This is a genomic window from Streptomyces sp. NPDC059499, assembly GCF_042749285.1.
In the GTDB taxonomy this organism is placed as follows: Bacteria; Actinomycetota; Actinomycetes; order Streptomycetales; family Streptomycetaceae; genus Streptomyces.
Window position 1 is genome coordinate 250,386 of the sequence record NZ_JBHYTT010000006.1, and the last position, 108,404, is coordinate 358,789.

The 108,404-nt window shown below is 70.8% G+C and carries 124 protein-coding genes, 1 other RNA gene, 2 pseudogenes and 1 riboswitch (2 of these 128 cut by a window edge); of the genes and pseudogenes, 80 read left to right on the forward strand and 47 right to left on the reverse strand.

Features of this window, described 5'->3' with window-relative positions; translation table 11 throughout:
* The 6 genes from ACFW9O_RS17065 to ACFW9O_RS17090 all read right to left on the reverse strand — a co-directional run.
* Positions 1-242 carry the 5' end (the start) of an aminotransferase class I/II-fold pyridoxal phosphate-dependent enzyme gene (locus ACFW9O_RS17065; RefSeq protein ID WP_384610102.1) on the reverse strand. It extends 1,177 nt beyond the left edge of the window, so the window shows 242 of its 1,419 coding nt (coding positions 1-242); it begins with the start codon at positions 240-242; the stop codon falls past the left edge of the window.
* A 164-nt stretch (positions 243-406) separates the two neighbouring features.
* Entirely contained in the window at positions 407-1,495 is a 1,089-nt protein-coding gene (locus ACFW9O_RS17070) for an ABC transporter substrate-binding protein (RefSeq protein ID WP_384610105.1), read from the reverse strand.
* 33 nt (positions 1,496-1,528) lie between these two features.
* The gene (locus ACFW9O_RS17075; protein ID WP_384610107.1) at positions 1,529-2,320 is read right to left on the reverse strand and encodes an ABC transporter ATP-binding protein; all 792 of its coding nucleotides are present in this window, start codon (positions 2,318-2,320) and stop codon (positions 1,529-1,531) included.
* Complete coding sequence (locus tag ACFW9O_RS17080) at positions 2,317-3,516, reverse strand: FecCD family ABC transporter permease (RefSeq protein WP_384610108.1); 1,200 nt, start codon at positions 3,514-3,516, stop codon at positions 2,317-2,319. Before ACFW9O_RS17080 ends, ACFW9O_RS17075 begins: the two co-directional genes overlap by 4 nt.
* A 738-nt stretch (positions 3,517-4,254) precedes the next feature.
* Positions 4,255-4,656, reverse strand: an RNA gene (gene rnpB / locus ACFW9O_RS17085) — RNase P RNA component class A.
* Between the two features lie 49 nt (positions 4,657-4,705).
* Positions 4,706-5,230: a TetR/AcrR family transcriptional regulator gene (locus ACFW9O_RS17090; RefSeq protein ID WP_351177162.1), complete on the reverse strand. Its 525-nt coding sequence runs from the start codon at positions 5,228-5,230 to the stop codon at positions 4,706-4,708.
* A gap of 155 nt (positions 5,231-5,385) precedes the next feature.
* Between ACFW9O_RS17090 and ACFW9O_RS17095 the strand changes: the two genes are divergently transcribed.
* Positions 5,386-6,129 carry a MerR family transcriptional regulator gene (locus ACFW9O_RS17095; RefSeq protein ID WP_384610111.1) on the forward strand — a complete coding sequence of 248 codons (744 nt, stop codon included), beginning with the start codon at positions 5,386-5,388 and terminating at the stop codon, positions 6,127-6,129.
* On the forward strand, positions 6,126-6,983 hold the full coding sequence (locus ACFW9O_RS17100) for a hypothetical protein (RefSeq protein WP_384610114.1): 858 nt from the start codon (positions 6,126-6,128) through the stop codon (positions 6,981-6,983). The genes ACFW9O_RS17095 and ACFW9O_RS17100 overlap by 4 nt, the downstream gene beginning before the upstream one ends.
* Here the strand turns inward: ACFW9O_RS17100 and ACFW9O_RS17105 are convergent.
* Complete coding sequence (locus tag ACFW9O_RS17105; RefSeq protein WP_384610400.1) at positions 6,934-8,352, reverse strand: RNB domain-containing ribonuclease; 1,419 nt, start codon at positions 8,350-8,352, stop codon at positions 6,934-6,936. The two genes, ACFW9O_RS17100 and ACFW9O_RS17105, sit on opposite strands and share 50 nt — an antisense overlap.
* Before the next feature lie 177 nt (positions 8,353-8,529).
* Between ACFW9O_RS17105 and yaaA the strand changes: the two genes are divergently transcribed.
* Positions 8,530-9,330 (forward strand): peroxide stress protein YaaA, encoded by an 801-nt coding sequence (gene yaaA, locus ACFW9O_RS17110; protein WP_384610116.1) that lies wholly within the window; start codon positions 8,530-8,532, stop codon positions 9,328-9,330.
* Between the two features lie 59 nt (positions 9,331-9,389).
* Complete coding sequence (eda, locus tag ACFW9O_RS17115; protein WP_384610118.1) at positions 9,390-10,031, forward strand: bifunctional 4-hydroxy-2-oxoglutarate aldolase/2-dehydro-3-deoxy-phosphogluconate aldolase; 642 nt, start codon at positions 9,390-9,392, stop codon at positions 10,029-10,031.
* 18 nt (positions 10,032-10,049) lie between these two features.
* Here the strand turns inward: eda and ACFW9O_RS17120 are convergent, their stop codons facing one another.
* The 5 genes from ACFW9O_RS17120 to ACFW9O_RS17140 form a co-directional block, all read right to left on the reverse strand.
* The gene (locus tag ACFW9O_RS17120; protein WP_351177177.1) at positions 10,050-10,835 is read right to left on the reverse strand and encodes a sulfite exporter TauE/SafE family protein; all 786 of its coding nucleotides are present in this window, start codon (positions 10,833-10,835) and stop codon (positions 10,050-10,052) included.
* Between the two features lie 9 nt (positions 10,836-10,844).
* On the reverse strand, positions 10,845-12,089 hold the full coding sequence (locus tag ACFW9O_RS17125; protein WP_384610121.1) for a bifunctional RNase H/acid phosphatase: 1,245 nt from the start codon (positions 12,087-12,089) through the stop codon (positions 10,845-10,847).
* Positions 12,089-12,832 carry a zinc ribbon domain-containing protein gene (locus ACFW9O_RS17130; RefSeq protein ID WP_384610402.1) on the reverse strand — a complete coding sequence of 248 codons (744 nt, stop codon included), beginning with the start codon at positions 12,830-12,832 and terminating at the stop codon, positions 12,089-12,091. The genes ACFW9O_RS17125 and ACFW9O_RS17130 overlap by 1 nt, the downstream gene beginning before the upstream one ends.
* A complete protein-coding gene (locus ACFW9O_RS17135; protein WP_351179697.1) occupies positions 12,829-13,665 on the reverse strand; it encodes a Nif3-like dinuclear metal center hexameric protein in 837 nt (278 codons plus the stop codon). The genes ACFW9O_RS17130 and ACFW9O_RS17135 overlap by 4 nt, the downstream gene beginning before the upstream one ends.
* A gap of 85 nt (positions 13,666-13,750) precedes the next feature.
* On the reverse strand, positions 13,751-14,788 hold the full coding sequence (locus tag ACFW9O_RS17140; RefSeq protein WP_384610124.1) for an ABC transporter substrate-binding protein: 1,038 nt from the start codon (positions 14,786-14,788) through the stop codon (positions 13,751-13,753).
* Positions 14,789-15,422: 634 nt separating this feature from the next.
* Here ACFW9O_RS17140 and ACFW9O_RS17145 point away from each other — a divergent pair.
* The 9 genes from ACFW9O_RS17145 to ACFW9O_RS17185 all read left to right on the forward strand — a co-directional run bounded on the left by ACFW9O_RS17145 (position 15,423) and on the right by ACFW9O_RS17185 (position 25,472).
* A complete protein-coding gene (locus tag ACFW9O_RS17145; RefSeq protein WP_384610404.1) occupies positions 15,423-16,820 on the forward strand; it encodes a hypothetical protein in 1,398 nt (465 codons plus the stop codon).
* Positions 16,821-17,286: 466 nt separating this feature from the next.
* The gene (locus ACFW9O_RS17150; RefSeq protein WP_384610127.1) at positions 17,287-18,240 is read left to right on the forward strand and encodes an ABC transporter ATP-binding protein; all 954 of its coding nucleotides are present in this window, start codon (positions 17,287-17,289) and stop codon (positions 18,238-18,240) included.
* Positions 18,240-18,962: an ABC transporter permease gene (locus tag ACFW9O_RS17155; protein WP_384610129.1), complete on the forward strand. Its 723-nt coding sequence runs from the start codon at positions 18,240-18,242 to the stop codon at positions 18,960-18,962. The genes ACFW9O_RS17150 and ACFW9O_RS17155 overlap by 1 nt, the downstream gene beginning before the upstream one ends.
* An 11-nt stretch (positions 18,963-18,973) precedes the next feature.
* Entirely contained in the window at positions 18,974-20,140 is a 1,167-nt protein-coding gene (locus ACFW9O_RS17160) for a sensor histidine kinase (protein ID WP_384610131.1), read from the forward strand.
* Positions 20,141-20,459: 319 nt separating this feature from the next.
* Positions 20,460-20,957: a hypothetical protein gene (locus ACFW9O_RS17165; RefSeq protein ID WP_384610134.1), complete on the forward strand. Its 498-nt coding sequence runs from the start codon at positions 20,460-20,462 to the stop codon at positions 20,955-20,957.
* Between the two features lie 224 nt (positions 20,958-21,181).
* The gene (locus tag ACFW9O_RS17170) at positions 21,182-22,696 is read left to right on the forward strand and encodes an MFS transporter (RefSeq protein ID WP_384610137.1); all 1,515 of its coding nucleotides are present in this window, start codon (positions 21,182-21,184) and stop codon (positions 22,694-22,696) included.
* Between the two features lie 106 nt (positions 22,697-22,802).
* On the forward strand, positions 22,803-23,459 hold the full coding sequence (locus ACFW9O_RS17175; RefSeq protein WP_384610139.1) for a class I SAM-dependent methyltransferase: 657 nt from the start codon (positions 22,803-22,805) through the stop codon (positions 23,457-23,459).
* 22 nt (positions 23,460-23,481) lie between these two features.
* Entirely contained in the window at positions 23,482-24,456 is a 975-nt protein-coding gene (locus ACFW9O_RS17180) for an N-acetylmuramoyl-L-alanine amidase (protein ID WP_384610141.1), read from the forward strand.
* 188 nt (positions 24,457-24,644) lie between these two features.
* A complete protein-coding gene (locus tag ACFW9O_RS17185; RefSeq protein ID WP_384610144.1) occupies positions 24,645-25,472 on the forward strand; it encodes a hypothetical protein in 828 nt (275 codons plus the stop codon).
* A 75-nt stretch (positions 25,473-25,547) separates the two neighbouring features.
* On the opposite strand, the gene ACFW9O_RS17190 is transcribed toward ACFW9O_RS17185, so the two are convergent.
* Both ACFW9O_RS17190 and ACFW9O_RS17195 read right to left on the reverse strand, forming a co-directional pair.
* Positions 25,548-26,327, reverse strand: coding sequence for a maleylpyruvate isomerase family mycothiol-dependent enzyme (locus ACFW9O_RS17190; protein WP_384610147.1), 780 nt, complete (start codon positions 26,325-26,327; stop codon positions 25,548-25,550).
* Positions 26,328-26,367: 40 nt separating this feature from the next.
* Positions 26,368-26,928 (reverse strand): hypothetical protein, encoded by a 561-nt coding sequence (locus ACFW9O_RS17195; protein ID WP_384610149.1) that lies wholly within the window; start codon positions 26,926-26,928, stop codon positions 26,368-26,370.
* A 140-nt stretch (positions 26,929-27,068) separates the two neighbouring features.
* Between ACFW9O_RS17195 and ACFW9O_RS17200 the strand changes: the two genes are divergently transcribed.
* Positions 27,069-27,362 carry a hypothetical protein gene (locus tag ACFW9O_RS17200; protein ID WP_384610152.1) on the forward strand — a complete coding sequence of 98 codons (294 nt, stop codon included), beginning with the start codon at positions 27,069-27,071 and terminating at the stop codon, positions 27,360-27,362.
* 12 nt (positions 27,363-27,374) lie between these two features.
* Here ACFW9O_RS17200 and ACFW9O_RS17205 read toward each other — a convergent pair whose 3' ends face one another.
* The 3 genes from ACFW9O_RS17205 to ACFW9O_RS17215 are packed head-to-tail and all read right to left on the reverse strand — an operon-like array spanning position 27,375 to position 30,542.
* Complete coding sequence (locus tag ACFW9O_RS17205) at positions 27,375-28,448, reverse strand: prenyltransferase (RefSeq protein WP_384610155.1); 1,074 nt, start codon at positions 28,446-28,448, stop codon at positions 27,375-27,377.
* Positions 28,445-29,176: a class I SAM-dependent methyltransferase gene (locus tag ACFW9O_RS17210; protein WP_351175652.1), complete on the reverse strand. Its 732-nt coding sequence runs from the start codon at positions 29,174-29,176 to the stop codon at positions 28,445-28,447. The genes ACFW9O_RS17205 and ACFW9O_RS17210 overlap by 4 nt, the downstream gene beginning before the upstream one ends.
* A gap of 52 nt (positions 29,177-29,228) precedes the next feature.
* A complete protein-coding gene (locus tag ACFW9O_RS17215) occupies positions 29,229-30,542 on the reverse strand; it encodes a glycosyltransferase family 4 protein (protein ID WP_384610158.1) in 1,314 nt (437 codons plus the stop codon).
* Between the two features lie 337 nt (positions 30,543-30,879).
* Here ACFW9O_RS17215 and ACFW9O_RS17220 point away from each other — a divergent pair, with 337 nt between their 5' ends.
* The 7 genes from ACFW9O_RS17220 (at position 30,880) to ACFW9O_RS17250 (ending at position 37,308) form a co-directional block, all read left to right on the forward strand.
* Positions 30,880-31,500 carry a TetR family transcriptional regulator gene (locus ACFW9O_RS17220; RefSeq protein ID WP_384610160.1) on the forward strand — a complete coding sequence of 207 codons (621 nt, stop codon included), beginning with the start codon at positions 30,880-30,882 and terminating at the stop codon, positions 31,498-31,500.
* Positions 31,501-31,639: 139 nt separating this feature from the next.
* Entirely contained in the window at positions 31,640-32,869 is a 1,230-nt protein-coding gene (locus ACFW9O_RS17225; RefSeq protein ID WP_384610163.1) for a substrate-binding domain-containing protein, read from the forward strand.
* 3 nt (positions 32,870-32,872) lie between these two features.
* Positions 32,873-33,664, forward strand: a complete 792-nt coding sequence (locus ACFW9O_RS17230) for an ABC transporter ATP-binding protein (protein ID WP_384610166.1) — start codon at positions 32,873-32,875, stop codon at positions 33,662-33,664.
* On the forward strand, positions 33,661-34,410 hold the full coding sequence (locus ACFW9O_RS17235; protein WP_351175662.1) for an ABC transporter ATP-binding protein: 750 nt from the start codon (positions 33,661-33,663) through the stop codon (positions 34,408-34,410). Before ACFW9O_RS17230 ends, ACFW9O_RS17235 begins: the two co-directional genes overlap by 4 nt.
* Positions 34,410-35,297, forward strand: a complete 888-nt coding sequence (locus ACFW9O_RS17240) for a branched-chain amino acid ABC transporter permease (protein WP_351175664.1) — start codon at positions 34,410-34,412, stop codon at positions 35,295-35,297. Before ACFW9O_RS17235 ends, ACFW9O_RS17240 begins: the two co-directional genes overlap by 1 nt.
* The gene (locus ACFW9O_RS17245; RefSeq protein ID WP_384610169.1) at positions 35,294-36,400 is read left to right on the forward strand and encodes a branched-chain amino acid ABC transporter permease; all 1,107 of its coding nucleotides are present in this window, start codon (positions 35,294-35,296) and stop codon (positions 36,398-36,400) included. The genes ACFW9O_RS17240 and ACFW9O_RS17245 overlap by 4 nt, the downstream gene beginning before the upstream one ends.
* A complete protein-coding gene (locus tag ACFW9O_RS17250; protein WP_384610172.1) occupies positions 36,397-37,308 on the forward strand; it encodes an alpha/beta fold hydrolase in 912 nt (303 codons plus the stop codon). Before ACFW9O_RS17245 ends, ACFW9O_RS17250 begins: the two co-directional genes overlap by 4 nt.
* Positions 37,309-37,338: 30 nt before the next feature.
* Here the strand turns inward: ACFW9O_RS17250 and ACFW9O_RS17255 are convergent, their stop codons facing one another.
* Together ACFW9O_RS17255 and ACFW9O_RS17260 are read right to left on the reverse strand one after the other, a co-directional pair.
* Positions 37,339-39,327: a helix-turn-helix domain-containing protein gene (locus ACFW9O_RS17255; protein ID WP_384610175.1), complete on the reverse strand. Its 1,989-nt coding sequence runs from the start codon at positions 39,325-39,327 to the stop codon at positions 37,339-37,341.
* Between the two features lie 34 nt (positions 39,328-39,361).
* Positions 39,362-40,156 (reverse strand): 3-hydroxybutyrate dehydrogenase, encoded by a 795-nt coding sequence (locus ACFW9O_RS17260; protein WP_384610178.1) that lies wholly within the window; start codon positions 40,154-40,156, stop codon positions 39,362-39,364.
* A gap of 295 nt (positions 40,157-40,451) precedes the next feature.
* On the opposite strand from ACFW9O_RS17260, the gene ACFW9O_RS17265 reads away from it, so the two are divergent.
* Positions 40,452-41,933, forward strand: a complete 1,482-nt coding sequence (locus tag ACFW9O_RS17265) for a PHB depolymerase family esterase (protein WP_384610181.1) — start codon at positions 40,452-40,454, stop codon at positions 41,931-41,933.
* Here the strand turns inward: ACFW9O_RS17265 and ACFW9O_RS17270 are convergent.
* Positions 41,915-42,427 (reverse strand): hypothetical protein, encoded by a 513-nt coding sequence (locus ACFW9O_RS17270; protein WP_351175676.1) that lies wholly within the window; start codon positions 42,425-42,427, stop codon positions 41,915-41,917. The genes ACFW9O_RS17265 and ACFW9O_RS17270 overlap by 19 nt on opposite strands.
* A 161-nt stretch (positions 42,428-42,588) precedes the next feature.
* A riboswitch (cobalamin riboswitch) is annotated at positions 42,589-42,723 on the forward strand.
* A gap of 105 nt (positions 42,724-42,828) precedes the next feature.
* Between ACFW9O_RS17270 and ACFW9O_RS17275 the strand changes: the two genes are divergently transcribed.
* From ACFW9O_RS17275 to ACFW9O_RS17300, 6 genes are all read left to right on the forward strand, one after another.
* Positions 42,829-44,076 carry a prenyltransferase/squalene oxidase repeat-containing protein gene (locus ACFW9O_RS17275; protein ID WP_384610183.1) on the forward strand — a complete coding sequence of 416 codons (1,248 nt, stop codon included), beginning with the start codon at positions 42,829-42,831 and terminating at the stop codon, positions 44,074-44,076.
* Positions 44,073-44,762: an SCO2322 family protein gene (locus tag ACFW9O_RS17280; RefSeq protein WP_384610186.1), complete on the forward strand. Its 690-nt coding sequence runs from the start codon at positions 44,073-44,075 to the stop codon at positions 44,760-44,762. Before ACFW9O_RS17275 ends, ACFW9O_RS17280 begins: the two co-directional genes overlap by 4 nt.
* Complete coding sequence (locus ACFW9O_RS17285; RefSeq protein WP_384610189.1) at positions 44,759-45,907, forward strand: energy-coupling factor transporter transmembrane component T; 1,149 nt, start codon at positions 44,759-44,761, stop codon at positions 45,905-45,907. Before ACFW9O_RS17280 ends, ACFW9O_RS17285 begins: the two co-directional genes overlap by 4 nt.
* Positions 45,904-47,634, forward strand: a complete 1,731-nt coding sequence (locus tag ACFW9O_RS17290) for an ABC transporter ATP-binding protein (RefSeq protein WP_384610192.1) — start codon at positions 45,904-45,906, stop codon at positions 47,632-47,634. Before ACFW9O_RS17285 ends, ACFW9O_RS17290 begins: the two co-directional genes overlap by 4 nt.
* Positions 47,631-48,455 carry an ECF transporter S component gene (locus ACFW9O_RS17295; RefSeq protein ID WP_384610193.1) on the forward strand — a complete coding sequence of 275 codons (825 nt, stop codon included), beginning with the start codon at positions 47,631-47,633 and terminating at the stop codon, positions 48,453-48,455. The genes ACFW9O_RS17290 and ACFW9O_RS17295 overlap by 4 nt, the downstream gene beginning before the upstream one ends.
* A 274-nt stretch (positions 48,456-48,729) precedes the next feature.
* Positions 48,730-49,170 (forward strand): lytic transglycosylase domain-containing protein, encoded by a 441-nt coding sequence (locus ACFW9O_RS17300; RefSeq protein WP_384610195.1) that lies wholly within the window; start codon positions 48,730-48,732, stop codon positions 49,168-49,170.
* A 71-nt stretch (positions 49,171-49,241) separates the two neighbouring features.
* On the opposite strand, the gene ACFW9O_RS17305 is transcribed toward ACFW9O_RS17300, so the two are convergent.
* The 3 genes from ACFW9O_RS17305 to aroQ are packed head-to-tail and all read right to left on the reverse strand — an operon-like array spanning position 49,242 to position 52,416.
* Positions 49,242-51,023: a bifunctional sugar phosphate isomerase/epimerase/4-hydroxyphenylpyruvate dioxygenase family protein gene (locus ACFW9O_RS17305; RefSeq protein WP_384610196.1), complete on the reverse strand. Its 1,782-nt coding sequence runs from the start codon at positions 51,021-51,023 to the stop codon at positions 49,242-49,244.
* 59 nt (positions 51,024-51,082) lie between these two features.
* Complete coding sequence (locus ACFW9O_RS17310; protein ID WP_384610198.1) at positions 51,083-51,946, reverse strand: shikimate dehydrogenase; 864 nt, start codon at positions 51,944-51,946, stop codon at positions 51,083-51,085.
* Positions 51,943-52,416: a type II 3-dehydroquinate dehydratase gene (gene aroQ, locus ACFW9O_RS17315; RefSeq protein ID WP_384610200.1), complete on the reverse strand. Its 474-nt coding sequence runs from the start codon at positions 52,414-52,416 to the stop codon at positions 51,943-51,945. The genes ACFW9O_RS17310 and aroQ overlap by 4 nt, the downstream gene beginning before the upstream one ends.
* Positions 52,417-52,561: 145 nt before the next feature.
* On the opposite strand from aroQ, the gene ACFW9O_RS17320 reads away from it, so the two are divergent.
* The 4 genes from ACFW9O_RS17320 to ACFW9O_RS17335 all read left to right on the forward strand — a co-directional run bounded on the left by ACFW9O_RS17320 (position 52,562) and on the right by ACFW9O_RS17335 (position 56,623).
* Positions 52,562-53,224: a TetR family transcriptional regulator gene (locus ACFW9O_RS17320; RefSeq protein WP_384610202.1), complete on the forward strand. Its 663-nt coding sequence runs from the start codon at positions 52,562-52,564 to the stop codon at positions 53,222-53,224.
* Positions 53,225-53,448: 224 nt separating this feature from the next.
* Entirely contained in the window at positions 53,449-54,810 is a 1,362-nt protein-coding gene (locus ACFW9O_RS17325; RefSeq protein ID WP_384610204.1) for an MFS transporter, read from the forward strand.
* A 77-nt stretch (positions 54,811-54,887) separates the two neighbouring features.
* Positions 54,888-55,856 (forward strand): AEC family transporter, encoded by a 969-nt coding sequence (locus ACFW9O_RS17330; RefSeq protein ID WP_384610206.1) that lies wholly within the window; start codon positions 54,888-54,890, stop codon positions 55,854-55,856.
* 263 nt (positions 55,857-56,119) lie between these two features.
* Complete coding sequence (locus tag ACFW9O_RS17335; RefSeq protein ID WP_351179775.1) at positions 56,120-56,623, forward strand: GNAT family N-acetyltransferase; 504 nt, start codon at positions 56,120-56,122, stop codon at positions 56,621-56,623.
* Between the two features lie 125 nt (positions 56,624-56,748).
* Here the strand turns inward: ACFW9O_RS17335 and ACFW9O_RS17340 are convergent, their stop codons facing one another.
* The 3 genes from ACFW9O_RS17340 to ACFW9O_RS17350 all read right to left on the reverse strand — a co-directional run bounded on the left by ACFW9O_RS17340 (position 56,749) and on the right by ACFW9O_RS17350 (position 60,660).
* Complete coding sequence (locus ACFW9O_RS17340; protein WP_384610208.1) at positions 56,749-57,267, reverse strand: SMI1/KNR4 family protein; 519 nt, start codon at positions 57,265-57,267, stop codon at positions 56,749-56,751.
* A 41-nt stretch (positions 57,268-57,308) separates the two neighbouring features.
* Positions 57,309-59,357 (reverse strand): bifunctional glycosyltransferase 87/phosphatase PAP2 family protein, encoded by a 2,049-nt coding sequence (locus tag ACFW9O_RS17345; RefSeq protein ID WP_384610210.1) that lies wholly within the window; start codon positions 59,355-59,357, stop codon positions 57,309-57,311.
* Between the two features lie 196 nt (positions 59,358-59,553).
* Complete coding sequence (locus ACFW9O_RS17350; RefSeq protein ID WP_384610212.1) at positions 59,554-60,660, reverse strand: serpin family protein; 1,107 nt, start codon at positions 60,658-60,660, stop codon at positions 59,554-59,556.
* Between the two features lie 62 nt (positions 60,661-60,722).
* On the opposite strand from ACFW9O_RS17350, the gene ACFW9O_RS17355 reads away from it, so the two are divergent.
* On the forward strand, positions 60,723-61,199 hold the full coding sequence (locus tag ACFW9O_RS17355; protein WP_384610213.1) for a GNAT family N-acetyltransferase: 477 nt from the start codon (positions 60,723-60,725) through the stop codon (positions 61,197-61,199).
* Between the two features lie 79 nt (positions 61,200-61,278).
* On the opposite strand, the gene ACFW9O_RS17360 is transcribed toward ACFW9O_RS17355, so the two are convergent.
* Positions 61,279-63,321 carry a DHA2 family efflux MFS transporter permease subunit gene (locus ACFW9O_RS17360; RefSeq protein WP_384610215.1) on the reverse strand — a complete coding sequence of 681 codons (2,043 nt, stop codon included), beginning with the start codon at positions 63,319-63,321 and terminating at the stop codon, positions 61,279-61,281.
* A gap of 139 nt (positions 63,322-63,460) precedes the next feature.
* On the opposite strand from ACFW9O_RS17360, the gene ACFW9O_RS17365 reads away from it, so the two are divergent.
* A complete protein-coding gene (locus tag ACFW9O_RS17365; RefSeq protein ID WP_384610217.1) occupies positions 63,461-64,480 on the forward strand; it encodes a peptidoglycan-binding protein in 1,020 nt (339 codons plus the stop codon).
* A gap of 197 nt (positions 64,481-64,677) precedes the next feature.
* Entirely contained in the window at positions 64,678-65,340 is a 663-nt protein-coding gene (locus tag ACFW9O_RS17370; RefSeq protein ID WP_351179754.1) for an HAD-IA family hydrolase, read from the forward strand.
* 74 nt (positions 65,341-65,414) lie between these two features.
* Here ACFW9O_RS17370 and ACFW9O_RS17375 read toward each other — a convergent pair whose 3' ends face one another.
* A complete protein-coding gene (locus tag ACFW9O_RS17375) occupies positions 65,415-66,149 on the reverse strand; it encodes an ABC transporter permease (protein ID WP_351179751.1) in 735 nt (244 codons plus the stop codon).
* A 278-nt stretch (positions 66,150-66,427) separates the two neighbouring features.
* Here ACFW9O_RS17375 and ACFW9O_RS17380 point away from each other — a divergent pair, with 278 nt between their 5' ends.
* From ACFW9O_RS17380 to ACFW9O_RS17395, 4 genes are all read left to right on the forward strand, one after another.
* Positions 66,428-67,072: an HNH endonuclease family protein gene (locus ACFW9O_RS17380; protein ID WP_351179748.1), complete on the forward strand. Its 645-nt coding sequence runs from the start codon at positions 66,428-66,430 to the stop codon at positions 67,070-67,072.
* Positions 67,073-67,233: 161 nt separating this feature from the next.
* Complete coding sequence (locus tag ACFW9O_RS17385) at positions 67,234-68,952, forward strand: alkaline phosphatase D family protein (RefSeq protein ID WP_384610220.1); 1,719 nt, start codon at positions 67,234-67,236, stop codon at positions 68,950-68,952.
* Between the two features lie 110 nt (positions 68,953-69,062).
* On the forward strand, positions 69,063-69,521 hold the full coding sequence (locus ACFW9O_RS17390) for a DoxX family protein (RefSeq protein WP_384610222.1): 459 nt from the start codon (positions 69,063-69,065) through the stop codon (positions 69,519-69,521).
* Positions 69,522-69,734: 213 nt separating this feature from the next.
* Complete coding sequence (locus ACFW9O_RS17395) at positions 69,735-70,397, forward strand: DedA family protein (RefSeq protein WP_384610224.1); 663 nt, start codon at positions 69,735-69,737, stop codon at positions 70,395-70,397.
* Between the two features lie 34 nt (positions 70,398-70,431).
* Here ACFW9O_RS17395 and ACFW9O_RS17400 read toward each other — a convergent pair whose 3' ends face one another.
* From ACFW9O_RS17400 to ACFW9O_RS17425, 6 genes are all read right to left on the reverse strand, one after another.
* The gene (locus tag ACFW9O_RS17400; RefSeq protein ID WP_351173297.1) at positions 70,432-70,656 is read right to left on the reverse strand and encodes a DUF2277 domain-containing protein; all 225 of its coding nucleotides are present in this window, start codon (positions 70,654-70,656) and stop codon (positions 70,432-70,434) included.
* 52 nt (positions 70,657-70,708) lie between these two features.
* Positions 70,709-72,094, reverse strand: coding sequence for a DUF1254 domain-containing protein (locus tag ACFW9O_RS17405; RefSeq protein ID WP_384610226.1), 1,386 nt, complete (start codon positions 72,092-72,094; stop codon positions 70,709-70,711).
* Position 72,095: 1 nt separating this feature from the next.
* On the reverse strand, positions 72,096-72,527 hold the full coding sequence (locus ACFW9O_RS17410; protein WP_384610228.1) for a hypothetical protein: 432 nt from the start codon (positions 72,525-72,527) through the stop codon (positions 72,096-72,098).
* 153 nt (positions 72,528-72,680) lie between these two features.
* The gene (locus ACFW9O_RS17415) at positions 72,681-73,025 is read right to left on the reverse strand and encodes a hypothetical protein (RefSeq protein ID WP_384610230.1); all 345 of its coding nucleotides are present in this window, start codon (positions 73,023-73,025) and stop codon (positions 72,681-72,683) included.
* Between the two features lie 5 nt (positions 73,026-73,030).
* Entirely contained in the window at positions 73,031-73,246 is a 216-nt protein-coding gene (locus tag ACFW9O_RS17420; protein ID WP_351173285.1) for a hypothetical protein, read from the reverse strand.
* 95 nt (positions 73,247-73,341) lie between these two features.
* On the reverse strand, positions 73,342-73,902 hold the full coding sequence (locus ACFW9O_RS17425; RefSeq protein ID WP_351173282.1) for a DinB family protein: 561 nt from the start codon (positions 73,900-73,902) through the stop codon (positions 73,342-73,344).
* Between the two features lie 107 nt (positions 73,903-74,009).
* On the opposite strand from ACFW9O_RS17425, the gene ACFW9O_RS17430 reads away from it, so the two are divergent.
* Positions 74,010-74,435: a hypothetical protein gene (locus ACFW9O_RS17430; protein WP_384610232.1), complete on the forward strand. Its 426-nt coding sequence runs from the start codon at positions 74,010-74,012 to the stop codon at positions 74,433-74,435.
* Between the two features lie 77 nt (positions 74,436-74,512).
* On the opposite strand, the gene ACFW9O_RS17435 is transcribed toward ACFW9O_RS17430, so the two are convergent.
* The 3 genes from ACFW9O_RS17435 to ACFW9O_RS17445 all read right to left on the reverse strand — a co-directional run bounded on the left by ACFW9O_RS17435 (position 74,513) and on the right by ACFW9O_RS17445 (position 77,231).
* Entirely contained in the window at positions 74,513-74,659 is a 147-nt protein-coding gene (locus ACFW9O_RS17435; RefSeq protein ID WP_384610233.1) for a hypothetical protein, read from the reverse strand.
* Between the two features lie 206 nt (positions 74,660-74,865).
* Positions 74,866-75,312 (reverse strand): SRPBCC family protein, encoded by a 447-nt coding sequence (locus ACFW9O_RS17440; protein ID WP_384610234.1) that lies wholly within the window; start codon positions 75,310-75,312, stop codon positions 74,866-74,868.
* 329 nt (positions 75,313-75,641) lie between these two features.
* Complete coding sequence (locus tag ACFW9O_RS17445; protein ID WP_351173273.1) at positions 75,642-77,231, reverse strand: ABC transporter substrate-binding protein; 1,590 nt, start codon at positions 77,229-77,231, stop codon at positions 75,642-75,644.
* 403 nt (positions 77,232-77,634) lie between these two features.
* On the opposite strand from ACFW9O_RS17445, the gene ACFW9O_RS17450 reads away from it, so the two are divergent.
* Positions 77,635-78,186 carry a flavoprotein gene (locus ACFW9O_RS17450; protein WP_384610235.1) on the forward strand — a complete coding sequence of 184 codons (552 nt, stop codon included), beginning with the start codon at positions 77,635-77,637 and terminating at the stop codon, positions 78,184-78,186.
* Between the two features lie 87 nt (positions 78,187-78,273).
* On the opposite strand, the gene ACFW9O_RS17455 is transcribed toward ACFW9O_RS17450, so the two are convergent.
* Complete coding sequence (locus ACFW9O_RS17455; RefSeq protein ID WP_384610236.1) at positions 78,274-78,735, reverse strand: hypothetical protein; 462 nt, start codon at positions 78,733-78,735, stop codon at positions 78,274-78,276.
* A 107-nt stretch (positions 78,736-78,842) separates the two neighbouring features.
* Between ACFW9O_RS17455 and ACFW9O_RS17460 the strand changes: the two genes are divergently transcribed.
* On the forward strand, positions 78,843-79,259 hold the full coding sequence (locus tag ACFW9O_RS17460) for a hypothetical protein (protein ID WP_384610238.1): 417 nt from the start codon (positions 78,843-78,845) through the stop codon (positions 79,257-79,259).
* 318 nt (positions 79,260-79,577) lie between these two features.
* Here the strand turns inward: ACFW9O_RS17460 and ACFW9O_RS17465 are convergent, their stop codons facing one another.
* Positions 79,578-79,997, reverse strand: coding sequence for a hypothetical protein (locus ACFW9O_RS17465; protein WP_384610239.1), 420 nt, complete (start codon positions 79,995-79,997; stop codon positions 79,578-79,580).
* 171 nt (positions 79,998-80,168) lie between these two features.
* On the reverse strand, positions 80,169-80,303 hold the full coding sequence (locus ACFW9O_RS17470; protein ID WP_351173255.1) for a hypothetical protein: 135 nt from the start codon (positions 80,301-80,303) through the stop codon (positions 80,169-80,171).
* Positions 80,304-80,865: 562 nt separating this feature from the next.
* On the opposite strand from ACFW9O_RS17470, the gene ACFW9O_RS17475 reads away from it, so the two are divergent.
* A complete protein-coding gene (locus ACFW9O_RS17475) occupies positions 80,866-81,279 on the forward strand; it encodes a VOC family protein (RefSeq protein ID WP_384610241.1) in 414 nt (137 codons plus the stop codon).
* A 366-nt stretch (positions 81,280-81,645) separates the two neighbouring features.
* Positions 81,646-82,509 (forward strand): carbon-nitrogen hydrolase family protein, encoded by an 864-nt coding sequence (locus ACFW9O_RS17480; RefSeq protein WP_384610242.1) that lies wholly within the window; start codon positions 81,646-81,648, stop codon positions 82,507-82,509.
* A 188-nt stretch (positions 82,510-82,697) separates the two neighbouring features.
* Here ACFW9O_RS17480 and ACFW9O_RS17485 read toward each other — a convergent pair whose 3' ends face one another.
* Positions 82,698-83,051: a DoxX family protein gene (locus tag ACFW9O_RS17485; protein ID WP_384610244.1), complete on the reverse strand. Its 354-nt coding sequence runs from the start codon at positions 83,049-83,051 to the stop codon at positions 82,698-82,700.
* 377 nt (positions 83,052-83,428) lie between these two features.
* Between ACFW9O_RS17485 and ACFW9O_RS17490 the strand changes: the two genes are divergently transcribed.
* The 3 genes from ACFW9O_RS17490 to ACFW9O_RS17500 are packed head-to-tail and all read left to right on the forward strand — an operon-like array spanning position 83,429 to position 85,386.
* A complete protein-coding gene (locus ACFW9O_RS17490) occupies positions 83,429-84,295 on the forward strand; it encodes a sigma-70 family RNA polymerase sigma factor (RefSeq protein WP_384610246.1) in 867 nt (288 codons plus the stop codon).
* 24 nt (positions 84,296-84,319) lie between these two features.
* Positions 84,320-85,063, forward strand: a complete 744-nt coding sequence (locus tag ACFW9O_RS17495) for a hypothetical protein (protein ID WP_384610247.1) — start codon at positions 84,320-84,322, stop codon at positions 85,061-85,063.
* A gap of 56 nt (positions 85,064-85,119) precedes the next feature.
* Entirely contained in the window at positions 85,120-85,386 is a 267-nt protein-coding gene (locus ACFW9O_RS17500; protein ID WP_384610248.1) for a DUF6959 family protein, read from the forward strand.
* Between the two features lie 124 nt (positions 85,387-85,510).
* Here ACFW9O_RS17500 and ACFW9O_RS17505 read toward each other — a convergent pair whose 3' ends face one another.
* Positions 85,511-85,951 (reverse strand): DUF6221 family protein, encoded by a 441-nt coding sequence (locus ACFW9O_RS17505; protein ID WP_384610249.1) that lies wholly within the window; start codon positions 85,949-85,951, stop codon positions 85,511-85,513.
* A gap of 95 nt (positions 85,952-86,046) precedes the next feature.
* Here ACFW9O_RS17505 and ACFW9O_RS17510 point away from each other — a divergent pair, with 95 nt between their 5' ends.
* Complete coding sequence (locus ACFW9O_RS17510) at positions 86,047-86,337, forward strand: hypothetical protein (protein ID WP_384610250.1); 291 nt, start codon at positions 86,047-86,049, stop codon at positions 86,335-86,337.
* A gap of 441 nt (positions 86,338-86,778) precedes the next feature.
* Entirely contained in the window at positions 86,779-87,075 is a 297-nt protein-coding gene (locus tag ACFW9O_RS17515; protein WP_384610251.1) for a GYD domain-containing protein, read from the forward strand.
* 141 nt (positions 87,076-87,216) lie between these two features.
* On the opposite strand, the gene ACFW9O_RS17520 is transcribed toward ACFW9O_RS17515, so the two are convergent.
* Positions 87,217-87,579, reverse strand: coding sequence for a DUF6959 family protein (locus ACFW9O_RS17520; RefSeq protein WP_384610252.1), 363 nt, complete (start codon positions 87,577-87,579; stop codon positions 87,217-87,219).
* Positions 87,580-87,803: 224 nt separating this feature from the next.
* Here ACFW9O_RS17520 and ACFW9O_RS17525 point away from each other — a divergent pair, with 224 nt between their 5' ends.
* From ACFW9O_RS17525 to ACFW9O_RS17545, 5 genes and pseudogenes are all read left to right on the forward strand, one after another.
* Positions 87,804-88,202, forward strand: coding sequence for a hypothetical protein (locus ACFW9O_RS17525; protein ID WP_384610253.1), 399 nt, complete (start codon positions 87,804-87,806; stop codon positions 88,200-88,202).
* A 102-nt stretch (positions 88,203-88,304) separates the two neighbouring features.
* A pseudogene (locus ACFW9O_RS17530) lies at positions 88,305-88,735 on the forward strand (contact-dependent growth inhibition system immunity protein); the annotation flags it as partial.
* 141 nt (positions 88,736-88,876) lie between these two features.
* A complete protein-coding gene (locus ACFW9O_RS17535; protein ID WP_384610254.1) occupies positions 88,877-89,704 on the forward strand; it encodes an FAD binding domain-containing protein in 828 nt (275 codons plus the stop codon).
* The gene (locus ACFW9O_RS17540; protein ID WP_384610255.1) at positions 89,701-92,427 is read left to right on the forward strand and encodes a molybdopterin-dependent oxidoreductase; all 2,727 of its coding nucleotides are present in this window, start codon (positions 89,701-89,703) and stop codon (positions 92,425-92,427) included. Before ACFW9O_RS17535 ends, ACFW9O_RS17540 begins: the two co-directional genes overlap by 4 nt.
* On the forward strand, positions 92,424-93,395 hold the full coding sequence (locus ACFW9O_RS17545; RefSeq protein WP_384610256.1) for an antibiotic biosynthesis monooxygenase: 972 nt from the start codon (positions 92,424-92,426) through the stop codon (positions 93,393-93,395). Before ACFW9O_RS17540 ends, ACFW9O_RS17545 begins: the two co-directional genes overlap by 4 nt.
* 458 nt (positions 93,396-93,853) lie before the next feature.
* Here the strand turns inward: ACFW9O_RS17545 and ACFW9O_RS17550 are convergent, their stop codons facing one another.
* Positions 93,854-95,110: a tyrosine-type recombinase/integrase gene (locus ACFW9O_RS17550; protein WP_384610257.1), complete on the reverse strand. Its 1,257-nt coding sequence runs from the start codon at positions 95,108-95,110 to the stop codon at positions 93,854-93,856.
* Between the two features lie 403 nt (positions 95,111-95,513).
* Entirely contained in the window at positions 95,514-95,894 is a 381-nt protein-coding gene (locus ACFW9O_RS17555; RefSeq protein WP_384610258.1) for a helix-turn-helix domain-containing protein, read from the reverse strand.
* A 268-nt stretch (positions 95,895-96,162) separates the two neighbouring features.
* Between ACFW9O_RS17555 and ACFW9O_RS17560 the strand changes: the two genes are divergently transcribed.
* From ACFW9O_RS17560 to ACFW9O_RS17680, 25 genes and pseudogenes are all read left to right on the forward strand, one after another.
* Positions 96,163-96,465: an XRE family transcriptional regulator gene (locus ACFW9O_RS17560; protein WP_384610259.1), complete on the forward strand. Its 303-nt coding sequence runs from the start codon at positions 96,163-96,165 to the stop codon at positions 96,463-96,465.
* A complete protein-coding gene (locus tag ACFW9O_RS17565) occupies positions 96,449-96,676 on the forward strand; it encodes a hypothetical protein (protein WP_384610261.1) in 228 nt (75 codons plus the stop codon). The genes ACFW9O_RS17560 and ACFW9O_RS17565 overlap by 17 nt, the downstream gene beginning before the upstream one ends.
* 91 nt (positions 96,677-96,767) lie before the next feature.
* Entirely contained in the window at positions 96,768-97,037 is a 270-nt protein-coding gene (locus ACFW9O_RS17570) for a hypothetical protein (RefSeq protein ID WP_384610263.1), read from the forward strand.
* Positions 97,034-97,288, forward strand: a complete 255-nt coding sequence (locus ACFW9O_RS17575) for a hypothetical protein (RefSeq protein WP_384610265.1) — start codon at positions 97,034-97,036, stop codon at positions 97,286-97,288. Before ACFW9O_RS17570 ends, ACFW9O_RS17575 begins: the two co-directional genes overlap by 4 nt.
* Positions 97,285-97,737, forward strand: coding sequence for a hypothetical protein (locus tag ACFW9O_RS17580; RefSeq protein WP_384610267.1), 453 nt, complete (start codon positions 97,285-97,287; stop codon positions 97,735-97,737). Before ACFW9O_RS17575 ends, ACFW9O_RS17580 begins: the two co-directional genes overlap by 4 nt.
* Positions 97,734-97,934: a hypothetical protein gene (locus ACFW9O_RS17585; RefSeq protein ID WP_384610268.1), complete on the forward strand. Its 201-nt coding sequence runs from the start codon at positions 97,734-97,736 to the stop codon at positions 97,932-97,934. The genes ACFW9O_RS17580 and ACFW9O_RS17585 overlap by 4 nt, the downstream gene beginning before the upstream one ends.
* A complete protein-coding gene (locus ACFW9O_RS17590; RefSeq protein WP_384610269.1) occupies positions 97,931-98,110 on the forward strand; it encodes a hypothetical protein in 180 nt (59 codons plus the stop codon). The genes ACFW9O_RS17585 and ACFW9O_RS17590 overlap by 4 nt, the downstream gene beginning before the upstream one ends.
* Complete coding sequence (locus ACFW9O_RS17595) at positions 98,107-98,304, forward strand: hypothetical protein (protein WP_384610271.1); 198 nt, start codon at positions 98,107-98,109, stop codon at positions 98,302-98,304. Before ACFW9O_RS17590 ends, ACFW9O_RS17595 begins: the two co-directional genes overlap by 4 nt.
* Positions 98,301-98,537: a hypothetical protein gene (locus ACFW9O_RS17600; RefSeq protein ID WP_384610273.1), complete on the forward strand. Its 237-nt coding sequence runs from the start codon at positions 98,301-98,303 to the stop codon at positions 98,535-98,537. Before ACFW9O_RS17595 ends, ACFW9O_RS17600 begins: the two co-directional genes overlap by 4 nt.
* Positions 98,534-98,776, forward strand: a complete 243-nt coding sequence (locus tag ACFW9O_RS17605) for a hypothetical protein (RefSeq protein ID WP_384610275.1) — start codon at positions 98,534-98,536, stop codon at positions 98,774-98,776. Before ACFW9O_RS17600 ends, ACFW9O_RS17605 begins: the two co-directional genes overlap by 4 nt.
* A gap of 97 nt (positions 98,777-98,873) precedes the next feature.
* Positions 98,874-99,800, forward strand: a complete 927-nt coding sequence (locus ACFW9O_RS17610; RefSeq protein WP_384610277.1) for a YqaJ viral recombinase family protein — start codon at positions 98,874-98,876, stop codon at positions 99,798-99,800.
* Positions 99,797-100,630: a recombinase RecT gene (locus ACFW9O_RS17615; RefSeq protein ID WP_384610279.1), complete on the forward strand. Its 834-nt coding sequence runs from the start codon at positions 99,797-99,799 to the stop codon at positions 100,628-100,630. The genes ACFW9O_RS17610 and ACFW9O_RS17615 overlap by 4 nt, the downstream gene beginning before the upstream one ends.
* Complete coding sequence (locus tag ACFW9O_RS17620; protein ID WP_384610281.1) at positions 100,630-100,827, forward strand: hypothetical protein; 198 nt, start codon at positions 100,630-100,632, stop codon at positions 100,825-100,827. The genes ACFW9O_RS17615 and ACFW9O_RS17620 overlap by 1 nt, the downstream gene beginning before the upstream one ends.
* The gene (locus ACFW9O_RS17625) at positions 100,824-101,018 is read left to right on the forward strand and encodes a hypothetical protein (protein ID WP_384610282.1); all 195 of its coding nucleotides are present in this window, start codon (positions 100,824-100,826) and stop codon (positions 101,016-101,018) included. The genes ACFW9O_RS17620 and ACFW9O_RS17625 overlap by 4 nt, the downstream gene beginning before the upstream one ends.
* Before the next feature lie 26 nt (positions 101,019-101,044).
* Positions 101,045-101,305: pseudogene (locus ACFW9O_RS17630) on the forward strand (WhiB family transcriptional regulator); the annotation flags it as partial.
* Between the two features lie 916 nt (positions 101,306-102,221).
* On the forward strand, positions 102,222-102,662 hold the full coding sequence (locus tag ACFW9O_RS17635; protein WP_384610284.1) for a hypothetical protein: 441 nt from the start codon (positions 102,222-102,224) through the stop codon (positions 102,660-102,662).
* Positions 102,659-103,324, forward strand: a complete 666-nt coding sequence (locus ACFW9O_RS17640; protein WP_384610286.1) for a hypothetical protein — start codon at positions 102,659-102,661, stop codon at positions 103,322-103,324. Before ACFW9O_RS17635 ends, ACFW9O_RS17640 begins: the two co-directional genes overlap by 4 nt.
* Positions 103,321-103,494, forward strand: a complete 174-nt coding sequence (locus ACFW9O_RS17645; RefSeq protein WP_384610288.1) for a hypothetical protein — start codon at positions 103,321-103,323, stop codon at positions 103,492-103,494. The genes ACFW9O_RS17640 and ACFW9O_RS17645 overlap by 4 nt, the downstream gene beginning before the upstream one ends.
* Positions 103,491-104,633: a DNA cytosine methyltransferase gene (locus ACFW9O_RS17650; protein WP_384610289.1), complete on the forward strand. Its 1,143-nt coding sequence runs from the start codon at positions 103,491-103,493 to the stop codon at positions 104,631-104,633. Before ACFW9O_RS17645 ends, ACFW9O_RS17650 begins: the two co-directional genes overlap by 4 nt.
* A gap of 78 nt (positions 104,634-104,711) precedes the next feature.
* Entirely contained in the window at positions 104,712-105,161 is a 450-nt protein-coding gene (locus ACFW9O_RS17655) for a hypothetical protein (RefSeq protein WP_384610291.1), read from the forward strand.
* A gap of 74 nt (positions 105,162-105,235) precedes the next feature.
* The gene (locus tag ACFW9O_RS17660) at positions 105,236-105,673 is read left to right on the forward strand and encodes a hypothetical protein (protein ID WP_384610293.1); all 438 of its coding nucleotides are present in this window, start codon (positions 105,236-105,238) and stop codon (positions 105,671-105,673) included.
* Complete coding sequence (locus ACFW9O_RS17665) at positions 105,670-105,897, forward strand: hypothetical protein (protein ID WP_384610294.1); 228 nt, start codon at positions 105,670-105,672, stop codon at positions 105,895-105,897. The genes ACFW9O_RS17660 and ACFW9O_RS17665 overlap by 4 nt, the downstream gene beginning before the upstream one ends.
* Positions 105,894-106,319, forward strand: a complete 426-nt coding sequence (locus tag ACFW9O_RS17670; protein WP_384610295.1) for a hypothetical protein — start codon at positions 105,894-105,896, stop codon at positions 106,317-106,319. The genes ACFW9O_RS17665 and ACFW9O_RS17670 overlap by 4 nt, the downstream gene beginning before the upstream one ends.
* Entirely contained in the window at positions 106,316-106,897 is a 582-nt protein-coding gene (locus ACFW9O_RS17675; protein ID WP_384610296.1) for a hypothetical protein, read from the forward strand. Before ACFW9O_RS17670 ends, ACFW9O_RS17675 begins: the two co-directional genes overlap by 4 nt.
* 73 nt (positions 106,898-106,970) lie before the next feature.
* Positions 106,971-107,684 carry a hypothetical protein gene (locus ACFW9O_RS17680; RefSeq protein WP_384610298.1) on the forward strand — a complete coding sequence of 238 codons (714 nt, stop codon included), beginning with the start codon at positions 106,971-106,973 and terminating at the stop codon, positions 107,682-107,684.
* Between the two features lie 2 nt (positions 107,685-107,686).
* On the opposite strand, the gene ACFW9O_RS17685 is transcribed toward ACFW9O_RS17680, so the two are convergent.
* Together ACFW9O_RS17685 and ACFW9O_RS17690 are read right to left on the reverse strand one after the other, a co-directional pair.
* On the reverse strand, positions 107,687-107,905 hold the full coding sequence (locus ACFW9O_RS17685; RefSeq protein ID WP_384610300.1) for a hypothetical protein: 219 nt from the start codon (positions 107,903-107,905) through the stop codon (positions 107,687-107,689).
* Positions 107,906-108,004: 99 nt separating this feature from the next.
* Complete coding sequence (locus ACFW9O_RS17690; protein WP_384610302.1) at positions 108,005-108,253, reverse strand: hypothetical protein; 249 nt, start codon at positions 108,251-108,253, stop codon at positions 108,005-108,007.
* Between the two features lie 144 nt (positions 108,254-108,397).
* On the opposite strand from ACFW9O_RS17690, the gene ACFW9O_RS17695 reads away from it, so the two are divergent.
* Positions 108,398-108,404, forward strand: partial view of a hypothetical protein gene (locus tag ACFW9O_RS17695; protein ID WP_384610304.1) — the start only. The gene runs 440 nt beyond the window's last position; 7 of the gene's 447 nt are visible here — the first part of the coding sequence; the start codon lies at positions 108,398-108,400; its stop codon lies off the right edge, out of view.

Consider the following 108,404-nt stretch of genomic DNA (forward strand, 5'->3'; position numbering starts at 1 on the left):
CCGCGCAGTACGGCGAGGGCGTCGCGGATGTTGCGGAAACTCACCCCGGACTGCTCGCTCAGCGCGCGGATGGTGGGCAGCCGCGTGCCCGGCCGGATCGCTCCCTCACGGATCTTCTGTTCGAGCAGCGGTACGACGGACTCGGCGGAACCGGCCGCAGCGATGTGATGGACCAGCCAGTTGTCGTCGAGTTGCCCGGCATCAGCGGCGTACGAGGTTTCATTCGCGTGTTCTCTGTCCATCGTCTGGTTCACCCGCGCAGTCCTCGCGTCGGTCGGTCCGTGCGCCGGTCGGGCGCTACGACCGGCTGAGTCGGCGGGCGCTGCCCCTCTCTTCGACTTCTTGTGGCAAGGCAGGCGGCGCGTCCGGCCCGAGACCGACATGAGCCCCGTCCGGACGCGCCGGGTCACTGCGCAGCCACCTGATGCACGTAGCCCTGCGGCGTGAACTTCGCGGCGCCGATGAAGTCCTTCGACCACTCCTCCACGACGGACAGCGGGTCTACGTCCTGGTAACGGTCAGGGTAGGCGAACGACGCGAAGAAGAGCGGCGAGATCTGGTTGCCTGCCAGGTCGAAGGCCCACGGGTTGTAGAGGAACAACTTGCCGTTCTTCACGGCCTTCAGGTTCTTCCAGCCCGGACGCGCAAGCAGCTTGGCGGCGATCTTCTTGTACTCCGCGTCGGACCGCCCGCCGTAGAGGTTGTCGGTCTCCACCACGATGACGTCCGGGTCTGCGGCCAGCAGCGCGGCCGGGTCGGAATCGATGGTGTTGCCCGGGCTGTCGGAGAAGATGCTCTTGATGTTGGCGTCAGCGAACGCCAGCGTCTTGCCGCCCTCCTCGCCGATGGTCTTGCCCGCGTTGTCCTCGTAGTACGCGGTGGCCTGGGTCTGCGCCTGCCCGGCCCTGGCCGTGAGCGCGCTGACCTTGTCGGTGAAGGCCAGGACCTTCGCGGCCTCCTTGTCGCGCCCCAGCACCTTGCCGAGCAGCTCCACGTTGGTCTTCCAGTCCTGCGATACCCAGGAACTCACGACCAGTACTTCGATGCCCGACGACTTCAGCGAGGTCTCCGCCGCCTGCCACGGCTGGTTGCCGTACATCACCACGGCCTGAGCGCCGCTCTGGAGGATGCGCTCGTAGTTCAGCGCGTCGGCGCTCGCGCCGATGGACAGACTCGACGGGAAGTCGGCGAAGTTCTCCTGCTCGATCGTCTTCTCGTCGATGCCGACGATCTGGTCGCGAGCGCCGAGGGCGAGTACGAGGTCGACGTTGAAGCCGCCGACGAGGGCGACCTTGCCGATCGGACCGTTCGGGAAGTCGACCTTGCGCTTCACGCTGTCGGTGACCGTGACCGGGGACGCCCCGGACTTCGATCCCGACCGGCTCGCCGCGTCGTCCTGCGAACTCCCGCTGCACGCGGTCGCGATCAGTGCGGTGACGGTCAGGATGGCCGCGGCGGCGACTGTGCGCAGCCGGCGGGTGGGTGGATGGATCACTTCTCTCCTCATGGGTATGGGCGACGCGGAGCGTCAGGACGCGGCGGGAACTGACAGCGGTTCGATGACGGGATGCACCTGGACAGCGCCGTCGCGTTCGAAGAGGTCGACCTCAAGGCCGTACACGCGCTCCAGCACCTGGCTGTCGTAGACATCGTTGGGCCTGCCGAACGCGACGATCCGGCCACCCTGGAGGATCGCGACCTTGTCGCAGAAGCGAGCCGCCAGGTTGAGGTCATGGATCGCGATCAGGGAGACGAGGTTCCGTCTCCGCGTCAGATCACGCACGTGGCGCAGGGTTTCGACCTGGTAGCGCAGATCCAGGGCGCTTGTGGGCTCGTCGAGCAGCAGGATCTGCGGCTGCTGGGCGACGGCACGGGCGATCAGGACCCGCTGCGCCTGGCCGCCGCTCAAGTCGCCCACGGAGAGGGCACTCATCTCCGTCAGCCCCATGTGCTCGATCGCTGCGTCGACGATCTCCCAGTCCTGGCGGCGCGGTCTCATCCCGAAGTACGGCGTCCGGCCCAGCAGCACCGACTCGCGTACCGAGAGCTGGAATGTCGCCTCCCCCGACTGCGGCACATAGGCGACCACCTTGGCGTGTTCACTCATCCGCAGACGGCTGAGGTGCTCGTCCTCGTACCTGATCGATCCGGTGCGCAGCCTGTTGACGCGGGCGATGAGCTTCGTCAGCGTCGACTTGCCCGAGCCGTTCGGGCCGAGCAGACCGACGAACTCACCTTTCTGCACGGCCAGGTTCACGTCGTGCAGCACCGTGCGGCTGCGGGAGTAGGAGAAGGCCACGCCTTCGACGGATAGCGTCATGACTGGGCCAACGTTCCTTTCGAAAGTACGAGGTTGATGAAGAGCGGCGCGCCGATGAGTGCGACGACGATGCCGACCGGGATCACGACCGGAGACAGCACGGCCCGGCCGACCGCATCCGCGTAGAGGATGAGCAGGCCTCCGGCGATGGCCCCGAACGGCAGCAGGTAGCGGTGGTCCGAGCCCACCACCAGGCGAGCGATGTGCGGACCGACCAGCCCCACGAAGCCGATGACGCCGGTGAAGGACACGACGACCGCGGTCAGGACGACCACCACGACGATGAGGACCAGGCGCGTACGGCGAACGTTGACGCCGAGACTCGCCGCCGCGTCGTCGCCCGCGAAAGCGATGGCGTTGAGCGACTTGGCGCGTGCGAACAGATACGGCAGCGCGATGGCCAGCAGGATCGAGACGACCAGCACCTGGTGCCATGTGGCGTCGTTCACCGAGCCGAAGGTCCAGTGGACGATCTCGGCCAGCGTGTTCTCGTCGGCGAAGAACTGTGTCGCCGAGGTGAGCGCCTCGAAGAGCTGGAAGAACGCCATGCCGACCAGAAGCAGCGTGATGGCCTTCATGCGCTTCAGCGATGCCACTCCCAGGACGATCAGTGAGACGGCCAGGCTGAAGGCCAGGGCGCTGAAGATCGTCACGACCGAAGACGGAGTGTGCCCGGCCTTGTTGGACAGAACGATGGCGAGCGCGGCTCCGAAGGATGCCGCCGGCGAGAGACCAAGGGTGTAAGGGCTCACCAGCGGATTGCGCAGCAACCCCTGCATGACGACCCCGGACACCGACAGCGCCGCACCGGCCAGGAACGCCAACAGGGCGCGTGGCAGCCTCAGTTCGGTGATGATCACCTCCGTGGGGCGGAAGCTTTCGCTCGACCGGGCGCCGAAGACATGAATAGCGATCGCATGAAAGACGTCGCCCAGGCTGATACCCGCCGTGCCAATGACAACCGACAGCGCGATCGACAGAAGCGACACCACCAGGCTGACGCCGATGATGACCGGCCTGGACGGCCGGCCCCACAGCGGTACGGCCTGGAAGGTTCGCGCAAGTGCGTTGGTCATAGTGCTCCGTGTCACAGGCGGACGCTGCACGCCCGCTGTCAGTCGGTGCGCGCGTCGGCAATGGTTTGGTGAATCAAATGACCGTTCTCGAATATGATCCGGCTGGCTGTTCAGCGACATGCCGGATCGCAGGGTGACCGTTCGAGAACACGTCGACCCGATGGATCGAGCGCGGGAATGTATGCCGGATACCGGCAGGACCGTGCGCTCAGCGCACCGGCCGAAAAATCGACGGGTCGCTAGACCGAAGCGACTTCAGTCGGACAACAACAGCGACAACAACAGCTGAGCCGCACCATACTCGCGCACGCGCGGTTGGTCTGCGGCCGTACGACGCTCGGCGCCGGGCTCGGGCTCCCGTGGGGGACGGACTGCACCACTACCTCTGCGGGGCTCGCGGTCACAGTCCACCTCCTACGTTCTGATCTCACGTCGCGGCGAATCTTTTTATCTGATCCGCTGTCACTCACTGCATCATATGGTGGACGAGAGAAGGAATCAATCCCTGCCCGGATCGTTCTGCCCTTCCACGTACGGGGGTTGTGAGCTGCTGTCGGCCTGATGTGCGGAAGCGAGTGGAGGCACCCGGGGAGAGTCCGGTGGCACCTCGGCAGGAGTGGGAACGGTGCGGGAACCTCACACCGGCATCGCTCACGCCCGCGTCGTCAGCCTTGCCGGCCGGCCCGCACCAGGCGGACGGCCGACCGCACGGCGTCAGGTGATGACCGGGCCCGGCCGTCGGTGCGCCTGGGTTCCGGCGTTGCCGCCCACCGCGCGGCCCCGACGCGACCCGGATCCGGGTCCGACGGGTTGCTCAGCTTGAGAAAGTGGGCGCCGCCCTGCGGGCGTGTGGAGCGGCAGACGAGTCGGGCTGTACGCCGGGTTCTGTCGCCCGGTCGCCTCGCGGCGGCCGGGGAGACGGCCATCCATCTAGGACCGGCATTGCTGCCGGTCTCGTGCGGTCTACCCGCGAACTCGGGCGAGCAGCCCTCGGACGTTCGCGCAGGACCGTCTTGCGACGGCCCCTCTTGACCTTGCTCCGGGTGGGGTTTACCTAGCCGCCTGAGTCACCTCAGGCGCTGGTGGTCTCTTACACCACCGTTTCACCCTTACCCGGGACCGAGGTCCCGGGCGGTCTGTTTTCTGTGGCACTGTCCCGCGAGTCACCCCGGGTGGCCGTTAGCCACCACCCTGCCCTGTGGAGCCCGGACGTTCCTCGGGAGGATCCGAAGATCCTCACGCGGCCGTCCGCCCGGCTCGTCTGCCGTGTCGACCATGCTACCCGGCGGGCGGGGCGCCCGGTTCGCCGTCAGGCCGTGAAGGCCGCGATGCCGGCCTCCCAGGCCGCCGAGAGGTCGGCGCCCGGCGGGAATCGGCCGTTGAGTTCCAGGACCACCATCCCGTGGGCGAAGGCCCAGGCCGCCCGGCCCCGGTCCTCGTCACCACCGGCGGCGCGGAACAGCGGGGCCGCCGCGGCGTCCTGCACCCCGGCGGCGGGATTCACGGGGCGGCCCATGGTGAGGAGGTAGAGGTGCGGGTGGGCCAGCGCGTAGGCGCGGTACGCCGCGGCGAGGGCCGAGAAGGAACCGGGGGCCTCCCGATCCGCCGCCTCCAGCACCTCGGCCGCCTCCCCGAGCATCTCGCCGGCCAGGGCGGCCACCACGGACGACTTGTCCGGGAAGTACTTGTAGAGGGAGGGCGCCGTGAAGCCCACCCGGTCGGCCAGCCGGCGCATGGTGAGCGCCTCCGGGCCCTCTTCCTCCAGGAGCGCCCGGGCGGCGGCGACGATCTGCCGTGGCCTGCTGAATTCCTGGCCGGTGGCGAGGTCGCTCACGCGTGGAACCTTCCTTGGTGCGCAGTCCGTGTCCGAAGGCGCGATCGTACGAGACGGGGACGGGCCGCCCGCACCCGGCAGGCACGGGAGGGCGCCGTGACGCCCGGACCGACGCCGCTTGACCTTGCCGCAGCGTCAGGGTTTCTACTGGCCTCATGCGCATCGGAGAGATCGCCGCGCTCGTCGGAGTCACCTCCCGGGCCGTTCGGCACTACCACCACGTCGGCCTGCTGCCCGAGCCCGCTCGCCGGGCCAACGGCTACCGGGCCTACAGCGTCCGCGACGCGGTCCTGCTGGCCAGGATCCGCAGGCTCACCGAGCTCGGGCTCGGTCTCGACGAGGTGCGGGACGTGCTGGCCGACGATGCCGGGCGCGAGCTCGTCGAGGTGCTGGGAGAGCTCGATGCCGATCTTGCCCGGCAGGAACACGAGATCCGGGAGCGGCGGCGCCGGCTGGCCGAGCTGCTGGAGGGGCCGGTGAGCGCCCACGAACCGGTCTCCCCCGCACTCGGCGCTCTGCTCGGCGCGTCACCGGACACGGACTCCCCCGCGGCTGCCAAGGACCGTGAGCACCTGGCGCTGCTCGAGGGGGCCGACGGCGCCGAGGAGATGTACGCCGCCCTTCAGCCGCTGGCCGAGGACCCTGCGGTCCTTCGCCTCTACGAGCGGCTCGACGAGCTGGCCGCGGCCCCGGTGGACGACCCGCGGATCGCCCCGCTGGCCGCCGACCTGGCCGCTGTCGTGCCGGCGGGGGTGCTGGCCCTGTTCCCGTCCGACGGACCGGTCATGACGGGTTTCGGCGAGGCTCTGCTCGACGACTACGCGCCCGCGCAGGCCGCGGTGGTGCGCCTGCTGATGGCCGGGCTCACGGCACGGGTGGACGGGGAGAGGAACCGATGAGTGTGCGGACGGCCCGCGCCGTGGTCTGGGCGGTCCTGCCCGCCGAACTGGCCGTCATGGTCTGCCTGGTGGCGGGCGTACGGATACCCGCTGTCGCGCTGCTCGCGACCGAGGCGCTGGTGCTCGCCGCGGTTGTTCTGGAGGCCTGTGTCCTGTGGCCGCTGTACGCGGGGCGGAGGCGGGCGGGTTCGGGCCGCCGGGAGGCGCTGCGGTCGGCACTGCGGGTCCTGGTCCCCGTCACGGTCCGCCGCCTGGTCGCGCACGAGGCGCGGGCCCTGCACAGCCTGTGGCTGTGGCTGCTGAGGCGGCGTCACGGTGTGCGGGCCGAGGCGCTGGCGGTCCCGTACACCGGGCCGCAGACCGCGATGATGTACGGGTTCCTCTTCGTCTCCGTCGTCGAGACGGTGATGCTGGCCCTGGTGATTCCCTGGCCCGTGGTGCACCGCGTCCTGCTCGTACTGGACGTGTACGGAGTGGTTCTGGTCCTGGCCATGCACGCCGCCTGTGTGACCCGGCCGCACGTCGTGGGCGCGGACGGCTCCCTGCGACTGCGCTACGGCGGGCTCTTCGATCTGCGGATCCCCGCGTCCTCGGTCACCGCCGCTCGCGTCGATCGGCGCTACCCCGAAGGCCGGCTGGTCACTCTGCACCCGGACGGGGTGCTCGATCTCTCCGTGGGCAGTCAGACCACGGTGACCGTGGAGCTCACCGGTCCCGTCACGTTCGTACGGCCGCTGGGGAGGACCGGTGTCGCGCACACCGTCCGCTTCCACGCCGATGACCCGCGCGCCGCGGTCGCGGCCCTCATGCGGGCGCGAACAGCACCTTCGACGAGCCAGGGTCCGCCTGTGTGAGCCGGACCCGCAGCCGTTCGCCGAGCGGGAGAACGGCGCCGCCCACGATCCGGGCGACGATCGCCGGGTCCTCGATGTGGACGGTCCCGACGGCCGGTTCGTCGTCCTTGACGTCGATCACGTACCCGTCGAAGACCGCGCCCACCTGGTCCCTGAGCAGCGCGGCCTCGACGAGATCCACGCACTCGCGCTCCACGGTGTTGGCCCGGCGGGTTCCCTCCGCCATCTCCTTCGGCAGTGCGGGCAGCGCCCGGAGCACCCACTCGGGCGGCTCCTCGCCGGCGACCGCCGCGAGGCACAGTTCGGCGGCGTACCGGTCGACGAGGCGGCGCAGCGGCGCCGTGCAGTGCGTGTAGAGCTCGGCGACGGCCGCGTGCACGGCGGGGGTGGGGAGGTCGCCGTGCTCGAAGACGGTGTAGCCGGCGCCGCGCAGGAGTGTGGTGCACTCCTGCAGGAACGCGGCGTGGCTGCCCTTGCGGGGGTCGAGCGAGCGGACGACCTCGGCGTACGGGACGTGGTGCGGCCAGTCGATGCGCAGGGCCTGGGCACAGAGCCTCAGCCGGGCGACGGCACCGTCGGGGGCGACCGGCAGCGTACGGAGGATGCCGGTGCCCGACTCCGTCATGATCCGTGCGGCCGCCATTCCCGTGAGCAGGGAGATCTGGGCGTTCCAGCCGTCGGCGGGCAGGGGCACGCGGTAGCCGAGGTCCAAAGCGCCGTCCCGCTCGACGATCTCCTGTTCGGGCACGTTGAGCGAGATGCCGCCCCGGGCGACTTCCTGCTCCTCGCGCAGCAGTCCGATGTCCCTGAGCAGGGCGAGCGGCTCCTCCGCGGTACCTGCGTCGATCTGCCGCTGAACGCCCGCGTAGTCGAGCTTGGCCCTGCTGCGTACGAGGGCCCGGCGCACCTCGCAGGCGATCTGGCGCCCCTCGGGGTCGAGGTCGATCCTCCAGAGCGCGGCCGGGCGGGTCTCTCCGGGGAGGAGGCTGGCGGCCCCCTCGGAGAGCGCGGTGGGGTGCAGGGGCACTTTGCCGTCGGGGAAGTAGAGGGTGGTCACCCGGCGGTGGGCCTCGGCGTCCAGCGCCGAGCCCGGCCGGACGAACGCGGCGACGTCGGCGATGGCGTAGTGCACCCGGAAGCCGTTCCCGCGCCGTTCCAGGTGCATCGCCTGGTCCAGGTCGTGGGAGGTGGGCGGATCGATCGTGAGGAAGGGCAGGTCCGTGGCGTCCTGGTGGCCCGACAGGTCCGGGGACCTGGCGGCCTCGGCCGCCTCGGCGAGCACGGCGGGCGGGAAGTCGGCCGGCAGGTCGAGCTCGGCTCGCAGGCCGCGCAGGGCCGCCCGCAGCGGGGTGTCGGCTGCGCCGGTCATGTGGAGCTGGCGGCGAGGCATGCCACCGAGCGTAGGCCGGGGCGGTGCGGTCGGCATCCCGGTCCGGCCCGCGGGCGCCTCGGAGGCCGTGCGCGCCGGGCCCGTACCCTTGCCGAGGGGTTCGGGCGCCGCTACGGGCCTCTGCCACGCCCTCTGTCACGTACGAAGGAGACACCCGTGCTCGTGCTGTTGCCGCCCTCCGAGGGAAAGGCCGCCTCGGGGCGCGGAGCACCCCTGAAGCCGGAGGCCCTGTCGCTTCCGGGCCTCGCCGGGGCGCGGGCCGCGATCCTCGACGAGCTGGTCGAGCTGTGCCTGGCCGACGAGGAGAAGGCACGTGCGGTGCTCGGCCTGAGCGAGGGGCTGCGGGGCGAGATCGCGAAGAACGCGGAGCTGCGCACGGCCGGTACCCGGCAGGCCGGGGAGATCTACACCGGAGTGCTGTACGACGCCCTGGACCTGGCCTCCCTGGACCCGGCGGCCCGGCGGCGGGCGGGGAAGTCCCTCCTCGTCTTCTCCGGGCTGTGGGGCGCGGTGCACATCGGCGACCGGATTCCTTCGTACCGCTGCTCGATGGGCGTGAAGCTGCCGGGGCTGGGCGCGCTCAACGCTTACTGGCGCGCCCCCATGGCCTCGGTCATGCCGGAGGCGGCCGGGAGCGGGCTCGTGCTGGACCTGCGGTCATCCGCCTACACCGGGGCGTGGAAGCCGGCGGGCGAGGTCGCGGAGCGCACGGCGAGCGTGCGGGTGCTGCAGTCGCAGATGGTGAACGGGGTGGAGAAGCGGTCGGTGGTCAGCCACTTCAACAAGGCGACCAAGGGCCGGATGGTCCGTGACCTGCTGCTCGCGGGGGCGCGGCCGAAGGGACCTGCGGAGCTGGTGGAGGTGCTGCGGGACCTCGGTCACGTGGTCGAGGCGCAGGCTCCGGAGCGGGCCGGACGGGCGTGGGCGCTCGATGTGGTGGTCACCGAGATCCACTGACGTTGCAACATGCGCAACGGTCGTTGCGTAGAGTGCGGTGTGCGCGGCAGGATGACGTCATGACCTCCTCCGCGCCCTCCGCGTCCCCCTCCGTGCTGGACCTCGCCCCCGTCGTCCCCGTCGTCGTTCTCCAGGACGCGGCCGACGCGGTGCCGCTGGCCCGCGCACTCGTCGCGGGCGGGCTCCCGGCGATCGAGGTGACGCTGCGGACACCCGCCGCGCTCGACGCGATCCGGGCGATCGCCGCGGAGGTCCCGGACGCCGTGGTGGGTGCGGGCACGGTGATATCCGTGTCGCATGTGACCAAAACGGTCGCCGCCGGGGCGCGCTTCCTGGTCAGTCCCGGCTGGACGGACACGCTCCTGGACGCGATGAAGGCGTCGGGTGTGCCGTTCCTGCCGGGGGTCTCGACGACGTCCGAAGTGGTCGCGCTGCTGGAGCGCGGGGTCACGGAGATGAAGTTCTTCCCGGCCGAGGCGGCCGGGGGTACGGCCTACCTCAAGGCGCTGTCCGCGCCTCTTCCGCAGGCCAGGTTCTGCCCGACGGGCGGGATCTCGCTCGCGTCGGCACCGTCGTACCTGGCCCTGCCGAACGTCGGCTGTGTCGGCGGCAGTTGGATGGTGCCCGGCGACGCCGTGGCCTCGAAGGACTGGGCACGGGTGGAGCGCCTGGCACGCGAGGCGTCCGCACTGCGGGGCTGAGGACCGGCTGAGCCGCGCTCAGCGCAGGACCTGGACGGCGTACAGCGCGCCGATGCCCAGGGCCAGGGAGCCCAGCAGGAGCCGCAGCGCCGTCTCGGGTAGGCGTGGCTGGAGGCGGGCCCCGAGGTAGCCGCCGCAGAGTCCGCCGAAACCGCAGGCCAGGCCGAGCGGCCAGTCCGGTGCGATGTCGCCCGTGGCGGTCAGCGACAGCAGTGCGTAGGTGCCCGCCCCCGCGAGGGAGGTCACGAACGTGCAGGCGAGGGCGGCGGGTGCGACCTTCGCCACGGGGACCCCGCGCCCGACGAGGATCGGACCGAGGAGGGAACCGCCGCCGATCCCGTAGATGCCGCCCGCGACACCGACCGCGGCGGCGAGTGCGGTGGTGGCACGCGGCGAGGGCTGGGCGGAGGCGGCCGGGCGGCGCGAGGGGCGCAGGGTCCGGGCGCACAGCCAGGCGCCCAGGGGGAGCAGCAGGACGGCGATGAACAGACGGAAGACGACCGGTCCCGGTACGGCGAAGACCCTGATCACCGCACCGATCACGACACCCGGCACCGCGCCCACGACGAGCAGCCGGGTCAGCGGCCCGCGCAGCCGGCCGCTGTTGCGGTAGCGCAGCAGGGCGCCGGGGCAGGACACCACGTTGTACAGCAGGTTGGTGGGGGTCACCGCGGGACTCGGCACACCGAGCACGCTGACCTGGACCGGCAGCAGGAACACCGCGCCGGACACGCCCACGGGCGCCGTCGCCACCGATATCAGCAGGCCCGCGACGAAGCCGAGCAGCCCCGTGGACCAGGTCACCGCATCCCGCTACCGCAGGTGCGAGGTGTCGTTGAGGAGCCTCAACGAGGCGTTGCCGTCCGCGTAGTAGGCGACCGTCGAGACGGAGGCGGGAAGGAGCTCCATGCGGAACATGGAGTCCGGCGGGGCTCCCAGCGCCAGTCTGACCAGGGTCTTGATCGGGGTGACGTGGGTGACCACGAGCGCCGTACGGCCCGCGTAGCGGGAGATCAGGCGGTCGCGGGCCGCGGAGACCCGGTCGGCCACCTCGGCGAAGCTCTCGCCGCCGCCGGTCGGTGCCGCGTCGGCGGAAGCGAGCCAGGTGGTCAGGTCGGGGCCGTAGCGCTCCCGTACCTCGGCGAAGGTGAGGCCCTCCCACGCACCGAAGTCCGTCTCGCGCAGCCCCTCCTCGACGCGGACCTCCAGGCCGAGCCGGTCGGCGACGGCGGCGGCCGTCTCGCGGCACCGGCGCAGCGGTGAGCTGACGATCTCCTGGACCGTGCCGCGGGCCTCGAAGGCCTCCGCGGCACAGGCGGCCTGGTGTCGCCCGGTGGCCGAGAGTTCGGGGTCGCTGCCGCCGCTGCCGGAGAACCGCTTCTCGGGGGTGAGGGCCGTCTCTCCGTGCCGGAGCAGGATGAAGGTGGCGGGGGCACCCAGGTCGGGTGAACTCCCCCAGCCCACCTGCGGGGTGACCGCAGCGGCCGGGCGGGCCGCGGCCAGCGCGGCACGCACCTTCGCCGCGCCCGCGACGGCGTCCCCGGGCGGACCGGCCGGGGGCCGGTCCGGGGCGACGGGGGTGCGGCGCGGGGCGTCCAGGGCGGCCGTCGAGGACGACGGCTCCCACTGTCCGCCCCGCTTGCCGGCGTCCATCGCCTCGTTGGCGAGCCGGTCGGCGTGCTTGTTCTCGGCGCGCGGGATCCACTCGTACGTGACGGAGGAGGCGGGCAGGATACGTGCGGCCTCCGCCGCGAGCGGCTTCATGTCGGGGTGCTTGATCTTCCAGCGGCCCGACATCTGCTCGACCACCAGCTTGGAGTCCATCCGGACACGCACCTGCACGGCCGCGTCCGGGAACAGGGCCTTCGCCGCCTTCAGGCCGGCGATCAGGCCCTTGTACTCGGCGACGTTGTTCGTCGCGACGCCGATGTACTCGGCGGTCTCGGCGAGCGTCTCGCCGGTGACCGGGTCGATGACGGCCGCGCCGTAACCGGCGGGCCCCGGATTGCCCCGGGAGCCTCCGTCGGCCTCCACGACCAGCTGGTGGGGAGCGGCCATTACAGGCCCGACTCCGAGGTGCGGACCAGGATGCGGTGGCAGTTCTCGCAGCGCAGCACGGTGTCCGGGGACGCCGCCTTCACGTCGTTGACCTCGGTGATGTTGAGCTCGAGGCGGCAGCCCTCGCAGCGGCGCTGGTAGAGCCGTGCCGCACCGACACCGCCCTGCTGGGCGCGCAGCTTGTCGTACAGCTTGAGCAGGTCGGCGGGGATCGCGCCGGCGACGACTTCGCGGTCCTTGGTGACGGTGGCGGACTCGGCGTCGAGCTCGTTGGTCGCGGCGTCCCGGCGGGCGGTCGCGTCGTCGAGCTTGGCCTGGACGGCGCCGACGCGCTCGGTCAGCTCAGTGACGCGCTCCTGGGCGGACTCGCGGCGCTCCATGATCTCGAGGACGACGTCCTCCAGGTCACCCTGGCGCTTGGAGAGCGAGGTGAGCTCGCGCTGCAGGCTCTCCAGGTCCTTGGGCGAGGAGACCGCTCCGGAGTCGAGCCGCTGCTGGTCGCGGACGGCGCGCTGGCGCACCTGGTCGACGTCCTGCTCCGCCTTGGTCTGCTCGCGGGTGGTGTCGCTCTCCTCGGTCTGCGAGGCGACCAGCAGGTCGCGCAGCTGGGCGAGGTCGCTGTTGAGCGAGTCGATCTCGGCGTGCTCGGGCAGGGACGTGCCCTTGTGGGCGAGCTGCGACAGACGTACGTCGAGGGCCTGGACTTCGAGGAGTCGGATCTGGTCGGCGGGCGCGGCGTTCAGTTGGGGGCTCCAGAAGAGTGGTGGGTGGTCCAGGGGTCGGTGACCTGCTTCGAGACGTGGACCCGCAGGTCCCATCCGTGGCGGTCGGAAATTGCGTCGAGCTGGGCGGCGGCCTGCTCGCACCAGGGCCACTCGGTGGCCCAGTGTGCGGCATCGACCAGGCCGAGCGTCGAGTGCTGGACGGCCTCGGAGGCCGGGTGGTGGCGCAGGTCGGCGGTGAGGAAGGCGTCGACACCGGAGGCGCGTACCGCGTCGAAGAGGCTGTCGCCGGAGCCGCCGCTCACCGCGACCCGTCGCACCATGGCGTCCGGGTCGCCCGCCAGCCGGATGCCCTGCGCGGTGGCGGGCAGGCGTGCGGCGGCGCGTGCGGCGAGGTCCCGGAGGGTCTCGGGGTGGTCGAGCTCGCAGATCCTGCCGAGGCCGCGCCGGCCCTCGGGGTCGGTGGGGTCCGGGACGAGGGGCCCGGTGACGCGCAGGTCGAGGGCGCCCGCGAGGGCGTCGGAGACGCCCGGGTCGGCGCTGTCGGCATTGGTGTGCGCGACGTGCAGCGCGATGTCGTGCTTGATGAGGCCGTGCACGACCCGGCCCTTGAAGGTGGAGGCGGCGACCGTCGTCGTACCCCGCAGATAGAGCGGGTGGTGGGTGACGATCAGCTGGGCACCGAGGCTGCGGGCCTCGTCGGCGATCTGCTGTACGGGGTCGACGGCGAACAGCACGCGGTCGATCTCCGCCCCGGGATCGCCGCACACCGTGCCGACCGCATCCCATCCCTCGGCACGCTCGGGGGGCCAGAGGGCGTCCAGCTCGGCGATGACTTCAGACAGACGGGGCACGGAGGAAAGGCTACCTGTCCTCCGTGCCCCGTCGGCCATGGCTGCGGGCACCCGTGCGGGCGGACCGGAAGCCGGTCGTCAATCGTTACTTCACGAGGTCGGCGCGGAGGTCGTCGAGGACCAGGTTCGCGGAGGTGACGCCGAGGCCGAGGTACCAGGTCTCGTCCGAGACGTCCTTGGCACGGCCGGCCTTGACGGCCCCGAGGTTCTTCCACAGCGGGTTGGCCTGTGCGGTGTCGCGCTCGGTGGCCCTCGCGTCGCCGTAGACGCCGGTGAAGATCCAGTCGGCGTCGGCCTGGTCGATGTTCTCCGGGCTGATCTCCGCGGCGAGGTCGTCGATCTGCTGGTTCTCGGGCCGGGGCAGGCCGGTGTCCTGAAGGATCGTGCCGATGAAGGAGGCCTTGGCGTAGAGGCGGATCCTGTCCGGCAGGTAGCGGACCATCGAGATGGTCGGCTTGTCGGGGCCGATGTCCTCGCCGAGCTTCTTCGCGTTCGTCTCGTAGGCGGCGAGCTCGGACTTAGCCTTCGCGGTCCTGTCGAGCGCGGCCGCGTTGAGGAGGTAGTTCTCCTTCCAGGTGAATCCCGGGCGGATGGAGAACACCGTCGGCGCGATCTTGGAGAGTTCGTCGTACTTGTCGGCCGCACGCAGCTGGCTGCCGAGGATCAGGTCCGGCTTCAGGCCCGCGATCGCCTCGAGGTTGAGGCTGTTGATCGTGCCGACGTTCTTCGGGTTGCCCGCGTCCTTCTCCAGGTACGACGGAATGGCCGCGTCGCCCTCGGAGGGGGCGTAGCCGACGGGCTTCACCCCGAGCGAGACGACGTTGTCGAACTCGCCGACGTCCAGGACGACGACCCGCTGGGGCGCGGCCTTGATCTCGGTCCTGCCCATGGCGTGGGTGAGCGTGCGGGGGAACTGGCCGGCCTTCGCGTCCGTGCCGTACTCCGCCGTCTTCTTCGCCGCGTCGCCGAAGTCCTTGCCGCCCGTGGCGACAGCGGCCTTCTTGTCGCCGCCCGCGTCGGCGGCCGGACCGCCCGATGCTCCGTCTCCCCCGCATGCCGAGAGGGAGAGGGCGGCAGCCACTGCCAGGCCGACAGCGGCGGTACCGCGGCGTCGAAGGGACATCACGTGCTCCAGTTGAAACTCACAGGGAAATCTTAGGAATGCCTTACCTTAGTCACGCGTGTCAGCAGGGTGCACAGCCGCCCCCTTCCCCTCAGGCGAATCCGAACATCGCCACCCTTACGTGTGAAGTGCGAGGGCTCGTGTTGTTCGGCAGGAAGTGCGAAAACTAGCTTCGGTTGCCGGAGGTGACCGATCCATGACTGCCTGTGTCATCGAGAACAAGTCCATGGGGGCCTCGGGGGCTGCCGCGACGGTCGGACCCGTACCGGAGGAAGCCGCCGAGCCGGACGACCCGGCGGAGCCCGAGAAACCCCGCAGAGCCGCCGAGACCGGAATGACCGGCGGAACCGACCCGGCAGGCGGGCCCGGAGCCGCCGCCGAGTCCTACGGGACCATCGCGTCGGGCGGTACCGGCGGCGCCGGTGACCCCACGGTCCGGGGCGTGGCGCCCGGAACGGCGGACCGGCCCACCGGGGCAGGCACGACCACCGGGGTGCCGTCGCCCCCCGGTACGGGCGCGGCAGGTGCGTCCGCCGCCGCGGGTGCGCCGCTCGGGATCGGCATCTCCCTGGGGACGTACGGGCCGCGCGGGACCGGCATGACGTCGGGGACGTATGCCCCGCCCGGGTCGGGAATGACGTCGGGGACGTACGCCCCGCCCGGGAACGGCACAGCTCCCGGAACGTACGCGACCCTCGGGACCGGCGTGTCCCTGACGCCCGGTGGCACGGACAGCGCCACGCCCACCGAGGGCGCCCGGAGCACGGGCGGCGAGCACGGCCCGGCCGGGACGCCCGGTGGCGCCACGGCCGGGAGAGGTGGGCCCGCCGGTCCCCCGGCACCGCCCCGGGACACCGCACCGGCCGTATCCGGCCACCGTGCCGCTCCGGCCGAACCTCCCGCTGCCCCGGCCCGTGCGGAAACGTTTGTACGCTGCCTGCCGCCCGTCCTCACCATCGCCGCGGACCATACGTACGCGGCGAGGCTCACCACCGCCGCCGGCACCTCCGATCCCGCCTGGTTCCCGGAACGCTGGACGCTCGACGGCCCCGAGCCCTACGCCGTTCCGCTGCCCCTCGGCCAGCCGGAGGAGGCGGACTCCGATGTGCTGCCGCTCTCCGACGGGCGGGTGCTGATCCGGCGACGGGTGGCGGACCGGCACACGTTCTCGCTGCTCTATCCGACCGGTCCGGGCACCGGCGAACTTCCGCTGGGCGCCATCGAATGCGCGGACCTGTCGCTCCTGCCGCCGTCACCGGACGGCATGAGCGCCTACGCGCTGCTCCCCGGTGAACGCAGCACCGGCGTATGGCTGGTGGCGGGCGGCGCCTTCGGTCCCGAGCACGTCGCCGATGTGCCGGGCCACTGTGCGGGCGGAACCTGGCTCGACCGTGAGGGGCGACTGCTCGCGCTGGACCGGCAGATGCCCGGCGGCGGGCCGGTGAAGGCGGTGGCCGTGGATCTGGGGCGGGGCGGCGAGGTGACGCCGCTGCTGCAGATCGCGCCGGAGAGCAACGACCGGCTGCTGCTCGCCGATGCCGACAGCGGGCTGCTGCTGCTCCGTTCCGACGCGCCCGGTCATGACCGGCTCGGCTGGGGTGTGCTGGGCAGCTGCCTGCCGGTGCGTTTCCCGGAGTGTCTGCGCCCGGCGGACGTGGCCGTGACGCCGTTCGCCGTCCAGCCGGGCCAGGTGCTGATGCCGGAGAGCTGCGCGGTGGCCCTGCGGATCGACGGGGCCGCGGGCAGCTGGGTGGGTGTCTGGCGTCCGGCGGGACGGCGGCTGCACCATCTCGGCGTGCCGGAGGGGTGGTTGACGGGTTCCGGCTTCTGGAGCCGGGAGGGGGTGCTCCACCTGCCGTACGAGCAGCCCGGTGCGCCGTGCGCCGTGGCACTGCTGGACGCCCCGGCCGACGACGTTCACGGAGTGGGCGCGAACGGAACGCAACCATCCGTGGAGGCCGCCCCTCCTGCTGTGTGCAAGCCCGTTCCACTGGGCCGGGCGCCTCTCACCGGGCGCCGGGCGCCTGGATAAACTCTGCCCAGGGCTACGCAGCCGTTCCGCGTGGGTGCCGACGGTGACCACGTCGGGTGGCGGTGGCGGGGCTTGAGACACACACGTAAGCGATCGCAACGGGGTGACTTCCCACATGTCTGAAGCCCGAACCGACACGACCCAGACGCGTCCGCCGGGGGCGGACGCGGAACGGGCCGAAGCCGGCGGCTCCGGAAAGCACCGAGGGGGTGCGTCGGCGGAGAACACGAGCGTGCAGCCGCACGGCCGTCACCGCCGTCCCTCCGAAGGGGGTGGCGGAGCGGCGGCCTGATCCGCGCCGCACGGGGAAGAGGGCCGCCACGGCCGCGAGGCTGTGGCGGCCCTCTGTCGTGCCCCACCGGCGTCACCCGGACCGGCACCGCGCTTCCTCCATGACATTTGTCATCGCGGACTCCGTACACGCGGCCCCTGCCGTCCGCACGCCGTGCTCCGTAGCGTCGTGGTCATGACGCAGACGACGGGGACGACGACGAGCGAACCCGCGGTGATCTTCACCGCGGTGGTCAAGACGTTCGGCAGGGCAGAACGCACCGTCCGGGCCGTGGACGGCATCGATCTGGCCGTCGGGCGGGGCGAGACGGTGGCCCTGCTGGGCCGTAACGGCGCGGGCAAGTCCACGGCCATCAGCCTCCTGCTCGGGCTCGACGACCCCGACTCCGGCACGGTTCAGCTGCTCGGCCGCAGCCCCGACCGGGCGGTGCGGGCCGGACTGGTCGGCGCGATGCTCCAGGACGGGCGCCCGATCCCCCGGGTGACCGTGCGCGAGCTGATCACCTTCGTCGCGTCCACCTATCCGCGTCCGATGCCCGTGGCCGAGTCGCTCGCCCTCGCGGGAGTCGCGGAGTACGCGGACCGGCGCATCGACAAGCTCTCCGGCGGCCAGACCCAGCGCGTCCGCTTCGCCGTCGCGCTGGCCGGCAATCCGGAACTGATCGTGCTGGACGAACCGACCGCCGCCCTGGACGTGGAGGCCCGCCGGGCGTTCTGGGACTCGATGCGGTCCTTCGCGGGGCGCGGCAACACCGTCCTGTTCTCCACGCACTATCTGGAGGAGGCCGACGAGAACGCCGACCGGATCGTGGTCATCGACCACGGCCGGATCGTGGCGGACGGCAGCGGCGACCTGATCAGGCGTTCCGCGGGCGGCAGCCTGGTCTCCTTCGACCTGGCCGGCCGTCCGGCCGCGGGGCTGGAGTCGCTGCCGGGAGTCGTGGGCGTCGAGGTGCGCGGGGACCGGGCGCTGCTGCGTACGGAGGACTCGGACGCGACCGTCGTCGAACTGGCAAGGATCGGGGCCGTACGCGGTCTCCAGGTCACCAGGGCCACCCTTCAGGACGCGTTCCTCGCCCTCACCGCGCCCGCGGACCGGACCGCCGGCCACCACAAGGAGATGGTGTGATGTTCCCGTACATCGTGCTCGAAATCAGGCGGACCCTGCGCGACAGCGTGTTCCTCGTCTTCGGGACCGGCATGCCCGTGATGATGTACCTCCTCTTCACCAACCTCGGCGGGGCCGGCGACTACGGCGACTGGAAGGCCGCGTCGATGGTCGGCATGGCCGCGTACGGGGCGCTCGGGTCGGCCATGGCCATCGGTACGGGCATCGCGTCGGACAAATCCCTAGGCTGGCTGCGGCAGTTGCGGATCACACCGCTGGATCCGGGCCGTGCGGTGGCGGGCCGCGCGATCAGTGGCTCGGTGACGGTGCTGCCGACGATCCTGGCCGTTCTGCTGGCGGGTGCGCTGGTCAACGGGGTGCGGCTGGCGGCCTGGCAGTGGGTCGCCCTGGTGCTGACGCTGTGGATCGGCGCGCTGCCGTTCACCCTGCTCGGCATCGGCAACGGCTACCGGCTCACACCGCAGGGCACGGGTGTGGTCAACGTGGCCTGTCTGATGGGCTTCGCGATCGTCGGCGGACTGTGGTTCCCGCTCGCCGAGTTCCCCGGCTGGGTGCGCACCATCGGTGAGTTCAGCCCCGCCCACGGGTTCGCGGACCTGGGCTGGGCGACGATCGCCGGCCACGCGCCGGGCGCCGGGTCGGTCACCGTACTCGCCGCGTGGCTGCTGCTGTTCGGCGGATACGCCATGATCTCCTACCGTCGGTCCGCGAGGACCGTGTGAGGGGAGCGACGATGGCGCGCGCAGGAAAGAGGCCCCGGCGCCCCGGGCCGCCCGGTCCCTACGCCCTGGTGCCCTGGCTGCTGATGGGGCTCGGCGCGTTCTCCAACCTGTGGCAGGGCGAGTCACCGAACCCCTGGGTCGGCGGCCTCGGCCTCCTCGCCTTCAACTCCCTCTACATCTCGGTGGTGTTCCGCGGGTTCGACAGCAACAGGCGGGACAGTCCCACCTCGTACGTGCTGCTGGCCGCCATGGCCGTGATCACCTTCGGTCTGGCGATCGGGTACGGCGGCAGCTGGCTGCTGTTCTTCCCGCTGCTCTCCCTGGCCTGCGGGACGATCCTGCGGGGCAGACGGCTCGTCCCGGCGCTGGCCTTCCTCGCCGCCTGTGCGGTGGCCGTCGCGGTGTGGCGCGGCGACCACGTCTCGGAGCCGTGGACGATCGGCTACGGCACGTTCCTCTCGGGCGCCGTGACGGCCGCGATCCTCACCCTGTCGGAGACGGTGACGGAACTGCGGGCGACCCGGCAGGAACTGGCCCGCAGCGCGGTGGAGGCGGAACGGCTGCGCTTCTCGCGCGACCTGCACGATCTGCTGGGGCACACGCTGTCGGTCATCGTCATCAAGTCGGAGGCCGCGCGCAGGCTGGCGCCCCGCGACATCGACGCCGCACTCGCTCAGGTCACCGACATCGAGTCCGTCGGCCGCCAGGCGCTCACCGAGATCCGTGAGGCGGTGACGGGGTACCGCGAGGGAAGCCTCGCCACCGAGCTGGCCCGGGCGAGGTCCGCGCTGACCGCCGCCGGTATCGAGCCGGTGGTACGCCGCTCGGGACCGCCGCTCACCCCGCAGACGGAGGCGCTCCTCGGCTGGGTGGCGCGGGAGGCTGTCACCAACGTCGTGCGGCACAGCGGCGCGACCCGCTGCGTGTTCGTGGTCGAGTCCACGTCCGAACGGGTGCGGCTGACCGTGACGGACGACGGCCGGGGTCCCGACGAGGAGCGGGGCACGGGGCCGGCCGGTGGCACCGGTCTGAAGGGCCTGACCGAACGGCTCGCCGCCGCGGGCGGCTCCCTGGAGTCGGGCCCCGGCTCACAGGGCGGCTTCGCCGTGGCCGCGGAGCTGCCCGTGGACGCGCCGTCGGCTCCGCACGGCGACCCGTGTGCCGCGCCGAGCCCGTGAACGAGGTGCCGCGGGCAGGCCGTCGGGCAGCCGCCGCCAACCCGTCGGCCCGGCGACAGCGATGAGTCCCGGCCGGGAGTCTGTTCCGGCGCTGTCCGGCACAAGACACCACGGAGGACACCATGAGACGCCGACGAGACCCTCGGCCGAAAGGGCGGCCACCCCTGACGCGCGTTCGCCGGCGGCGCGTTTCGGAGAGGCGTCGGTCCGGTCCGCCATAGGCGTTCAGCGGCTGTCGGCGGGGAGCCTTCGGACCCGTGCTGTAATCCACGCAACGGCGCCGGTGTGAGGGCCGGTCACTTCCTGGGGGGAACGACACATGACTGCGCGGCTCGTACGCACGGCTGCCCTGCTCACGATCATGGTGGCGGTGCCGTTGGCCGGCTGCGGCGACGGCGGTGCCGGGGGTGAGGAGCGGAGAGCGTCCGCGGCCGAGGCCGCCCGCCGCTTTCAGCAGGCCCAGCTGGACAAGGAATGGAGGGTGGCCTGCGAGGCCATGACCCAGCGGCTGCGGAGAGGAACGGTCGCCGCGTGCGTCGAGGAGAGGGACAGCACCCCCCGCATCGGCAGCTACCCGGAAGCCCGGGTGACCACTGGCAAGCCGTTCGACATGGAGGCGGACGGCCCCCACCCGGCCGGTGTGGGCATGCGAGTGACTCTGCTCCTGGACCCTGCGACGGGCAACCGGATAGACACGGCACTCCGGCTGGTACCCGCCGAGGACGGTGCGTGGCTCGTCGACCAGGCCGCCAACCTCGACGCGTCCCTGGGCACCGGCCCCGATGCCGCGCGCGCCAGGCTGGACGAAGCCCGGTAGCGAATACGACGGCTGCGGTGCCGAGGTGGACACGGCGGCCCCGGCCCGCCCGCGGGTGACGCCACCGGCTTCCTCCGTTCACCGGAATACGGCGGCGGAATACATCGGAGACACGAAAGCGTTCAGTGTGCACCCACTTGGCGGTCGGTGCTGCCCGCGGGCGCACTGCCGCACGCTCGTCCCCGCCCTGCCCCTGACTTCCCGCCTGCCCGGAGGCCCCACGTATGCGACGGACGACAACCGAACAGCGGACCGGGGAGCTTCCCGACCCGCGCAAGGGCCGGTCGGGCGGCGTCGTGCCCGTGCTGGCGTTCGCGGGGATCACCGTCGCGGTGATGCAGACCCTGCTCGTCCCCGTCATCAAGGACCTTCCGGCCCTCCTCGACACCGACCCGGCCGACGCGACCTGGGTGATGACGGCCACACTGCTCGCCGGAGCCGTCTCGACCCCGATCATGGGACGGCTCGGCGATCTCTACGGCAAGCGGCGGATGCTGCTCGCCAGTCTCGCCGTGATGGTGATCGGCTCCCTGGTCTGCGCCACCACCGACGACCTCGTCGTCATGATCGTCGGCCGTGCGCTCCAGGGCTTCGCCATGGGCGCCATCCCGCTCGGCATCGGCATCATGCGTGATGTGCTGCCCCGCGAGAGGCTCGGCTCGGCGATGGCCCTGATGAGCTCCTCGATCGGGGTGGGCGGCGGGCTCGCCCTGCCCGCCGCGGCGCTGACGGCGCAGCACGCCGACTGGCACACGCTCTTCCTCGGCTCGGCCGCCCTCGGGGTGGTGGCCATGGTCCTCACCGTCCTCGTCGTGCCCGAGCCCTCGCTGCGCGCGGCCGGGCGCTTCGACCTCGTCGGTGCGCTGGGTCTCTCGCTGGGCCTGGTCTGCCTGCTGCTCCCCGTCACCAAGGGCGGCGACTGGGGCTGGACCTCGCCCGTCACGCTCGGGCTGATCGCCGCTTCCCTGGTGATCCTGGTGCTGTGGGGGATCTTCGAGCTGCGTAGCCCGGCTCCGCTGGTCGATCTGCGGACCAGTGCCCGCCGCGAGGTGCTGCTCACCAACCTCGCCTCGATCATGGTCGGGGTCGCCTTCTACGCGGTCTCGCTGGTCCTGCCGCAGCTGTTGCAGCTGCCCGCGTCGACCGGCTACGGGCTCGGGCAGTCGATGGTGGTCGCGGGGCTCTGTGTGGCGCCGCTGGGCCTGACGATGATGTTCGTGGCCCCGCTGTACGCCCGGCTCTCCGCCCGCCGCGGCCCGAAGGCCTCGCTGATGCTCGGCCTGCTGATCATCGCGGTCGGCTACGGGGCGGGGCTCGGCCTGATGAACGCCGCCTGGCAGACCGTGTTGATCGCGGTGATGATCGGGGCCGGTATCGGACTCGCGTACTCCTCGCTCCCCGCGCTGATCATCGGGGCCGTCGACGCGTCCGAGACGGGCGCGGCCAACGGTCTGAACACGCTGATGCGGTCGATCGGCACGTCCCTGTCGAGTGCGGTCATCGGCATGGTGCTCGCGAACACCTCGGTACACGTGGGGTCGGTGGAGGTGCCCACCATGGAGGGCTTCCGGACCTCGTTCATGATTGCGACGGGTGCCGTGCTGATCGGGCTGCTGCTGGCCGCGTTCCTGCCGTCGCAGCGCCCCGCGCGCCCGGTCCTGCTGGCGAGCAGTGCGGGCGACGCGCTCGACGCGGCGGCCGCCGACGGCGTCCCTGCCCCGGCGCCCGTGCGCCCCTGACCTGGCAGGACCCGCGCGGGCGCACGCACGCCCCCGCCGACGGCACCGCCGGGGGCGTACGGCACGATGGGGCGCCGATCGATGCCGCACCCCCTGGAGGAAGCCCGTGACCGCCGAGTCCGTCGTCGCACCCGAGCCGGAGGTCCTCGCCGCCTTCGAGGCCGCCAAGGGCTTCATGCCGCTGCGCGAGGGTCTCGCGCTGTACGCCGCGGCGGCCGGGGCGGCCGCGCTCGGGTTCCCGCTGCTCGAGGTGGGTACGTACTGCGGGCGCTCCACGATCCTGCTCGCCGACGCCGCCCGCGCGGCGGGCGTGACCGTGCTCACGGTCGACCACCACCGGGGCAGCGAGGAGCAGCAGCCCGGCTGGGAGTACCACGACCCGACGGTCGTGGACCCGGAGATCGGCCTGATGGACACGCTCCCCTCCTTCCGCAGGACCCTGTACCGGGCGGGTCTGGAGGAGCACGTGGTGGCGCTCGTCGGACGGTCGCCGCAGGTCGCGGCCGTCTGGGGCGGCAGGCTCGGCCTCGTCTTCATCGACGGCGGGCACACGGACGAGCATGCGAACGGTGACTACGAGGGCTGGGCCCCTCATGTCGCCGACGGCGGGCTGCTCGTGATCCACGATGTGTTCCCCGACCCGGCGGACGGCGGCCAGGCCCCGTACCGCGTCCACCAACGGGCTCTGTCCTCCGGTGCGTTCACGGAGATCTCGGTGACGGACTCCCTGCGTGTACTGCGGCGTACGGGACCGGGGATCTGAAGGTCACGGATAGCATCGCGACGTGCGCTACGACGACAGCAGTCCCCCCTCCCCGCGCGTTGCCGCCCCGCTGCGCGCGACCGCGCCGCGCAGGCCCGTGCTCGCCGCCGTGGTGCTGGCGTCCGTCTGTCTGACCGCGGCGGGATGCGGGGGCGACGGCGGTCCCGCTCCCGGGCAGGCACAGCCCCTTTCCGGCGGCAGCGAGGCGTCCACGTCCTCCTCGCCGACCCCGGCGGCGTCGAAGAGCCCCTCCCCCACGTCCCCTCCGGCCTCCCCGTCAGCTTCCGTGAAGCCGACGAAGCCGACGAAGCCGCTGCCGAAGGGGCCGCTCACGGGCAGGACCGTGGTGATCGACCCGGGGCACAACCCGCGCAACCGCGACCGCACGGCCGAGATCAACCGCCAGGTGGACATCGGTACCGGGCACAAGGAGTGCGACACCACGGGCACCGCCACCAACTCCGGTTACGCGGAAGCCCGGTTCACCCTCGACGTCTCGCGCCGGCTGCGCACGCTGCTGGAGGCCGAGGGCGCGAAGGTCGTCCTCACCCAGGACGACGACCGCCCGTTCGGCCCGTGCGTCGACGAGAGGGCCCGGATCGGCAACGAGGCCCGCGCCGATGCCGTCGTCTCGGTCCACGCGGACGGTTCCGCGGCCGGCAACCGTGGTTTCCACGTGATTCTTCCCGCAGTGGTGCGCGGCGGCGCCGCGGACACGGCGGACATCGTGGCCCCCTCGCGCGATCTCGGCGAACGGATCGCGGGAAAGTTCGTCCGCATTACCGGAAGCGCACCCTCCAATTACATCGGCGGCAATACGGGGTTGGACACCCGCAAGGACCTCGGCGGTCTGAATCTGTCGACCGTGCCCAAAGTCTTCGTCGAATGCGGCAATATGCGTGACCCGAAGGACGCCGCTCTGCTCATGAGCGCGGACTGGCGCCAGAAGGCGGCCCTGGGCATCGCCGAGGGCATCAGCAGCTACCTCGAGCGGTAGAACTGCGGTGATAGTGACGAGACATTGGGGGGATAGTCCGTCCGAGGTCCGGGCAGGCACACAACGCGCCCGGGCAGACGATAGATTCATCCGTACGATGGGGAGCCGCCCCCGAGCTTCGCGCCGTACCCGCCGTTCAGGCGGCATCGACGACCGCCCCGACGAGACGACCGACTAAGGACCTTCACGTGAATATCCGCTCCCTCACTCGAGGCGACGGCGTGGTGATCGGAGCAGCGGTCGTGCTGTTCATCGCCTCTTTCCTCGACCTCTTCGGCGTCGACTGCCCCTCCGGCGTCGACTGCTCCGGCTACAGCTCGAACGCCTGGGACACGCTCTCGCTCCTGATGGGCATCTACCTGGCCGGCATCATCGGCGCGGCACTGCTGATCGTGAGCCGCTCCATGCCGGGCCGCAAGGTCGCGGGGCTGGACCTCGGCCAGTTCGGCGCCGCCTTCACGGTGTTCGCCCTGTGGACCATGTTCTGGACGATCATCGACGCCAGCAACGCGGGCGCCGGTCTGATCCTCGGACTGCTGGCGACCATCGCGCTGGCCGGCGGTGCGGTGGCCACACCGCTGGTTCCCGCCCTCAAGGCCCCGCTCATGGGTGCCCCGAGCCCCGCGCAGGCCGTGCAGGCGCCGTACGGCGCCCAGCCGCAGCCCGGCCAGGGCTACGGCTACCCCGGTGGCCAGCCGCAGCCCTACGGTGCGCAGCCGGGTCAGCCCCAGCCGTACGGTGCGCAGCCGGGCCAGCCGGGTCAGCCGGACCCCCAGCAGGCCCCGCAGGCTCCGCAGGGCGGTGGAGCGCCGGCCGGTGACTTCACGCCGTTCTGGTTCGCGGTGCCGGTGGCCCGTCCGCTGTACGGCGAGGACGGCGCACCGAACCCGATCGCCGAACTCGCGCCCGGTACCTGGTACCTGGCGGTCGAGCAGCGCGGTCCGGGTCTCATCGCCCAGACGCAGGACGGCCGTCGCGGTGTGCTGCAGGACACGACGGGCATCCAGCGCGGCTGAGTTGTCCCGCAGACGGTCAGCGGCCCCCGCCCTTCCGGGCGGGGGCCGCTGTCGTACGGGGATCCGGGTGGCCGCTCAGCCGAACGACGAGCGGTCCAGCCAGAAGTCCAGCAGGTCCCTGTCCCCCAGTACTTCGAGTCCGCCCTCGTCCGGCTTCTGCCGCCGGTTGAACGCCAGCATCAGCTCGGTCAGCGGGCCGCGCAGGGCCACTGTCGCCTTCTCGTGGGCCCGGCGCCAGGTGAAGTCCTTCTCGCCGAACTCGATCAGCCACTCGGCACCCGGCACGTCTGTGGCGTGCAGGTGCAAGGAGCGCCCCGCCCCGCGCAGTTCGGCCGCCTCGGGGTCGCCCTCCGCCTGGGAGAAGGCGACGATCTGCAGCCACTCGTCGATCGTGTCGGCCGCCACGTCGGGTGCCACCTCGTAGACGGTCCCCGTCGTCAGGGCCGCGTCCGCGCGGTGGACGACGGTCTCGTGCACCATGCGGCGGGCCCAGAAGGCGGTCCGCCGCTCCCACGCCCAGGTCCAGACGGCCGTGTCAGGACCGGCCTCGCGCAGGGCGGCCACGGTCCCGGCAGCTCCTTCGGCCAGCCAGGCGTCGAGGGCACCGGGGTCGTCACCGCCGGGTCCCCCGGCGTCCGGCGCCGCTTCGTCGGGGATCTCCTCGGCGGCCCGGGTGCGGACGATCTCGCCGGCCCAGCGGTGGGCTCCCCCGACGTGGACGACGAGATCGCGCAGACTCCATTCGGGACACGTGGGGACTCTCGCGGTCAGGTCCGCGCCTTTGACCGCAGCTCTCAACGCGTCTGTCTGGAACAGGATCTCGTCGCAGTAGCGGTCGTGCGCAAGGGAGGTCATCCTGGCACCCTAATGCGGTGCACAGGGTCTCTCACCTGGATTATCCGCCGAGTTGGGAGGTGGACGGGATCTTGTCCGTCACCTCGGCGCCCGCCTTCTTTCCCGCGTCCTTGATGCTGTCGATGACGCTCTCGAACGCGCCGACATCGCCCGCGCCCGCCTCGCCCTTGGCGAATTTGGTGGCCATTCCCCTGAGCGATTCGATTCCGGCCGTCAGCGGTGCCACGGCCTTCGACAGGAGCGGGTCGCCCTTGGCGTTGTCCGCGGCCGCCTTGAGCCTGTTGTACGCGAACGCGCCCGCGAGGCCCGCCTTGACCACGGCGAACGTCCGCCCGTCGGCGCCCTTCTTGAACTTGCCCGCGCGGTAGGGCTTCACGATCCACTGGTACGCGGCTCCGGCCGCCAGTCCCGCGTTGGCCACGAACCGTGCCTTGGCGTACTTCTGGGCCTCTGCCGAGGTCGTGGGGCTCGCTGTCGCACTGCTGCTCGTGTCACTGCTCGCGTCGGTGTCCGAGTCGCCGCAGGCGGTGCCGCCCACGAGCACGGCGCAGGACAGCAGCAACGCCAGGAGCAGCCGGCGGAGCGGGACGGAACGGGGCACGGCGGGCCTCCCTGACCGGGCGTCTCACGGTGAGTGGCGCGGCTCGGCACTCGCCGCCAGGCTCGCCCGTGCGAGGGCGGTCCGCCACTCGGCACACGCCGTACGGGTTTCACTCACCGTAAAGCGGCAACCCGGAGAGCATGTCTCCCAGAACAGGCACAGGAAGCAGTACCGCCGCACGACTCATCGCCGTCGTCGCGGACATCATGGCGTTCATCATCATTCTGTGGATCCTGATGTACCTGCTCGACGCCAACCGGGCCAACGACCTGGTGCAGTTCGTCCAGGACTCGGCCCGCTGGCTGGCCGGGTGGTCGTACGACCTGTTCACCTTCGACGAAGCGTGGGCGCGGGTCGTCACGGGCTACGGTCTGGCCGCAGTCGTCTACCTCTTCATCGGGCACGCCGTGGCGGGCCGGGTCCGCCGGTTCTAGCGGTCCCGGGTCCTAGCCGCAGCAGTCGGGTTCCAGGCCCGTCGGCAGCCGTTCGCCGCTGAAGACCGCGGTGGTCGCCTCGTCCCCGCCGAGGGCGGCCACCGCCAGCAGCAGTGAACCCACGGTCCAGGTGGTGAGCTCCTCGGGCCAGAAGGCCCGCTCGCCCTCGAAGACGTACCCCGTCCAGTACATGCCGCCGTCGGCGCGCAGGTGCTGGACAGACTGCAGGATCTCCAGCGCCCGGTCGGACTCCCCGGTCACCCAGAGCGCCAGCGCCAGTTCGCAGCTCTCGCCGCCCGTCACCCAGGGGTTGGGCAGCACACAGCGCACACCGAGGCCGGGCACGACGAAACGGTCCCAGCCCTCCTCGATCCGCTTGGTCGCGGCGGGCCCGGTGAGCGCGCCGCCGAGGACCGGGTAGTACCAGTCCATCGAGTAGCGGTTCTTGTCCAGGAAACGCTCGGGGTGGCTGCGGATCGCGTGGCCGAGCGCTCCGGCCGCCAGCTCCCAGTCGGGCTGCGGCTCCTCGCGCTGTTCGGCGAGGGCGAGGGCGCAGCGCAGCGCCTGGAAGATGGAGGACGAGCCGGTCAGCAGCGCGTCGGTGACGGGGGTGCCGTCGGCTTCGCGCTTCCAGCCGATCTGGCCGCCGGGCTGCTGCAGTCGCAGCACGAACTCGACGGCGGCGTAGACCGTCGGCCACATCCGGTCGGCGAACGCGTCGTCACCGGTGGCGAGGTAGTGGTGCCAGACGCCGACGGCCACGTACGCGCAGAAGTTGGTCTCGCGGCCGCGGTCGGTGGGCTGCTCGGGGTCGCCGTCGTGGTAGGCGGCGTACCAGGAGCCGTCCTCGTTCTGGTGACGGGCCAGCCAGGCGTAGGCGCGTGCCGCGGCCTCGTGCTCACCGGCCGCGTCGAGGGCCATGGCGGCTTCGGTGTGGTCCCACGGGTCGAGGTGGTGGCCGCGGAACCAGGGCAGGGCCCCGTCCTCGCGCTGCACGGCGCGCAGCGCGGCCACGGACTCGGCGGCCTGCTCGGCGGTGAGGACACCGGGCAGGACGAGGTGCTCGGTCCGCTCGGGTGTGCTCACGCCTCGGCCTTGGGGAGGTGCGGCTTGGTCGCGTACGCCACGAAACTCTTGCCGACCACCGGGTTGAGCAGTTGCTCGGCGACCCGGGTGACCATCGGCTTCTTCATGATGTCCCAGACCAGCAGCTTGTGGTAGGCGCGCACCGGCAGCGCCTTGTCGTTGTCGACGCCGAAGGCGCACTTGAGCCACCAATAGGGGCTGTGCAGCGCGTGGGCGTGGTGGGTGCCGTAGGGCTTGAGCCCGGCCTCGCGGATCCTGCCGAGCAGTTGGTCGGCCTTGTAGATCCGGATGTGCCCGCCCTCGACCTCGTGGTACGCGTCGGAGAGCGTCCAGCAGATCTTCTCGGGGCCGTAGCGGGGCACCGTGATCGCGATCCGGCCGCCGGGCTTCAGCACGCGGACCATCTCGGCGAGCACGCCCTTGTCGTCGGGGATGTGCTCCATCACCTCGGAGATGATCACGACGTCGAAGGAGTCGTCGGGGAACGGCAGGTTGAGGGCGTCGCCCTCCATCGCGGTGGCCGTGGCGCCCGCGGGGGCCTCCCCGGCCTCCTTCATCGCGGCGAACCACTTCGCGACCTCGCGGATCTCCTCGCCGTTCTGGTCGAGAGCCACCACCTGGGCTCCGCGCCGGTAGCACTCGAAGGCGTGACGGCCGGCGCCGCAGCCCAGATCGAGCACCCGGTCGCCTGCGGCGAGCGGGAAGCGGGTGAAGTCGACGGTCAGCACGGGGGCCTGCCTTCGAGGTCGGAGGTACGGGGTCCGGGGGCCACGGGCGAGGTCACCTGCGGGCTCCCCTGGCGGCGATCGCCTGACGGTACAGCTCGGCGGTGCCGAGGGCCGCCCTGGCCCAGGTGAAGTTGGCGAGCACCCGTGCGCGGCCTGCCGCGCCCAGGCGGGCGCGCAGCTCCGGGTCGCCCAGCAGCCGGCCGAGTGCGGCGGCCAGGGCCCCCGCGTCGCCGGGAGGCACGGCGAGGCAGGTCTCCCCGTCGGGGCCCGCGACCTCGGGGATGGCGCCGCCGGTCGTGGCGACGAGCGGGGTGCCGGTGGCCATGGCCTCGGCGGCGGGGAGGGAGAAGCCCTCGTACAGCGACGGGACGCAGGAGATCTGGGCGCTGCGGACGAGGCCGACCAGTTCGGCGTCGCTGATGCCCTTGACGAACTCGACGGCGTCCTGGAGTCCGTAGCGCTCGATGGCCTGGGCGACGGGTCCGTCCTCGGCCCGCTTCCCGACGACCACGAGATGCGCGTGCGGGTTCTCGGTACGGAGCTTGGCGAGCGCCTCGACGAGGTGGACGAGGCCCTTGAGCGGGACGTCCGCGCTGGAGGTGGTGACGATCCGGCCGGGTACTTCGGCGACCGAGGGGTCGGGCGACCACAGGTCGGTGTCGGCGCCGATGTGCACGACCCGGACGCGGTCCGGGCGTACCCCGAGGTGCTCGACGATCTCCTGCTGGGAGGAGCCGGAGACGGTGAGGACGGACGGCAGCCGGCGGGCGACGCGCTTCTGCATGCGCGTGAAGGCGTACCAGCGGCGCACCGAGAGCCGGCGGAGGCCGGATTCCGCTGCGTCCAGGTCGAGTTGACGGTCGACGGTGATGGGGTGGTGGATCGTCGTGACGAGGGGGGCGCCGAGGTCGCCGAGCAGGCCGTAGCCGAGCGTCTGGTTGTCGTGCACGACGTCGAAGTCGCCGCGGCGGGCCAGGAGATGGCGCCGGGCACGCAGGCTGAAGGTGAGAGGTTCGGGGAAGCCGCCGGTCCACATGGTGGCGACCTCGGCGAGGTCGACCCAGTCGCGGTACTCGCCCCGTCCCGGGGTACGGAACGGGTCGGGCTGCCGGTACAGGTCGAGGCTGGGCAGTTCGGTGAGCGGAACGCCCTCGTCGAGCACGGGGTAGGGCTGGGCGCCGATCACTTCGACGCTGTGGCCGAGCCGGGCCAGTTCGCGGCCGAGGTGGCGCACGTACACGCCCTGGCCGCCGCAGAAGGGGTTGCCCTTGTAGGTCAGGAGGGCGATGCGCAACGGACGGTCACTGTCAGTGTCCGACGCGCCGCTGCCCGTGAAGGGGCCTGACTCTATGGCCTCAGCGGTCACACTCGGCCCCCTTCTCACTGCGTTTTCGCCGGAGCGTAACCGGTCGCGTTAATCTAGAACAAGTTTCAGACTCGTTCGTTCAACAAGCACCGAATCTACCGGCAGGTAGCGTCGGCGTGACGGCCGGATCAGGTGATTCGCGCCACGGCGGGCGCCCTGGCATGCTGTGCGCCCCCGGAGGCCGGTGCCCGCCGGACAGAGAACCGGTTCCTTCTCCGCGGACCGACCGGCTTCGCAGGTCAGCGGCGTCGACCGTACGGCCGGTCCACGGCCCGGACCGGCGGTGCGAACCAGCGTGCCGCCCTCCGGCGCGGACGGAAGCCTTGGATGGGGACAGATGACAGCGGAACCCGGACCGGCAGCACCTCCCCTGACGGAGCGCCAGGAGGCACGCCGCCGCCGCATTCTGCAGGCGGGCGCCCAGCTCGCCGGCCGGGGCGGTTTCGAGGCCGTGCAGATGCGCGAGGTGGCGGACGCCGCCGGGGTCGCCCTGGGAACGCTCTACCGCTACTTCCCCTCCAAGATCCATCTGCTGGTCGCCGTCATGCAGGACCGGCTCCAGCACCTGCACCTCACGCTCCGTAAGCGGCCGCCCGCCGGGGACGACGCCGCCGAGCGGGTCGCCGAGACCCTGATGCGGGCCTTCCGGGCGCTCCAGCGCGAACCGAACCTGGCGGATGCGATGGTGCGGGCGCTGACCTTCGCCGACCGCAGCGCGAGCACGGAGGTGGATGCCGTCTCGCGTCTGACGACGGCGATCGTCGTGGACGCGATTGGGCTGGAGAACCCCACCCAGGAGCAACTGGCCGTGGTCCGCGTCATCGAGCACACCTGGCACTCGGCGCTGATCACCTGGCTGTCGGGGCGGGCCTCGATCGCGCAGGTGCGGGGGGACATCGAGACGGTGTGCCGGCTGGTCGGCCCGCCGGCTGCGGAACCCGGCACCGCCGGGCGCTGACCGGCACGGCCCGGCGTTCCATGTACGGCACCCACACGGTGCCCCCGTCAGGTGAGGTGCCCTGCACCATGTCGACGGCGCCACGGTGTTCATACGGTTCGGCCGACATCACCCGAACCATGCCGAGGAGCCGGTCCCCATGCGTCGCAGAGCCGTAGGCACCGTCCAGCACAGAACCCTGACCGCGGCCACGCTGGCGGTCGCCGGCCTGCTCCTGGCGGGGTGCACCGCCGCGGGGCAGGCGGGCAGCGATTCCGCCGGGGGCGAGGACGAGACCGTCAAGGTGGGCCTGGTCTACTCCCGTACCGGACTGCTCGCCGCGTACGGGAAGCAGTACCGCGACGGGTTCATGGCGGGCCTCGACCACGCCACCGGGGGCACCGGCAAGGTCGACGGTCACACCATCGAGGTCACCGAGCAGGACGACGCGGGCGACCCCGGCAAGGCCGTCTCGGCCGCGAAGAACCTGATCGGCAAGGGCTACAAGGTCCTGGCCGGCACCACCGACTCCGGTGTCGCCCTCCAGATGGCCCCGCTGGCCGCCCAGAACAAGGTGCTGTACGTGAGCGGCCCGGCCGCCACGGACGCCGTGACCGGGATCAACGAGTACACCTTCCGCTCGGGCCGGCAGTCCTACCAGGACATCCTCACCGCGGGCACGATGCTCGGCGACGCCGCGGGCAAGAAGGTCACCGTCCTGGCCCAGGACTCCACCTTCGGCCAGGCCAATGTCGCCGCGGTCAAGGCGGTGCTCGGCGCGAAGGGCGCGAAGGTCGGCTCCGTCCTGGCCCCGCCCAGTGCCACGGATCTGACCCCGTTCGCACGGCAGGTCAAGGCGGGCGGCCCCGATCTGGTCTTCGTCGCCTGGGCGGGAGCGACCGCCCCGGCCCTGTGGACGGCCCTCGACCAACAGGGGGTGCTGACCGCGAGCAAGGTCGTCACCGGACTCGCGGGAACGGCCTCGTACCCGGTCTTCGGAGCCGCCGGGGCCAAGGTCTCCTTCCTCGCGCACTACTTCCCCGGCGCGGGCGGCGGGAACGCCGTGGAGAAGGCCATGCTCGACGGGGTCACGAAGGCGGGCGGCACCCCCGACCTGTTCACCCCGGACGGTTTCACCGCGGCACAGATGATCGTGCAGGCCGTCAAGGAGGGCAGCGCGACCGACACCGCCGCCATGGTGAAGGCCCTGGAGGGCTGGACGTTCGACGGTGTGAAGGGCCAGGAGCAGATCCGCGCCGAGGACCACGCACTGATTCAGCCGATGTTCGTGGCCAGGCTGAACGGGAAGGGCGCCACCGCCGAACCCGAGCTGCTGAGCACACAGCCCAAGGACGCGGTCGCACCGCCCGCGAAGCCCTCGGCGGGCTGAGCGGTGACGGCACCCGGCGCCATCACCGCGCACGACGGGGGAGCGCGTACGAGTGCTCCCGTACTTCGACTGGACGGTCTCGGCTGGAGCATCGGCGGGGCGACCATCCTCCAGGACATCACGCTGAGCGTCCGCGAAGGCGAGTTCCTCGCCTTCATCGGCCCCAACGGGGCGGGAAAGACCTCCCTGTTCAACCTGATCAGCGGGCTGAACCCGCCGACCGGGGGCACCCTCGAGCTGGACGGTACGGACATCACTGGGTTGCCCGTGCACACCCGCGCCCGGCGGGGCATCGGCCGGACGTTCCAGACCTCCAGCCTCTGGCCGCAGATGACGGTGGCCGAGCACGTCAGGCTGGCCGCACAGGCCCGCCACGGCGGCTCCTACCGGCTGTGGCGGCGCGCTTCCCCGTACACCGCCGAGGTGACCGGCGTACTGGAGCGCACCGGTCTCGGCCACCGCGCCCGGGCTACGGCCGCGGAGCTGTCGCACGGCGAGAAGCGCAAGCTGGAACTGGCGGTGCTGCTGGTGGGTGAGCCCCGGGTCATGCTGCTCGACGAGCCGATGGCCGGGGTGAGCGCGGAGGAGGTCCCCGCGCTCACCGAGCTGATCCGCACCCTGCACCGGGACGAGGGCCGCACCGTCCTCATGGTCGAGCACCACATGGACGTCCTGCTGGGTCTTGCCGACCGGCTCGCCGTGATGCACCACGGCCGACTGCTGGCACTGGACACCCCGCAGGCCGTGACCGCCGACCCGGTCGTCCAGCAGGCCTATCTCGGGGAGGGGCTGTGACGTCCGACCCGAAGGTGCTGCTCGCCGTGCGGGACCTGCGGGTCCTCATCGGCGGCCGGCACATCCTGCACGGCGTGGACCTGGACGTGGCACGCCACGGGGTGACCGCGCTGCTCGGCCGCAACGGTGCGGGGAAGACCACGACCGTGCGCGGCATCCTCGGTCTCGTCCCGCGCGCCGGGAGCGTGCGGCTCGACGGCGAGGAGACCGTGGCGATGCCCACCCACACCCTGGTCCGGCGGGGCATCGGATACGCCCCCGAGGACCGCGGGATCTTCGCCGGACTGACCGTGGCGGAGAACCTCCGGCTGGCCGAGCGCCGCGGCGCGGGCGAGCCCGCCTATCCCCTGGTGCACGAGCTCTTCCCCGAACTGAAACTCCGTGAGAGGCAGTTGGCCGGGACGCTGTCCGGCGGCCAGCAGCAGATGGTGGCCATCGGCCGCACCCTGCTCAACGGCAACCGGCTGATCATCGCCGACGAGCCCACCAAGGGCCTGGCGCCGAAGGTGGTCACCGAGGTGGCCGGGGTGCTGGAACGGGCGGCGGAGGCCGTGCCCGTCCTGCTCGTGGAGCAGAACCTCGCCGTCGTACGGCGCCTCGCCGAGCACTGCGTGGTGCTCGCCGACGGCCGGACGGCCCACCGGGGCACGGCGGACGGGCTGCTCGGCGACGCGGAGGCGACCCGCCGACTGCTCGGCGTCGGGTCGGGCCCGCTCACCACACACCCCGCGGAGGCGGATTCCTGATGTCCACCATCGTGCTGCTCACCATGACCGGTCTCGGTCTGGGTGCGCTCTACTTCCTCATCGCGTCCGGGCTCTCGCTGATCTTCGGCCTGATGGACGTGCTCAACTTCGCCCACGGCGCGCTCCTTTCCATCGGCGCCTACGGCACCTGGTGGGCGGCCTCCGGGAACCTGCCCGGCGCGGACGCCGGAGGCTGGGGCTTCGTCCTCGCCGTGCTGTTCGGTACGGCGGTGGGCACCCTCGCGGCCGTACTGCTCGAACTGGCCGTCGTACGGCCCCTCTACACCCGGCCGCGCGAGCAGGTGCTCGCCACGGTCGGGGTGGGGCTCGCCGTCCCCGCCCTGCTGTCGGGCATCTGGGGTTCCGACGCCCTGACCTTCCCCGGACCGCAGGCGCTGTCCGGCACCTTCGGGCTGCTGGGCGCCGAAGTCCCCGTCAACCGGCTGGTCCTGATCGCGGCGGCGGTGCTCGTCCTGGTGGCGCTGCGCCTGTTCCTCGGCCGGACCCGGCACGGTCTGGTCGTGCGGGCCGGGGTGGAGGACCGGGCGATGGTGACCGCGCTCGGCATCGACGTCCGCAAGGCCTTCACACTCGTCTTCGCGATCGGCGGCTGCGCCGCCGCGCTCGGCGGGGCGCTCGGCGGCCTGTACTTCGGCTCGGTCGACCCCCGTCAGGGCACCTCGCTGCTGATCTTCGCGTTCGTCGTGGTGGTCACCGGAGGCATGGGGTCGGTGACCGGTGCCGCAGTGGCGGCCGTGGTCATCGGCCTGGTCCAGCAGTTCGCCAACTACTACACCGCAGCGGGCCTCGGCGACCTGGCCGTCGTCGTCCTGCTCGCCGCGCTGCTGCTCGTCCGGCCGCGCGGACTGACCGGGAGGCTCGCGTGAGTACCGCCACCCAGACACCCGACCGTACGGACGGCGGACCGGCGCCCACCGTGCCCCCGGCATCCGGGAGGGCCACCCGGCTGCTGCGCCGGTGGCCTGCCGCCGTGCTGGTGCTCCTGGTGGTCGCGCCGTTCAGCGCGCTTCCCCTCCCGGGCCTGCTGGACGGACCGGTCGGCAGCCCGGGAAGCCTCCAACTCCTGGCCACCTGCCTGCTGTTCGGGGCACTGGCCACGGGCTACGACCTGCTGCTCGGCCGTACCGGCCTGCTCTCCTTCGGGCACGCGCTGTACTTCGCCGCGGGCAGCTACGCCACCAACATGTTCCTGCTGGAGGCGGGACTGCCGTTCGCCGTCGCCGCCGTGCTGGGGCTGTGCTTCGGAATCGCCCTCGCCCTCGTGCTGGGGTCGGTGAGCCTGCGGGTCACGGGCATCGGCTTCTCGATGGTGACGCTCGCCTTCGCCCAGGCCGGCTCGATCCTGGTCTCGCGGAACCCCGGCGGCTTCACCGGCGGCGAGGAGGGCCGGGCGGCCCCGGCGGAGTTGCTGCCGTCCTCGCTGGTCGGCATCGACAACACCGCGAACCTCTACTGGATCGCCCTCGCCTACCTCGTCCTCACCCTCGGCGTCGTCCACTGGGCGGTCCGCTCCCCCACCGGGCGGGTCTGGGAGGGCATCAAGGAGAACGAACGCCGGGTGGAGGTCCTGGGCCTGAAGCCGTACGGGTTCAAGCTGACGGCCTTCGTGCTGGCCGGGGCGCTGGCGGCGGTCGGCGGCCTCGTCCACCTCCTGCTCACCGGCGGCTCCACCCCGCAGACGACCACCTCCGACTTCACGCTCTCGCTGCTGGTGATGGTGGTCCTGGGCGGATCCGGCACCCGCTGGGGGCCGATGGTCGGCGGCATCCTCTACACCTGGGCGGACCACCGGCTCGGCGACCTCGCCGGATCGGGAGCGGTCGCCGACCTGCCCGCCGTGCTGCGGGTGCCGCTCTCCCAGCCGCTGTTCCTGCTCGGGGTGCTGTTCGTGGCCGTGGTACACCTGCTGCCCGGCGGCCTGGCCCGCCTGCCGTCCCGTCTGCGCCGACCCCGCAAGGAGAACCCGTGACACCGTACGAGGAGATACGCGTCCCCGTGACCGGCGGCGAACTCACGGCGCTGCGCTGGCCCGCCCGGGACCCCGGCGCGCCGGTGGTCGTGGCCCTGCACGGCATCACCGCCAACGCGCTCTCCTGGGGCGCCGTGGCGGGGGTGCTCGCGGGCCGCGCCACCCTGGTCGCCCCCGATCTGCGCGGCCGCGGCGCGAGTGCCGAGCTGCCCGGCCCGTACGGCATCGCCGCACACGCGGACGACGCCGCCGCGCTGGCCGGGGCGCTCGGCCCGGGCCGGGTGGTGCTGGCCGGCCACTCGATGGGCGCGTTCGTGGCGGCGCTGGCCGCCGTACGGCACCCGGGCCGCTTCGGTCCGCTGGTGCTCGTGGACGGCGGATTCGGCTTCCCCGCCCCCACGCACCTGTCCGCGGACGAACTGCTGACCGCCGTGATCGGCCCGGCCATGGACCGTCTGTCGATGACGTTCACCGACCGTGCCGCGTACCGGGCGTTCTGGCAGGCCCATCCGGCGTTCCAGGGAGATGCCTGGTCGCCGGAGGTGGACGCGTACATCCAGCGGGACCTGACGGGCGAGGAGCCCGCGCTGCGCTCCGGCTGCCGGCTGGAGGCGGTCCGCACGGACGGCATGGGCCTCTTCGAGGACGAGGTGCTGTCGGCGGTGGGCAAACTCCAGGAGCCCGCCACGCTGTTGTGGGCGGAGCGCGGCCTGATGAACGAGGAGCAGGGCCTGTACGACGCGACACGCCTGGCGGCGGCGGGACTCTCCGGCACCGGGGTCCGGGCGGTGCGGATCGACGGCGTCAACCACTACACGGTGCTCACGGGCGAGCCGGGAGCCACCCGGATCGTCGAGAGTCTGCTGGCGGCCTCCGTACCGGACGGACAGGGAACGTCCGGCGGTTGAGAGCGGGTCCCGCACCCCGGGCGGCCCGGATCACTCGTCCCGGCCGCCCGACAGCAGCTGCAGCCGCAGCGCCAGCTGAAGCTCCAGCGCCCGGTCCGGCTCGTTCCAGTCGCGGCCCAGCAGCACCTGGATCCGGTCCAGCCTCTGCACCACCGTGTTCACATGGACGTGCAGCTCATCCTTGGCGCGGATCAGGCTGCCCCCAGCGGCGAAGTACGCCCGCAGCGTCCGGACCAGGTGTGTGCCGCGCCGCTCGTCGTACCGCAGCAGCGGGCCCAGCACCGCCGTGACGAAGCCGTCCACGTCCTTCGCGTTGCCCAGCACCACACCGAGGAAGCCGAGTTCGTCGACACAGGCGCCCTCGCCCGTACGCCCCAGCACCCGCATCGCCCGCAGACAGCGCGCGGCCTCCGCGTGGGCGGCGGCCAGTTCGCGCGGGCCGCGGGCGGGGCCTGTGCCCGCGACGGTGACGGGTGCCTGGACCAGGTGCCCGAGCTGCGTGGCCGCCGCCCGCGCGGCCTCGCCGGCGGCCTCGCCGGACATCGGTGTCCGGTCTCCGCAGTCGATCAACAGCACCACGGTTCCCGCGTGTTCGGCGCTCACTCCGTGGATGTCCCCACCGAACAGGTACCGCATCGCCGCGCCGCCGAGCTTCTCCCGGGCCGCCGCCTCCGCCACCAGCAGCAGATGCGGCCGGTCCAGATCGATGCCGAGCCGTCTGCCCCGCTCGGCGAGTCCCGCCGGGTCGCGCTCCGGGTCGCTGAGCAGATCACTGATCAGCTCTCCCCGTATGCGGTTCTCGGTCTCGGCGACCGTGCGGCGCAGCAGCAGGAGCAGACCGGTGACGACAGCGGCGCGTTCGAAGAGCCGCCGGTCGGAGTCGTCGAGGTGGTCCGGCCGGTGCAGCACCAGGCTGGCCAGGAGCTCCTGCCCGGCGAGCACGGCGCAGATCCACCGGCCGTCGCGGTGCACCGCGCGCGCCCCGCTACGGGACTCCTCGGCGGTCCCGGCGAGCCAGCCCGCGTCCATGCTGTCGACGGCGAACACCCCGCCCTCCGGCGATACGGCCGCCAGCGGCCGCCCGACCGGATCGTGAATGGTCAGGGCGCTGTCCAGCAGCCCCGCCACGGACGCGGCGACATCCTTGACGTCGCCCCCGCGCAGCACCAGGTCGGTGAGCCGGTCATGGGCCTCCTCGGCCCGTTGCATGGCGGCCGAGTGCGCCCGTACGGCGGCGTTGGCCTCGGCGAGTTCGGCGTTCGCCCCGGCGAGTTCGGCGAGGGCCGATCTGGTGTCGTCCAGTGCCCGGGCGGTGTCGATCGCGATCGCGGCGTGGGCGGCCAGCGAGCACAGCAGGGCCACCTCCTCGGGGCTGAAGACGCGGGGGGCCCGGTCCGCGGCGAAAAGGACGCCGATGACCTTTCCCGTACCGCCGCGGCTGGAGCCGAGCAGCAGGGGCACTCCCAGGATCGCGACGAGCCCCTCGTCCAGCACCCCGGCGTTGATGTTGCGGGTGTGGCGGAAGCGGTCGTCGGTGCGGTAGTCGGGGGTGGCGTACGGGCTCGCGGTCTGCGCCACGAGTCCGCCGAGGCCCTCTCCGAGTTCGAGGCGCAGCCGCTGGAAGAGGACGGAGACCGATCCGTCGGTGACCCGCATGTAAGTGTCGCCCGCCTCCTCGTCGGGGAGCGTGAGGTAGGCGGTGTCGGTGCCCAGCAGCATCCTGGCCCGCCGCACGATGGCCTTCAGCACATCGTCCAGGTCCCGGGAGGCCGCCAGGTCGCCCGCGGTGTCGAAGAGGGCGGTGAGCTGGAGTTCCCGGCGCCGGTGCTGGCGCAGGACCCCCCTGATCCGCAGGGCGGTCGCGGCCGCCCGCTCCACCTCGGCCAGTTCGGCGGCGGGCACCCCGGCGGCCCTGGCCTCCGAGGTGACGACGCCGAGCTCCTCGGCGGGGGCGTCGTCGGCCAGCAGGTCGAGGAGGCGCGCCAGGAGGGGGGCGGCGGAGGGGGACGGTTCAGACATGGGCGGCCATCGTTCTTCGGGGAGCGGGGGGAGGTCAGTTGGCGGTCCAGCCGCCGTCCATCGCGAGGGAGGTTCCGGTGATGTGTCCCGTGCCGGGACCGCACAGCCACAGGACGGCGCCGGCCACGTCAGCGGGTTCGATGAGCCGCTTGATGGCGCTGCGCTCCAGCATCACCCGGCCGACCACGTCCTGTTCCGAGATGCCGTGGCTGCGGGCCTGGTCGGCGATCTGGTTCTCGACGAGGGGGGTGCGGACGTAGCCGGGGCTGACGCAGTTGCTCGTCACCCCGTGCTCCGCCGCTTCGAGTGCGACCACCTTGCTGAGTCCCTCCAGTGCGTGCTTGGCCGAGACGTAGGCCGATTTGTAGGGGCTGGCGCGCAGCCCGTGTACGGACGAGATGTTGACGACGCGCCCCCAGCCGCGTTCGTACATGCCGGGGAGCGTACGGCGCAAGATGCGGAACGGTGCTTCCACCATCACCCGGTGGATCAGTGTGAAGCGGTCCGGCGGGAAGTCGTGCACCGGGGCCACGTGCTGCAGCCCCGCGTTGTTGACCACGATGTCCGCGTCGTCGGGCAGCGCGTCCACCGCCTCGGCCACGGAGAGGTCGGCCACCCAGGCCGTACCGCCGATCCGCTCGGCCAGTTCCTTGGCGGCGTCGGCGGCCTTGTCCACCACGTGCACATGGGCGCCCGCGACGGCGAGGGCCTGCGCGCAGGCCAGTCCGATGCCGCTCGCCGCACCGGTGACCAGCGCGGTGCGCCCGGCCAGGGGCCGGTCTGCGGGGGGCGTGGGGGGTTCGTGGTCAGGGGTCCGGGAAGTCTGCATGAGCGTCACCGTAAGGACGTCACCGCCCGCATCACACGGGGTCGGTGCACACACCCTCGGGCGGCGGCATGGTGGCGGCGTACATGGTGCGGGCGCAGCGCCGGGCGCGCGGATCCCGGGGCGGGAGCCGGGTGCCGCGGGGGCGGAAGCCGGGCGCCTAAAGCCGGGCGCCGGACGCAAGAGGAGTGCCGCACACAGCACGGCGCGGCGGGTGTCCCCCTGCCACATGGGCGGCGCCCTGCCCGGCTCATAGGTTCCGGCAGCAGTCCGCACGTCCGACCAGGGAGGCCCCACCGTGCGCCCACCGATCCTCCGACGCCTGTTCCGCCGCGTCGCCTCCACCGCAGTCCTCGGCCTTCTCGCCGCGACCCTCGGTACGGCCGTGACCGCCCCGCCGGCCGCGGCCGCGGCCGGTCTGACACAGGTCACCGGCTTCGGTACGAACCCCGGCAATCTGCAGATGTTCGCGTACACCCCGGACAACCTGGCGGCCGGAGCGCCGCTGGTCGTCGCCCTGCACGGCTGCACCCAGACGGCCAACGCGTACTACACCAACTCGGGCTGGCCGAAGTTCGCCGACGCCTGGGGCTTCGACGTCGTCTTCCCGCAGACGACGTCGGCGAACAACGCGCTGTCCTGCTTCGGCTGGTTCGACCAGGCGGAGAGCACCCGGGGCCGGGGCGAGGCCGCGTCCATCGTGCAGATGGTCGAGTACGCGAAGCAGACGTACGGCTCCGACGGCCGCCGGGTGTACGTCACGGGGCTCTCCGCGGGCGGCGGCATGACGGCGGATCTGCTCGCCGCGTACCCGGACGTGTTCGCGGGCGGTTCCGTGGCCTCCGGGCTGCCCGCGCAGTGCGCGACCAGCCAGGCCGCCGCGTCCGGCTGCCAGACCGGGCCGCAGAAGCTGACACCCGCCCAGTGGGGCGACAAGGTCCGCAACTCCTACCCCGGCCACACCGGACCGTGGCCCCGGGTCGCGATCTGGCAGGGCACCTCCGACTACACGGTCTACCCGGCCAACGCCACCGCACTGCGCGACCAGTGGACAAATGTCTGGGGCATCGGGCAGACCCCGTCCAGCACCCGGAGCCTGCCCGGCAACACCACGCAGACCACCTACGACGACGCCTCCGGGCAGCCGGCCGTGGAGATGTTCTCCGTGTCCGGCATGGGGCACGGTCTGCCGGTGAGCCCGGGCTCGGGTGCCGATCAGTGCGGGTCGACGGCCGCGTACTTCCTGAACACCATCTGCTCCACGTACTACACGGGTGTGTTCTGGGGCCTGGACAAGGGCACCCCCGGCGGTGGGGACGGGCTGCCCGCCCCCGCCGGGCTGAAGGTCACCGGGGTCACCGACAGCACCGCGTCGCTGTCGTGGAACGCGGTCGCGGGAGCGGCCTCGTACAAGGTGTACCGCGACGGCGCCGCGGTGGGCTCGCCCGCGTCGGCGTCCTTCACGGACACCGGTCTGTCCGCCGGGGTCTCCTACCGCTACACCGTGGCGGCGGCCGACTCCTCGGGCACCGCCGGAGCCGTCACGTCGGCGGTGACCGCGACCACCTCGGGAGGCCCGGCCCCCGCCCGGTGCTTCACCGCGACGAACTACGCGCATGTGACGGCGGGGCGGGCGTACACCTCGGGCGGTTACGTGTACGCGAACGGCTCCGCGCAGAACATGGGGCTGTACAACGTGTTCGTCACCCACACACTCAGGGAGTCACCGGTCGGCCACTTCGTGATCGCTGACTCCGGTTGTCAGGCCGGGTCCTCGTAGTCGCCGCGGATCGCCCCGGGCAGCTCGCAGCCGTCCTCGACGGCTGTGAGCGACACGATCTGCTCCGTGCCGAAGCCCTCCATCGCGTAGTGCCGGGCGAACACCTTCCACCCCCGCTTGGCGAGGGTGCGGAAGGTGACGTCCTGCTCCTCGTGGCTGGAGACGATCTCCCAGTCCTGGCCGCGCAGCGCCCTGACCGTGGCCTCGAAGGCGCGGGCCGCGTCCGCCGCGGGCGCGTCCCCCATCCAGGGGGCCACGCAGTCCCGCCAGGCCCCCTCGGGCATGCCGGCCGTGGAGGTGTCACCGGGCGGGAGCCCCGCCGCGTCGGCGAGGGCCGCTATCTCGTCGCCCACCGTCTGCTTGGTGAACGGTGCGACGGGCGAGGGTGACGCCTTCGGCGCACCCTCGCTCCCGCCGACGAGACCGCAGCCTGCGGCCATAGTCATGAACGCGCTCACCGCGGCCGCCACGGCCACCGTTCTTCTTGTACGCACAGGTGCTTCCCGCCCCGGTCGTTCCTCCCCACGGGCGGGTGCCCGTGCGATCCCCGCCGGGAGTTTCGCATGCGCTCTGACCTGCTGGGAAGGCCTTTCCTCCGTCGCCCTGCGGCAGGTCCGCCGCGTGCGGAGCCGTCCGCACACAGAGGCGCCGGGGTACCCCGGTAGAGTGAGCGGGTCGTCATCATGCCCGTACGGGGGGAAGCCGGTGCGAATCCGGCGCTGACCCGCAACCGTCATCCGCCCTCGGGGGCGGTGAGCCGGAATGCCCCGTCCGTGAGCGTGACCGGCTCGCGCCACCGGAACCCCGGTGGCCGGCACCGTCGAGGTATACGGGGCCGGAGCCCGGTGCATCCGTGTGCCTGTGCCCGGTCCTCGCAGGAGAGGCCCAGCCCGCCATGACCGTACGCCGCCGCGCGGCAGCACTCGCGATCACCGCCGTGCTCTGTTCCGCAGCCGCCCCCGCAGCGGTCGCCGCACCGAGTCCTTCCCCGTCGGCGGATCTGCCGGCCGGGCTGTACGGGACGAAGGACCCCACGTACGACGGTGTGTGGCGACAGTCGCTGGCCTTCCTCGCCCAGAAGATCGAACTGGTCACGCCCGCCACGGAGTCGGTGGACTGGCTGGTGGGCCAGCAGTGCGCCGACGGCGCCTTCGCCTCGTACCGCGCCGCGTCCGGGTCCTGCGACGCGAAGACGGTGGCGGACACCAACGCGACCGCGGCCGCGGTCCAGGCCATGGTCGAACTCGCCGTGCACCGCGAGGTCGTGGACAAGGGCGTCGGCTTCCTCAAGTCCGTACAGAACGAGGACGGCGGCTGGGGGTACAACCCGGGCAGCCCGAGCGACGCCAACTCCACCGCCGTCGTGATCGGCGCGCTGGCCCGCGCGGGTGTGCCGCTGGCCGACATCACGACCGATTCGGGGAAGACGCCGTACACGGCGCTGCAGACGTTCGCCCTGCCGTGCGGCGGCGAGGGCGGCGGCGCGTTCGCGTACCAGCCGGACAAGGACGGCAAGCTCACCGCCAACGCGGACGCCACGGCGGCAGCGGTGCTCGGCTCGATGGGCAAGGGCCTGGCCGCCGGCAACTCCAACGCGGTGAAGGCCCCCGTCTGCCACAAGGGCACCGGCCTCACGGCCGAACAGTCCGCGCAGAACGGCGCCTACTACCTCTCGGGCGCGCTCGCGGAGTCGGGCCATCTGGACCTCCCCCCGATGCCGGGTGCCGAGGACTCCGCGCCGCAGCCGGACTTCGGCAACACCGCCGACGCGGTCGTCGCCCTGGCCGCGTCCGGTCACAAGGACAAGGCGGCCGGAGCGGTCACCTATCTGCAGAAGAACTCTCGGGCATGGGCCAAGGAGGGCGGCCCCGCCGCCACCGCCCAGCTGGTGCTCGCCGCACACGCGACGGGCGCGGACGCCCGTGACTTCGGCGGCGTGGACCTCGTCAAGCAGCTCAACGCGTCGGGCCCCAAGCCGGCCGCCACCGCCGTGCCCTCACCGACCGCGTCGGCACAGCAGCAGAAGGACACGAGCAGCGACGACGGCGGACTGGGTGTCTGGTGGCTCGTCGGCATCGGTCTCGCCTTCGGTGCGGGCATCGGCTTCCTGCTCAGCGGACGCCGGAAGAACCAGGGCCTGTGAGGCGCACGCCGGTCACCGCGGCGCTTCTCCTCCTCGTCGGCGCTCTGCTGACCGTGCTGGGCGCGGGCAGCGCGCAGGCGGCCGGTTACCGCTACTGGTCGTTCTGGGAGGGCGACGGCGGGAAGAACTGGTCGTACGCCACGCAGGGCCCGTCCCTGGTCCGGCCGGACGACGGCGCGGTGCAGGGTTTCCGGTTCTCGGTGAGCGAGGACTCCCAGGATTCGGCGCAGCCGCGCCGGGCCCCGGACTTCGGTGCGATCTGTGCGGGGACCCCCGCGAAGGACGGCAGCAAGCGGATCGCGCTGGTCATCGACCCGGGCACGGCCGCGGACGCCCCGGACGGCGAGAAGCCGCCCGCGCTGCGTACCGCGTGTGCCCGGGTGGAGCCGGACGCGACCACCGCCGACGCGCTCGCCTCGGTGGCCAAGCCGCTGCGGTACGACAGTTCCGCGATGCTCTGTGCGATCTCGGACTATCCCGCGTCGGGCTGCGGTGAGCAGGTCGGTGAGGACTCCGGCGCCTCGGACACCGACGCCTCGGACTCCGGCGGTCCTGCCACGGCGTCCGCCACGGACGACGCCTCCGGCTCCTCCGGCGGCGGCCCGTCGGCCGGTGTGCTGGCCGGGGTCGGCGCGGTCCTCCTCCTCGGTGTCGCCGCGGTGCTGCAGGCCCGACGCCGGCGATGACCCGTCCCACCGGCACGGCCCGGCTCCACCGTGCGCTGCTCGCGCCCCGGGCCACCCGCAGCAACGCGCTGCCGGCCGGGGCCTGGTGGCTGTGGGCGCTCGGCCTCGCCACGGCCGCGTCCCGTACGACCAATCCGCTGCTGCTCGGGCTGCTGGTGGGAGTGGCGGGCTATGTGGTGGCGGCCCGCCGGACGGATGCGCCGTGGGCCCGCTCCTACGGTGCGTTCATCAAGCTGGGGCTGTTCGTCGTCGGTGTGCGGCTGGTCTTCTCCGTGTTCCTCGGATCGCCGATCCCCGGGACGCACACGGTGTTCACGCTGCCCGAGGCTCCGCTGCCCGACTGGGCGCAGGGGGTCAGGATCGGCGGCCGGGTCACCGCGGAGCAGCTGGTCTTCGCGTTGTACGACGGGGCGAAGCTGGCCACCCTGCTGATCTGTGTGGGGGCGGCGAACTCGCTGGCCAATCCGGCCCGGCTCCTGAAGTCGCTGCCGGGCGCGCTGTACGAGGTGGGAGTCGCCGTCGTCGTGGCGATGACCTTCGCGCCGAACATGGTCGCCGATGTGGTGCGGCTGAGGACCGCCCGGAGGCTGCGGGGGCGTGCGACGGGCGGGGTCGGGGCGGTGCTCCAGATCGGGCTGCCGGTGCTGGAGGGCGCGCTGGAGCGTTCGGTGGCCGTGGCGGCGTCGATGGACGCGCGGGGGTACGGGCGCACGGCCCAGGTCCCGCCCGCCGTCCGGCTCACCACGAACGTGCTCACGCTCGGCGGGCTGCTGGGCGTGTGCGCGGGAACGTACGGGCTGCTGGCCGTGCAGGGCGCGGTGTACGGGCTGCCCCTGCTGCTGGCCGGGCTGGTCGCGGCCTTGGCGGGGCTCAGGCTCGGCGGGCGCCGCTCGGTCCGTACCCGCTACCGCCCGGACCGGTGGGGTGTACGGGCCTGGCTGGTCGCGGGCTCGGGTGCGGTGGTCGCGGCGGCGATGATCCGGGCGGGAAGCGTGGATCCGGCGGCGTTGCGCCCCGGTGTCGTACCGCTGACCGCTCCCGTGCTGCCGCTGTGGCCCGCTGCGGCGGTACTGGTCGGGCTGTTGCCCGCCGTGGTGGCGCCCGTCCCGCCGCCGAACTCCCGCACGTCCAAGGAGCAGCCGTGATCCGGTTCGAACAGGTGTCGGTGCAGTACGAGGGCACGGACCGTCCCACGCTCTCGGGCGTCGACCTCACCGTCCCCGAGGGTGAGCTGGCCCTGCTCGTCGGCCCGTCCGGAGTCGGCAAGTCGACTCTGCTGGGTGCCGTATCGGGTCTCGTGCCGCATTTCACCGGCGGTGTGCTGAGGGGCCGGGTCACGGTCGACGGCCGTGACACCCGTACCCACAAGCCACGTGAACTCGCCGATCTCGTCGGCACGGTGGGCCAGGACCCGCTCGCCCACTTCGTCACGGACACGGTCGAGGACGAGCTGGCGTACGGCATGGAGTCGCTGGGCCTCGCCCCCGATGTGATGCGGCGGCGGGTCGAGGAGACGCTGGACCTGCTGGGTCTGGCGGAACTGCGCGACCGGCCCATCGCCACGCTCTCCGGGGGCCAGCAGCAGCGCGTCGCGATCGGCTCGGTCCTCACTCCGCACCCCAAGGTCCTGGTCCTCGACGAGCCGACGTCCGCACTGGACCCGGCGGCGGCCGAGGAGGTCCTGGCGGTGCTCCAGCGTCTGGTGCACGACCTGGGGACGACGGTGCTGATGGCGGAGCACCGGCTGGAGCGGGTGGTGCAGTACGCCGACCGGATCGTCCTGCTGCCCTCGCCCGGCGCTGCCCCGGTCATCGGCGCGCCCGCGGACATCATGGCCGTCTCACCCGTACGCCCGCCGGTGGTGGCCCTCGGGCAGCTGGTGGGCTGGGAGCCGCTGCCGCTGTCGGTGCGCGACGCCCGGCGCCGGGGCGCGGAGCTCCGGGAGCGGCTGGCGCAGGTGCGGCTGCCGTCCGGGCCCGCCTCCCCGCCCCCCGTCGTCGCCCCCCTCCCCGCTCCCGCCGCCGCGCCCCAGGGGCTGTTCGGCCGGCTGCTCGGCCGGGGCCCGCGCACCGCGCCCGGACCCGGTGCGGGCGATCCCGTCACCCGGGTCGAGAGGCTCGGCGTGCGGCGCGGGCGCGTCGAGGCGCTGCGCCGGGTGACGCTGTCCGTCGCACCCGGCGAGACCGTGGCGCTGATGGGCCGCAACGGTGCGGGCAAGTCGACCCTGCTGTCCACGCTCGTCGGAATGATCGAGCCGACCACGGGTTCCGTACGTGTCGGCGGCCTGGATCCCTCCCGTACGGCCCCGCGCGACATGGTGCGCCGGGTCGGGCTCGTACCGCAGGAGCCACGCGATCTGCTGTACGCCGACACGGTCGCCGGCGAGTGCGCGGCGGCCGATTCCGACGCGGGCGCTCCCGCGGGCAGCTGCCGTGCCCTGGTCTCCGAGCTGCTGCCCGGTGTGCCGGACGACATCCACCCGCGCGACCTGTCCGAGGGGCAGCGGCTCGCCCTGGCCCTGGCCCTGGTGCTCACCGCCAGGCCTCCGCTGCTCCTCCTGGACGAGCCGACGCGCGGCCTCGACTACGCGGCGAAGGCCCGCCTGGTCGGGGTGCTTCGCGCGCTGGCCGCCGACGGCCACGCCATCGTCCTCGCCACCCACGATGTGGAGCTGGCGGCCGAGCTGGCCCAGCGCGTGGTGATCCTCGCCGACGGCGAGGTCGTCGCCGACGGCCCGACCCGGCAGGTCGTGGTCTCCTCACCCGCGTTCGCCCCGCAGACCGCGAAGATCCTGGCCCCGCAGGAGTGGCTGACCGTGGCGCAGGTACGTACGGCTCTGGAAGCGTCCGGCCTCGGGGAGCCCACCGCATGACCGGCTCCCGTCCGGCACGCCCGGTCCGTATGGGCCCGCGTGCCGCCGCCGCACTCGTCCTGGTCAGCGCGATCGGGGTGATCGCCTTCGGCTGGCCGCTGCTGGCCGGGGAGGGCTCCGGTGTCACCGCCCACGCCCAGGACGCGCCGTGGCTGTTCGCCGCGCTGCTCGTCCTGCTCGTCGGCGTGCTCGTCGCGACGATCGCGGACGGCGGCCTGGACGCCAAGGCGGTCGCGATGCTCGGCGTCCTCGCGGCGGTGGGCGCCGCGCTGCGCCCCCTGGGGGCGGGGACGGCGGGCCTGGAACCCATGTTCTTCCTGATGGTGCTGAGCGGCCGGGTCCTGGGCCCGGGCTTCGGCTTCGTGCTCGGCTCGGTGACCTTGTTCGCCTCCGCCCTGCTCACGGGAGGGGTGGGCCCGTGGATGCCGTTCCAGATGCTGGCGATGGGCTGGTTCGCGATGGGCGCGGGCCTGCTGCCCGGCCCGGAGCGGCTGAGGGGCAGGGGCGAGGTGCTGATGCTCGCGGCGTACGGGTGTGTGGCGGCGTTCGCGTACGGCACGGTGATGAACCTGCAGGGCTGGACGCTCGTGGCGGGGCTCGGTTCCGGGATCTCCTTCGTCGAGGGCGGCCCGCTGCACGAGAACCTGGTCCGCTTCCTCGCCTACTGCATGGCCACCTCGCTCGGCTGGGACCTGGGCCGTGCCGTCCTCACGGTGGTCCTGACCCTCACGATCGGGCCCACCCTGCTGAAGGCGCTGCGGCGGGCCACCCGGCGTGCGGCCTTCGAGGCCCAGGTCACATTCGAGGCCCCGAAGGCGTGAGGGCGCCCACAGGACCTCGGTCCTGTACGACCCGGCCCCGTAGGGCGTGACCCCTCGCCCGGGCCCCGTTCCCGGCCAGGCTTCCGGGGCCTTCGGCCCCCCGCTACTACGCGGGGCCGTACCGGCGGTCGTTGCGCGGTCCGGGCCGCGTCGCCGAGGATGGATGACGTCGCCGAGCACCGCGGAGTCCGTACGGACGGACCGCGGTCCACGAGTACCGGTCCCGCACTTCAGGGCCGGCCGCGACCTCCCCGTCCCCGACGTTAGGTTCCACGTGTCGTTTGCCCGTCGCATCCTCGCCCAGCCCCGCATCACCCGTCGCAAGGCAGCCGTCACCGGCGCCTCCGTGCTGCTGGGTGCCACCGGACTGGCCCTCGGCGTGACCCCGGCGATGGCCGCTGCGCCTGCCGCCGCTCCGAGCGCCACGGCGAGCGCACAGGACACGGCGAAGAAGATGATCGACGACAACGCCCAGTACACGTGCTTCGACAAGATCGTGGACCACGAGAGCGACTGGGACGTGCACGCCTCCAACGCGTCCTCCGGTGCGTACGGCCTGGTCCAGGCCCTGCCCGGCTCGAAGATGGCGTCGGCGGGCTCCGACTGGCAGACCAACGCCAAGACGCAGATCAAGTGGGGCGTCGACTACATGGAGGACCGCTACGGCAGCCCGTGCGGCGCCTGGGACTTCTGGCAGTCCAACGGCTGGTACTGATCCTCCGGCAGACACATCCCACAGGGCCCCGACCGGTTCACCGGTCGGGGCCCTGTGGTGTCCGGACGCGTTCACGTCCGCTGGGCGGCGAGCCGGACGGGGGCGTTCTGGGCCCCGTATCCGTCGTATCCGCCGGTGCGCTCGACGAGTTCGAAGAAGAGGCTGCCGGTCGTCACGGTGTAGCAGTGCCGGAACTCCCCCTTCTCGTCACGGTCGTAGAGGATGCCGAGTTCGCGGTACGTCTCCAGCTCGCCGGGGGCGAACTCGTGGCGCGCGGCCAGGTCGTCGTAGTAGTTGGCGGGCACCGGCAGCAGCCGCGCACCCGCCGCGCGGGCCCGGCGGACCGAGGTGACGAGGTCGCCGGTGGCCAGGGCCACGTGCTGGGGGCGCGCGGAATCGTCCGTGGGGGACGCCCCGACGCCGAGGGCGATGCGTACGGTTCCTTCGGGGTTGCTGGCGGCCCGGCTGCGGAGCAGGCCGTACGGGTCCGCCAGGTCGATGCTCGCGTGCGGCCGGAGGCCGAGCACGCTGCGGTGGAAGAGGGCCGCCTCGTCGAACTGGTGCCAGGGCTGGGTGAGGGCGACGTGGTCGATGCGGGTGACGCCGATGCCGCCCGGCGTGTGCGGGGCGGGGGCGAAGTCGCCGGTCCAGCCGGGGTGCCCGGGACGGCCCGTGGCACAGAAGAAGAACTCGGTTCCGTCGGGCGCGGCCACCGCGTCCAGCGGGGCGTCCCGGGGCGCGCGGCGCCTGGGCAGTACGGGGGCGAGGAGGGACTCGGCCCGGGCGGACGCCGCCGCCGGGTCGGGGTTCTCCAGGCCGACGGCGGTGAGTGAGGGGTCCGGCCGGTGGCTGCCGGTGTCGGTATCGGTGTTGAGGAGGATGCGGGCCTCGCCCTGTTCCCAGAGGTCCACCGGCTTGCCGGAGTGCCTGGCCGTGCGGGAGAAGCCGAGTGCGCTCAGCAGGGGTGTGATCCTGGCCGTGTCGGCGGTGGCGATCTCGACGAAGGCGAATCCGGTGGGGACGACCGGCGCCGGGGGTGCGGTCAGGCCCGCGGATTCCTGCAGCAGGGCGAGGGAGCGCTGGGCGTCCACCGCGGTGCGGCCCGCGTCCGCCTGTCGGAAGACGTCGTTGAAGACCTCGAGGGAGAGGGGGCCCCGGTAGCCGGCCCGCACAGCGGCCCGGACCAGTCCGGCGACGTCCAGGTCTCCCTGGCCCGGGAAACAGCGGTAGTGCCGGCTCCACTGCAGGACGTCCAGGGCCATCAGCGGGGCGTCGGCGAGCTGCAGGAAGAAGATCTTTTCGCCGGGGATGTCCGCGATCCCCGCGGGGTCGGAACCCCGGGCGAGGATGTGGAAGCTGTCCAGGCAGACGCCGAGAGCCGGGTGGTCCGCGGTTTCGACGATGCGCCAGGCGTGGTCGTACGTACTGACGTGACGCCCCCAGGCCAGCGCCTCGTACGCGATACGGATGCCGTACTCCTGGGCGAGGTCCGCCAGCCGGCGGAGCTGCTCGGCCGCGAGCGCGTCGTCGTCGAGTGCCTGCGGGGAGACGCTCGAACAGACCAGGACCGTGTCGACGCCGAGCCGTCGCATCAGACGGAACTTGTGCTCGGCTCGCCGCAGGTTTCGGGCGAACACGTCGTCAGGGACGGCCTCGATGTCACGCATGGGCTGATAGAGGTCGATCGATAGACCGAGGTCCGCGGTCCGTTCCCTGATCTCCTCCGGTGCGAGGGGGCTGCCGATCAGGTCGTTCTCGAAGATCTCGACGCCGTCGAAGCCGGCGCGCGCGGCAGCGGTGAGCTTCTCGGTGAGCGGGCCGCTGAGCGAGACGGTGGCGATGGACGTACGCATGTCGGTCCTCCGGGCTTCGGGGGTCGGAAATCGGAAACGGGGCCACGGGCTTCCGGGGCTCAGCGGGTGGACGTGAGATCCGCGATGTCGGCGAGCATGCGCGCGGTGTCGGGTTCACGGCCGGTGAAGAGCCGGAAGGAGTCGGCGGCCTGGTAGGCGGCCATGCCACCGCCGTCGAGGGTGGCGCAGCCGAGCGCGCGGGCGGTGCGTACGAGGGTCGTCTCCAGCGGGCGGTAGACGACCTCGGCCACCCACAGGCCGGGGTTCAACAGGTCTGCGGGGAGCGGGAGTCCGGGGTGTGCGGCCATCCCGATGGGGGTGGCGTTGACCAGCCCGTCGGCGCCGGCGGTCCGCGCGGCGATGTCGAGGAGGTCAGCGGCGTCCGCCCGCCCCTGACCGAAGTGCAGGTTCAGGGAGCCGGAGAGGGCGGCAGCCCGCTCGGGAACGGCGTCCAGCACGGTGAGTCGGCCGGCGCCCAGGGCGAGGAGGGCGTGGGCGACGGCCGCTCCCGCCCCGCCGGCGCCCAGCTGGACGACCCGGTCCAGTGCCGCGTCGGGCAGCCCCCGGGCGAAGGAGGCGGCGAAGCCCGTGGCGTCGGTGTTGTGGCCGGTCGCCCTGTCCCCCTCGAAGACAACGGTGTTGACCGCGCCGAGCGCCTCGGCCTGCGGGGAGAGCGCGTCGAGGTGGTCCAGGACCTGCTGTTTGCAGGGGTGGGTCAGGTTGAGGCCGTCGTACCCCATGTCGCGTGCGGCGCGCACGAGTTCACCGGTCCGCTCCGGCGGCACACCGAGTGTGCCGATGTCGATGAGGCGGTAGAGGTAGCGCAGCCCCTGCCGGTCCGCTTCCCGTTCGTGGAGCGCGGGGCTGAGCGAGGGGCCGATGCCGGAGCCGATGAGGCCGACGAGGTACGAGTCCGGGCTCAACGGTTCTCCTCCAGGAGCTGGGCGAGATGGGCGAGGGCCATGGCGTACCCGTGGGCACCGGCCCCGCAGATGACGGCGTCGGCGACGGCCGAGACGTAGCTGTGGTGGCGGAACGCCTCACGCCGGTGGATGTTCGACAGGTGCACCTCCACGACGGGCAGCTCCACGGCGGCGAGCGCGTCGCGCAGGGCCACCGAGGTGTGGCTGTACCCGGCGGGGTTGATCACGATGCCCCGGTGCGCCGTGCGGGCCTCATGGACGGCGTCGATGAGCACGCCCTCGTGGTTGCTCTGCCGGCAGTCGGCGCGCAGGCCGTGGTCCTGTGCGGTCCGGCGGCAGAGTTCCTCGACGTCGGCGAGCGTGCCCGTTCCGTAGACGGCGGGTTCGCGTGGACCGAGCAGGCCGAGGTTCGGCCCGTTCAGCACGAGGACCGGGGCGCCGTGGGGTGTGTCGGCGGCGTGGTTCGACATCGCTCACTTCCCATTAATGTACGGACTGGTTAGTTAGTCTTACCGAATGCGGGGCGCCCTGGGAAGACCCCCGGCCCGGATCGACCCCCTCGCCCCCCGGCTTCTAGAATCGCGAGCACTCACCGACTGCCCGCGGAGGATCCGGATGACCAGCACCGAAGGACCCGCCCGACCCGCCGGGCGCACCCGCGACGCGGCCCGCACGCGGGACGAGATCCTCACGGTGGCCACGCGGGAGTTCGCCCGCCTCGGCTACGCGGGGGCCAGGGTCGACGAGATCGCTGCCCGCACCCGCACCACGAAGCGGATGATCTATTACTACTTCGGCGGCAAGGAGCAGTTGTTCACCGCGGTGCTGGAGCGGGCGTACAGCAGGATCCGGGAGGCGGAGCAGCTCCTGGACGTGGAGCACCTCGACCCCGTGGCTGCGGTCCGTCGGCTGGCCGAGCTGACCTTCGACCACCACGAGGACCACCCGGACTTCATCCGGCTCGTCAGCATCGAGAACATCCACGAGGCCGAACACATCGCCGCCTCGGCCGAGTTGAGCCGCATCGGCTCCCCCGCGATCGATGTCCTGCGGCGCATCCTGGACTCGGGGCGCGCATCGGGGCTGTTCACGGCGGACGTCGACGCCGTGGACCTGCACGCGATGATCAGTTCCTTCTGCTTCTTCCGGATCGCGAACCGGCACACCTTCGGGGCGCTCTTCGGCCGCGACCTGGTCGCCACGGACCGGCGGGAGCACTACCGGACCATGCTCGGCGACATGATCATCGCCTACCTGACGGCCGACCGGGCAGCCTGAGCCCTCGGCCGGGGCCGGTACCGGAGCGGGCCGGCAAGGACGGCCGGGGAGCGGGGCGGGTACGCCGCGGACCGGTCGAGTTCTGCGCGGACCCTTGACAGGGGCGTCATCTCCTCGCAGCATCCCTAGCCATCCGCAACTAACTACCTAGTGCGTTAATTAGCCGCGCCGCTCGCTCCGCCCGCTCGCCCTCCCCGCACGGAACGTCCCCGAAGGAGTACGACGTGACCGTTCACGACCCCGCCACCGGTCCACCGCTGCCTCAGGCCCAGCCCCGTAAAGCCGCGCTCGCCGCCTGGATCGGCAGCGCCCTGGAGTACTACGACTTCTTCATCTACGGCAGCGCGGCCGCGCTGATCTTCCCGAAGGTCTTCTTCGACGAGTCCGATCCGGCCAACGCGACGTTGCTGTCGCTGGCCACCTTCGGTGTCGCCTACGCCGCCCGTCCCGTCGGCGCCCTCTTCCTCGGCCATGTCGGAGACCGGGTAGGACGTAAGAAGATCATGGTCTTCACGCTGATCCTGATGGGCCTGTCGACGTTCCTCATCGGCTGCCTGCCCACCCGGGAGCAGATCGGTGGTGCCGCTCCGGTCCTGCTCGTGCTCCTGCGTATCCTCCAGGGCATATCCGCGGCCGGCGAGCAGGCCAGCGCCAACTCCATGACCCTGGAACACGCACCGGCGCAACGGCGCGGCTACTTCACCAGCTTCACCATCAACGGAACGCAGGCCGGCCAGCTCATCGCGACCCTCGCCTTCATCCCGGTCGCCGCCCTCCCCGAGGAGCAACTGCTCTCCTGGGGCTGGCGCATCCCGTTCTGGCTGAGCATCGCCGTCGCGGTGACGGGCTACGTCATCCGCCGCACCCTGGAGGAGACACCCGTCTTCGCCAAGCAGGCAGCGACCGAGGGCGTGGCGAAGATGCCGCTCGCCGTGCTGCTCCGCGACCACTGGGCCGACGTGCTGCGGGTCGTCGGGTGCGCGGTGATCGCCACCGTCAGCACGATCTTCACCGTCTGGGCGCTGTCGTACGCGACCAGCGACGCCGTGGGCATGGGCCGCACCGGGATGCTGTGGGTCGGCGCCCTGGCCAACCTCGTCGCCCTGTTCACGATCCCGCTGTGGGCCCGGCTCTCGGACCGTGTCGGGCGCAGGCCGGTCTTCCTGATCGGCGCCATCGGCAGCGCGGTGGTCATGCCGCTGTACCTGTGGGCGATCTCCACCGGCAGCTACCCACTGGTGCTGGGGCTGGGCATCCTCGTCTTCGGTGTCGTCTACAGCGCCGCCAACGGCATCTGGCCCTCGTTCTACGCCGAGATGTTCCCCACCCGGGTCAGGCTCTCGGGCATGGCGATCGGCACCCAGACCGGCTTCGCCATCGCCGGTTTCGCCGTGGCCTTCGCCTCGCAGATCGCCGGCCCCGACGGGGACAACTGGGCGGGCGTCGCGCTCTTCGCGGCGGCACTCTGCCTGCCGCCCGTCGTCGCGGCGCTCACCGCCCGTGAGACCGCCCATGTGGAGACGGAGCACCTCGGGGAACGGAGCGGTGAGGCCGCCCCGAAGGCCGGGATGTCCGTCGGGGTCTGATCCCACCCCGCCCGGGCGGGACGTCCTGCCGTGGGCCCGCCCCCCCCCGCCGGCCCGGCCCACGGCACGCAGGGATCATGAGCCGCATGCATGACCTGCTCTCCGCCTTCGCCCCCATCTGGACGCTGACCGCCATCGGTTACGCGGCCGGGAGGGGGCGGCTGCTCGGGGAGCAGGCCGAGGCGGTACTCGGCCGTTTCGTCTTCCATGTGGCCATGCCCGCGGCGTTGTTCACGATGGTCTCGGACGCGCGCCTGGGTTCGTTCGTGAACACGACGATGATCGCTTTCGCCGCGGGCACGCTACTCGTCTGCGGCATCGGCCTGCTGGTGGCCCGGCGCTTCTTCGGCCGCAAGACGGCCGACGGCTCGATCAGCGGGATGGCGTCGGGCTACGTGAACTCGGCCAACCTCGGCATTCCGGTGGCCGTCCAGGTGCTGGGCGACGCGTCCTTCGTCGCCCAGGTCATCCTGTTCCAGGTGCTGGTGGTGTCGCCGGTGATCCTGACGCTGCTGGACTCCGGCACGGACCGGGGAAAGCACCACTGGCGCGCGGGGCTGCGCCGCATGCTGACCATGCCGGTCCGCAACCCGGTCATCATGGCCTCGCTGCTCGGCCTCTGTGTTTCGGCCACCGGCCTGCGGCTGCCGGAGGCGTTCACCCACTCCTGCGATCTGCTGGGGTCCGCGGCCGTTCCCACGGCCCTGATCACGCTCGGCCTGTCGTTGCACACCCGTCCGGAACCGGCGGCCTGCACGGCCCCCGTCAGCCGGGCGGAACTGGGGACGGTGGTGGCTCTCAAGACGCTCGCGCAGCCCCTGGTCGCCTTCGCCGTCGGCGGCCCCCTGCTCCTGGACCTCGCCGGCCATCAACTCCTCGCGGTCGTGCTGTGCTCCGCGCTGCCGACCGCCCAGAACGCCTTCATCTACGCCGGGCAGTACGGGCTGGACACCACGCTCGCCCGCAATTCGGTGGTGGCGTCCACGATCGTGTCGATGGGCACGCTGTCCGTGGCGGCCTGGGCGCTGGGGCCGTCGCACGGCTGAGCCGTTCGAGTGGCGGCCCCGCGGTTTCGGGCGGATGCTGGTCAGACGCGGCGATCCCGGCCGAAGGGGTACCGGGGAGGCGGACGCCTCCCCGGTACCCCTTCGGCCACACCCGCGCGCCCCGGTATCGGCGGGCTGCGGCGGTGTCTCCGGCACCACCCGCCGGAACAACTCCCCCAACAGGTCCGGCACCAACCGATCAGCAATCCCCACCGTGGCTGATACTCCAGCTGTGGTGATCAGCCGTGGGGCAAAGTGGGGCCATGACTACGTACGAGACGATGCCGTTCCACCTGGAGACCGAGCGGCTGATACTGCGGCCGTGGGCCGAGTCGGACGCCGCCGATTTCTGCGCCCTCCTCTCCGAACGCGGCAAGGGAACCCCCACGGTTGAGCACATCCGGACGTCCATCGCGGAGCTGCTCACCGCGACGGCGACGACGGGGATCGCCCTGTTGCCCATCCAGCGCCGCGACGAAGGCGACTTCATCGGCTACTGCGGGCTGATCATCGGCCGCTCCTCCGTGGAGGAACCCGAAATCGCGTATGAGCTGTTCCAGCGCGCGCATGGGCGTGGCTACGCCACCGAGGCGGCCGGCGCGGTGCTCGACGCCGCTGTCGCGACCGGTCGGAAGCGGCTCTGGTCCACCGTCGGCGCGTGGAACACACCGTCGCTCCGCGTCCTCGAGAAGCTCGGGTTCGAGCGGGATCACGTTTCCACGGAGGACAACGGTGAAGTGGTCTGGCTCACACGCTCGTTGCCGTGACGCAAGAGCACGCTCCCGGGGCTCCGTGCCGACATGATCGCTTCGGCCGGGGGAGCACATCGAGGCCACTTCTTCCGTGACCGGAATTCCCGGGCGCAGGGCGGCGCAATCGAGGTGCACCCCACTCAATCCATCGGGTAGAAGTCAGGCTCCGGCATCAGCCTTGCGATCGAGAACGGCTCGAACTCGGGATCCGTCAGTACGCGGTGGACGAACTCGCCGGTGGACATACTCACTTCGTGCCAGGGATACGGGTCGCCCTGCGTCACCACGGGCCAGTTGGCCGGATCCTCCTCGGCGGATGCCAGCCAGAAGTAACTGCACCTCATCTCACCGAACGCCCAGGGAAGGAGACCGCGCTGACCAGGCCGGTACATCCGGTAGGGCTTGAAGGCGGGATCGGGCCCGCTCTCGGGGCTGCCGTCGAGGAACGTCTTCCAGATGCCGACCAGGTCGAACTGCCTCGTGGCATCGACGGTGAGAATGCGCAAGAACTCCGAGAATTCTCCCTTGCCGAACCTGTCGGCAAGCTCTTTGTAGTCCTCGGGCAGTGCCGTACCGAGCTCTTCCTCAACGCTGTTCCAGGAAATCTTCGGCCGAGCCTGCTCCCAGCGCGTGGCCTCAGCGATTCGCTCGATCCACATTCTCTTCACCTTCCGATCGCCACCGCGTTCGGCGATGACACTCAGTGTTTACTGCCCACCGGCTCACCCACCGGGTTCCCGGCATCCTCCGCAGTTCCGGCTTCGGCCGTGGGACCCTTCGGCGCAGCTGGCTCGGGCCGGAGCGTGCGGGGCCCGGACAGGACGTACGTCAGGCCGAAGCCCATGCCCACGACGGCCGCGCCGCCGACCGCGTCCAGCACCCAGTGATTGCCCGTGGCGACGATGGCGGAGACCGTGAAGAGCGGGTGCAGCAGGCCGAGTGCCTTCATCCACGCCTTCGGCGCGAGCATCACGATCACCACACCGCACCACAGCGACCAGCCGAAGTGCAGCGACGGCATCGCCGCGTACTGGTTGGTCATCGACGTGAGCGTCCCGTAGTCCGGCTTGGCGAAGTCCTGTACGCCGTGGACGGTGTCGATGAAGCCGAGGCCCGGCATCAGCCGCGGCGGGGCCAGCGGGTAGAGCCAGAAGCCGATCAGGGCGAGGACCGTGGCGAAGCCGATGGAGCTGCGGGCCCAGCGGTAGTCCGTGGGCCGCCGTACGTACAGCACACCGAGGATCGCGAGCGGCACGATGAAGTGGAACGTCGAGTAGTAGTAGTCGAAGAAGTCCCGCAGCCAGGCGACCTCCACGACCGCGTGGTTGGCCCAGTGCTCCATGTCGATGTGCAGCCACTGCTCGAGGGAGTGGATCTGCCGGCCGTGCTCCTCGGCCGTCGAGCGGCCCGCGGTGGCCGCCAGCCGCACCTTGGCGTACGCGGAGTAGACGACCCGGATCAGCAGGAGTTCCAGCAGCAGGTTGGGCCGGCTGAGCACCCGCCGCCAGAACGGCAGCAGCGGCACGTGCTTGAAGCGTGAGGCGACAGGTTCGGCGTAGTCCGTGGGAACCGGCCGCTGCCAGTACGGCGAGGTGCGCGACAGGAACGGAGCCACGCAGGCCGCCCCGAGCGCCGCGATGAGCAGCACGTTGTCGCGTACGGGAAGGAGCACACCGATGTTCGGCAGCAGCATCTTCCCGGGGAGCGTGAGAGCGAGCACCACGACGGCCGGCCAGACCAGCCGGTCCGAGGCCCGGGTGCCGACCCGTCCGACGACGGCGAGGAGCACCCAGAGCAGCTGGTGCTGCCACGCGGTCGGCGAGACGGCGACGGCCACACAGCCGGTGACGGCGACGGCGAGGAGCAGCTGTCCGTCCTGGGCGTAGCGCACCGCGCGCCGCAGACCGAGGAAGGTGACACCGGCGGCCAGGACGAGGAAGAGCGCGATCTCCAGGGGGCCTTCGAACCCGAGGCGGAGCAGCGCGCCGTGCAGGGACTGGTTGGCCAGGCTGTCCGGGCTGTCGCCGAGCCCGGCACCCGCGACGTGGTGGACCCAGTAGGTCCATGAGTCGTGCGGCATCGCCGCCGCGGCCAGCGCGGTGCAGGCGGCGAACGCGGCACCTCCGGTCACGGCGGCCCGCCTCCGGCCGGTGAGCCAGAGCAGCCCGGCGAAGAGCAGGACGGTCGGCTGGAGGGCCGCGGCGATGCCGATCAGTACGCCGGGAAGGCGTTCGCCGCGCACGGCGAAGCACGCGACGAGCACCAGCAGGACGGGCAGGATGCTGGTCTGTCCCAGGTACAGGGTGTTGCGGACGGGCAGCGACAGCATGAGCAGGGCGATCGCGACGGGTGCCGCGAGGAACGTGGTGCGGCGGCTCACGGGGGTGGGCAGGGCGCGGGCGGCGACCAGGCCGAGCGCCGCGACGAGCAGCAGGGACCCGAAGGTCCACACGACGCCGAGGGTCTGCTCGGCCGAGGCCGTCAAGGGCTTCAGCACCAGCCCCGCGAAGGGGGTGCCGGTGAACCGGCCGGAGTCGTACACGGATCCGGCCACGTGCAGGACCCCGTTCTCACCGATCCAGGTCTCCAGGTCGGTGAGGCGTTCGCCGGGCGGCTGCCGCAGCACCACCGCCATCTGCCGTACGGCCAGCGCGGCCACGAGCAGCCAGAGCACAATCCTGGCCGCCCCGGTCCTCGCTCCCAGGTCCGCCGTCACGTTCCCCCGCACACTGCGCTCCGCTTCTGCCACGCGCGCCGCCCCTCCCACCGTTCGTGCACCGTTCCCTCGACCCGGGTGGGTGCGGATGAAGCCTCGCATTGCCCCATCACGAAGACACAATCACCCCCTCTTCACCTGACTGTCACCATGCTTTTGCCCGAAAGAATGCTCAGAACATGAAAGCCACCCCTGTGCGGTACCCGGAGTCGGGCGGTCCGGTTGCCCGTCAGCCCTCGTACGCGGGGGCGTCCGCCTGCCAGCCCGCGAACAGGGGAACATCCGCGGAGCCGTCCAGGACGACGATCCCGAACGGCCGGTCGAACGCGAGGTGCCGCACCACCTGCGGCCGGGGCGCGGCGGCGCGCCGCATCGCCACGACCGTGACCGCCGCGGCCTCCACACCTTCCTCGGCGATCTTCAGCACGGCCTCCTGGACCACCTCCGAGATGTGGAGGGGCTGGGGCGACAGTCCCGAGAAGTCCGCCTCGGCCGCACTCGTCGCCAGCCGCACACCGAGCGCGGGCAGCTGTTCGGAGACCTGGACGTTCGTACGCAGGGTGAATCGAGGAACCCCGATGGTCACCTGGTCGGCATCCAGCGGGGCACCCTCGTCCCGGGGCGCCCACGCGAGCGGCAGGACCTGCGCCGCCCCCGCGCCGGGCTCCCCGAGGACGAGCCTGACCCGGGCCGGGGCCGCCCCGCCCGGCTCCGTACGGCAGCGGAGCTCCACGACGTACGCGCCCGAAGCCGCCCACGCGTCCCGCAGCGGCACCGAAGCGTGCATCGTCGCTGCCGGGAGGGTTCTGCCCGCCGCGTCGGTGAACGGGACCTCACGGGTGCGGTTCACGTCGAACGGCGCCTCCCAGAGCGCCTTCAGAGCCAGCGCGTTGACGAGTGCGAGAGCGACACCGTCGAGCTGCAACGGCAGCCGTTCGATCAGGCCGCCGGTCCTCTCGCGCACCCAGGCGTCGATCTCGTCCGTGCCGACCGGTCCGAAGCCGATGTCCGGCAGCGCGTCCATGTACTCCTGACGGACAGGCACCCGGCTCCACACCCGGGTGGCCACCCGCAGCGCCTCGGTACACCCCCACTCCCGCGCCGCCTCCGTCACGACGGCGGCCGCCTCCTCGTCCGCCACCCCGAGGACCGAGCGGAGCTCACCGGCCGTCGCCCCGCGGGCCCCGGTCGCGACGGCGGCCATCGCCAGCCACAGTCCGGCCGGCGAGCAGACGAAGCCGCCTCGCGGACCGGGCCCCGCCAACTCCCGTATCCACTGCTCGCCGAGCCGTTGCACCGCTGCCGTCCGGGTCGCCGGGTCCGAGTCCTGCACCATCGCTGCCCCCTGCACGAGTTAATGGTTCGTCATCCGGGTCGTACGGGAGCCAGAATGAACCAATGACCTGGATCGTCGCCCCCGAACACTTCGGCACACCCGACGCGGAGCTCCTGCGCAGGGACTACTACGACGAGGTGGCGAGCCGCTACTGGGGACGGCCCGCGACCACGGGGGAGATCGACGAGGGGCTGACCGGCGACGGCGTCGAACTCCTCGCGCGGCCCACCGGCGAGTTCCTCGTCGGCCGGTACGACGGCAAGGCGGCGAGCTGCGCGGGCCTGCGTCTGGCCGACGCGGGGACCGCGGAGCTGACCCGGGTGTTCGTACGCCCCGCATTCCGCTCCACCGGGGGCGGCGGGCTGCTGCTGGCGGCGATCGAAAGTGCGGCGCGTTCCCTGGGAGTGCGGCAGATCCGGCTGGACACCCGCAACGACCTGGTCGAGGCGCGCGGACTGTACGCGAAGCACGGTTACCGGGAGGTTCCGGCGTTCAACCAAGGGCCGTACGCGGAGCACTGGTTCGCCAAGGAGCTGTGAGCCCGCGGCCCGCTGCCTGCGCAACGCGCCCGCGCTCGGGCCGGTGAGGCCGTCAGGCGGGTCAGGCAGGTCGCGCGGGTCAGGCCAGGTGGTCGCGGGGCGGTTCGGGCATGTGCGGCCGTTCCTTGCTCGACCCGCTCACCTCTGCGGTCAGCTCCGCGACGAGACGCACCAGGTCGGTGGGCCGTTCCGGTCCCCACCAGTCCCCCAGCATCTCCGCCAGGGACTCCTCACGGGCATTCGACAGCTTGACCACGGCCTCGGCACCCAGGTCGGTCAGCACCATCTCCGGGCCCTCGCGCCGGACCAGGCCACGCTCCTCCACCTGACGGGCCGCCGCGAGGATCACGTGAAGGGGCACGGGGGCGGCCTCGGCCAGCCTGGCGGGTTCGACGGTGCCGTGCCGCTTGATCCGCAGCAGCAGCCAGCTGGACGCGGGCAGCAGGTCGTACCCGGCCCTGGCAGTGATCTTCTCGTAGATCTCCCGGCGCCCCTCCCGGGTGGCGAGCACCGAAAGAGCGCGGGCGCACTCGTCGAACGAGGAGCGCTGGACCGGGTTCGACGCCAGGGTCTCGCTGGTGTCGGGGGCCCTCACCGAACCGCGCAGGGGATCCTCCCTGAGGAACCAGGCGACGACGAAGGCGACGGCCACGACGGGAGCCGCGTAGAGGAAGACGTCGGTGATCGAGGTCGAGTACGCGCTGAGGACCGAGGGGCGCAGGTCGGCCGGGAGCCGGCTGATGGCCCGTGGGTCGGCGGCGAGGGCCTCGGCGTCGACCCCGGGCGGCAGGGAGCGCCCGGCGAGCGCGTCGCCGAGTTTGCCGGTGAGCCGGGTGGTGAAGATGGTGCCGAAGACAGCCACGCCGAACGAGGCGCCGATGGACCGGAAGAAGGTCGCTCCGGACGTGGCGACGCCGAGGTCCTCGTAGCTGACGGCGTTCTGCGCGACCAGGACCAGCACCTGCATCACCAGACCGAGCCCGGCGCCGAAGACGAAGAAGCAGATGCTCATCTGCCAGGTGGAGCTGGTCTCCGAGAGCTGGTGGAGCAGCATCAGACCGGCTGCGGTGATGGCTGTTCCGGCGAGCGGGAAGACCTTCCAGCGGCCCGTCCGGCTGACGATCTGTCCGGAGGCGGTCGAGGTGATGAGCATGCCGAAGACCATCGGCAGCATGTGCACACCGGACATCGTCGGCGTGATGCCGTGCACCACCTGGAGGAAGGTCGGCAGATACGTCATCGCGCCGAACATCGCGAAGCCGATGATGAAGCTGATGACGGCGACGAGGCTGAAGGTCCTGATCCGGAACAGCTTCAGGGGCAGCACGGGTTCGGCCGCCCGGCTCTCGACGCGGATGAACGCCACGAGGAGCACCACGGCGAGGACCGCGAGGGCGATGATCTGGACGGAGTCCCAGTCCCAGGTGGTGCCTCCGAGCGAGGCGACGAGGACCAGGCAGGTGGCGACGGAGGCGATGAGGAGGGTGCCCAGGTAGTCGATGGTGTGCTTGGTGCGGCGGACCGGGATGTGCAGCACCGCCGCGATGACGAGCAGCGCGACGACCCCGACGGGCAGGTTGATGTAGAAGACCCAGCGCCAGCTGAGGTGCTGGGTGAAGAAGCCGCCCAGCAGCGGCCCCAGGACACTGGTCACACCGAAGACCGCGCCGAACAGGCCCTGGTACTTGCCACGTTCGCGCGGGGCGACGATGTCTCCGACGATGGCCATGGACAGCACCATCAGTCCGCCGCCGCCGAGTCCCTGGAGCGCGCGGAAGCCGATCAGCTGCGGCATGTTCTGGGCCATGCCGCAGAGGGCCGAGCCGATGAGGAAGATGACGATGGCCGTCTGGAAGAGCTTCTTGCGGCCGTACTGGTCACCGAGCTTGCCCCAGAGCGGGGTCGCCGCCGTCGCCGCGAGCATGTAGGCGGTGACCACCCAGGACAGGTGGTCCAGGCCGCCCAGCTCGCTGACGATCGTCGGCAGTGCGGTGGAGACGATGGTCTGATCGAGTGCGGCGAGCAGCATGCCGAGGAGCAGTGCGCCGATGGCCACCAGGACACTTCGCCGGGACCTGCCCTCGCCCGGTGCAAGGGGCTGCGGGCTCAGCTGCTGGGCCATGAACGTCTCCTCGGGTCCGCTTCTCCCCCATCCTGGCCGCTGCGTCCCGTTATGGCCTGCCGAGCAGCGGTGGGGGGCGTTGGGGTTCCCGGTGGCGGCCTGCATAATCACAGCAGTTCAAAGGGGAGGGGAACCCACGATGACCGGACATATATGCCCGGAGTGCGGCGGCGAGCAGGGCGCGAGACCGGGACCCGGGGGTGCGGAACCCGGGAGCACGGGGCACCGGTGCGCCTGTGGGGCCCGTACGGCCCGGTTGCCGGGTGAGGAGCACCGGGCCGCGCGCTCGGCCGAGATGGCCGCGGCCGAGGACTTCGATCCGCTCCGGATCCGGCCGTACGTGACGCTGTCGAGCGACGCCGGGCAGGAGCACACCGCACCCGCGACGGCCACGACGATGCCGATCTTCATGGGCGGTGCGGCGGGTGCCGGCGCGATGGGTGCCGGCGTGACGGGAGGTGCCGCGGGCCCGATGCCCGGCGCCGACCCGGCGGACGAGACCCGTCGGCGTACCGCCGCCGCCTATGCCGGCGGCGGCCCCGAACCCGTTCAACCGCGCCGTCGGCGGCCGTTCGCCGTCCTCGCCGCTGCAGCGGCTGTGGCCGCGGTGGTGGGTACGGCCGCCTTCGCGGGCGGCCTGTTCGACAAGGACGACAGCCGGGAGGAGGCGCTGCCCGAGGTCGCGACGAGTGTCCCGGACGCGAGCGACGGGCCTGCGGGCTCCGTGTCGGAGTCACCCTCCGCGTCCCCCTCCGCGACACCCTCCCGGTCCGCCTCCGCGTCGCCGTCGTCGTCCCCCTCGGCCTCCGCGTCGAAGAGCCCGTCCGCGTCCGCGTCCGCCACCGCCTCCCGGACACCGTCGCCCTCGGCGACCGCCACGCAGTCCGCGGAGGAGACGGAGGCGCCGCCCGCCCAGATCGCCGGGCCCACGCTGCGGCGCGGTGACCAGGGCCCGGAGGTCGCCGAGCTGCAGCGCCGGCTGCAGGAGCTCTGGATCTACCGGGAGCCGGACAACGGGGAGTACTCGGAGCGCGTGGAACGGGCTGTCCGCGAATTCCAGACGTGGGTGTCGGTCCAGAGCGATCCCCCGGGTGTGTACGGCCCCGAGACCCGTCGCGCACTGGAGGCGCAGACGACCGGCAACGGACGGCGGTCCTGACGCTCGGACGTACGGGAAGGGGCACCGGGCCGGGTGGACGGGGCGGCCCGGCCTGCGGGATTGGCGTTCCGGCGACGGTTTTTGTATCGTGATGGAACAAAGTAGCCTCCGCCCGTTTCCCCTGACCGGCGGGCGGGGCTGCTTGTTCTCTTGACCTGCCCCGTGCCGGTCGTACCCCCGCGCTCTGGAGCCTGCCGATGTCGGCCACCGTCCTCGAAGCCCGCGCCCTCCTGTTGGACATGGACGGCACCCTCGTGAACTCCGACGCGGTGGTGGAGCGCTGCTGGCGGCGCTGGGCACTGAAGCAGGGTCTCGACCCCGAGGCCGCGCTCAAGGTGGTCCACGGACGGCAGGGGTACGCCACGATGGCCGCCCTGCTGCCGGACCGCCCCATGGAGCAGAACTACGCGGAGAACCGGGTCATGCTCGCCGAGGAGACCGCCGACATCGACGGTGTGGTGCCCGTCGGGGGCGCCGCCGCCTTCATGGCGTCCCTCGCCGGCCTCCCGCACGCGCTCGTGACCTCGGCCGACGCGGCGCTCGCCCGGGCCAGGATGACGGCCGCGGCACTGCCGATGCCGGAGATCCGGGTCACCGCCGAGCTCGTCGGCGCCAGCAAGCCGGACCCCGAGGGCTTCCTCAAGGGTGCGGCCGAGCTGGGCTTCGACCCGGCGGACTGCATCGTCTTCGAGGACTCCGAGGCGGGCATCGCCGCCGGCCGGGCGGCCGGCATGCGGATCGTGGGTATCGGCCCGCGCGCGGCCGCGCTCTCCCCTGACGCCCACGTCGAGGACCTGACACAGCTCCGGGTGGAAGCGGTCGGCGACGGTTCGATCCGCCTGCACATCGACGCCCGCTGACCCGCACCCCCGCTTTTCCCGCGCGCCCCCCACATCGGCGTGCCGCACCTCGCACGCCCTCTCCACCGCGGGCCTCAGTCGCGGTGCAGGCGCCCCCGCGCCACCAGTTCCAGCACCAGCGCGACGGCGACCGCCTGCACCGCCATCAGTGCCACCAGGACGAACAGCTGCACGGCGCCCGCCTCCACGGGTGAGGCGCCGCCCAGCAGCATGCCCACGAAGGCGCCGGGGAGCGTGACGAGCCCCACGGTCCGGGTCTGGTCCAGCCCCGGCAGGAGCGCGTCCGACGCCGCCGGGCGGGCGATCTCCAGCCTGGCGTCCCGGTCGAGCAGACCGAGCGCCATCCCGGCCTCGACCTCCCCCCACCGGGTCCCGAGCTCGTCCAGCGCACGCCGCCCGCCCAGCACGGTCGCGGTGAGCGCACCCCCGATGAGAATGCCCGTGACCGGGATCAGCGCGATGCCCCGTACCGGGACGAGCCCGGTGAGCAGCAGCGCACCGACGACGGGGACGACTCCTGCACCGATCGGCAGCGCCGCCCACCACCAGGTGCGGTTGGTGGCGATCCGCCGCCCGGCCGTCCACACCGCCACCGCGAACATCAGCGCCAGGAAGCCGAGAAGCGGTCCCGCGGAGCGCACCACCCAGCCGATGAGCAGGGAGACGACGGTGAGTTGCACCGCCGCCCGCAACCCGGCCACGAGGATCTCCCTCGCACGCCCGAGCGAGGCCCCTGCGGCGACGGTGGCGGCGAACACCAGGAGTACGGCGAGCGCGACACCGAGTGCGGGAGTGACCGGAAGCAACACCCGGCCACCCTAGGCGCTTCGGGTGCCCCACCCGCTCGCACCGCCAGGAACCACCCCGGAACGGATCGCGTCCGCCCGGCCGAGCCGTCCCTCCGTCAGATCCTCTCCCCGAACAGACTTCGGACCGGACGTCAGACCGAGCCGTCCAACCCCTTGATGTGACGTGCGCATGTCGCCACTCTGTTACCTGGCAACCATCCCCTGGAAACCCGGCGCCGCCACGATGGCCGGGCCCACAGGTCGCCCACCCGAGTACCCCCCACATCAAGGGAGTTCTTATGTCCGGTATCTACGCGCGTCGCATAGCCGTCGTCGCCGCCTCCGCCGCACTCGCCGCCACCACCGGGCTCCTCTCCGCCCCGGCCGCCCAGGCGGCCATGCCCACCCCGGTCAGCGCGTCGACCGCCCGCACGTACCTCGGCCAGCTCACCGTCTCCGCGGAGGGCTCCTCGACCGGCTACAGCCGCGACAAGTTCCCGCACTGGATCACCCAGTCGGGCGCCTGCAACACCCGCGAAGTCGTCCTGAAGCGCGACGGCACGAACGTCGTCCAGGACTCGGCCTGCGCCGCGACCAGCGGCAGTTGGTACTCGCAGTACGACGGCGCCACCTGGACCGCGGCCTCCGACCTGGACATCGACCACATGGTCCCGCTGGCCGAGGCGTGGCGCTCCGGAGCGAGCAGCTGGAGCACGGCCCAGCGCCAGGCCTTCGCCAACGACCTGACCCGCCCCCAGCTCATCGCGGTCACGGACAACGTCAACCAGTCCAAGAGCGACCAGGACCCGGGCGAGTGGCTGCCGTCGCGCACCGCGTACCGCTGCACCTACGCACGCGCCTGGGTCCACGTGAAGCACTACTACGGCATGAGCGTCGACTCGACCGAGAAGAGCGCGCTGCAGTCCGTGCTGAACGGCTGCTGACACCGAGCGGCCGCGGAGCCGCTCCCCGGCCGCTCCGCAGGCCCCTGACCAGCGGAGCGGAACCAACCCGCCCTCCTCCGTCGTTCCGTACCGTACGGAGCCGGTCACGGCGACCCGTACCGTACGGAGCCATCGGTCACGGCGACGCGAGGAGGGCACACATGGCCGGGCTACGCCTGGGACCACTGTTGCGGTACGTCGACTGGGAGTCCGGTTCCCGGGCGACGGTCTGGGTCGAGGCGAGCCGGCCCTGCACGGCCGAGGTCCGTTGCGCGGACGGTGCGTCGGGTTCCACCCCGACCTTCGCGGTGGAGGGGCATCACTACGCGCTGGTGGTGGTCACGGGCCTGACGCCCGACTCGACCACGGCCTACGAGGTGCTCCTCGACGGCCGCCGCGTCTGGCCGCCCGAGGACTCCCGCTTCCCCGCGAGCACCATCACCACACCCCCTGTTCCGCAGCCCGAGGAGGCCGGACCCGTCCGGATCGCCTTCGGTTCCTGCCGCTGGGCGGCCCCGCCGAAGGGCGAGCGCGACCCGCGTTCCCGGCTGCGCTCGAGCAGGGGGGACGCCATCGGCCCGGACGCCCTCGACACCCTGGCCGTCGAACTCGCCGCCGACCCCACGGCCGTACGCCCCGACGTGCTCCTGCTGCTCGGCGATCAGGTGTACGCGGACGAGACCTCGAAGGCCACCCGGCGCCGGATCGCCGCACGCCGCGATCTGAACGAGCCGCCCGGCGGGGAGGTCGCGGACTACGAGGAGTACACCCTCCTCTACGACGAGTCCTGGCGCGACCCGGACGTGCGGTGGCTGCTCTCCACGGTCCCGAGCTGCATGATCTTCGACGACCACGACGTCATCGACGACTGGAACACCAGCGCCGCCTGGCTCGAGGACATGCGCCGCACGCCCTGGTGGCACGAACGGATCGTCAGTGGCCTGATGTCGTACTGGGTGTACCAGCACCTCGGCAACCTCTCCCCCGAAGCCCTGGAGGCCGACCCGCTGTACGCGGCGGTGCGCGCCGTCCCGGACGCCACCGAAGTACTGCGGGACCATGCCGCCCGGGCCGACGCCGATCCCGCACACACCCGGTGGAGCTACCGGCGTGTTTTCGGCCGAGTACGGCTGCTGATGGTGGACACCCGGGCGGCCCGTGTCCTCGGCGAGCAACAACGGTCGATGCTCGACGCCGGAGAGGCCCGCTGGATGCGCGACGAGGCCCTCACCGACCCGGACGCGTACGACCATCTACTGATCGGCACCTCACTGCCGTGGCTGCTGCCGCCGCTCATCCATGACGCGGAGAGCTGGAACGCCGCGCTGTGCCGGGGCGAGCGCGGCGGACCGGACGGGCGCTGGGCGCGCTTCGGGGAGAAGGTGCGCCGCGCCTCTGACCTGGAACATTGGGCGGCCTTCCCCGAATCCTTCAAGGAGTTGACGGAGCTGCTGCGGCAGGTGGCCGACGGGCCGGACGCTCCTGCCACGGTATGCGTCCTCTCGGGCGATGTGCACCATGCGTACATCACCGAACCCCACTGGCCAGATTCCGTACCCGGCGCCACTCCCGGCGCACGCATACTGCAGCTGACCTGCTCCCCCGTGCACAACTCGATCCCCGCCACGATAAGAGCGGGATTCCGTTTCGGCTGGAGCACGCCCGGCCGGTGGCTGGGACGCGCGCTGGCGCTCCACGGCCGGACGGGAGCGCCGCCGATGCGCTGGCGCAGGACGGGCGGACCCTGGTTCGGCAACCAGCTGATGTCCCTCACTCTGCATGGCCGGAAAGCTGCGCTGACATTGGTTCAGGCCAGACAACGGCCCACAGGCGCGCAGCTGGAGACGGTCCTGGAGCGCGAACTGACGTCGAACAAGTGACCGCTTTCGGCCAGTTGGGAATATGTTGAACTTGCAAGTAATAATGAGGTCTACCTAACCTGAAGGGCCCCGATCGGTTCACGTCCCCAGACCGAAGGAGCCAACCCCCCATGTCCGCACGTCTGAACAGGGCACAGCCCTATGCACTCGGACTCTTCCGCGCCGTCATCGGTTTCCTCTTCGCCTGCCACGGCGCCGCCTCGCTCTTCGGCGTCCTCGGCGGTGCGATGGGCGGCGGCACCGTACCTTCCGGCACCTGGCCGGGCTGGTACGCGGCCGTCATCCAGCTCGTCGGCGGCACCCTGGTCGCGCTCGGCCTCGGTACCCGCATAGCCGCCCTCGTCGCCTCCGGATCCATGGCGTACGCGTACTTCAAGGTTCACCAGCCGGAATCGCTGTTCCCCCTGCAGAACGGCGGCGAAGCGTCGGCCGTCTTCTGCTGGGCCTTCCTGCTGCTGGTCTTCACGGGCCCCGGCGCCGTGGCCGTGGACCGGCTCTTCTCCTCCCGCACAAGCGCCACCCGCGAGGACCGGAGTCCCCGCGAGAACTCCCCGGCCGTCCCGGTCTGACCGACCGTCCGCCGGCCCAGGTCACGTGCGCCCCGGTACCCCGCTGTCGCGGGGGCCGGGGCGCACGTGACCTGCACAACATCATCCGCCCCACGGCGAACTCCGGGGAAACGGCAGGCGTACTCTGAACCGCTGACCCCGCCGCTCCTGCCGCTGCCCTGCGACGCCGCGGCGTCGACACGGTCACATGGGGAAACGGACGGGGAGCAGAAGGTGCTCGAGAGTGTGGGTGCGCTGACCGGCAGCCCATGGATCTACGCAGTGGTCGCCCTCTCGGTACTCCTGGACGTCTTCCTGCCCGTCCTGCCCAGCGGCGTGCTGGTGATCACGGCGGCGACTGCTGCCGCGGCAAGCTCGACGACGGTCACCGCCACCGCCGACGAGGCCACGCGGCAGGTGCCTTCGCTGCTGGTGCTGACCCTGTGCGCGGCCACCGCCTCGGTGCTCGGCGACCTCGTCGCGTACCGCCTCGCCTGGCGCGGCGGCGACCGTCTGGACCGGGCCATCGCCCGCTCCCGCCGGCTCACCACCGCGCAGGAGCGCCTCGGCGCGGCGCTGAGCCGCGGAGGTGGCGCCCTCGTCATCGTCGCCCGTTTCGCCCCGGCAGGCCGCTCGGTCGTGTCCCTGGGGGCGGGCGCCGCCCACCGCACGGTGCGGGAGTTCCTGCCCTGGTCGGCGCTGGCCGGGGTGGCCTGGGCGGGCTACAGCGTGAGCCTCGGTTACTTCGGTGGCCAGTGGCTGGGCGCGAGCTGGCTGGGCACGGCCGTCTCGGTGCTGGCCCTGTTCCTCGCGGGCGCCCTGGCAGCACTGGTCGTCCGGCGGCCGCCCCACACCCGGCGGGCACCGGTCGTCGACGGAGCTCCGGCAGGCAGCTGACACCGCCTGCCCGGCCGGTCAGCTCGCCCCGGGCTCACACCCGGGCGGCACCGCCCCGGATCTCCAGGCCGTCGAGCAGCCGGTGGGTCGCCTCCGCGATCTCGGCGACGGCGCGGTCGAAGACCTCCTGGTTGTGCGCGGCGGGGGCACGGAAGCCGGACACCTTGCGCACGTACTGCAGGGCGGCGGCTGCCATCTCCTCCTCGGTGGCCTCTTCGGGGATGGCCGGCGGACGAAGCGTCTTGATACTGCGGCACATGTCTCCAGTGTGTACCGCGGCACTGACAGCGGCACCGACGAGGAGCCGCGGCCTACCGGTCCTCGACCCGCTCAATGGGCGGGATCACATAGCTCCCGTCGAGAACGGCCTGCTCAGGGGTGTGGAGCCGCATCACGGCCCGGAAGTCACCGGCGGGTGCGGGCAGCCAGTTCGCCGCCCTGCCGGGGTCCGCCGGCCGCTGCCGGGACAGGTAGAGGGTCAGTGATCCGTCGGCTGCGTACACGACACCGGGGGTACGGTCACCGATCGCGTACCGGTCCGCCGGATTCTCGACCAGGTGGCTGCCCGGGACGTCGTACACGGTCACGGACCAGAACCCCTCGACCGGAGGTGGCCGGCCCAGCCGCAGCACGTAGTCGTGGGCACCGCTGAGCCGCCGGCCCCGGGAGTCGCCGCGGGTGTACGCGCACACGGCCTCGTATCCGTGCGGCCCCCAGAGCGCCTGCCGTGCCGCCACCGCCCTGACCAGGTACGACGCCTCGCGGTCCGGGATCCTCCACTCCGGTGAGCTGATCGTGCCGACGCCGAAGTGGTCGAGGTTGTGGTCGAAGAGGTGCGGGTTCATCGCCCACGCACCCGGTGCCGTGTCCGCGCCCTCCCGGGCATCGTCCTGGTGACGGCACGCCTCCGCCACCCGCGCCCTGCCCAGCGCGAGCCCCTGTGTCAGCGCCCGCAGGAGACCGGGCCCGGCCGACACGTACGGCGAGACGCCCTCCTCCAGGAGTCCCAGGGGCTGGAACCGGTCCTGGTAGGCACGGTCGGCGGCCGCGGGCGGGAAGTCGGCCATCCACACCCGGAGCCGTTCGAAGAACCGAAGGGCCTCGGGTACGTCGGAGTCGGGCGCGGGCAGACCGGTCCGATGGGCATGGGCTCCCAGGTGCGTGAGCGTGAGCTCCTGCTGGAGCGCCCGGACACGGGGCATGTCGTCCGGCCCGTCGCACGCGATGCGGCCGACGAGGGAGACGACGGAGGTGGGCGCGTCGATCACCCCCGTCACCACGTCGGGCACGGTGCCGGACCAGCCGGGCGGCACGATCAGCCAGTCGCCCTCGCCCGTACCGGTTGCCCGCCGCCCGACGTAGGCGAAGGTGCCGCTCCACGCGTCCACGAACTGCAGCGCGTAGTACGCACCGCCGGTGTCCGGCACGTGCAGTCCGACCGGGCCGCCGGACAGATCGAGCTGCGCGATCGCGTCGACGGTGTCGACCGCCGCGTTCGCGACACGGTCGGCGGGAACGGCGGGCCGGACCGCGTGGGCGAAACTGTTGAAGGGCGTCGGCGCCAGCACCCCGAAGCCCTCCTGCAGGCACGATTCGACCGCCGACAGGGCAAGGACCAGCGGGGAGCCGTAGACGTACGCCTCGGCGGCCAGGGCAGCCGTACCGTCGCCCTCCCGGCCACCGCGCCCGCCACTCACGTCAGAAGGCCACCTTCGTACGGTCCGCCGTGCACAGGGCCCAGATCACGAAGGCGTCGATGGCGATCGAGACGATCGCCCACACCGGCTGGTACGGCAGCCACATGAAGTTGGCGATCAGGTTCAGCGCCGCCAGTACGACACCCACGCCTCGGGCCCAGAGCGCACCCTTCAGGATGCCCACGCCGACGATCACGAGGACGATGCCGAGGATCAGGTGGATCCAGCCCCAGGACGTCACGTCGAACTTGAACGTGTAGTCGTTGATACGGGTGTACACGTCGTCGGTCGCGATGCCCGCGATCCCCTTGATCACGGCCAGGACACCGTCGACGAGGAGCAGGACACCGGCGAACAGCACGCCCCCGGACGCCCACGCGCTGCCGGATCCGGGGCTCGGGGAGGTGCCCGGTGCGGGTGCTGACTGGGCCATGGGAACTCCTTCGGTCGTCGGACGCCCCGCCGGCGCGGCCGCGGGCAGATCCGACGCTGCGCGACACGACCGCCCGCGACGACCCGAACGCGTCCGTCCGGGTGAGGGCGACGCCGTGCTGTCCGGGTCCTCCGGCTCGTGCGGGGTCGGCGCTCAGGGGCCGCCGACGCTCACGACGTGCCCCTGGGCATCGACGGTGAGGGCGACCCGCTCGACCTTGTTCGTCAGCGCGAGAGCCACCCATACGGCGCCCCACACGAAGCACGAGACGACGGTCAGGAAGGCATGCAGCACATGGTTGACCGGCTGCCCGCGCACGAGGACGGCCTGAGTGCCCGACCGGGACTCCACCCGCCAGCCGCTTGCCACCCGCTGGCTCACCACCCAGTCGAGGATCAGCCCTCGCTGCATGATGTCGGGCGCCGCCCCGTCCGCCCCGTAATACCCGGGCGGAGGTTCGAGGGACGCCTCGCCCCGGCGTGCTCCACGAGACTTCATGGGGCTCACCTCCAGGTATCGAGGTCTCCGCCTCGCCACTCGATCAGCTCGGGTTGGTCCAGGTCGATCTCTTCCACCCCTACGGCGAGCCCGGCCTGCCGCAGGAAGGAGGCCACGTCCCCTCGCCCGTGCGCCAGTCCGACGATCTGCCCCCGCACGGTCACCCGCCGCCCGCCGGTCGGCGAGGGCGGATACACGATCACAGGTGGATGTCCGGACATGCCTCCACGGTCCCCCGCCCCCCGCCGGACCGCATCCCGGGAAGCGCTTCAGCGGCTGCGTTCGTCTGCCGGGAATCCCGGTGCGCCCGATCCCCTCACTGGCCCACCCTTCCGTCGACGCACTCGCGCAACAGGTCGGCGTGCCCGCAGTGACGGGCGTACTCCTCGATCCTGTGCACCATCAGCTCCCGAACGGCGATCCCGTCCTTCCCCAGCCGTTCGCCCAGATCCGGGTGCCGGGCCAGGGCGGCATCGGTCGCGGCCTGCTCGCGCTCCAGATCGGAGTACGCGGCGTCGACGACGGCCTGGTCGGCGACGGCTCCGTCGAAGTCCGCGTCCCTCTCGCCGTACAGCTTCGGCACCGGATCACCGTCGCCGATCCAGTTCTGCCAGTCCCGTTCCACCTCGACGAGATGGCGGAGCAGCCCGAGCAGCGACATGGTCGACGGCGGAACCGACCGCCGGGCCAACTGCTCCGCATCCAGGCCCTCGCACTTCATCCGCAGGGTCAGGCGGTAGTCCGCCAGGAAGTCCTGCAGCGTCGCGAGCTCGCCCTCCGAACCGGCACCTTCGCTGTTGCGGGGATCCTCGTCCGGGTCGGCCCACATGTCGGGGTAGGTGGTTGCCTGGGTCCATCGTGCGGGCTGATCATTCATGCGCCCATGCTCGTCCGCGGAAGCCCGGGCTCGCTACTGCTTTACGCCTCGGATGCCGGTGACGGCGACGGCTTGCCGCACGGCCACGATCAGGATGGAGAGATCACATGCGAACCCATCGCTACAAGGTGCAGAAGGGCGGCTTCGGACTGTTCCTCGGGATCGCGGCCGAGGTCATCCGGCCGGCCTCCCCGCCACCCGGCGGCACCCCCGTCAGCGACCGGGTCTGGCTGGACGCCTCCGAGGTCCGCAACGCCTACTACGGAAGTCGGCTGACACTCACCGAGTCCGAGATCGCCTCGCTGCGAGCCGGCCTGGGCAAGGTCTCCGGCGCCATCGAACTCGTCGACGGCAGCCCCTGCATCCTGATCGCGGTCCGCGCACTGGAGATCGTCGAGGCCGACTACGCAGAGGTGGCTCTTGCGCCGGCCATCGCAGGATGGGCCGAATCGGAGTGGTCTCTGGCACCCCGCCGCTGTGACGCCGTCCGTGACAGCGCCACCGGCCGGTACACGCTGAACTGGGACGAGTGACCTTCGCACCCACTGGTGCCATCGGTTCCGCTGCCTCCTCCGAGGCAACGTCCCTGCGCTTCCCGGTGATCAGCCCCTCAGGAATTCTCGGTGAAGCGGACGGACCAGGCGTAGCCGCTCAAGCTGTCGTGCGGAACTCGCCGGACCTCTCTGACCTGGCAACCGTCGTGGGCGTACTTGAGGGCGAACCGGTCCTGACGCTGCGCGTCGGTGAGATCTTCCATGGACAGAGGCGCTCCGACGACGAGGTCTTCGTGAACGACTGAGTCCGCGGCGCTGTCCGAGCATGCCGAGCAATGATGCGTTCTGGGTAGGGCCATGCGATCAGTGTGCTCCTACCTGGAAGCCCCGACGCGCACGGCGCACATCGTCGTGCTGTCGATGGACTTCCTCGCCGACGCACGGATTCCTCTCGGGCGCAGGGCGTGCCTCAAGCGCTTCCGCCAGGTTCACGCATCGCGATCCGGGCCAGCTTCGTCAGCATCATCCCGTTGCGGACCGCGACGAGGTAGTCCACGGGGAGTCCGTGCATCCGGGTGCCGGGACCCCTGAGGGGATGCCAGTCGAGGGTGAAGAGTGTGTTCTCGCCCCAGGGGGTCAAGGTCATGGCGATGCGGGCTGCGCCGAAGGGCTCTGCCTTCGCCTCCAGTTCCAGGCGGTGCCGGGGCACACAGATGCGGACGACGCAGGTGTCGTCGAGATTCAGGTGGCCCGCGCCGACTCGCACCTTCAGCCGGGCTCCTACCTCAGGCCACTGCGGGTCCACGGCAAGGACCTGCTGGGTTCCTGTCACCCACTCCCCGTAGCGGTGGCCGTCGGACAGCAGGCGCCACACCTCGGACGGCGAGCTCAGGATCAGACGGCGGTTCCGGGCCACGCTGATCACGCTCCTTCTGGAGATACGGACATGGAAGGCGCCGCCGAGATCATGTCCGGCCGCCAAGGGCTTGACCTCCAGCCTCGTGCGACCGCACCACATGCACAGTCCGGCAGGTCCAGAAGGGTGGCTCGACCTGCCCTCTCGCACGCCTACGGGCAGACGGGCCGGAGCCACGGTTGGCGAGATCCAGGAGAAACGAGGAAGGCCCAGGCCCCCGGTTCGGTACCGGTGGCCTGGGCCTGTCGTGGTTCCTGCTGTGTGCGGGCGGTTGGGATCGCCGGCCTCATGACGCCGACGATCCGGAGCTTGATCGAGCTGACGAAGCCCTACGAGTACTTGCTGATCTCCCAGAAGCGGAAGACGGTCGACGCGTCCAGGGTCCATTCCAGACCGGAGACGTTGTCGTACGCCACCGCGTACTGCTTGCCCTGCCACAGCGGCAGGATCGGCAGGTCCTCCGCCACAGTGTCCTGGAGCTCGTCGAAGGCCTTCTGGGTGGTGCCCCGATCGGCCAGGGCGGTGGTGCCGGGGATGATCCGGCCGGTGATGTCGTTGTTCTCGTAGCCGTTCTGCAGGACGTTGTCCTTGCCGAAGAACGGCTGGGTGAAGTTGTCCGGGTCGGGGTAGTCCGGGACCCAGCCCTTCACGTAGACCCCGAGCTCACCGGCCGCGATCCGCTCCTCGTACTGCTTGATGGGGAGGGACTTGACCTCCGCGTCGAACAGTCCGCTCTCGTTGAGCTGCTTGGCGATCGCCTTGAACTCGTTGTCGGTGGCGGGGCCGTAACGGGTCGGCGTGGACCACAGCGTGAGCTTCACCTTGTCGGTGATGCCCGCGGAGCGCAGCACCTGTTCGGCCTTGTCCGGCCGCGGGCTCCCGCCGTACTTGTCGAAGAACGCGGTGTTGTGGGCGGTGATACCGGCCGGGACGATCGAGTACAGCGGAGTGGCCGTGGAGTGGTAGACCTCGCTGACGAGGGCATCACGGTTCACCAGGTACGCGATGGCCTTGCGCACAGGAAGCTTCCCGACCACCGGGTCCTTCATGTTGAAGACCAGGTGCTGCACCTCCGCGCTGGTGCCTTCGACGATGTCGATGCCCTTGTCGGCCGCGGCGCTGGATGCCTCCAGCTCGGCGATGTCCTGCGCGGCCATACCGCGGTAGGCGACATCGATGTCCCCCTTCTGCAGCGCGGACGCCAGCTTCTTCTGGTCGCCCCGGAAGAATTCGAGAGTGACGCCCGAGTTCTTCACCCGCGCCGTGCCCTGGTAGTCGGAGTTGACCGAGAAGACGGCCTTCGACTTGTCGAGGGACTTCAGCGCGTAGGGCCCGGAGCCGACGGCCTTGCCGTCCTTGCGCAGGCTGTCCGCCGGGTACTCGCGGTGGTCCACGATGGAGCCGGCGCCCGAGGCGATCTTGCTGGGGAAGGTGGCGTCGGGAGCTGTGAGCCGGAAGACGACCGTACGCGGGTCCGGAGCGGTGATCTTCGCGATGGTGCTGAGCAGCGGCGCCGGGCCGGCGGGGTCGTCGATCCTGATCGCCCGCTCGAAGGAGTACTTGACGTCCTCGGAGGTGAGGCTGTTGCCGTTGCTGAAGGTCAGGCCGTCACGCAGCGTGCAGCGGTACACCCTGTTGCCGTCCTGGAACGCGCAGGACTTCGCCGCTTCCGGCTCGGGTATCGAACCCCCGCGGGGGAAGCTGAGCAGGGACTGGAAGACGTTGTTGAACAGCAGCCACGACCCCGGGTCGTAGCCCGAGGCCGGATCCGCGGCCAGGACGTCGTCCGACATGCCCACGACGATCGACTCGCCGCCTCCGGCGGCCCCTCCGTCGGTCTGGGTGCCGCAGCCGCCCAGCAGAGCCACCGCGAGACCGGCCCCGATGGGAGCAATTGTCCGCCGTTTGCGTACGTTCACAGAACTGCCTCTTGTTTTCCGGCGGCCGCGCGGGGTGCAGTCGTCGCTGCTCCGAGCCTCGGTCCGCATCCCCTCCAGGCATGCGGAAGCTCCGCAGATCCGGATCGGGGAGGTGAGCACCTTTACCCAGATCATAAGGGTGAGGCGGAAGCCCCTCGTTTGCACCCTTTGCCTTGGACCGGCTGCTCCTCGGCAGCCGGTCGGCACAGGGCGGCGGACGCCGGAGGCGACCGCACGGGGCCGGGCCTCGTCGGTTGACCGACTCGATGCGAACCAACGGCTCAGCGGTCACCGAGGGCTGTCGACGTGCACACGTAATTCTCTGCTGTACTGCTGACCCTGGAGCGAACCGATACGGGGCGGTGGAACGGTGAGCGTAGGCAGTCGTGGAGTGCTGGCAGTCGTGGGTACGGCAGCTGACGGAGTCGAGCAGCTGCGCACCGGCCTGGTCGAGCCGGCCATGGCCCTCGGATGGCAGGTGGCCGTGACCCTGACGCCGAACGCCGGCCGTTGGATGCGAGCGAACGGCGAGCTGAAGAGGCTGGAGGCACTGACCGGTCTCCCCGTACGGGACACACCTCGTCTGCCGACCGAGCCACGCCCGCACCCGGTCGCCGACTGCTACGTCGTCGCCCCGGCGAGCGCGAACTACGTCGCCAAGCTCGCGACGGGAATCGCCGACAACCAAGCCCTGACACAGGTGAGCGAGGCACTCGGCACGATCGACGTCCCCGTCGTGGTGTTCCCCCGGGTCAATGCGGCTCACGCAAGGCATCCGGCCTGGCAGGGGCACATCGAGTCACTGCGGAGGGCCCACGTGCACCTCGTCCACGGCCCTGACGTCTGGCCGTTGCATGAACCCCGAGAGGGTCCAGACGTTCGAGAACTGCCATGGTCCACGATCATGGAATCCACCCAGCACATGACGAGTCAATCTGCTCGACACCCGCTCTGAGGTCGTCCGCCGAGCGCAGACGGCAGGAACAGGCGCGCAAAGCTCAGCACGGCCACATGGCTCCGTTCGTGACAGGGCGGCCGGTGTTCAGGCGGGACGCCACCGAGCCAGGTAGCCCGGGCCTTCCGGAAGGTGGCGACCGCCGGGCCTCTCGTAGGACCGCCACTCAGGCACGAGGCGTCGGGCATCCGCCGGCGCCCGGCGCCGAGGGCGGAGCATCGCCTGCAGCTCGTCGTAGCGCGCGTCGACACCCCCGCAGCCTGGATGCGTGTCGGCGTCAGCCTCGCCTGCCTCGTAGAGGGCGTTCCATGAACAGAAGATGTTCCACTGCTCGCGTTCCAGGTCCAGGGTCAGGCGGTCGGCCGGCCAGACCAAGAACTCCTCCGTGTCGGCTTCGGGGCTCGCACAGCCGCCGACCGATTCGAAGTAGTGGGGCAGCCCTCCGATGGATACCAGGCCAGAACGAGGCCCGTCATACCATTCGTTTTCCACATGGACCTGCTCGAATCCCGTCTCCAGCAGGCGCGCCCATTCCCCCGGTTCAGTCATCCACCCATGATCTCTCGGACGGGCCTTGAGAGATCAGCGCGGTGCCCCCGGCTCGGGCTCCGAGGCACAGCCACCGGCTTGCTGGGCGGCTCGGCTAACCTGCGCGGGTGCGCGCCGAAGAGATCTCCACCTGGCTCGTGGAGCACGATGCCTTGATCAGCACAGTCGAGCTTGCTGCGGCGTTCGACGCCTATCCCTGCACCCTCCCCTGGGCGGGGCAAGGCATCGACTGGCGGGGACTGCCCTGCCGGTCCCTCGCGCTCGATGGCGTCTCGGACGATGAGGCGGTGCGTTGGGCCAGAGCGACGCCGATGGGAACCCATGATCACGTCCTGGTGATCGACTCCGCGACGGAGCCCGGTGTCATCTGCGCTTTCGACGATGCCGTGCGTGACTTCGAGCTGTTGTCGAACCGCCCAGAGCTCTACATGTGCGGCCTGGACCCTGTCGGCGTATCACCCGGGCCGGTGTTTGAGCACTTCATCGAGCGTCGCTCGTTCATGACCCTCAACGCAAAGCTGTGAGGTACCGAGGAAGGGAACAGCCTTGATCCTTCGCGGGGTGCTCGAACTACTCGTCGGAGGGGGCTTGATCGTGGTGGCCTGCGACTACCGCAACGTGGCCCTGTGGGTTTGGGATTGGGCAGACGTGGTGGTCACACGGCGGTCCCGACATGGAACGCCCTGGAAGAGCCCTGACCACATGCGATTCGGCTTCGGTGTCGCGGGAGCAGCGTTCGTGGTGCCGGGTCTGGTGACCGTGGCGGGCTGACAGCGCGACCACCGGACCTGCGCCTGTTGCTGGTTGCTGCACCTCATTGCGTACAGCGGTTGGGGCGTTGGCTACCGTTCCGAATGTCTGGTCAGGACGCACCAGTTCATATTGTCGGGATCCCCTACGGTCAGACCAACCAGCAAGCGCCCCTTGTCCCGATAAAGGTCGAACAGAATAATTCCATCCCCCGTGTCCACTTCGAGTTGCTGCTCAACGCCGGACCCGTCGATCTCCCAGGCGCCATCCCCGCTGATGTCGCGCGTGACCTTGCCGTCGAGTTCCATCTCGGTAGGAATACCGGTGGCGGACGCCGATCCGTCCGGACTCAAGGTCAACGTGGTCCCGCACTCCCGGGCACGCCAGGTTCCTACGAGCTGAGAGTCGTGGACGTTCTTCGCGGGCGGATAGCCGCCCCAACCCATGCACGCAGAGACCGACAGCACCACCGAGACCGAAATCAGCGCCCACTTCCACGCTCGGCCGCTCATCGCCCGCCCCCTTCGCACATGTGGCCTGATCATAGGCTTTCGCGAACCGGGCCAGCATGCGGGTTACGCGCGACGACCCGGGCGGCAACTGAAGCTTCTGGGGTCGACAGACCGCCCGTGGCCCATCGATGGTGAGCCGAGTAACGCCTGCCGTGAGGCGGGTGACCGCAGCTACTGGCCCAGCCACCACGGCACTTCCAGGTTGTCGGTGGGGATGGCTTTGGCCCTCGCCAGAATCTTCTCGTCGAGGGCGCGTACGAGGACGCGCAGCTCACGCGCGCTCTTCTTGGGCAGTGCGTGAAGCACGGCTTCGAGGTCCCCGCGGAAGCCGGCGCCGTAGCACCTGCACTCAGGAAGGCCGCAGTCGGAACCCATGCGTTGGTCTACGAGTTGCCTGAGAGGGCCGTGGGCAAAGACCTTCCAGTGCCAGAACGCTTCTTCTGCGGCTTCGGGCCAGAAACGGGTCCGCTCCAGCCGACGCAAATCGGCTGTACAAGATCCCGAAAGCTGATCGATCAATGGGTACCTCCGCCGCCTCACGAAGCGGGTGGGAAGGTCGCCCCGCAGGGCTGTCGGGCGCCTACGCGGCATTGCCCCTTCGGTCGTCAGTCATGAGGGCAAGGTACAGAGGCGGGCGTCGGGTGGCTACCGCGTATTCCGGAATAATCGTCAATACTTGTGGACAGGCCGACCGTCTACGCCGCCGCGTCCACGGTGTTGTCAGTGGCACGGTGCTTTCCTCCGGTGCCGGCGACCCCGTGACAGGGACTGTCAATGGGGCGGCAAACCGATGAGTTCTGGCTCGTCGGCAAGTCAGCAGTCCACCGAAGCGCCACATTCGAGCCACGCCCAGAGGAAGGCCCCGCCAATGCCGCTCTCCCGCATCATCGTCAGTCTGCCAACCGCGGATCGCCGAACGGCGTTTGAGTTCTACAGTGAAGGGCTCGGCTTCGATGCCATCGGCGAGGTAGCGGACGACGGAGTGCCTGAGCCGCTGCAATTCGCTCTTAACGACGGCGTCCGCCTCATGCTGATCCCCACCGGCGGTTTCGGCTGGGTCATCGGCGACCGCGAGGTGGCCGGGCGTGGCCAGAGCGAGTGCATGTTCAGTCTGCCCGCAGAGACCGAGGCCGGTGTTGACGAGTTGATCGAACGTGCGCGCCAGGCAGGCGGCGAGATCGTCACGCCACCCGGCAAGCAGCCGTGGGGCTACGCGGGTGCGTTTGCCGACCCCGATGGTCATGTCTGGATGGTGACGTCGGAGTCGTTTCCCCCATCGTGAGCGGATCCGTGCCTGAAGCTGCATGAGGTCAAGACTGGTCATGCCACGGCGGTCTCGGGGCGTTCGATGAGGTGGCCGCGTTCGAAGCAGGCACCGGCACGGACGAGGGCGATGAGGTGGGGTGCGTTCACGGCTCGCCACCGCTGCTGCGGTGAAGCCGTGGAGCCGACCGCCCCAGCCGATGAGGGTGTCTCCACTTCACGCCGGCATCTCGCGCCCGCTCCGTGCGCGGGCACTGTTTCATAGACCTGTGCCGCTCACTGTCGGGCATCTGCGGTTGCTGTACGTCGCTGTGTACCGCCCGGTCCGCAGCTGACCGGACGCCCCCTGAGCAGATCGCCTTATAGGTGTGGATAGGGTCGATCCGTGACGACTGAACAGCCGCCTCCGCCCTCCCAGCCCCTCCGTGTAGCCGCAGCTCAGGCGTGTCCTGAGCCTGGCGATCTCACTGCCAATGTCGCCACCGCCGCCGCGATGGTGTACGAGGCCAGGGACGCGGGCGCTCGCGTGGTCGTCTTTCCGGAGAAGTTCCTCACCGGCTACGAACCGGACCTGATCCGTGCCGACCCGAAACGCTGCGCGGTGCAGGCCGCAGGGGACGACCGGCTGGACCCTCTCCTGGAAGCCTGTCGGGAGACCGGTACCGTCGCCGTCGTCGGCACGGCCGTGCACGACGCCGGTCAGCTGTACGTCTCGGCTCTCGTCCTCGGCACGGACGGTACCTGGCTCAGCCGCTACGACAAGCAGCTGCTGTTCAGCACCGAACAGGAGATTTACTGCCCCGGGGCGCAGGGGCTTTCGCTGGACATCGACGGCTGGCGACTCGGCCTGGGCATCTGCTACGACTCCGGCTTTCCCGAGCATGCTCGCGCCGCGGCACTGGACGGCTGTCACGCCTATCTGGTGGGCGCATTGTTCAGCGTCGGCAACGGCTACCACGAGTCTCGGATGTGGTTCCCGTCCCGTGCTTTCGACAACACCATGTACACGGTGCTGGCCAACCACGTCGGCTCTACGGGGGGCTGGTCCACATGCGGCGGGAGCGCCGTGTGGGATCCGACGGGCCGCCTGGTCGTCGAGGCCGGGCCCGACGAGAGGGAACTGGTCGTCGCCGATCTCGACCCGGACCGTCTGCGCCGTGCTCGTGCCGACCACACCATGCTCAACGACGTCCATGGCCTGACCGCCGGACCCCGGCAACGACTCGCCCTGGACGGGCGACCCGCGTAGCTGGTTCGGCGGGCCGCCCGCTCAAGGAGCGAGGCGGCTGCGGCTTCGCCCGTCTCACCACTGCCTCAGTAGCCGAAGAGGTGAAGGCGGGGGCCTACCCTGCGGCCGTGTCGCCGCACGGTGTCGGCGCTGGTCACGCTCGGCTGATGGTGCGACGTCGAGAACCGGTAGAGCAGCGTTGGCATGGGTCATAGTTTGCCCACGAAGAAGCAGGCGCTGGCGACTGCGAGCAGCAGGTAGCCGCCAGGGAAGGCGATGTTGTAGCAGACGCGTGCGCGAACGTGAGCCAGGACCGCGCCGATGAAGAACGCGGTCAAGCCGATTCCTGCCGCCAGGCCCAGCCGGTGGACCCCGAGAAGCCCCATGAGAAGGCCGGCAGCGCCCGCGAGTTTGAGGGTCGCCAGGTACGGCACCGCAGCCGACGGGAGTCGAACCTCTGCGGAGTTCGCCAGCACGAACGGTGCCCGCGCGTAGTCCGCGATCGCAATGAACACGTTCGCGACGACGCACCCGACAGTGGCGATGATCAGTACGGAGGTCACGAGTCGCACGACCTCACGGCAGTAGACGGCTCTGGTGGAACCGGCGCACCCACGGCGCGGCTGATCAGGTCCCGAAGCCGAGCGCCTCGCGGCAGTCCCACCGACGGATTCCCTGCTGCCTCCTCCAATTCGAGGGCCAGGATGAAGTCCGGCCCCGACTCACTGGGGTACGCCGTGTGGACCACACCCTGGGGTGATGCCGCGTGGAGGGCGGCGAACGCCCTCGCACGTTGCGAACGGACCACGGCAGCTGCGCCGCTGTCGGTGCGGAACCGCACCATCTGTAGGCTCATGACGTTGTCATCTCCTCGGGATGCGAACAGGAATGGGTTTGAACCGACCGTCCTGACGTCCGCAAGCCCGGAAAGGTGACACCCATGCCGATCACGGTCGAAGAATTCGAGACCGCACGACCGCATCTGCTGTCGGCTGCCCACCGCATGCTCGGCTCGGCCCATGACGCCCAAGACGCCGTCCAAACGGCATGGTTGCGGGTTATGACTGCCCGATCCTCGCCATCGATCGAGAACCCGTCAGCCTGGCTCATGACCGTCACAGCCAGAGTCTGCTTGGACGAGCTGCGTGCCCGACGCCGTCGCAACGAAGCGCCGCTGCTCGCGAACGCCGTCCCGGCCGCAGAACTGGCCGCGGACGAAGCAATCCTGCGTACGGAGGATGTCTCCCGGGCGCTCATGGTCCTGTTGAACCAGTTGACCCCGCCCCAACGGGTCGCGTACGTCCTGCATGACCTGTTCTCCATGCCGTTCGACCGGATTGCACAGGTGCTGGGCGGGACAGTGCCCAGTGCCAAGAAACACGCCAGCAGGGCACGACAACGCCTCGACAGCCCCCAGCATGCCCCGAAGCAGAACAGCCGACCGGACCAGCAGATCGTCGAAGCCTTCCTGGCAGCAGCCCGAACCGGGGATACGCGCAGAATGATCCAGCTGCTCGCGCCCGACAGCGTCCGCGACGCCGACGCTGCGCTCCTGCCTCACGGGGCCCGCACCACCGTCATCGGTGCTGTCGACATCGCCACCGAGACCGAGCACTTCCGTGATCGTATTCAGGCGACTTGCAGACTCACCGTCAACAACAAGTCGGTGTACCTCATCGCCCCGGGAGGACATCCCCTCGCCACGATCGAGATCAGCACCGCCCATCAGATGGTCACTGGAATCGCGCTGCGATTGGCCCAGGCCGACGACCACTTCGCGGCCGCCCTACCGTCAACAACCTTCTGACCCGGAACAACTAGGCTGCCGCGCATGAGTTCCTCTTCGCCTCCTGGCCCCGCACCACTCAGGCAGGAGCCTGTCGACGAGCCGAGCGTCAAGGACGAGAGCGACGATGCGCTGATCGAGAAGCTTCGTGCTCGGGCGTACGATCCGGGACGGCGCTTCGACACGGCTTACGTTCCGGCTCTTTGGATCTCCGAGCGCTATGGCAGCGCGCGATTGGAGCAGCGCCAGGACGTCATCAGGTCGTACGGCAACGACGGGACGGTACAGCTCGAGTCCGACGTCGAGGAGGTGGCCGCTTACTACGCTGACGCTCCCCGCGGCCCACTGTTTCCGCCGCTCTCCGTGGCGGACGCTGACAATGCGGAACACAGAATCGGACACCGCCTTCCCGAGCTTCTACGGCGCGTCTACACCGAGATCGCCAACGGAGGCTTCGGTCCCGACAGCGGTCTTGCCTCGCTCACCGACGGCAACCGGGCCCCGACGCACCTGAGTGACTGGCCGAGCGCGGTCAGCATCCATGAACGCAACCGTACGAGTGGAGTGCCGGCGTCGTGGCTGCACCTTGCATACGGCGGATGCACGATGGAATGGCATCTCTCACTCACCGGGGTCGGTAACCCGGTACTGCTCTACGACGCCGACGGCTGGGCACCCAACTGGGACCAAGACGCGCACGACGGCCTGAGACACGCATCGGCCTCACTCCGTAATTGGCTATGGACCTGGGCACATGGCGGAGACGTCTGGGAAGCGCTCAACCGGTGAAGCCTGCCCGAACAACGCATTTGGCTCAGACGGTGATGTCGGATTGGATGGCCCTCATGGAACGTGTTGAGGCTGAGCTGTTCACGGACGGCGGGAACAATGCGGTGGTACGCCTGCCCGACCGACGGTTCCCGGGTGTGCTGATCCAGGGGGACTCTCTCTCCATCCTCCGCAGCGACATCGCAGAAGTGGTGGCGGCTTGCGAACAAGGTGACGCGGCTGCGGCCTGCGAAACCGCCGGCCTTCTCCTGACCGACCTCGACGCGCTGCTGACGCGCTACTCCGCCGCGTTGGACGCACACGAGATCCCTCGGCCGTACTGAGGACGCGAAGACCTGACCTTGGGAATCACGAGTGGGTTCCCTCTGTAAAGCCTGTCGAACTGGGGAAACAACCGGGATCAGAAGGTGCGTACCGCCCGACCGTGGTTGACCGCCGATCCCTGGTCTACCTGGTGGGCATCTGGTGCGGCCGCCACTGTTCAGGGTGGTCCGGATGATCGGCGTACGGCAGGGCCAGGTCCAGGAGGTCGGGGCAGGGCCAGTCCTCGCCGTCGTACTGACAGTCGTCTCGGTTGTCCCAGGGCAACTCCGGGTCGCCGGTTGCGGGGCTGAGCACGTGCCGCGCCAAGACGCGGCGTTTGGCTTCTACGTCACGGAGAACGTGGGCGGGATCGTGGAATGCCACATGCTGGGCGATCGTCGGGTGAATTCCGGAGAGATCCATCTGGCAGAAATCGACAGAGTCTCCGTGGGCGGTCCACTGTCCGCAGTCATCGCCGGCGCATCGGCCGGCCAGTTCGGCCACCTCGTCCAGCCGCGCTCGCAGGAACTCCACCAGGTCCTCTCTCATGAGCGCATCATCGATGATGGGATGCCCGCCTGACATCCACTTCAGGAGCGAGGTGGGGCTACTGCACCGCAGTGTCCTGCCGGTAGCACCGGGACACAGGAAGGCAGACCGTTCGAAGTGGTGGGAGAACTGTGGATCTGACAGAGGCCCTGGACAAGGCTGTGGCCACCCTGAAAGCTCCGCTGGAGCGAACTGACCGTGCGCAGGGCTGGACTGACGACCTGCGGCGCGAGATCCAGGAAGAGATCTCGATCAACCGCTCGACGCTGCGGCGACATGGGCACTGGATGGTCACGTACCTGCGCCCCCGTCTCGATGAGTGGATGGCACACGAGGGCGTGCAGCCGGGGCGCCTCCGCGATGTGGTCATGAACGTGCAGGTCCTCATCACCGAACCGCACGATGCAGCCGACCTGCGATGACGACCTTGAGAACCGTCGTCGCAGCAACGTGGCGTGGGTTCACATCCCACTCCCACGCGGATGAACGGCCTCCGCCCAGGTAGATAGGTCTGGGGCCGCTCTCTCCGTAGCCGGCCTGATCGGTCAGCAACGGTCACACCGGCCGCTGCGCAGAGGTTGCGGTACGGCGCTGCGGTACGCCTACGTCGACTCGGCGGTCTTGCCGCTCCGGCGAGGCATCCCGCGGTAGATAACCCAGAGGCTGACGAGAACAAGCACCGCTCCGCCGATCGGCCAACCCACGGAGCCTCCGTCGCGGTAGTCCCTGATGCCGTTCGCGAGAAGGAGGGCGGACGACTGCCACGCGCAAAGCTACTCGTTCGGGTGCACATCTCGTGCAGGTTTTGGCTTATATGTTCAATATTGCCCTCACGATATGTCTCCTCGTGAAGGTGTAAGAACATGCCGACGTACGTCACCTTGCTGAACTGGACCGAACAAGGGGTCCGAAACTACAAGGACACCGCAAAGCGCTCCGAGGCCTTCGGGTCAGCTGTACAGAAGCTCGGGGCAAAGCTCCTGAGCATCTACTGGACCGTCGGTCCGTACGACCTCGTGGCCATCGTCGAGGCACCCGACGACGAAACCGCCACGGCAGCACTCCTGCAACTCGGCGGGGTGGGCAACGTCCGTTCCACGACTCTGCGGGCCTTCGGCCCAGAGGAGATGGGGCGCATCATCGCCAAGGCAGCCGGCTGACGACCCACGCCGTCCAGGACACGCAGCGCGAGGCCGTGAGTCACCCGGACCACGGTGAAGTGGCAGCGTCCCGACCGTAGGTGACCACGCCCGTTGATGTCAGAAGTGGATGCCCTCATGGAGCACGTCGAGCTCAGCTGTTCACAGGGCCTTCGCCTCCTGGGGACGAGTGCGGCGCGCGGACAACCGGGACGCTACGTCCGCACCGTCCTGGTCCGCAGTTTCCCGTGCCCCGGCGAGTTCGCCCTGGTCGCAGGCCTCAATGACTTCGGCAACTTCGCCGCGGATGATGGAGAGAGAGTCGCCCTCAATCAGGACGCCGGGGAACCGGCGGGGTGGCAGGCGCACCACAGCGTTGTTCCCACCGTCAGTCAGCGGGAGCGGCTCGACAGTGGGCGACGACGACAAGCCCTCGGAGGCCAGCGATACCAAGGGAGTCGCGATACGTCTCCTGTATAAACCGGACTTGAACTCGCCCTGCATCGTCTTCAGTTCGATGCCCAAGTGAGAGGTCCCGGATGCACAGCGAATCCCTCCACGATCCGACGTGTGGACCGTCGGCGTCTCTGGACGCCAGCACGTGGTCGGCGGCGGTCGAGATATACCGCCATCGGTACTCATTCATCGCTGTGGGTCCGCGGACTGGGGAGGACTGGCTGCCTGACGTAGCCGCGATCATGCGCAGGGAGGTTGCGGACCCCCGGGGGTGGCCAGGCGACGACCCGGAAGTGGGGGAACCGGAGTTGCTGGAGGACCCGGCCTTCCCGTTTCGCGTTCCGCCGGTGGACGAGGAGGGCGCTGCGAAGTGGCGAAGCGGACTGTTCGAGATTCCACGCCGTTCGGTGGTGCGCCTCCTTGTCATGCTGGCCACCAATGAGATGAACGTGACGCGGCAACATGGTTTTGCCGAGCGCAGAGCCGGCATGGAACTCCACGCGGAGGCGATCCTTTCGCGCTTCCCCGGCGGATCGGCATTCTTCACCAACACCCGCCATGGCGGCGAGGATCCGGACTTCTATGAGCGGGTTTCCGGCTGCTGGCCGATGTCTCAGTACGTCTGGGACTTCGGGCTCCTCGCGGTGTCTGATGAAGAAATCGGCCTCATCTGGTCGTTCGACGCAAGCTGAAGTGGACAGACATGACCGTACGGACCCGCTCGGCCACCTATCCAGACCGAGAAACCGCCCACTGGGCCACCCAGCAGGAGGTGACCGCCAACGAGCAGAGGATTGGACCAGGTGATCAGCGCGCACATCGGTGTGCCGACCGACGACGATCCGGATGAGCCGAGCGAAGCCCTCCAGGCTTACCTCCGCCACACCTGGCACACCCGCCCCCGGGCCTAGGCCGCCGCCGAACAGCAGATCCGCGAGTACGCCCGCAACCCACCGGGCCGGCTGCGCCTGAACCTCGGTGAGTTCTACCCTGCCCCGGACGTCGGCCTGACCGAATCGGCAATCCAGGACTGGCTGTTCGTAATCGCGGACCAAAGCGGTCCATCGAGGAGGGCGAGGTCCCACCCACGTCCACCCCTTGTACCCACTGGGAGTGGCATGCCCGCTTCCCCGAGCTCGGCCAGTTCCTCGGCGGCTGGTTCTCGCAGGACATGCCGGACGCGTTCCCGGACTACGACGCGGCCGTACGCGACTACACCAACACAGGCCCCGGCAGCCGGTGCACGCCGGGCTGGCGCTGGCCGAGCGGGGCGGGCCCGTTCTCGGTACGCTGGTAAGGAATCTCCGCGCCGGGTCGGCCTCCCTCAAGCAGTTCACGATCGTCCTCGTGAGGGAGAACAATTCCCATGGATCTCAACACCATCACCGAAGTCGTGCGCCTCCCGGCCGACCGGCCGGGCGTGGACTGGCGCGAAGGAGACGCCTGGCTCGCGGGCGGCACGTGGCTGTTCTCCGTCGAACAGCCGAGCCTGCGCCGCCTGGTCGACCTGACCTCGCTGCACTGGGACCCTCTCGTCCCGAGCGACGCCGGCCTGGAGATCGGTGCTACGTGCACCATTCGCGACCTGTATGCCTTCGCGCCGTCGAACGGCTGGGTCGCGGCCGGCCTCATCCGGACGGCATGCGAGGCGTTCCTGTCCTCGTTCAAGGTCTGGAACGCGGCAACCGTCGGCGGAAACATCTGCATGTCCCTGCCCGCCGGCCCGATGGTCACGCTGACGGTCGCGCTGGAGGCCCGGTACGAGCTGTGGGCCCGCGACGGGTCCGTGCGCACCGTCGACGCGCTCGATTTCGTGACCGGGAACAACCGCAACGTACTCGCGCCCGGGGAGATCCTGCGCCGCATCGACATTCCGGCGCATGCCCTGCGTAAACGCGCCGCGCACCGCCGATTCGCGCTGACCCACCTCGGCCGCTCGACCGTGTTCCTCATCGGTACGCACACTCCCGGAACGAGCAATCTGCTGCTGACCGTCACCGCCGGCACCACACGGCCGATACGGTTCGCCTTCGACTCCATGCCCGATGCTCACACCCTGCGGCAGAGCATCGACGCCATCCCCGCAGACGTCTGGTTCGCCGACCCCAACGGGACCCGCGATCACCGTCGCCACCTGACACAGCACTTCGCCGAGGAAATCCGCGGCGAACTCATCGCCGGGGGCCCAGCATGACCTACCGGGTGAACGAACGGAGCTTCGACGAAGAACCGGCCCCCGGCCAGTGCCTGCGCACCTTCCTGCGCGCACTCGGTCACTTCGGAGTCAAGAAGGGGTGCGACGCGGGCGACTGCGGCGCGTGCACGGTGTGGCTGGACGGCACTCCGGTGCACAGCTGCATCACCCCCGCCTTCCGGGCGAACGGCCGTGAGGTGACCACGATCGAGGGTCTCGGCACGCCCGGCGACCTGCATCCGGTGCAGCGGCAATTCCGCGATGCCCCGGGGTTCCAATGCGGTTTCTGCACCGCCGGGATGATCATGACCTCGGCGTCGTTCACCGACGCCCAGAAGGCGGACCTGCCACGGGCGTTGAAGGGCAATCTGTGTCGTTGTACCGGCTACCGGTCGATCGAGGACGCCGTGAAGGGCAAGGCCGCCGTGCAGACGGCCGCGCCGGGCAGGGCCGTCGGAGCGAGCGTCGGCGCGCCGGCGGCCGAGGACGTGGTGACCGGTCGGGCCGAGTTCACGATGGACACCCGCATGGAGGGCATGCTGCACCTCAAAGTGCTGCACTCGCCCCACGCACACGGCCGGATCCTCTCGATCGACAAGACCGCCGCGCTCGCGGTCCCCGGCGTGCACCGCGTCTACACCTGGCAGGACGTGCCGCGCAAACGCTTCACCACGGCGATCCACACCGACCACCTGGTCGATCCTGACGACACCTACATCCTCGACGACACGGTCCGCTTCGTCGGCCAGCGCGTCGCCGTCGTCCTCGCCGACACGGTCGGGGCGGCGGAGGAGGGCTGCCGGAAGCTGGCCGTCGAGTACGAGGTCCTGCCGGCGGTCTTCCACCCCGAGGAGGCCATGGCCGAGGGGGCGCCCCAACTGCACGGCTCGGAGGACCCGTTCGTCCGCGATTCCGTCCACAACCTGCTCCTGGAGACCCACTCGCACATCGGCGATGTCGACGCGGGCTTCGCCGGGGCCGACGTGATCCACGAGGGCACGTACGTCTCACCGCGCGTGCAGCACGCGCACCTGGAGACCCACGGCTCGATCGCCTGGATGGAGGACGGCCGGCTGAACGTCCGTACGAGTTCGCAGTCCCCGTCGATCGCGAAGGTCAAACTGGCTTACCTGTTCGCGCTGCGCCCGGACCAGCTCCGCGTGTTCTGCAAGCGCGTCGGCGGCGGTTTCGGCGGCAAGCAGGAGGTCATCTCGGAGGACCTGGTCGCGCTCGCGACCCTGGACACCGGGCGGCCCGTCTCCCTCGAGTACACGCGCGAGGAGGAGTTCACCACCGCCTCGCCCCGGCACCCGATGAAGCTGACGGTCAAGCTCGGAGCGAAGGCCGACGGCACGCTCACGGCCATCCAGGTCCGCAACGTTTCCAACACGGGCGCCTACGGCAACCACGGCGGCGAGACGCTGTACGCGGGCGGCGCCGCCGTCATGATCTACCGCTGCCCCAACAAGAAGTACGACGCCTTCTCCGTCTACACGAACACCGTTCCCAGCGGCGCGCTGCGCGGTTACGGCATGACCCAGCCGGCCTTCGCCGTGGAGTGCGCGATGGACGAGCTGGCCCTCGCTCTGCACATGGATCCGCTCGCACTGCGCCGCCGCAACATCGTGCGCCCCGGCGATGCGCTCATCGCAATGCACGACGGCCCCGACGACGTGATGTTCAACGAGGACGGGCTCGCCAAATGCATCGACCTCGTGGACGGGGCCCTGGCCCGTACGGCCGATCAGCCCTCCCCCGGCCCCGGGTGGCTCGTCGGGGTCGGCGTCGCCAGCTCCCTGCACGAGACCGCGCCCCCGACCGACCACATCTCCGAGGCCTGGATCACGCTCGGCGACGACCTCGTGTACGAACTGGCCGTCGGCACCGTCGAGTTCGGGGAGGGAACATCGACCGCGCACGTGCAGATCGCGGCCAACCAGCTGGGTACGACCCCGTCGCGGATCCGTCTGGTGCAGTCCGACACCGACCGCACGGGATTCGACACCGGCGCCTTCGCGAGCGCGGGCCTCTTCGTGGCGGGCAACGCGGTGCTCAAGGCGGCCAACGCGGTGCGCGACCGCATCATGGAGTTCGCCGCCGCGCACAGCGGCGTCCACCTCGTGATGTGCTCCATGGACGACGAGCACGTCGTCTGCGGGGACGAGCGCGTCCCGCTGGCCACGCTCGTCGCCCTGGCCCGGGCACGGGGGATCCGGTTCACCGCCGCCCGCAAGGCCTACGGCTCACCCCGCAGCGTCACCTCCAACACCCAGGGCTTCCGCATCGCCGTCCACCGGATGACGGGCGAGATACGCATCCTGCACAGTGTCCACGCGGCCGACGCCGGTGTGCTCATCAACCCCGAGCAGGTCCGGGGGCAGGTGGACGGCGGCGTCGCCCAGGGCATCGGATTCGCGCTCACCGAGAACTTCCAGGTCGACGCGGACGGTGCCATGGTCAACCCGAACCTCCGCAACTACCGGATCCCCACCTACGCCGATGTCCCCCGCACCGAGCTGCTCCTGGTGGCCTCGTCGGACTCGGTCGGGCCCATGCGGGCGAAGGGGATGGCGGAATGCTGCATCAACCCGGTGGCCCCCGCGCTGGCGAACGCGCTCCGCGACGCCACAGGCGTCCGCTACCGCGAGCTGCCCCTGACCCCGGAACGGATCTACAGCCGGCTGGGTGAGAGCCAGTCGGCACGGACGGGGCCGGGCCGATGACCACCGAACGCAAGGCAGACGCAGCCGCGACGGTCATCCTCAGCCGGAAGGTCCGGCCCGGCATGGAGCGGGAGTACGAGCAGTGGCAGGAGGGCGTCAACGCCGCTGCCGCCGAATACGCCGGACACCTCGGCGCCGAGGTGTCCCCGCCGACCGACCTGCAACCCGAGTGGGTCATCGTCTACCGGTTCGACTCGGTGGCCCATCTGCAGGCGTGGATGAACGGCGCGACCCGGCAGAGACTCCTCGACGTCGGCGCGAAGTACTTCGACGGTCCCGCGACCCAGCAGGTGATCAGCGGCGGCAAGCAGCCGACGGACCCGCTCGTGACCGTCGTGGTGACCCACCGCGTCCACCCGGGCCAGGTCGACGACTTCCTCGAATGGCAGAGCCGCATGAGCCAGGAGGAGAGCAAGTTCAAGGGGTTCCGCGGCACGGAGATCTTCCGCCCGATCGAGGGGCTTCAGGACGAGTGGACCACCCTGTACCGCTACGACAACGCCGAACACCTCGACGCATGGTTGACGTCGGCGAAGCGGCAGGAGGTCCTCGCCGAAGGGAAGAAGTTCAACGACTTCAAACTGCGCACCATCGACAACTCGTTCGGCAGCTGGTTCGCCTTCGAGGAGAACGGCAAGGAAGCGCGGCCGCCCTCGGAGACCAAGACCGCCATCGCGGTCTGGGTCGGCCTGTACCCGACGGTCGTACTGCTGACGCTCGCCCTGTCACCACTGAAGTGGCCGCTCTGGCTCGGGCTGCTCGTCGGCAACCTGCTGTCGAGCTTCATCATGAGCTTCTTCACGATGCCCTACTACGTCAACCGGCTGCTCAAGCGGTGGCTGCGGCCCGCACCGGACGAACCGGCGACGAGGAGCAACCTCTTCGGCCTCGGCATCGTCGCCACGGTGACCGTGTTCTGGGTCGTCGTCTTCTACCTCGTGACGCAGCAGTTCTGGACTCTGCCCTGACCCGCCGCCTTCCCGTTCACGGAGCTGGGGCCTGTGTGACGTCGTGATCAGTCGGCGACCTTCAGGAGGTCCTCGGGGTAACTGTCCGGGGTTTTGTCGTACTGGGTAGCGATGCCGCGCCCGGCCTTGAGTTTGTGATTCGAGACGCCTCGCACCCGGACCGCATGCTGAAGCGGCAGGTCCCGACCGTGAGTGACCGCGCCCGTTAATGTCAGAAGTGGATGTCAAAGGCGCCCAACCATGATCGGTTGGGGGCCTTTGCACTGGTGGGCGCGGACGGTTTCGAACCGCCGACATCTGCTTTGTAAGATATCGCGTCGGTCGATCTTGTCCCAGTGAGTCTCAGTGAGGGGCCGTGAGCCGGGCCTAACGAGCCGATCGCGGTGGAGAGTGAGGGGCAGTGAGGATCCGTGAGGGGGTTTTGTGGCCCCAGAGTGGCCGCATGTGGCCCCACGCCCTCACACCACCCTGCGCAGCGTCCGCCCGGACACCAGCGCCGTGCGCACCTCATCGACCAACTCGGCCCCCGCGTGCTGGTACAGCCACGTGACCCGACCGCCTCGCTCGTGGCCCATGACGACCTGGACGTCCTTCTCCGGCACCCCCGCGTCCTTCAACCGGGTCGCGAACGTGTGCCGCAGGTCGTGGACCTTGGGCCACCACTCGGTGCGCCCGGTCTCCGGGTTTGTCACCTGACGGGCCAGGCCTGCCGCCTGAATCGCGGGCAGCCACGACCGCCGGAAGTTCGGCCGCGTCAGCGCCCCACCGCGCGGGCCACGGAACACCAGCTCCTCCTCGTGGAGGTCCGCACCCTCCCCGATCGGCGACTCCGTGGTCGCCGGGTCCCACATCTCCCACATCATCTCGACTGCCTCGACAGCGGCCGGCGTGAGCGGCACCGTACGGAAACCCGCTTTGCTCTTCGGCGCCCCCTTGCGGTGGACGCGGCCCCTGTCGTCGATGAGAACTTCCTTCACCTGCATCACGGCTTGCCGTAGGTCCACGTTCACGGCGCGCAGGCCGGTGAACTCCCCCCACCTCGTACCGGTCTCCTCGGCGAACACGATCAGCGGCTGGTAGTACTCCGGCAGGTGCTCACGGATGAGGGCGCACTGCTCGCGGGTCGGGGGGATCAGCTCGTCCGGGTGTCGGCTGGTCGCCGCGGTGACCTGAATGTCGACGGCAGGGTTGAGCTGAATCCGGCGGTCGCGGAGCGCGGCCAGCATCATGTGCCGGAACAGCTCCAGGACTTTGAGCTGTGTGGCCCGGCCGCGCACCTCGTTGGTGATCCAGTCCTGCACCTGAATCCATGTGATGCTCGACAGCTTGCGCTTGCCCCACTTCGGCTTCACGTGGACCGTCCAGGCGCTGAGTTTCCGGTTCCGCGTCGTCACTGACTTGATGTCGACGGTCGGCCACCAGACCTCGTACCACTGGTCCACCGTGATAGACCCGCGCTTCGGGTCCTGGTACGTCCCGGCGTCCAGCGCGGCCTTGACCTTGTTGAGGTGGGCCACCGCCTCTTTGTACGTGTCGAAGCGGGGCCCGCACTGCCGGCCGTCGGCGTCCCTGTACCGGGCCTGCCACCGGCCGAGACAGTCGCGGCGCGCCTTACGCTCGGCGTACTCGCCGGGCGGGTACGCCTCAATGCACTCCTTGCACCCGCATTCCTTGCTCCTGATCTGCCGGGGGTTGTTCGTCGCTCTACGCGCCACGACGCATCACCTCGCTGCTCCTCCGCTGTGTGGGTACGCGGGGCAGCAGATGGATGGGTGCCCCGCAGAAGCAGACTGCACCCTCGGAGGGCTGCTCTACAGCGAGTTCAGTGAGAACCGCCCGGACGACGGCGGCCGTGCTCGCGGAGGGCAGCGTCACAGGGAGTGTGATGACGCGGGCGCACGGATTCCAGGGGTCAGCCGACAGGGACGAAGAGGAGTATTCGACACGGACGCACATGGGACCCCCAAGGTACGCAGGCGATACAGGACCTGGGTCGATGAGGGGAGGGCATCGGCCGCACGCTCGACCGTACCCCCGGTTGGTGGAATATGCGACCACTGTTACACGTGTTGACGATCCGTCATACACAAGGAGTAACGAAGTCCATTTAGCGGAGACTCACGAGGGCAACGAACGGTTGCGCTCGACGAGGGCGCGGATCTGCACCTCGGTCATCTCCTGCTGGTCCTCGGTGAGCTCCTCGATGAGGGCGATGATCCGCACGCGCGCGTCTTCGGAGAGCGGGCCGGGTGTGGTGCGGCCGGCGGCGGCGAAGATTTCGGACTCGGTGAACTTGGGGAACTCGCGGGCAAGGGCGCGCAGCTTGTCCTTGTTGGGGCCGCGGGTGCCGCCTCGCTTGCGGTTAACCCAGCTGTTCACGGTGGCAGGGGCAACGCCGATCCGGCGCGCGATCGCTGAGTCATTGACACCGTAGGCGTCTTTGAGTCGGGCGATCAGCTGCGCGAGGTCCTCGGGCTGCTGCTGCTCATGGGTGCTCACGGCCCTAAGGGTGCCCTTTGATCTTCTACTTTTGCAAGTAAAAGTAGAGGCATGGCGGGATCTCGCTGCGGCGCGTGACCTCCCCGTCGCGCGCCGTAGCCTGTGGCATATGCACACAGTAGAACAGGCGTTCGCTTACCCGCCAGCACATTCACGAACTCACTGAAACTCACTGCCCCTCACTTGACCTCACGACACTGACACAGTAGAAATGTGTCAACGGCGGCGCAGCATCAGCCGCACAGACACCACCTGGCGTGAGGCACACATGACCAACCTGATCCGCAAGGGCGCGGGCAAGCCACTACGGGACGCAATGAAGCGAACCGGGCTCACCCAGGCCGAGCTCGCCGCCAAGACAAAGGCGGTCGACATCCGCGGACAGGGCGTCAGCCTCGGCACCGTCATCAAGGTGACCGGCCGAGGCGAGAGCGCGACCGACAGCTGCCGACTCCGCACCGCATGGCTCGTAACCACCGCACTCGGAGAGCCGCTCCAGGAGCACTTCGACATGCCCACAGTTTCAACCGACACAGTTGAAAGGTCTACCCCCCATGGCCACTCTCGCTGAACGCACCGAGACGCTCCGCACCGTCGGCCTGGCCCCCCTGCTCACCACCGTCCAGCTCCAGGCCCGTTACGGCGTCTCGAACTGGACGGTCAACGAGTGGGTGAAGGACGGATGCCCCGTCGAGCCGACTCGGTTCCGCGGCCGGCGCTTCGACCTGGACAAGGTCGCCGCGTGGATGGCGGCAGAGCCGCAGCTCGCCGCGACCGCCTGACCCCTGACGCACCACGGGGCCGCCCCGGACGGCAATCCGGATGCGACCCCCACGGCTTCACCTCAATCACTGCAACGAAATCGAGGACACCGTGTCTCAACAGCTTACCGACCCCACGAACTTCCCCGCCGGTGACCGGCGCCCGGTTCTCGTCGACCTGCCCACGCCGCCCGCTCCGGAGCTGTTCGCAACTCCCGAGGGCAGGCAGTGGCGTTACGCCGGGACGAAGGAGGACGGGCTCCGCTACTTCGTTCCGTCGCACCTCGACCCGGCGAAGATCCCCAGTTGGAACTGGGCGTCTGAGGCGTACCTGAACGCCGAGCTCGGCGACGTCACCCCGGTTGCGCAGGTGGCGGCATGAACGCCCGCGACGCAGTACGCAAGGCGCTGCTCGCCTCGACCGGTACCGCCACCCCCGAGTGGCGCGAGTGCTTCAGCACGGACGGCAGCGACGAGCCCACCGGTATCGCCCCGGTGTGCACGGACGAAGACCACGAGCCGGATGACGGCAGTGTGTACAACTGCTGCCCGGAGCCGGTCATTGAGTGCGGGTCGCACTCGACCGCCGCGTACGTGGTGGAGCTGCTGAACGCGGACCGGGGTGCGGCATGAACGCCCGCCGGGTGAACGCGGCGGCCGGGGTCATCCTCGCCGCGCAGAAGAACAGGCAGACGGCGGCCGAGCTGGCTCGGTGGCGTGAGCGCACCGAAGAGGCCGAGGTCGGAGAGGCCCAACTGCGGGGCCAGGTCCGAGGTCTTAAGGCCTACATTGCCGAGCTGGAGGCGCTGAAGCCCGCGCCGATCCAGACGTGCCAGTCGTGTGGCGCGGGCTACGACTACGGCCACCCGTGCTCGGTGTGCGAGTTCAAGAAGCGGGTTGCCGCCGAGCTGGCGAAGCCCAGCGCCGAGGACCCGCACGACAGTCCTCGCCACCACACGTACGAGCTCGGCCGCGACCTGCCCGAGGTGACGTGGGTGGACCCGTGCCACCCCTGCGGCTGCCCGAAGCGGTTCGATCGGCACTCCTGGGGCTGCCCCGCCCTCCCCGAGGTGACCTCGTGACCGCGGACACGGCCGCCATCGCGTGCCTCTCCGTCGCCACGTTCGCGACCTGCTCCATCCCGGTGCTGCTCCTCGCCGACGCCGACCACCTCACCCCGGCCTGCGTCCGCAGCACCGCCCACCACACCGCCACCGCCGTGCGCCACCTGCCCCTCACCGGGGCCGCGCTCCTCATGCTCCTCGGAGGCACCAAGTGAAGATCACCCGAGCTATGCGGTTCTTCCGCTTCTTGGCCACCGCCCGCCCCGCCGAGGTGGAGCCGGAGCCGTTGGGCCCGGCCGAGCAGGCGATGGCCGAGGACGGGTTCACGTCCCTCACCCGGTACCTCGCCGTCCGCCCGTTCCCGCAGCAGCAGGACCGGAGCGCGGCATGAGCGGCCTCGTCGTTCGCCTCCTCCTCTGCGACGGGGTCGACGACGGCGAGGTCTGTGACGCCGAGCTGACCGCCACCACCGATGTCCGCTCCCTCGCCCAGCTCCGCACCGTGGCGTTCCGCGAGCACGGCTGGTCCACCCGGGGCGGCGACCACTGCCCCGCCCACAACACCGGGAAGGCGGCCACCACATGACCGGACCCGAGCACTACCGCGAAGCCGAGCGTCGCCTCCTCATGGCCTGGGAGGAGGACTCCCCCCAGGAGCGATCCACGCAGCTGGTCGCCGAGGCGCAGGTGCACGCCACTCTCGCCCTCGCCGCAGCGACCGCGCTGAACGACGCCGAGGAGGGCATGCCGCTCTCCGTCAGCCGGGCGTGGAAAAGCGCGGCGGCTGTCAGCAACCAGCCGGGCGGGGGCCAGCTGTGAGGAACCCGACCGATGCCCGGCTGACCGTGCTCCGCGCGCTGGTCCGCGACTACCAGGGGCCGATCACCACCCGCATCGTCCAGACCCACTACGTCGCGAAGTTCGGCCCGGGTGACTGGCGTGGCAAGGCGCGGCAGGACCTCGCCCAGCTGGCCGGTGAGGGGCTCCTCGTCCTCGACGACACCGACCCCGGCCGTCGCGTGTTCCGCCACCACCAGCCCTACGGCGGTGCCCGATGAGCAGCCGCCGCGCCCCCCGCGCCTGGCTGTGGCTCATCCCCAGCCTCCTCATCTGGGCAGCCATCGGCGCCCTCGTAACCATCCTCTGGGAGTCCGTGTGACTGACACCGCGCTGGTCGGGGCCCTGGCCCCGGCCGCCCGGCCAACCGTCCTCGGATGGTTTGAGCCCGGCACCACCGAGTGGCACGCCGCCCGCGCGGCTGGCATCGGCGGGTCCGAGATCGCCGCCGTCATGGGCATCAGCCCGTACGAGAGCAGGTTCTCTCTCTGGCACCGCAAGCAGGGGCTGCTTGCCCCTGTCGAGGAGTCGGAGGAAATGTACTGGGGCAAGGTCCACGAGCCTGGGATCTGCGCCCGGTTCGCCGCCCTTCACCCTGAGCTGGCCGTGTCCCTGGCGCCGACGTACGCCGCTGCCGGGCACCCGTGGATGGTTGCGAACCCGGACCGGCTCATCATCCCCGCCCCCGGTGCCGACCACCCTGTCGAGATCGTCGAAGCGAAGACCGCCCGCGACGACCACGGCTGGGGCAAGCCCGGCACCGACGAGGTCCCCGTTCACTACCGGGCCCAGTGCCTCTGGTACATGCGAGTCCTCCGCGTCCCCCGGTGCCACGTCGCTGTCCTCATCGCCGGGTCGGAGTACCGCGAGTACGTCATCGAGTACGACCAGGCCGAAGCCGACCTGATGCAGGCGGCCGGCGCCGAGTTCATGCGCACCGTCCGCCAGCACGAGCGCCCCGACATCGACGGTCACACGGCCACGTTCCAGACCATCAAGGCCCTGCCCGAGGGCCAGGACGACATCGACATCGAGGTGTCGACCGCCCGCCGCGACCGGTACTTCGCCGCCCTCGACGCAGCCAAGGCAGCCGAGGACGAGAAGCGGGCCGCGGCCGGCCACCTCCTCGACGAGATCGGCACCGGCCGTCGCGCGGTGTGCGAGCGCCGCACCATCGCGACCCGCACCGTCCGCGACGGCCGCACCTACTCCCTTCAGCCCGCCCGGAACCGGAGCACCTCATGACCACCAACACCGTGTCCACCGCCGTCGCCGTGCAGGAGTCCGGGCCCGGCGCCCTCGTCGCCCAGTGCCGCGGGGACATCGAACTCGTCATGCCGTCCCACCTGCAGAAGCGGGTCGGCGCCTGGATCCGCACCACGCAGGGCCTGCTACGCCGGAACGAGAAGCTGCTGCAGGCCGCACAGAACGACCCCGGACAGTTCATGTCCGTCCTCCTCGACGCGGCCCGGCTGGGGCTGGAGCCGGGCACCGAGCAGTACTACCTCGTTCCCCGCTGGAACAAGGCCAAGCGGTGCACCGAGGTCACCGGGGTTCGCGGCTACCAGGGCGAAATCGAGCTGATGTACCGGGCCGGTGCTGTGTCCTCCGTGATCGTCGAAGTGGTCTACGACCAGGACAAGTTCGAGTACCGGCCCGGCCGCGACGACCGCCCGCAGCACGACATCGACTGGGACGCCGAGAACCGTGGGGAACTCCGCCTCGCCTACGCCTACGCGGTGATGAAGGACGGCGCGACAAGCAAGGTCGTCGTGCTCAACCGCGGGCACATCGCAAAGGCCATGGCCAAGTCCGACAGTGCGAGCGGCAAGTACCCCCACCTCTCCCCGTGGAGCACGGACACCGAGGCCATGTGGCTGAAGACCGCCGCGCACCGGCTGACGAAGTGGGTTCCCACCTCGGCCGAGTACATCCGCGAGCAGCTCCGGGCGCACGCCGACGTCGCCGCCGAGCAGCAGACCCCCGCCCCGGCCGCATACCTGCCGCAGCCCATCGATACCGACGACGACGAGGACGGCCCGATCGACGCCGAGTTCGTCGACGAGGGGGCCTGATGTTCCGCGACCTCCTGCACCCTCACGGCCGGCACCGTGCCGTCCCCGTCGCTGAGTTCCGGATCGCCGACCTCGTGCCCGGTACCCGGTGGCTGGTCTGCACCACCACCACCTGCGCACACAACACCACCCGCCACATCCCCGACGGCACCCGCTACCGGTGCACCGGATGCCAGACCCTCAAGGGGGACCAGTGACCGCGCCCAACAGCGAGACCAGCATGGTCGCCATCGACGGCACCGACGCTCTCGCGTTCGTCATCATCCGCCCGGGCACCACGGAAGGCAGCGTCTCCCTGGAGGCCGCCGCCCGCGGCATGAGCAAGAGCGCCGCCGCCTACGTCCTCCGCCACATCGCAGACCAGTGGGACGCGGAGGAGGGCCAGTGACCGCCATCTTCCGCTCCCTGACCAAGCTGGTCCCCGACACCCTCGAACCCCCGGACCGGTGGCAACGGCAGGCCGAGTGCGCCAACCCGCTGTACGACCCGGAGATGTGGCACCCCGTCGGCACAACGACCGGCGCCCAGCAGCAGACCGCGGACGCTAAAGCCGTCTGCCACACCTGCCCCGCCGTGGACACCTGCCTGCGGTGGGCCCTCGAAATGCGCGAGGACACCGGGGTGTGGGGCGGCCTCGATGAAGAGGAGCGCCGCCGCATCCACCGGCGCCGGGCTGCGGGAACCTCCTCTCCGAAGCCGCGGCCGGGAAGCCTCGCCGAAGCCGTGGCGCAGAAGTCCATCACGCTGCCCAACGGGCACACCCTGTGGACGGGATCGAACCCGGTCCGGGTCAAGGGCATCTGCTACACCCCCGGCCAAGTGGCGTGGCTCGTCGCCTACGGCAGGCCCCCGGAGGGCCGGTTGTCCGCGGGCTGCAACTTCCAGGGGTGTGTCGCCCCCGGCCACCTCCTCGACGAGGCCGGCCGGGCCGAGCGGCACGGGACACCGGCGTCATACAAGACGCATGAGCGTCGGGGCGAGCCGCCGTGCGAGGAGTGCAAGGTCGCGCGCCGGGCTGACGACAATGCCCGCCGCGCGAAGGCGGGCACCTCGAAGCAGCTCAGCCCCACCGGCTGACACCTCTGGCCCGGGGCCGCCGTGCCCCGGGCCCACCACCCGCACAACCACGATCCGTACGGAAGAAGGACCGATGGGCTACGAGCTCCGCCGGCAACTGCGCGAGGCACTGGGACCGGACATCACCGGCCTTCAGCGCGCCGTCGCTCTGGAGATCGCCGACGACGCGAACGAGAAGACCCGCGAGAGCTGGGCCACGCTCGAAGCGCTCGCCCGATGGACCGCGGCGAAGGACGCCAGTGTCGTACGGAACGCGTTGAAGCGGCTGTCTGCATCGGGGTGGGAGTTCAGAGTCCCGATCGGTAAGGGCAAGGACGGCCGGGTGTTGTACGCGGTGCCCGGTACGCGGATGACGTTCCTCGTCCCACCCTTTGAAGGGGTAGCCGTGGCTCCCCCTATGGGAGGGCAAGGGGTAGCAGGGGCACCTTCAGAAGGAGCAGGGGCTCCCCCTTCCACCCCCCAAGGGGGAGCAGGGGCTCACTCAGAAGGTGCCGTGGCTCCTTCAGAAGGTGCCGTGGCTCCCCCCTTCTCCTCATCCCCTCACTCTCCTCACGTAAATAAAGACTCTTCCCCCACGCCGCCGCCCGCCGATCACCACCTCGACGCCTTCGGAGCGTTCTGGCTGAACTATCCGAAGAAGCGTGCCCGCGAGGAAGCGAAGAAGGCGTGGATCGCCGCCCTCGAACGCGGCGCCGACCCCAAGGGCATCGTCGACGCCGCACAGGCGTACGCCCGCGAGCGCGCCCAGCAAGACCCCACCTTCACGAAGTACCCGGCGACCTGGCTCAACAAGGGCTGCTACGACGACGAGCCCGACCCGTCACCCGGCCTGCCCCAACTGCGCGGCGTAGTCGGCACCGTCGCCCCGCTCAGCCCGCAGGCCGCCCGACGGCAGGCCAGCCGAGACGTCCTCGACCAACTCACAGACCAGCTCCGCGCAGGAGGCCAGCAGTGACCCCCGACCAGATCCCCCAGCTCCTCAAGCAGGTCAGCTACGCCGACCCGCGCGTTCTCCCCGAAGACCCCAAGGAGATCGCCGGACTCGCCGGCCTCTGGGCCGTCGTCCTCGCCGACGTCCCCGCCGAGTTCGCCGTACAGGCCGTCGGCGCCCACTACGCCAAAAGCCCCTACCCGATCAAGCCGTCCGACATCAGCACCCGTTGGCAGGCCCTCGTCCACGACCGGATGTCCCGCCACACCGGGACGTTCGAGCCGACCGCACACCCCGAGCTCGACCCCGACGACGAAGCCGGGTTCCGGCAGGCACTTGCCGCGGAACGCCGGGCCGTCGTCATGGGCCACCAGCCGCCCACCCCCCTCGCCGCGATCACGTCCGGGCCCGCGGCCGAGGAGGTGGAGCGCCGCCTGAAGGAACTCGGTACGTACATGCCGCCGTCCGTCCGCGACGCCCTCGCCCCGTACCGGCCCGCTGCCGCAGCCCGCGTGACCGCCATCCGCGAGGGACGCACCGACGCCCTCGCCATCGCCTGCCCCGTCGGCACCTGCCGCGCCACCGAGAAGCAGCCGTGCACCCGGCCCGGCAAAGGCGGACGCCGCCACCGCCTGACCAACCCGCACCCCTCCCGCATCGACGCCGCCACAGGAGCCGCCGCGTGAACACCAACCCGTTCCCGCCCGCCGCCGTCGACGCCCTCGCCGCCGGCCTCGACAACTACCGCCTCGCCACCCCCACAGCCGAACAAACCCCCGCCGATGCCGCCCTCACCGCAGCCGAATACCTCGTCGCCCTCGGCTGGGCCATCCACATCCCGGAGGACCCCGCATGACCACCGCCCTTGACCGCACCCGCCGCCTCCTCGACCAACCCCCGGCGGAACCCATCCCCGGACAGCTCGCCGTATCCGTCAGGAGCGACATGGACAACCTGATCGTCGAAGGCTTCCACGGCCCCGGCGGATGGGCCGAAGGCCGACGCATCCTCGGCACCACCAACCGCGCCATCGGCCTGGAATGGGACGCCAACGCCTGCGCCACCGCCACCGCCGCCGGACATACCGTCATCCGCTGCGACGTCGCCCAGTACCCCACCGCCCCGTTCCTCGGCCGAGTCAAAGGCAAGGTCGACTCACCGCCCTGCCAGGCCTGGACAAACGGCGGCCACCGCCTCGGCCTCCAAGACCAGCCCCACGTGCACCAGGCAGTTGAAGACCTCGCCCACGGACGCGACACCCGGGCCCAGCTGCTCACCGCATGCAAGGACAAGCGGTCGCTGCTCGCCGCCGAACCCATGCGCTGGCACCACGACCTGCGCCCCGAGTGGATCGCCATGGAAGAAGTCCCCGCCGTCCTCCCCCTGTGGCAGCAGTACGCCGTGCACCTCCGCACCTGGGGCTACAGCGTGTGGTGCGGCATCCTCAACGCCGCGGACTACGGGCTCGGCCAGGCACGCAAGCGCGCCATCCTCATCGCGTCCCGCGTCCGCGACGTCACCGCCCCGGCCCCGACCCACACCGAGCACCCGGCCGACGACCTGTTCGGGGACCGGCTCCTGCCCTGGGTGACGATGGCCGACGCCCTCGGCTGGGGCTACACCCAGCGCCCCGCCCCGACCGTCACCGGCGGCGGCGCCGAAACCGGCGGCGCCGAACCCTGGTCGTCAACCAGCCGACGGGCCATGCGCGAAGCAATGGCCAACCCCGGGCACTGGGCCCACCACAAGCCCGCCCCCACCGTCACCGGCACCGTCGGGCACGTCGGCGGAAAGCAGGCCGGCGGACACCTCAGCCTCACCGTCCAAGAAGGCGCCGTCCTCCAGGGCTACCGGCCCGGCTACCCGTTCAAGGGCAACAAGGGAGAACGCTCCCTCCAGGTCGGCAACTCCGTCCCCCCGCGGTTCGCCGCACACGTCCTGTCCGCAGCCACCGGCATCCCCATGCCCGCCGCGGACCTCGCCACCGCCGCATGACCACACAGCAGGGCGCCCCCGCTCGAACCGGGGGCGCCCCACCCCAGCATCACACGCCACACACCAGGAGGAACACCGATGGCCCTGAACACCGTATTCGCCACTGAGGGCGGCCACCGCTACCACAAGACCCGGGCCTGCTTCGCGTTCAACGACGGCCAGTACCTGTGGCGCTTCGACCCGCAGCAGTGGGTCCCGGGGATGCCGCAGATCATGCTCAGCAACGGCCACCCGTGGCAGGAAATGACTGTCACGGACGCGCTGGGGCACGGCAAGGATCCCTGCGCCGAGTGCTACCCGGGGCTGCGTGCCTCCCCGTACCGCGGCAACTGCGAGGACGACTTCGGCCACGAGCCGACCATCGGCACCACGCTGACCGGCCTCGCCGAGACCGTGTGTTCCCGCTGCACCGAGCGCGGCGTCTGGTTCGGCACCGTCACCGAGCTGCGACCGGTCCACATCCTCTGGCCCTGCACCTCGGCCATCGTCCTCGGCCTCGTCGACCGCCAGCCCGCACTTCCCGCCTGACCCCACCCCCCGGCCCGGGGCGCCACCGCCCCGGGCCTCCGGTTCCGCCCCGACACCCGTGCAGGAGACACCCAATGACCGACACCACACCCACCGCCGAGACCGCGCGCGTCGTCGTCGACGTTGACCGTGACGGCTGGACCAAGCAGCTTCAGCTCAACATCGCGAAGCTGGACGATAACGACCGCGGCATGGGCTTCCGCCTGGCCGGCCCGAAGTACAACGGCAGCAGCACGAACCTGCTGCGCACCGAGCTGGACGAGCGGGACGCTGCCGAGATCCGGGCAATGCTTGACGCCGTGTTTCCGCTGCCGGACAGCGCCCCGGCCCGGCAGATCCTCGGCACGGGCGAGCAGCCGGAGACCGTGGCGGCGCCCGTCACCATCCACGCCTGCCCCGGGCCCGACGACAACGGCATGAGCCCCTGCTGCCACCGCCCGCCGTTCGAGTTCCGCGGCGAGCGCATCACCCGGGACCCGGCCTTTGTCACCTGCCCCGGGCCCTCCTCGTGAGCGGCCCGCGCCTCGCATCCCTCCTGCTGCTCCTCGCCCCGGTGCTCGCCCTCGTTGCCCAGCTGTTCAGCCTCGACCGGTACCACCGCCGCCACGCCGCCTGGGTCGCCCACCAACGGGCGCTGTTCGGGACGGAGCAGCAGGACAACGCAGCACTCGCCGCCGGGGCTGTACGCGACGGCTGGACCCAACCTGACGCCACCCGAGAGGACACAGCCGCATGAACCGCGAGGACCGCTTCCTCATCAGCCGCAAGCCCTTCGCCATCAACCTGTCCACCGTTACCGGCGAGCAGCACCCGCGCGGCGACAAGCACGCGTTCAGCGGGACCGCCACCGCCGTCTGGTACCGCCGCAAGCAGGGCGTCACCCGGGCCTGCATCGGCGAACTCGGCCTGTGGAGCCACTACCTGCCCGAGCCCCTCGACCTGGGGGACCCGCAAGCGATCCTGTCCGCCGACCTCGACGGACGGTACGGCGGCGACTGCCACGGCCGGTGGGACGGCGAACGCTACTGGGGCGCGCAGAAGCCCGAGACGATGGAGATCCACCTCGCGGTACTCCGCCCCATGCTGCTGGACCACCCGGTCATCCCCACCGGATTCGACGGCTGGTGGACCTACCAGACCGAGGGGGCGACCCGATGAGCGAGCAGCGCGCCACGATGACCGACGACGAGATGATCCACCACCTCCTCACCCGCAGCTTCGACGGCGTCATCCTCCACGGCGAGCAAGACCACCTCCGGGAACTCGTCCGACAGTTGCAGGCCGAGCGGGACACCGCCCGGGCCCGCCACGCCGTCCCCGACCGGACCACGCTCCCGGACCTGCACCACCGCATCGTGGACGCACTCGCCACCGCTTACCCCGACCCGCCGTTCGATGCTGCCGACCTTGGTCATCTGGTGCTTGCCGTCCGCGACAGCCACGTCGAACAGCTGGAGCAGCAGGTTGCCGCGCTCACCGCCGGGCAGTGCACCCACGCCCTGGCCATGTGCGAGCAGCACCACACGACTCCCGTCGACGGGTGCCCCTACCCGCGGTGCATCGCAGCACGGAAGCGGGAGACCGAGCGGCAGCCGGACTTCACCAGCCCTCTCACTGGCATCGAAGTGCGTAACCCCTGCCCGTACTGCGGCGACCACCAGCTGATCCCACGCCACCGCATGGCCGAACACATCGCCCGGCTCCACCCCGACGAGCGCCGCCCCGCCACCGCCTGACCCGGCCGCCCGGACCCCCACACCCGGGCGGCCACCCCGACTGACCCTGTCCCGCCGCACCACAGGAGCCACCGTGAACACGAGCGCCGCTGACCTCCGTGCCATTGCTCTCGTCTGGACCGACCTGCACACCGCACTGGGCGCACCGAGCATCGTCGGCGGGTTCGGCCGCGGACTCCGCGCCTACCTCACCGCATGCGACGCCCTCGACCCCGAGGAGACCGAAGCCGCCCGGCACCAGGCCGCGGCACTGCGCCTGTTGGAGCGCGACCCGCAGCAGATCGGCGAGCGCCCCATCCCGATCCGGCTGCACGTGTACGAGGTCATGCGCACCGTGGAAGCCGCCCTCGTGGAGGTCGCCGACCAGACAGCGGCCGTGGTGCAGCGCCCGGCCATGTCCCGCGCCCCTCGCCACTGGCCGGCCAACGATCGGGCCCGCCGTAACGAGCAGGCCGAAGCCGATGCGCTCGACCCCCGACGGTGGCGGTACACCGGGACCAGGACGGCCCCCTACGCGGCGCTGTGGCTCCTCGGGCGGGTGCAAGGTCGCCCCGGGCCCTTCCGGCCGCTGAGCGAGGCACAGGGGCGGCACGTCGGGTACGTTGCGGCTGAGGCGCGGCACCGCATTGAGCAGACCCTCGACACCGGGGCCGAGACAGCCGAGCTCGCCCACCCCTGCCCGGACTGCGGCGGCACCATCACCGTCCACGGCGGCAGCGGCGCGTCCCCCCTCGCCAACTGCAGCAGCTGCGGCGGAATCTGGACCGAGCTCGGGGCAGCCGCCTGACGTCAGGGGGCGGACCACACATCCGGCCCGCCCCCACGCCACTCGATCAGCCCGGACCGCTCGACATCCGACTCCTCGACGTCGTCCATGCCCGCCCGGCGTAGGAACTCGGCTACGTCCCGCAGCGACAGGGCCAGGCCGAGGATCGTCCCGTCGACACGCACCCGCCGCCCACCCGTCGGCGACGGCGGGTACACGACGACAGGCAGATGACCAGACATACGCCCACCCTCACCCGCAGCACGGCAGGGCGCACCCGGGCAGCAGCCACACGGGCAGCACGAAGCCCCCGACCACATGGCCGGGGGCTTCCGTGCGCGCTACTCCTTGGGCTTCAGGTCCGTCCGCTCACCCGGGCGCACCCGCCGCGCCTTGTAATAGGTCCGGGCTTCACCGAGGTCCCAGAACTCCCGCGTACTTCCCGGCCGGCGGCGCGACGCAGGAAATGCAGGGTCCGAAGTGCGCAGCGCGTGCAGCCACTGACGCGTGACGCCGAGTTCCGCAGCCAGCTGCGACAGGTTCACCAGCTCCCCTTCGTCCGTCGGCTCCGGCTCCTTCTTGTCCGGCATGGGTACCATCCTGCCCTAACCTTGTTGACACTGTAAAGCAGGTTCCCTACGGTGGAGCCTGCAACGAAAAGCGGCCCCGGCCGGCGCTCGCAACGCCATTGGCCGGGGCCGGCCACCCGCCTGCGTAACCAGGAGGACAGCCGCATGGATC

Coding starts and splice junctions, on each gene's coding strand:
- ACFW9O_RS17075 (WP_384610107.1), bottom strand. CDS start 2,320: ATGACGCTATCCGTCGAAGGCGTGGCCTTCTCCTACTCCCGCAGCCGC.
- ACFW9O_RS17080 (WP_384610108.1), bottom strand. CDS start 3,516: ATGTCGCTGAACAGCCAGCCGGATCATATTCGAGAACGGTCATTTGAT.
- ACFW9O_RS17095 (WP_384610111.1), top strand. CDS start 5,386: ATGCGCATCGGAGAGATCGCCGCGCTCGTCGGAGTCACCTCCCGGGCC.
- ACFW9O_RS17100 (WP_384610114.1), top strand. CDS start 6,126: ATGAGTGTGCGGACGGCCCGCGCCGTGGTCTGGGCGGTCCTGCCCGCC.
- ACFW9O_RS17105 (WP_384610400.1), bottom strand. CDS start 8,352: ATGACCGGCGCAGCCGACACCCCGCTGCGGGCGGCCCTGCGCGGCCTG.
- eda (WP_384610118.1), top strand. CDS start 9,390: ATGACCTCCTCCGCGCCCTCCGCGTCCCCCTCCGTGCTGGACCTCGCC.
- ACFW9O_RS17125 (WP_384610121.1), bottom strand. CDS start 12,089: ATGGCCGCTCCCCACCAGCTGGTCGTGGAGGCCGACGGAGGCTCCCGG.
- ACFW9O_RS17140 (WP_384610124.1), bottom strand. CDS start 14,788: ATGTCCCTTCGACGCCGCGGTACCGCCGCTGTCGGCCTGGCAGTGGCT.
- ACFW9O_RS17145 (WP_384610404.1), top strand. CDS start 15,423: ATGACGTCGGGGACGTACGCCCCGCCCGGGAACGGCACAGCTCCCGGA.
- ACFW9O_RS17150 (WP_384610127.1), top strand. CDS start 17,287: ATGACGCAGACGACGGGGACGACGACGAGCGAACCCGCGGTGATCTTC.
- ACFW9O_RS17155 (WP_384610129.1), top strand. CDS start 18,240: ATGTTCCCGTACATCGTGCTCGAAATCAGGCGGACCCTGCGCGACAGC.
- ACFW9O_RS17160 (WP_384610131.1), top strand. CDS start 18,974: ATGGCGCGCGCAGGAAAGAGGCCCCGGCGCCCCGGGCCGCCCGGTCCC.
- ACFW9O_RS17165 (WP_384610134.1), top strand. CDS start 20,460: ATGACTGCGCGGCTCGTACGCACGGCTGCCCTGCTCACGATCATGGTG.
- ACFW9O_RS17170 (WP_384610137.1), top strand. CDS start 21,182: ATGCGACGGACGACAACCGAACAGCGGACCGGGGAGCTTCCCGACCCG.
- ACFW9O_RS17190 (WP_384610147.1), bottom strand. CDS start 26,327: ATGACCTCCCTTGCGCACGACCGCTACTGCGACGAGATCCTGTTCCAG.
- ACFW9O_RS17200 (WP_384610152.1), top strand. CDS start 27,069: ATGTCTCCCAGAACAGGCACAGGAAGCAGTACCGCCGCACGACTCATC.
- ACFW9O_RS17220 (WP_384610160.1), top strand. CDS start 30,880: ATGACAGCGGAACCCGGACCGGCAGCACCTCCCCTGACGGAGCGCCAG.
- ACFW9O_RS17225 (WP_384610163.1), top strand. CDS start 31,640: ATGCGTCGCAGAGCCGTAGGCACCGTCCAGCACAGAACCCTGACCGCG.
- ACFW9O_RS17240 (WP_351175664.1), top strand. CDS start 34,410: ATGTCCACCATCGTGCTGCTCACCATGACCGGTCTCGGTCTGGGTGCG.
- ACFW9O_RS17255 (WP_384610175.1), bottom strand. CDS start 39,327: ATGTCTGAACCGTCCCCCTCCGCCGCCCCCCTCCTGGCGCGCCTCCTC.
- ACFW9O_RS17260 (WP_384610178.1), bottom strand. CDS start 40,156: ATGCAGACTTCCCGGACCCCTGACCACGAACCCCCCACGCCCCCCGCA.
- ACFW9O_RS17275 (WP_384610183.1), top strand. CDS start 42,829: ATGACCGTACGCCGCCGCGCGGCAGCACTCGCGATCACCGCCGTGCTC.
- ACFW9O_RS17285 (WP_384610189.1), top strand. CDS start 44,759: ATGACCCGTCCCACCGGCACGGCCCGGCTCCACCGTGCGCTGCTCGCG.
- ACFW9O_RS17295 (WP_384610193.1), top strand. CDS start 47,631: ATGACCGGCTCCCGTCCGGCACGCCCGGTCCGTATGGGCCCGCGTGCC.
- ACFW9O_RS17305 (WP_384610196.1), bottom strand. CDS start 51,023: ATGCGTACGTCCATCGCCACCGTCTCGCTCAGCGGCCCGCTCACCGAG.
- aroQ (WP_384610200.1), bottom strand. CDS start 52,416: ATGTCGAACCACGCCGCCGACACACCCCACGGCGCCCCGGTCCTCGTG.
- ACFW9O_RS17320 (WP_384610202.1), top strand. CDS start 52,562: ATGACCAGCACCGAAGGACCCGCCCGACCCGCCGGGCGCACCCGCGAC.
- ACFW9O_RS17330 (WP_384610206.1), top strand. CDS start 54,888: ATGAGCCGCATGCATGACCTGCTCTCCGCCTTCGCCCCCATCTGGACG.
- ACFW9O_RS17335 (WP_351179775.1), top strand. CDS start 56,120: ATGACTACGTACGAGACGATGCCGTTCCACCTGGAGACCGAGCGGCTG.
- ACFW9O_RS17340 (WP_384610208.1), bottom strand. CDS start 57,267: ATGTGGATCGAGCGAATCGCTGAGGCCACGCGCTGGGAGCAGGCTCGG.
- ACFW9O_RS17350 (WP_384610212.1), bottom strand. CDS start 60,660: ATGGTGCAGGACTCGGACCCGGCGACCCGGACGGCAGCGGTGCAACGG.
- ACFW9O_RS17355 (WP_384610213.1), top strand. CDS start 60,723: ATGACCTGGATCGTCGCCCCCGAACACTTCGGCACACCCGACGCGGAG.
- ACFW9O_RS17360 (WP_384610215.1), bottom strand. CDS start 63,321: ATGGCCCAGCAGCTGAGCCCGCAGCCCCTTGCACCGGGCGAGGGCAGG.
- ACFW9O_RS17365 (WP_384610217.1), top strand. CDS start 63,461: ATGACCGGACATATATGCCCGGAGTGCGGCGGCGAGCAGGGCGCGAGA.
- ACFW9O_RS17370 (WP_351179754.1), top strand. CDS start 64,678: ATGTCGGCCACCGTCCTCGAAGCCCGCGCCCTCCTGTTGGACATGGAC.
- ACFW9O_RS17380 (WP_351179748.1), top strand. CDS start 66,428: ATGTCCGGTATCTACGCGCGTCGCATAGCCGTCGTCGCCGCCTCCGCC.
- ACFW9O_RS17385 (WP_384610220.1), top strand. CDS start 67,234: ATGGCCGGGCTACGCCTGGGACCACTGTTGCGGTACGTCGACTGGGAG.
- ACFW9O_RS17390 (WP_384610222.1), top strand. CDS start 69,063: ATGTCCGCACGTCTGAACAGGGCACAGCCCTATGCACTCGGACTCTTC.
- ACFW9O_RS17400 (WP_351173297.1), bottom strand. CDS start 70,656: ATGTGCCGCAGTATCAAGACGCTTCGTCCGCCGGCCATCCCCGAAGAG.
- ACFW9O_RS17410 (WP_384610228.1), bottom strand. CDS start 72,527: ATGGCCCAGTCAGCACCCGCACCGGGCACCTCCCCGAGCCCCGGATCC.
- ACFW9O_RS17415 (WP_384610230.1), bottom strand. CDS start 73,025: ATGAAGTCTCGTGGAGCACGCCGGGGCGAGGCGTCCCTCGAACCTCCG.
- ACFW9O_RS17420 (WP_351173285.1), bottom strand. CDS start 73,246: ATGTCCGGACATCCACCTGTGATCGTGTATCCGCCCTCGCCGACCGGC.
- ACFW9O_RS17425 (WP_351173282.1), bottom strand. CDS start 73,902: ATGAATGATCAGCCCGCACGATGGACCCAGGCAACCACCTACCCCGAC.
- ACFW9O_RS17430 (WP_384610232.1), top strand. CDS start 74,010: ATGCGAACCCATCGCTACAAGGTGCAGAAGGGCGGCTTCGGACTGTTC.
- ACFW9O_RS17435 (WP_384610233.1), bottom strand. CDS start 74,659: ATGGAAGATCTCACCGACGCGCAGCGTCAGGACCGGTTCGCCCTCAAG.
- ACFW9O_RS17455 (WP_384610236.1), bottom strand. CDS start 78,735: ATGACTGAACCGGGGGAATGGGCGCGCCTGCTGGAGACGGGATTCGAG.
- ACFW9O_RS17465 (WP_384610239.1), bottom strand. CDS start 79,997: ATGAGCGGCCGAGCGTGGAAGTGGGCGCTGATTTCGGTCTCGGTGGTG.
- ACFW9O_RS17475 (WP_384610241.1), top strand. CDS start 80,866: ATGCCGCTCTCCCGCATCATCGTCAGTCTGCCAACCGCGGATCGCCGA.
- ACFW9O_RS17490 (WP_384610246.1), top strand. CDS start 83,429: ATGCCGATCACGGTCGAAGAATTCGAGACCGCACGACCGCATCTGCTG.
- ACFW9O_RS17495 (WP_384610247.1), top strand. CDS start 84,320: ATGAGTTCCTCTTCGCCTCCTGGCCCCGCACCACTCAGGCAGGAGCCT.
- ACFW9O_RS17500 (WP_384610248.1), top strand. CDS start 85,120: ATGGAACGTGTTGAGGCTGAGCTGTTCACGGACGGCGGGAACAATGCG.
- ACFW9O_RS17505 (WP_384610249.1), bottom strand. CDS start 85,951: ATGTCAGGCGGGCATCCCATCATCGATGATGCGCTCATGAGAGAGGAC.
- ACFW9O_RS17515 (WP_384610251.1), top strand. CDS start 86,779: ATGCCGACGTACGTCACCTTGCTGAACTGGACCGAACAAGGGGTCCGA.
- ACFW9O_RS17535 (WP_384610254.1), top strand. CDS start 88,877: ATGGATCTCAACACCATCACCGAAGTCGTGCGCCTCCCGGCCGACCGG.
- ACFW9O_RS17540 (WP_384610255.1), top strand. CDS start 89,701: ATGACCTACCGGGTGAACGAACGGAGCTTCGACGAAGAACCGGCCCCC.
- ACFW9O_RS17545 (WP_384610256.1), top strand. CDS start 92,424: ATGACCACCGAACGCAAGGCAGACGCAGCCGCGACGGTCATCCTCAGC.
- ACFW9O_RS17560 (WP_384610259.1), top strand. CDS start 96,163: ATGACCAACCTGATCCGCAAGGGCGCGGGCAAGCCACTACGGGACGCA.
- ACFW9O_RS17565 (WP_384610261.1), top strand. CDS start 96,449: ATGGCCACTCTCGCTGAACGCACCGAGACGCTCCGCACCGTCGGCCTG.
- ACFW9O_RS17575 (WP_384610265.1), top strand. CDS start 97,034: ATGAACGCCCGCGACGCAGTACGCAAGGCGCTGCTCGCCTCGACCGGT.
- ACFW9O_RS17580 (WP_384610267.1), top strand. CDS start 97,285: ATGAACGCCCGCCGGGTGAACGCGGCGGCCGGGGTCATCCTCGCCGCG.
- ACFW9O_RS17595 (WP_384610271.1), top strand. CDS start 98,107: ATGAGCGGCCTCGTCGTTCGCCTCCTCCTCTGCGACGGGGTCGACGAC.
- ACFW9O_RS17600 (WP_384610273.1), top strand. CDS start 98,301: ATGACCGGACCCGAGCACTACCGCGAAGCCGAGCGTCGCCTCCTCATG.
- ACFW9O_RS17615 (WP_384610279.1), top strand. CDS start 99,797: ATGACCACCAACACCGTGTCCACCGCCGTCGCCGTGCAGGAGTCCGGG.
- ACFW9O_RS17620 (WP_384610281.1), top strand. CDS start 100,630: ATGTTCCGCGACCTCCTGCACCCTCACGGCCGGCACCGTGCCGTCCCC.
- ACFW9O_RS17650 (WP_384610289.1), top strand. CDS start 103,491: ATGACCACCGCCCTTGACCGCACCCGCCGCCTCCTCGACCAACCCCCG.
- ACFW9O_RS17655 (WP_384610291.1), top strand. CDS start 104,712: ATGGCCCTGAACACCGTATTCGCCACTGAGGGCGGCCACCGCTACCAC.
- ACFW9O_RS17660 (WP_384610293.1), top strand. CDS start 105,236: ATGACCGACACCACACCCACCGCCGAGACCGCGCGCGTCGTCGTCGAC.
- ACFW9O_RS17670 (WP_384610295.1), top strand. CDS start 105,894: ATGAACCGCGAGGACCGCTTCCTCATCAGCCGCAAGCCCTTCGCCATC.
- ACFW9O_RS17675 (WP_384610296.1), top strand. CDS start 106,316: ATGAGCGAGCAGCGCGCCACGATGACCGACGACGAGATGATCCACCAC.
- ACFW9O_RS17685 (WP_384610300.1), bottom strand. CDS start 107,905: ATGTCTGGTCATCTGCCTGTCGTCGTGTACCCGCCGTCGCCGACGGGT.
- ACFW9O_RS17690 (WP_384610302.1), bottom strand. CDS start 108,253: ATGCCGGACAAGAAGGAGCCGGAGCCGACGGACGAAGGGGAGCTGGTG.